A 102,329-nucleotide genomic window follows, 5' to 3' on the forward strand; every position below is an offset into this window, starting at 1 on the left:
ATGGTGTGGAACTTTCTTACGCTGAGTTGGACATCCGTGCGAGTCGGCTGGCGGGGGTGTTGGCCGGTCGGGGTGTGGGGGCTGAGTCGGTGGTGGGGATCTGTCTGGAGCGTGGCATCGATTTGGTGGTGTCGGTGCTGGCGGTGCTCAAGGCGGGTGGCGCCTATTTGCCGATTGATGCGCGTTATCCGGTGGATCGGATCGCGTTCATGCTGACCGATACCGACGCGGTGACTGTGCTGACTTCCGGGGAGTTGGTGGATCGGCTTCCGCAGGGCGTGGGGGTGGTGCTGGTGGAGGATCCTGGGCCGGTTGGTGGGCCGGTGGAGGGGTGTGTGTTGCCGGGTCATGCGGCTTATGTCATTTACACGTCAGGCTCGACTGGTCGGCCGAAGGGTGTGGTGGTCGAGCAGCGGTCGGTGGTGGCGTTCCTGCAGTGGGCGGTGCGGGAGTTCGGTGGGGCTGATTTCGCCCGCGTGTTGTTCTCGACGTCGTTGACGTTTGATGTGTCGGTGTTCGAGTTGTTCGGTCCGTTGGTGTCGGGTGGTTGTGTGGAGGTTGTGCCGGATGTGCTGGCGGTCGTGGATGGGAACTGTGACCTGGGCAGGGTGAGTTTGGTCAGTGGCGTGCCGTCGGCGTTGGCGCAGGTGGTTGGCTCTGATGTGCTGGGGGTGTGGCCGCGTACTGTGGTGCTGGCTGGTGAGGCGTTGTCGGCGGACGCGGTGGCGGGTTTGCGGGCGGCGGTGCCGGGGGCGCGGGTGGCTAACATTTACGGGCCTACTGAGGCGACCGTTTATGCCACGGCTTGGTATGCCGATGGCGATGTTGGCGGTGTTGTCCCGATTGGTCGGCCTGTGGACAACACTCGGGTGTATGTGCTGGATGGTGCGATGAATCCGGTGCCGGTGGGGGTGGCCGGAGAGCTGTATCTGGCCGGTGGTGGGTTGGCGCGTGGCTATCTCAATAGGCCGGCTTTGACAGGTGAACGTTTCGTTGCTGATCCGTTCTCTGCGGCTGGGGGGCGGTTGTATCGCACTGGGGATGTGGTGCGCTGGAACGGCGAGGGTCAGGTGGAGTATCTGGGCCGGGTGGATGAGCAGGTCAAGATCCGTGGGTTCCGGATCGAGCTGGGTGAGGTGCAGGCGGCGGTGGCCGCCGATCCGGGTGTGGCTCAGGCGGTGGTGGTGGCCCGGGAGGACATGCCAGGTGACAAGCGTCTGGTTGCCTACGTTGTGCCCGCCGGAGATGGAACGGGTCTGGCCGAATCCGTGCGAGCGTTCGTCGCGGATCGGTTGCCGTCGTACATGGTGCCGGCCGCCACGGTCGTCCTGGACGCGCTGCCGTTGAACGCCAACGGCAAGCTCGACCGCAGAGCCCTGCCCGCCCCGGAGTACACGGCGGGCACGGGCCGCGCACCGGCCAACGTCCGCGAAGAGATTCTCTGCGCGGCGTTCGCCGAGGTGCTCGGCCTGGACGGCGTCGGCGTGGACGACGACTTTTTCGCCCTGGGCGGCCACTCCCTGCTCGCGATCCGCCTGGTCGCCCTGGTACGGGCACGCGGCGTCTCGGTCTCCGTACGAGCCCTGTTCGAGGCGCCCACCCCGGCCGGGCTGGCGAGGTCGATCGGCGAGACGCTCGCGGCGGTACCCGAGAACCTGATCCCGGCCGGCGCCACCGTCATCACGCCCGGCATGCTCCCCCTGGTCGATCTGACCCCGGACGAGATCGACCGCGTGACGGCCACCGTCGAGGGCGGCGCGCCCAATGTCGCCGACATCTACCCCCTCGCGCCCCTGCAGGAGGGTCTGCTGTTCCACCACCTGCTGGCGGACGGCGGCGAGGACGCGTACGTGATGCCGACGGTGCTGGAGTTCGACTCCCGCGACCGGCTGGACGCCTTCACGGACTCGCTGCAGCGGGTGGTCGATCGCCACGACGTCTACCGCACGTCGATCGTGTGGGAAGGACTGCGGGAGCCGGTCCAGGTGGTCTGGCGCCGCGCGGTCATGCCGGTCGAGGAGGTGGAGCTGGACCCGAGCGGCACCGACCCGGTCGCGGAGCTGGTGACACGCGGCGGCACGTCGATGGATCTCGGCCGGGCTCCACTGATCGGGATGCACACCGCCGCCCTCCCCGGCACCGGGAAGTGGCTGGCCCTGGTCAGGATCCACCACATGGTGCAGGACCACACGGCCCTGGAGGTCCTGCTCGACGAGGTACGGGCCTTCCTCACCGGCCAGGGCCGGCACCTGGCGGAGCCGCTGTCGTTCCGTGACTTCGTCGCCCAGGCCAGGAACGGTGCCCAAGGCATCGACCACGAACGCTACTTCGCCGACCTGCTCGGCGACGTCACCGAGCCGACCGCGCCCTTCGGCGTCGTGGACGCCCGCCGCGACGGCATGGACACCGTACGGGCCCGCGTCGCCTTCGAACCCGAACTCCACGCCGGGCTGCTGGAGGTCGCCCGCCGGGTGGGCGCCAGCCCGGCGACGTTGCTGCACGTGGCCTGGTCGCGCGTATTGGCGGCGGTATCGGCCGGTGACGACGTGGTCTTCGGTACGGTCCTGTTCGGGCGGATGAGCACGAGCGCCGGTTCCGACCGCGTACCCGGCCCCTTCATCAACACGCTGCCGGTACGCGTGCGCACCGGCGAGCTCGGCGTACGGGACGCGGTGTCGGCGATGCGCGCCCAGTTGGGCGGGCTGCTGGAGCACGAACACGCCCCGCTCACCCTGGCCCAGCAGGCCAGCGGCGTGCCGGGTGACCTGCCGCTGTTCACCGCGCTGTTCAACTACCGCCACAACACACCAGGCGAGGCCGGACCGGCCACCAACGAGGGACTGAACGGCATCAGGCGGGTCTACTTCACCGAGCGCACCAACTATCCGCTGCTCGTGTCGGTGGACGACGACGGCGACGGAATCTCGCTGGCGGTGGACGCGGTGGCGCCGATCGACCCCCGGAGCGTCGGCACCCTGCTCCGCACCACCACGCGAAACCTCGTTTCCGCGCTGGAATCGATCCTGGACGGTGGCCCCGACCTGCCACTGAGCACCGTGGAGGTGCTGGACCAGCCGGAACGGGACCGGCTGCTGCGCGAGTGGAACGACACGGCCGTCGAGGTGGCATCGGCCACGTTGGCCGGGCTCTTCGAGGCGCAGGTTGGCCGGACGCCGGATGCGGTGGCTGTGGCCGCGGATGGTGTGGAACTTTCTTACGCTGAGTTGGACATCCGTGCGAGTCGGCTGGCGGGGGTGTTGGCCGGTCGGGGTGTGGGGGCTGAGTCGGTGGTGGGGATCTGTCTGGAGCGTGGCATCGATTTGGTGGTGTCGGTGCTGGCGGTGCTCAAGGCGGGTGGCGCCTATTTGCCGATTGATGCGCGTTATCCGGTGGATCGGATCGCGTTCATGCTGACCGATACCGACGCGGTGACTGTGCTGACTTCCGGGGAGTTGGTGGATCGGCTTCCGCAGGGCGTGGGGGTGGTGCTGGTGGAGGATCCTGGGCCGGTTGGTGGGCCGGTGGAGGGGTGTGTGTTGCCGGGTCATGCGGCTTATGTCATTTACACGTCAGGCTCGACTGGTCGGCCGAAGGGTGTGGTGGTCGAGCAGCGGTCGGTGGTGGCGTTCCTGCAGTGGGCGGTGCGGGAGTTCGGTGGGGCTGATTTCGCCCGCGTGTTGTTCTCGACGTCGTTGACGTTTGATGTGTCGGTGTTCGAGTTGTTCGGTCCGTTGGTGTCGGGTGGTTGTGTGGAGGTTGTGCCGGATGTGCTGGCGGTCGTGGATGGGAACTGTGACCTGGGCAGGGTGAGTTTGGTCAGTGGCGTGCCGTCGGCGTTGGCGCAGGTGGTTGGCTCTGATGTGCTGGGGGTGTGGCCGCGTACTGTGGTGCTGGCTGGTGAGGCGTTGTCGGCGGACGCGGTGGCGGGTTTGCGGGCGGCGGTGCCGGGGGCGCGGGTGGCTAACATTTACGGGCCTACTGAGGCGACCGTTTATGCCACGGCTTGGTATGCCGATGGCGATGTTGGCGGTGTTGTCCCGATTGGTCGGCCTGTGGACAACACTCGGGTGTATGTGCTGGATGGTGCGATGAATCCGGTGCCGGTGGGGGTGGCCGGAGAGCTGTATCTGGCCGGTGGTGGGTTGGCGCGTGGCTATCTCAATAGGCCGGCTTTGACAGGTGAACGTTTCGTTGCTGATCCGTTCTCTGCGGCTGGGGGGCGGTTGTATCGCACTGGGGATGTGGTGCGCTGGAACGGCGAGGGTCAGGTGGAGTATCTGGGCCGGGTGGATGAGCAGGTCAAGATCCGTGGGTTCCGGATCGAGCTGGGTGAGGTGCAGGCGGCGGTGGCCGCCGATCCGGGTGTGGCTCAGGCGGTGGTGGTGGCCCGGGAGGACATGCCAGGTGACAAGCGTCTGGTTGCCTACGTTGTGCCCGCCGGAGATGGAACGGGTCTGGCCGAATCCGTGCGAGCGTTCGTCGCGGATCGGTTGCCGTCGTACATGGTGCCGGCCGCCACGGTCGTCCTGGACGCGCTGCCGTTGAACGCCCACGGCAAGCTCGACCGCAGAGCCCTGCCCGCCCCCGACCACACCATCCAAGCGGGACGAGGCCCGGCCGACGTGCGGGAGGAGATTCTATGCGCCGTGTTCGCGCAGGTGCTCGGCTTGGAGAGCGTCGGCGTGGACGACGACTTCTTCGCGCTCGGCGGTCACTCCCTGCTCGCGGTCCGGCTCGCCAGCCGCGTCCGGTCGGTGCTCGGCGTCGAGATGCCGCTGCGGGCGTTGTTCGAGACGCCGACGGTGGCGGGGCTCGCAGCCCGGCTGGGCGACGCGGACGTGGCACGGGTCGGATTGGCGGCGAGGGAACGGCCGGAGCTGGTTCCGTTGTCGTTCGCGCAGCAACGGTTATGGTTCATCGGCCAACTCGAAGGGCGCAGCGCGACCTACAACGTGCCGATCGTGTTGCGCCTGGCGGACGAGGTCGATCAGGAGGCGCTCGGCCTGGCCCTGCGGGACGTGATCGGGCGGCACGAGGTGCTGCGGACGGTCTTCCCGGTGGCGGACGGCGAGCCGTATCAGCACGTCGTGCCCCTGGACGAGCTGGACTGGAGCCTGACGGTCGCCGGCGTTCCTGACGTGGACGAGGCCGTCGCCGGCGCCACGGAGTACGCCTTCGACCTCACCACGGAGGTGCCGATCCGGGCGTGGTTGTTCGATCAGCGGGTCCTGGTCGTGGTGATCCACCACATCGCCAGCGACGGCTGGTCGAGGGCGCCGCTGGCGCGTGACTTCTCGCTGGCGTATGCGGCCCGCCGCGAAGGGCGGGCCCCGGCGTGGGAGCCGATGCCGGTGCAGTACGCCGACTACGCCCTGTGGCAGCGCGACCTGCTCGGCGACGAAGCCGACCCGGACAGCCTGATCACGCGCCAGGTCGCGTACTGGCGGGAGGCCTTGGCGGGGGCGCCGGAGGAGCTGGCGTTGCCGTTTGACCGGCCGCGTCCGGTCGTGGCCTCTCACCGGGGTCACAGCGTGCCGCTGCTGGTCCCGGCTGAGGTGCATGTGCGGCTCGTGGAGGTGGCCAGGGCTGAGGGCGTGACGGTGTTCATGGTGTTGCAGGCCGCGCTGGCGGTGTTGTTGTCGCGGTTGGGCGCGGGTACGGACGTCCCGATCGGGTCGGCGAATGCGGGCCGTACGGACGTGGCGCTGGAGGACCTGGTCGGCTGCTTCGTCAATACGCTGGTCGTGCGGGCGGACCTGTCCGGCGACCCCGAGTTCCGTGAGGTGCTGCGCCGGGTACGCGAGCGCAGCCTGGCGGCGTTCGCTCACCAGGACGTGCCGTTCGAGCGGCTGGTGGAGGAGCTGGCGCCGTCGCGGTCGATGGCCCGGCACCCGCTGTTCCAGGTGGTGCTGACCAAGGGCGACACCATCGGCGCGGCACTGGACCTGCCCGTCGTCCGGCCGGGAGCCGCGTCGGCGGGCGAGCGGGCGGCCAAGTTCGACCTTGACGTGATGGTCAGCGAGGTGTTCGACGGCGAGGGGGCGCCGGCCGGGGTGCGGGGTTCGGTGACGGTCGCCACCGATCTGTTCGACCCTGAGTGGGCTGAGCGCATCATGCGGTACTGGGTGCGGGTGCTGGACACGGTGAGCGTCGACCCGGCCGTCCGGTTGAGCGCGGTCGATCTGCTGGGTGCCGTGGAGCGGCGCCGGGTGGTGGAGGAGTGGAGCGGCATGGCGGCCGACGGGCTCGGCGTGCCGGTGGTGGAGTTGTTCGAGGGCCAGGTGGCGCGTCGGCCGGAGGCGGTGGCGCTTGTCGGTTCTGGGCTGGTCAGTTACGCCGAGTTGGATGGGCGGGCGAATCGGCTGGCTCACGTTTTGGTCGGTGAGGGGGTGGGTGGCGAGTCGGTGGTGGGGGTGTGTTTGGAGCGGGGGGTGGAGTTGATTGTGGCGGTGCTGGCGGTGTGGAAGGCGGGGGCGGCGTATGTGCCGATCGATCCGCGTCAGCCGGTGGAGCGGATCGCTTACATGCTGGGTGACAGCCGCGCGGTGTTGACGGTCACCAGCGCGGAGATCGCTGAGGAACTGCCGGCGGGTCGGGGTCGGATGCTGGTGCTGGATGACGCCTTCACCGCGATGCGGCTGTCGATGGTCTCGATGGCTCGGCCCGAGCGGCACGTAGTCGGCGATCAGGCCGCCTACGTCATTTACACCTCGGGTTCGACGGGGCGTCCGAAGGGTGTGGTGGTGACTCAGGCGGCGCTGGCCAATTATGTGGGCTCGGTTCCGGGGCGGCTGGGCTTGGACGGTGGCCGGTATGCGCTGGTGCAGGGTCAGGCTACGGACCTGGGCAACACGGTGGTGTTCGCCGCTCTCGCGCTTGGCGGTGAGTTGCACATCGTGGCCGAGGAGGCGGCCACCGACCCCGAAGCCTTGCGTGCCGTGCTGGAGGAGCGCCACATCGATTTCGTTAAGATGGTGCCCTCCCACCTGGCGGCAATGGGTTCGGGCCTGTTGCCTGCGCGGTCGCTGGTGCTGGGTGGTGAGGCGGCGGCTCCTGACTGGCTGGAGCAGGTGCTGAGTCAGGCCGGCGAGCGCGGTTGTGCGGTGTTCAATCACTATGGTCCGACCGAGACCACGATCGGCGTGGCCACCGCCCGGTTGCGCGGTGGGCTGACTCCGGTGGCCAACACCGGCCTGTTTGTGCTGGATGAGCATCTGGCCCCGGTGCCGCCGGGTGTGACTGGTGAGCTGTATGTGGCTGGTGCTCAGCTGGCGCGTGGTTATCTGGGTCGTCCTGGGTTGAGCGCTGAGCGGTTTGTGGCGTGCCCGTTCGTGCCCGGTGCGCGCATGTATCGCACTGGTGACCGGTTCCGCTGGAGCACTGATGGCGGGTTGGTGTTCGGCGGCCGGGTGGACGACCAGGTCAAGATCCGCGGCTTCCGTGTCGAACCGGGCGAGGTGGGCGCGGCACTGGCCGCCTGCCCGGGCGTGCACCAGGCGGTCGTCGTGGCCCGGGAGGAAGCATCCGGCGACGTCCGCCTCGTCGGCTACCTGGTCGCCGACGACCCCGAGGACGCCCGCGACCTGCCCGCCACGGCCCGCAAGTTCACCACCGACCGCCTCCCCGACCACATGGTCCCCTCGGCCTGGGTCGTGCTGGACGCGCTGCCGCTGACGAGTAACGGCAAGCTCGACCGCCACGCACTGCCCGCCCCCGACTACGGCTCCGCCCAGAGCGCGGGCGGCCGGTCGGCGGCCACGGCACAGGAGGAGATCCTGTGCATGGCCTTCGCCGACGTGCTGGGCCTGGACAGCGTGGGCGTGGACGACGACTTCTTCGCGCTGGGCGGCCACTCCCTGCTCGCCGTCCGCCTGGTCAGCCGCATCCGCGCGCTGCTGGGGGTAGAGATCGAGATCCGCGCCCTGTTCGACACGCCCACGGTCGCCGGGCTGGCGGCCGGGCTGAACGGCGCCGCCCGGGCGCGCACGCCGCTGACCGCGGGCTTCCGCCCCGAGCGGATCCCGCTGTCGTACGGCCAGCGGCGCATGTGGATCATCGCCCAGCTCGAAGGCCCGAGCGCCACCTACAACATCCCCGTCGCGGTACGCCTGTCCGGCCGGATCGACGGCCCGGCCATGGCCGCCGCCTTCCGCGACGTGCTGGAGCGCCACGAGGTGCTCCGCACGGTGTTCCCGATCGCCGACGGAGAGCCGTACCAGCGGATCATCCCGCTCGGCGACCTCGACTGGGAGCTAACGACACGGCAGGTCGCACCGCAGGACCTGGCGGCGGCGGTGGACGAGGCGCGGGCGCACACCTTCGACCTGTCCGCCGAGGCGCCGATCCGGGCCTGGCTGTTCAGCACCGGCCCCGAGGAGCACGTGCTCGTGGTCGTGGTGCACCACATCGCCGGTGACGGCTGGTCGTGGGCGCCACTGGCGCGCGACGTCTCCGTCGCCTACGCCGCCCGCCGCGAGGGCCGGGCGCCGCGGTGGGAGCCGCTGCCCGTCCAGTACGCCGACTACGCGCTCTGGCAGCGCGAACTGCTCGGCGACGACCAGGATTCGGACAGCGTGATCTCCAGCCAGGTCGCCTACTGGCGTGAGACGCTCGCCGGCCTGCCCGAGGAGCTGGAGCTGCCGTTCGACCGGCCGCGCCAGGAGGTGGCCGGGCACCTGGGCAGGCGGGTGCCGCTGGAGATCCCGGCCGACGTGCACGCCCGGCTGCGGGAGGTCGCCCGGTCCGAGGGCGTGACCATGTTCATGATGTTGCACGGCGCCCTGGCGGTCCTGCTGTCCCGGCTCGGAGGCGGTACCGACGTCCCCATCGGCTCGGCGCTGGCCGGGCGTACCGACGAGGCGCTCGACGGCCTGGTGGGCTACTTCGTCAACACCTTCGTCCTGCGTACCGACCTGTCCGGCGACCCCACCTTCCGCGAGGTGCTCGGGCGGGTCCGGGAGGCCGGGCTGGGTGCCTTCGCCCACCCGGACGTGCCGTTCGAACGCCTGGTCGAGGAGCTGTCGCCGGCCAGGTCGCTGGCCCGGCACCCGATGTTCCAGGTGATGTTGCTGCTGCAGAACACCGCGAACGCCACCCTCGACCTGCCGGGCCTCGACGCGGGCCGACGGCCGGCCGCGCAAGAACCGGCATCCGAGGAACGGCCATCCGGCGAACCGGCACCCGAGGACGGGACAGCCGAGGATCTGGCCGTGGTGAAGTTCGACCTGGACGTGAGCGTCGGCGAGACGTTCGACGCCGAAGGCGCCGCCGCGGGCATGCGCGGCGCGGTCATCGGCGCGGCGGACCTGTTCGACCGCACGTCGGTCGAACGCCTCGCCGAACGCCTGGTACGGGTCCTCGCCACCCTGTCGGAAGACCCCGGCCGCTCGCTCAGCGCGGTGGACGTCCTCGGCACCGCCGAACGGCACCGCATGCTCACCGGCTGGAACGACACCACCGCCCCGATCCCCGCCACCACGGTCGTGGACCTGTTCGAGGCCCAGGTCGCCCGCACACCCGGCGCGACCGCCCTGACCACGGGCGAGGTGGAGCTCACCTACGATGAGCTGGACGCCCGCGCCAACCAGGTGGCCAGGCACCTGATCGGCCGCGGCGTGGGCCCGGAGTCCGTCGTGGCCGTCGTCTTCGAACGCGGCATCGACCTGGTGGTGTCGCTGCTCGGCGTGATCAAGGCGGGTGCCGCATACCTGCCGATCGACCCGGCCTATCCCGCCAGCCGCATCGCGTACGTGATCGCCGACTCCGGCGCGGCCTGCGTACTGACCGGCGAGGACATGCGCCCGCGCCTGCCCGAGTTCGAGATCGACGCTCGCGTCCCCGTCGTCATGGTCGATGCCCCGGAGGTGCGGGCGAAGCCCGGCACCAGGCCCGCCGTGGCGCTGCGGCCGCGGAACCCCATGTGGGTGATCTACACCTCGGGTTCCACCGGCCGCCCCAAGGGTGTGCTAGTCGAGCACCACGCCATCGTCAACTTCCTGCTGTCGATGCAGGACTCGTTCGCGCTGACCCCCGATGACCGCCTGCTCGCGGTCAGCACCCACGGCTGCGACATGGCCGGGTTCGAGTTCTACCTGCCGCTGGTGAACGGCGCCGGCGTCGTCCTGGCCACCCAGGACCAGGTACTCGACCCGTGGGCGCTGCGCGCGCTGATCCGCTCCACCGGCGCCACCATGGTCCACGCCACCCCGAGCCTCTGGCGCGGCCTGATCGCCGACGCCGGCGACCCGGTGGACTGGACGCGGATCCGCGCGATGATCGGCGCCGAGGCGCTGCCGCCCGATCTGGCCCACACCATGCTCGCCAGGACACCGGCGCTGACGAACCTGTACGGCCCCACCGAGACGACGGTCTGGTCCACCGCCAAAGAACTCGCCGGCCCCGGCCCCGACGTGTCGTCGATCGGTGTCCCCATCGCCAACACCCAAGTTTACGTCCTGGACGACACCCTCCAGCCGGTCGCGCCCGGGGTGCCGGGCGAGCTGTACATCGCCGGCGACGGCATGGCCCGCGGCTACCTCGGCCGCCCCTGCCTGACCTCGGCCCGCTTCGTGGCCTGCCCCTTCGGGCCGGATGGCGCGCGCATGTACCGCACGGGCGACGTGGTGCGCTGGACCGCCGCAGGCGAACTCCAGTACGTCGGCCGCTCCGACGACCAGGTCAAGATCCGCGGTTTCCGCGTCGAACTGGGCGAGATCGAGGCGGTCCTGGCCGTGCACCCGCGCGTGACGCAGGCGGTGGCGCTCGTACGCGAGGACGTCCCCGGCGACCGGCGGCTGGTGGCCTACGTCGTCCCCGGCGGCGACACCGACGGGCTCGCCCAAGAGGTACGCGCCGCGGCCCAGGACCGCCTGCCCGGCTACATGGTCCCCGCGGCCGTCGTGGTGATCGACCGGCTGCCGCTGATGCCGAACGGCAAGCTCGACCGCAAAGCACTGCCCGCCCCCGGCGTCACCACCGAGGAACGCGTCACCCACTGGGACGTCACCTCGATCACGGCCGGCCTGTGCGAGGCGTTCGCCGAGGTGCTCGGCTTGGACAGCGTGGGAGCGGACGACGACTTCTTCGCCCTCGGCGGGCACTCCCTGCTGGCCGTCCGGCTCGTGGAGCGGCTGCGGCGGAGCGGTGTGACGATCGCGGTCCGCGACCTGTTCGTCGCCCCGACCGTCGCCGAGCTGATGAAGCGGATGACCCTGTCCTCGGTACGCGACGCGCTCGACGTCCTGCTGCCCATCCGCGTCGAAGGCGAGCGCGAGCCCTTCTTCTGCATCCACGCCGCCGGCGGCCTGAGCTGGTGCTACATGCCGCTGGCCCGCCACGCCCAGCCCGGTATTCCCCTGTACGGGGTGCAGGCCCGGGGCCTGGACGGCACCACGGAGTTCGCCGGCTCCATCCGGGAGATGGCCGCCGACTACATCGAGCAGATCCGCTCGGTACAGCCGCACGGTCCGTACCACCTGCTCGGCTGGTCGTACGGGGGAGGCATCGCCCACGAGATCGCCGTCCAGCTCCGCACCGCCGGAGAGGAGGTCGCGGCCCTGGTCCTGCTCGACCAGTACCCGTGGGTGCCGGAGCAGGACACCGGGGAGGAGGAGCACGGCGACGACCCCGACGCCGCGCTGGAGCGCCAGATGGACATCGTCCGCTGGCAGGCGGGCAACGGCTTCGGCGCGGCCACCGAGGAGGAGATCCGCACCTTCGCCCGTCTCCTGCGCAACCACCGCAAGCTGCGCCGCGGCTTCGAGCACGGCCGGTTCGACGGGGACGTGCTGCTGGTCGTCGCCGAGGAGGGCAGGCCGGACGAGGCGCCCAGGCCCGAGCTCTGGCGGCCGTACGTGACGGGCGAGATCGCGGTCGCGAGCATCCCCTGCACCCACTACGAGATCGCCAAGCCCGACACCCTGGCCGAGGTCTGGTCCGCGGTGTCCGGCTGGTTGCGCCTGGACGGCTGACCACGCGAAAGAGCCCGCCCCCGGCCGGCCGGGAGCGGGCTCGAAGCCTTGGGGGATCAGCCGTGACGCTTCAGCTCGTGGAAGAACCCGGGCACCGTCATGAGGTCGCCGGATGCGCTCACCTCGTCGAAGACGTACCTGGCCACCGCGAGGTCGAGCACCCCGAGCCCGAACGGTGAGAACACGACGGGCCGCCCGGCCGGGGGAGTGACCCGGCCCTCCAGCACGTCGTACAGCGTGCCGTCGACGAACGACCGCCCGCCGGTACGCTGCTCGGCCAGATGCGGCGACGTGCCGGCCTTCATGCAGTGCTCGACGTCGTCGAGGATGTTGCAGGACGACAGGATGATCTCCGGCGACAGGTCGCGCAGCGAGACGTGCAACACCAGCGGGTTGTGCGCCAGCAGCCCGGGGTCGTGGATGTGCGGCTCACCTGCGACCGTGGCCAGCACGACCAGGTCCGACGCGGTGATCAGTGAAGCGGCGTCGTCGTGGATCGTGACCGGGTCGGCGCCGGCGCGCCCCAGGTAGGCTTCGAACCCGTCGGCGTGCTCGCGGTCCAGGTCGAACACGCCCACCTCGTCGAAGGACAGCCCGGCCGCCACCAGGTACGTGTGCAGGTACCTGGCGATGAGGCCGGTGCCCACGAATCCGGCGCGCCGCGGCGTCACCCCGCGCGCGGCGGCCAGTGTCGTGGCCGCGAGCGCGGCGGAGGCGGCGGTACGCGCCGCGCTGATGATCGAGCTCTCCAGGCACGCCAGCGGATAACCGGTCGCGGTGTCGTTGAGGATGAGCACGGCCGAGGCGCGTGGGAGGCCGGCCGCCACGTTCTCCGGGAACGAGGAGATCCACTTGATGCCGTGCACGTCCACGGGCGCCCCGATCGACGCCGGCAGCGCGATGATCCGGGCGGACGGCCGGTCGGGGAAACGCAGGAAGTAGGAGTCCGGGTTGACCGTACGGCCCTCGCCGTGCAGCCGGTACGCCGCCTCCACCACCTCCACGACCTGCTTCTCCCTGCCGTGCAGGACACCGGAGACCTGCTGTCCGGAGACGACGGCGAACGACGGTACCTGAGTCAAAGTGCGCTCCAATGCGGTCGGTCGGGCAGATCGAGAGGGCCGAAGTGCTCACGCAGCCAGCCCTCCTCGTAGATCGAGTCGAGGTAGCGCTCGCCGAGGTCCGGGGCGACGGCCAGCGCGACCGGCTCCTCACCCGGGTACTTCTCCTCCAGCCAGTGCGTCGCGCCGCTCACGACGGTCCCCGTCGAGCCGCCGAACAGGAACCCCCGCGCGGCCAGGTCGTGGCAGGCCCGGATCGTGTCGGTCTCCGGCACGTGCACCACGTCGTCCACCCAGGACTCGTCGACCAGCTCAGGCCGTACGCTCGTGCCCAGTCCCGGCACCATGCGGCGCTCCGGGACGCCGCCGAACGTCACCGAGCCCACCGCGTCGACCGCGACGATCGTGACCGGCGCGCGCCGCTCCTTGAAGTAGCGGGCGCAGCCCATCAGCGTGCCCGTGGTGCCCGCCCCGACGAACAACACCTCAAGGCCGGGGAAGTTGCGCTCGATCGCGGGCGCGGTGTGCCGGTAGTGGGCCTGCCAGTTGCCGGGGTTGGCATACTGGTTGAGCCACACGTACCGGCTGCCGGAGGCGCACAGGTCGCGGACGTGCCGGATACGGCTCTCGAGGTAACCGCCGTTGACGTCCTGCGTCTCGACCACGACGACCTCGGCGCCCAGCGAGCGCATGAGCCGCCGTGAGGCGGTGTTGCAGCGCGGATCGGTCACACAGAGGAACCGGAGCCCCTTGTCGGCCGCAACCATCGCCAGGGCGATGCCCAGGTTGCCCGACGACGACTCCACCAGTACGGAGCCCGGCCCGAGCAGGCCGTCGCGCTCGGCGGCGGCCACCATTTCCGCGGCCGCCTTCAACTTGACCGACCCCGCGAAGTTGAACCCTTCGCATTTCAGATAGAGCGGCGCCCCTGTAACCGTCCGCAGGTCTATGAAAAGGTCTTCGACATTGAACTCTTGCGGAGCTTTGATGATAGGCACTTCGTCGAATCCCCCAGTGCGACGGGAATGGACACGACAGAAATAGGTCGGGGGAGTCGAAACGAGCGGCCGGCCTTTGTCCCCGGCCTTGCGCAACCTTGATCGCGGTAGCACGGATCACGATACTTGAGGAAATCTCGGCCCGGCAAGGTCGGCAATTCCCCTGCATTTACCGGAGCGTGCACATGACAATCGCGGACGGTCTGCTCGGCTTCGCCGAGCTGCCCCGGCTCCCCATCTCGCCGCAGGAGATCGAGCGCGCCCGCGCCCTGGCGGCGCGCCGCCCTCACCCGGCAGACCTCGCCGACGCCGTGATCACCCTGGTGGAACGCGTCGCCGCTGACGACGGGGACCGCCCCGCGGTGGCCGACGACGCCCGCCGCCTCACCTACGCCGAGCTCGCCGCCGAGGCACGCCGCCTGGCCACGCTGCTGGAGCGGGAGGGCGCGGGTCCCGGCACGGTCGTCGCGGTGGGCGGGGAGCGAGGCGCCGCGGTCATCGCCGCGTTCCTGGCGATCGAGCTCATCGGCGCGGTTTACGTACCCGCCGACGGCACCTGGCCGGCCGCCCGCGTGACGGAGGTGCTGACGCGGGCCGGCGCCGTCCTGCTCCTGGACACCGGCCGCGAGACCGTGACGCCCGCGTTCGCCGAGGCGGCGCGCGGCGCCGGTGTGCGGCTCGTCCGCGCGGCCGAGGCCGCCGGGCTCCCGCGCTGGTCGGGCCCGGCCCGGCTCGACGGGCCCGACCAGCCGCGGTACATGCTGTTCACCTCCGGCTCGACCGGCCGGCCGAAGGGCGCGGTGGTCGAGCACCAGGGCATGCTCAACCACCTGCACGCCAAGGTCGTCGACCTGGACATGACCGTCCGCGACACCGTGGCGCAAACGGCGCCGCTCGGGTTCGACATCTCCATCTGGCAGATGCTCTGCCCGCTCGTCGTCGGTGGCCGGGTCCGGGTGGTCGGCGACGCGACGGCGTACGACTCGGTGGCATTCGCCCGCCTCATCGGCACGGAGGCCATCACGATCGTCGAACTGGTCCCCACCATGGTCCGCCTTCTCCTCGACGACCTCGCCACCGCACTCACGACCGGTCCGCTCAGCGACACCGCGGCCACCCTTGAGACGGCCACCCTTGAGACGGCCACCCCCGCGACGGGTCTGCTCGGCGGGCTGCGGTGGATGCTGGCCACCGGCGAGGAACTGCCCACCGAGGTGGCGCGCCGCTGGTTACGCGAGATGCCGCACGCCGGGCTGGTCAACGCCTACGGCCCCACCGAGTGCTCCGACGACGTCACCCACCACACGGTCACGCCCGCCGACCTCGAACTGCTGCGCCTGCCGATCGGCACCCCCATCATCAACACCGACCTGTACGTCCTGCGCCGCGACAACGACGGCTGGCACGCCTGCGAACCGGGCGAGAGCGGCGAACTGTTCGTCGGCGGCGTCTGCGTCGGCCGCGGCTACGCCGGCGACCACGACCGCACCCGCGAGGCGTTCTTCCAGGACCCCTTCGCCGACACCCCCACCGGCCGCCTCTACCGCACGGGCGACGCGGTCCGAGCCCTGCCGCGGGGCGCGCTGCAGTACCTGGGTCGCGTCGACCGCCAGGTCAAGATAGCGGGGGTTCGGATGGAACTGGGCGAGATCGAGGCCGTCCTGCAGCGCCACCCCAGCGTCGGCGCCGTCGCGGTCGTGGTCCAGGACTTCGCCACCCTCCGCCGGCACTGACCTGCCCGGACATCAGACAGAGCGAGCGGACATGCGAAAGGGCGGACGCCGATCACCGGCGTCCGCCCTTTCGGCGCCTCAGCCCTCGGCCCACCCATGGTTCTTGGCGAACTGCAGCAGCCCGGCCCTGATCTGCACGATCTGGCCGCCGGTGAGCGACGGAGCCTCGCTGAGCAGGATCTCCGTCACCTCCCTGAGGTACTCGTCCGCGTTGAGCACGTCGCACATCGGCTCGTCCTCGCCCGCCTGCGACGTGGTCGCCGCAGCGGCCTGCTGGGGAGCCGCCGCCACGGTCGCCGTGGCGTCCGCGCTGCCGGCCGGCCGCACCCGCCACGCCTTCGGCCCTTTGTCACCCTCCTCGACCTCGAACACCACCGCGAGCCCCGCCCGCACCTCGGACTCGGGCATCAGCATGTCGTTGACGTGCAGGAAGACGTCCTCACCGCCGTTATCGGGTGCGATGAACCCGTAACCCCTCGCCGCGTCGAACTTCACCACTCGACCAGAAACCACCACGAACCCCCAAAACCCTCCCGGACCCATGCCCGGGGCATCGGTCCACAAGATAGATCGGTTCAGCTCCCGACGCGAGCGTCGTCCGCCGGTTGCCGATGGGCGAACTGCGTCCGGTACAGGTCCGCGTACAGTCCACCGGCCAGCAGCAGCTCCTCGTGCGTGCCGCGTTCCCTGACCTGGCCGGCCTCCACGACCAGGATCTGGTCGGCGTTCCTGATCGTGGACAGCCGATGTGCGATCACCAGCGACGTCCGCCCGGCCAGCGCCGTCTCCAGCGCCCGCTGGATCGCCGCCTCCGACTCCGAGTCGAGGTGCGCGGTCGCCTCGTCGAGCACGACGATCGGCGGAGCCTTGAGCAGCAACCTGGCCAGGGCGATCCGCTGCTTCTCGCCGCCGGACAGGCGGTGGCCGCGCTCGCCGACCACGGTGTCCAGGCCGTCCGGCAGGGCGCTGATCGTGTCCCAGATGAGCGCCGCCCGGCACGCCTCGATCAGTTCGCGCTCGCTCGCGCCGCGCCGGGCGTACTCGAGGTTGGCCCGCAGGGTGTCGTGGAACAGGTGGGCGTCCTGGGCGACCACGCCCACCGCGTCGCGCAGCGACCCCAGGGTCAGGTCGCGGACGTCCTGGCCGCCGACTCGCACGCTGCCCTCGGTGGCGTCGTAGAGGCGGGGGACGAGCTGGGTGATCGTGGTCTTGCCCGCACCCGACGGCCCGACCAGCGCGGTCAGCTTTCCCGCCGGGGCGTGGAAGCTCAGGTCACGCAGCGTCCACCGGTCGTCCGCCTGCTCCGGTACGCGGGCCGCGGCGGACTCCAGCGAGGCCAGCGACATCTCGTCCGGCCCCGGGTAACGGAAACTGACCTGGTCGAAGACGACGTCCGGCGCCGCGGGGCCCGAATGACCCGGCGCGCCCAGCTCCCGCGCGTTGGCGCGCTCGGTGATGTGCGGCTCCAGATCGAGCACCTCCAGCACCCGGTCGAAGCTCACCAGGGCCGTCAGCGCCGTCACCTGCATCGAGGCCAGCAGGTTGATCGGCCCGTAGAGCCGCATCAGCAGCGCCACCATGGCCACCAGGGATCCGAGCTCGAGCGAGCCGCCGATGGTCAGGATGCCGCCGAGGCCGTACACGACGGCCGTGGTCAGGGCCGTCAGGACGGTGACGACGATGGCGAAGATCCGTCCGTACACGACGCGCAGAATGGAGATGTCGCGGATGCGCGCGGTCTTGCCCGCGAACGTGGCCAGGTCGTCCTGTGGGTGGCCGTACAGCTTGGACAGCAGCGCCCCGGAGACGTTGAAGCGCTCGTGCATCATCGAGCTCATGTCGGCGTCCAGCTCCATCGACTCCCGCGCGAGCCGCGCCTGCCTCTTCGCGATCAGCCGGGCCGGCAGCAGGAAGAGCGGGATCATCACCAGCGCCGCGAGGGTGATCTGCCACGACAGGTACACCATCGCGACGAGGATGAGCACGAGCGTGAGCAGCGTCGACACCGACTGCGACAGCAGCGTCGTCAGGGCCTGCCTGGCGCCGATCACGTCGGTGTTGAGCCGGCTGACCAGCGCGCCGGTCTGCGTGCGGGTGAAGAACGCCAGCGGCTGGCGCTGGATGTGCGCGAACACCTTGGTCCGCAGGTCGTGTACCAGGCCCTCGCCGATCCAGCCCGAGCACCACGCCCCCAGGTACGCCGCCCCCGCCTCGACCAGCGACAACCCCGCCACCAGCAGGCACAGCCACGCCACCGTGCCGGTGCGCTTGGGGAGGATCCCGTCGTCGATGATCGCCTTGAGGATGAGGGGGCCGGCGGCCGTGATGACCGCGACGGTGACGGTGGTCAGCATCAGCAGGGCCAGGAACCCGCGGTAACGCCGCGCGTACGGGAGGATCCGCCGCACCGTCCCGGGCTTCACCCGCTGCTGGGTGATCGATTCGTCGAACCGTAGTCCCGCCGGGCCGCTCTTCGTGCTCTTCGCCCCCAATGGGTACCTGCCTCGCTGTCGATGGGGATGGGGATGGGGATGGGCGGCGGTGCCGGGCAAACCCGGCCAACTGCGGCATCAGCGCAGTTGAACGGGGAACCGCCGAAGTTGACTGGCGCCCGGCGCCTGAGTTCATAGTTGGTCCCAGCGGGGCCGAGCGACGCATCACGCGGCCACCGAACGCCGGACCGGAGTCGTACGCACGTCCGTTCTCCGGCGCCACCCACATCCCGTACCCGAGAAAGGACGACGTGGTGACGAATCCGTTCGACGACCCGGATGCCCAGTACCTGGTCCTGGTCAACGACGAGGGCCAGCACTCCCTCTGGCCGATCTTCGTGACGGTCCCCGAAGGCTGGAAGACCGTGTTCGGGCAGGCCGGACGCCAGGAGTGTCTCGACTACATCGAGAAGTCGTGGACCGACATGCGTCCCAAGAGCCTGATCGAGGCGATGGAGAAGAAGTAACCCGTCCCGCGACGTCGCCGATCCACCCGTGGTGGTCGGCGACGTCGGCTTTTCCGGGAGCTCTTCAGCGTTCCCGTTCGTCACGGCCCAGGCCCGTTACTGGCCGACAGCCTTCCAGGGCAGTGACGGGTCCCGCTCGTCGAGCTCCTGCGCGAACTGATGCCAGGTGGCGGCGTACTGGCGGGCCAGCCTGACCACCACGTGCTCCCAGTGGGGAGGGACCGCGTCGATGAGCTCCGACCAGCTCTCCATCGCCACTGCGGTCTGCTTCAGCAGCCGCAGCAACTGGCGGCCCTCCTCCTTCAGGCGTAGCGAGGGGTCGCGCAGCAGCTTGTCCAGCACCAGGGAGGGCTCCGGCTGGGGGAACTGCGCCGTCGTGGCCTGCTCGGCGCGCCGCTGGCCGATCTGGTCGGGCATCGCGGCGTCCGGTACAGGCTCCGCCGCGCCCTCGGCCGTGCCGGTGGCCGGCACGGTCATCGTGGGCGGCTCGTTCGACAACATGCGTCTGCGTACGTCGCTCGCCGTGGCCGGGGAGATCCCGGCGAGCCGTGCCACCTCCCGCAACGAGGACTCGGGATTGCGGGCGATGACCTCGGCCGCACGTAACCGGCCGCTGACGCCGCTCAGTGGCCGGACCCTGCCGTCGCGGCCGATGCGGGCGTTCAACTGCGGCACCGAGTCAGTTGAACGACGGCGGATGGCGGCCACCGCCTTGGCGCCGAGCCCGGACGCCCGCGCGATGGCCCGGTCCGACATGTGCGGGTGCGAGGCGACGATGCGGATCGCGGCGGCCCGCCGGTCGGCCTGGGTGAGGGGGAGACCGTGGGCGATGTTCGCCTGCACGGCGTGCAGGAAGGCGTCCTCCGTGGTGCCGTCGAAGAACTCGACGTCGATGTTCTCCTGGCCGCGTACCAGAGCGGCGAGCAGGCGGTGCATTCCGTCGATCACGCGCCGGTCGGAGCGGCGGACGAGGATGGCGGGAAGGGGACCGTCGATTTCGGCCAGCCGCGCCACGTGTTCCTGGTCCTGCCCCGCCAGCCGGGGCGACTCGCCGGGCATGAGCGTGGCGATCGGCACGCAGACGATCTGCGGCCCGAGATCGTCGGGAAGTGCGGTGAGCCCGGCGGAGCAAGTGCCCGTGGATTCCGGAACCGGGCCCACGCCGAATTCGTTTGCCTGCAAATCTTTCACCCCGTTAACATGGTGCTCATGTCTAATTATCCTCATTAATTGCCCGCCGCCGGACGATAGTTTTCCTCGCGTGATTTCTCCAGCGAAGTCCTGGCATGGCGAGGGGCATGGTCCGCCGCGATTTCGAAAGTGCTCAGGAGAACGAAAGAAGTGCCCGTTCCCGCATCAAGTGGCCGCCGCGCCCGATCCGCGTCATTCCACAGAATGCCATCGGCCGAGCAGAGAGGTGCAGGATGAGGTGGGCGTCCCTGCGGCCGCCCAAGGGGGCCAGAAGCTCATGATGACTCATCATCCACAGGGCAGGTCACTATGCCAAGCCTTTGGAGTCATCTTTGTATGTCAAATCTGTCATTGGCCGATCGGGTCAGGTTAATTCTTTCTGGTAAGGACGCTCCTCAGACGAGGGCGGGAAGACTCGCGGGCCATGGGGGCGGCGAACCCCCTGTTCAGCCGCCGTGGGCCGCGCGCACCACCAGGCGCAGCCTAGATACACGGTTATTGATCATTGATCTATTTCGCCTGGCCGAGCCCGCGACCTGCGGCTTCACCGGGACCGCGGCGGCCGGGCGCCGGATGGGAGCGCTGGAAGTCGCACCCGGCGCCTTGGATGATCACGCACAGTGAGTGGCAGCTCTCTGGATTGCGCCGAATTCGGCGGCCCGCGCCGGGATGAACGGTTAGCGCGGTGACGAGGTGGCCACGCTCAGTCCCCGCCCGGTGGGTGTACGCGTTTGTGCTTTTTTTATAGAGGCTGGTATTAGGTTCTCGTCCATGTACTTGCGGTCGACTCCCCGGCGGAATAAGGACGGTTCCGTAGTTCGCTACCTGCAGTTGGCGCACAACGCGTGGGATCCGGCGACGAAGCGTTCGAAAGTGCAGGTCATCTACAACTTCGGCCGGGACGACGCCTCGAACCGGCAGGCCCTCGTACGCCTGGCCGCCTCGGTTGTCAAGATCCTTGAGCCCGCCCAGCTCCTCGACGTGGCCGCCGACGGCCTGGAGTTCGTGGACTCGCAGCCGTTCGGCGCGGTGTGGGTGCTGGACGCGCTGTGGCGGCAATTAGAGCTCGACGGGACGTTCCGCGGGATGCGCCGGGACGGCGCGCTGGACCCCGCGGCGGAGCGGGTGCTGTTCGCCCTGGTCGCCAGCCGGGCCCTGGCGGGCTCGGCCGACCCGCCCGCCGAGGTCGCGCGCTGGGTGAACGAGGATGTCTTCGTCGACGGGCTGCCCGCGACCACCGAGGACGCCTGCCGGAAGGTGACCAAGTGGCTGTGCGAGGTGTCCGGCCGGCTGCAGGAAGAGGTCTTCCATCGGGTGGCCGACCGCCTCGACCTCAAAGCCGACCTGCTGTTCTTCGAGTCCGCCCATGGCGGTCTGCAGCCGGGCCTCGGCCTGGACGGGGACGAGGATCCCCAGGGCGAGGGGTCGAAGGATGCCCAGTCCCTGGCCCCGCCCTGGGGCTGCCACGAGGCCCACCAGACCGTGATCGGGCTGGCCGTCACCCGTACCGGCATCCCGCTCAGGATCTGGCGCTGGCCCGGCTGCACGGACGACGCGGCGATGATCCGCCAGGCCAAGGAGGACATGAAGGACTGGACGCTGTCGCGCGTCATCCGGACGGCCGACCGCGGCCGCCCGATCGCCGCAGACCGGCACGCCCTGCGCAAGGACGACGACCACCCCTACATCGTCGGCGCAAAACTGCGCTCGGGGTCGGCCGAGGCCGACGCCGCGCTGTCCCGCCAGGGCCGCTACCACCGCGTGGCGGCGAACCTGCGGGTCAAGGAGGTCCACATCGCCGCGGACGAACGCTTCGTGATCTGCCGCGACACCCGGACCGCCCAGCGCGACGCCGAAGTACGCACCCGCCTGGTGGAGGAACTCTCCGCGCTGATCGACGGCACCGACAGGCTGTCCGTCGCCGAACGCACCGACCTGCACATGGAGATCTCGGCCAATCCCCGGATGCGCCGCTATCTGCGCCTGACGCCCGGCGGGCTGCTGCGCATCGACGTCAAGGCCGTCAAGGCCGAGGAGAACCTCGACGGCAAGTATCTGGTCCGCACCACCGACCCCGAGCTGCCGGCCGAGGAGATCGCGCTTGGCTACATGAGGTTGCTCGAGTGCGAACGCACGTGGCGCGACCTGCTCGCCGGCCTGCGGCGGCTGAAGAGCCGGGGGGAGCCTGGAGACCGCGGGCACCTGCTGCTCACCTGGCTCAGCCTCCTTCTCGTCCGCATCGCCGAGAGCCGTACCGGGCTGTCGTGGTCAGGGTTACGGCGGGAGTTCGACCGCATCAAGCTCGGCACGTTTGCCGCCCGTACCGGCCTCCTGCGGCAGCGTACCGAGATCACCGAGGAGCAGTACGAGCTGCTCGCGGCCCTGGGCCTGGCCCCCCCGCCGCGGATCATCCAGATCACACCGTCGGACGGCGGACGGCGGAGGGCGGGCCCACATGCCATGAGCCGCCCACCGGCGCGGATGGCCGGGGGCGGTTCGTGACGGGGCGGATCAGGAGCGGGTCTCCTTGGGGAGCAGGAGCCCGACCAGGAAGGTCGCGGCCATCATCGCGGCCGCCGCTCCCAGCGTGCACCCGCCACCGAGGCCGCCTAAGATCCACTCACGGCACCTGCCTCGTCGAGTAATTTACACCGCTTCCGAGTGATTTCCACACCCCGCACGCCGAAGGCGGCGCGCTTCAAGGCGTCAAGGTCGCCCTGCCAGGTCCGAATCGGCCCGTTGGCCAGCATCCACCGATCTCCTTCAACGGGTTGGAACCGCGCGTCGCCTTCGAGAAGCGCAGCCGCAGGTGCGCAAGCACAGGTGGTGATTATCCGAGAAATGCCTGCTCGTGCCCTTGGAGTCGCAAAGCTCGGGCGTGTCGCGGCGCTCGACGTGAGGTTAGCTGAGGCCGGCGAGCAACCGGCCATGATCACTGGCGGGATCGAGGGCCGGCGAGAACCGGGAAACCCCAGGTCGAACGCGGTACTAGTGAGTAGGGCGGGTGGGACTTGAACCCACGACCCACGGATTATGAGAATCCTCGGTAAGTATCACCAGGTGTCATCGAGTGTTGTTTTGTATCGCTGTGATCGGAATCGTCCACGCCGGCGTGCCAGCGAGTGTTATCGCGTGTCAGGTTGTGGGGCGTACACGCGAGCAACCACCGAGCAACCGTGCGCCCTAGACCATCGCCATTATGTGCCGTTTGCCCACCAGGTTGCCGCTCGTCGGCCGCCAGCGGGCGGCCTGACTTCAGTGTTCTGGCTGACTCCTCACCGAGCTACCGTGCGTGGGGGTCAGCCCATAAGCCGAAACCCACGATGAAATGATCTTGAGGGGAGCTGCTTCTGGTCGCAGGCGCACTGTTCAACCAAGGCGGTCCACGGACCGGTGCGAACGTAGCCCAGGTGGTGGGCATCCCACTGCTGTTCCCGACGCTGCTGGTGCCGCTACTGCGCTGGCGATCGTTATCTGCGGCTGTCAAGCGAACTGGCTGGTCACCCGCTTGGAGGTCTGTCAGGCGCGTTAGGCAAGTCGTTCCGCATGCCGAGCATGGCAGGGGCTGACGCGAAAGACTTTCGTGCGCGTGCAGGGGTGGTCGGTCGGCTAAGGCGTGTTGGCCAGCGCTGACGGCACGGCGGGCTGCGGTGGCGGACGGGTCGCGCTGGCCCCTTCATGACGCGCATGGACCTCGCCTCAACCTTGCAGGACATGCTGTCCGCATCGGTCGCCGGCACCCTGGCCCGCGCCGCCGCGCTCTGAGAAGGCGTCCAGGGCCGACGCCCTCGTACGGGCTGCGTCACGGTGTCCGACTGCTGGGCCGTCCCAACGAGCCCCCGCGAACTGACCATCCGACCGGAGCGCGCGCCCGGCGACTACTACGAAGTGCACGTCGTGGCGGGAAGACCCAAGCGGGCTGAGTTCCGTGGTTCGGCGTGCCCAACGACATGGGTGACGGCGATTCGGATCGCCGTCACCCCGTCGGGAGGTTACGCGGGGGGCTGGGACACGACGACCACGTGGGTGGTCTTCGCCGGCTCGATTGTCGAGTTTCCCACCAGCTGGATGACGTACGTGTGCTTGCCGGCCGTCGTCGGCGTGTCAGCGAAGCTGAACGACCCGTCGGCAGCGGCAGTCATCTTGGCCAGGGCTTTCGAGGTAGTGCCATCGGGGTTGGAGACGTTACGTACGACGGTGACAATGGTGAGCGGGAAGGTGATGCCGTCGGCGGCGAACGTTCCGTTGAATTCGAGTCGCTCGCCGACGACGCCGGTCGCCGGGCCGGTCACTGTGAGCACCGGCTGGTACAGGCCCACCTCGACGATGGCCGAGGCGCCGCTGCCCCTGAACCATGAGTTGCCCGGCCAGTACAACCGATATTCGTACGACCCCCATTTCGGTGCGGTATCGGTGAACTGGTACGTGCCGTCCGCCTTCGTGGTGACTTCCTGGAAGGGCCGGGAGGTGCCGTCGGGGAGCCAGCGGTACAGCTCAAGCGTCTGCATGCCGGGCAGCGCGCCGGTGCTCAGCGTGAGCCGCCCGCTGAAGGTCAGCTGCTTGAGCGCGGTCGCCTCGGTGGGAGCCGTCATGGTCAGGGTGGAGGCGTGGTAAGGCGAATGCGGCAGCCGCCAGAGGTGCATCCGCCCAGTGTCAGGCTCCTTCAGCACCGCATAGGTGAGGACGCCGTAGAAGGCGATGCTGCCCGACACCAGCGCCTTCCCCTGGTGGTCGGCCGAGTAGATCACCTCCGCCGTGGCCGGGTCGTACACCACGAGCTCCGCCGCGTCGCCCGCGGAGGAGTTCCAGCCGCCCACGACGTAGGCGCCGTCCGGGCTGGCCGCGACGGCGGTGGGGAGGCCGTGCTCGCTCAGCTCGCCGCTATCGTAGGCGCGTGTCTTGGCGTTGGTCGTCGTATCCCAGGCGTCGAACCGGTGGGTGTCGGCCAGCGCCGACAGCGCCGCTGACCCGTAGTCGGCGAGGGCGAGGTCCCGCAGGGACGTGTCAGCGCGGATCTCACCGCGCGGGATGGCCGGGGTGGTGCTGACGTCATACACCCTGACCGAGGCGGGGTCGGCTCCAGGCTCCCCCGCCGCCAGTGTGCTCCCGGCGACGGCGACCAGCGGAGGCTGCGTCGTGCTTGGCCCGACCGAGACGAGGGTGGGTGTCGGCCTCCACAGCTCGAGGGCGACGACGCCTCCTTCCCCCGCTTGACCGCACCCGTATCCGACCCACAGCCGCTCGTACGACTGGGCCAGCGTGGACGGGCACGGGTAGGCGGTGAGGTCGATCCGCTTGGTGATGGCGAGCGTTGCGATGTCGATCTCGATCACTTCATGCGAATCGCGCAGCGCCGCGTACACCTTCCTGCCGTTGTCCGCCACGGACAGGGCCACGGCACCGGACAGGCCGCTGATCGTGTCGATGAGCGTGCCGTCGCTTTTGGTGACCACGATCCGATCGTCGGCGGCGACGAAGATTTTGCCGCTCTGCCCCACCACGTCGCCGCCCCTGTCTGCGGCGACGCCGAGGTCGGTGACGGTGTCGGCGGCCGAGGCGGCGGGTGCCTGAGCGACGAGCAGGACCGCTGCCAGGAACAGGGACCCAGCCAGGGCGACTAATCGGTGGGAAAGAGGAGCACGGCCAGAGCTTGAGAGGCGCACATGCACTCCATTCAGAAGGACGATTGTCGAACGTATGTTCGCACACTGGATCATCGTCGTCCAGAACGGCCTCGGAGAAGGTGATCCCATCGCCCGCCGCCCCAGGCGGACCTCGTACGGGGCGTGGCCGGCAAAGTCCTGACCGCGAGGGGCACGGTGTGGGCGTGCCGTGAGAGGTGCATCCATCGTCTTCTCGGCCGCCCGTCCAACGAGTTGCCACTCTCGGCAGGGATCGGGTGCCATCCGAGGTCCATCGTAATCGTCGGCGCGGTGTCGCCTTCGAAGCACATGTCTGCAAGGCCAGCCAACATGCCTTACGTGCCTACTTTGGCCTGCTGGGCGGCCCGGCGCAGGCGCCTGAGGTCCTGGCGGCGCCTTGCTGCGGTGGCCCGCCCGGGCCACAGCTGATCGGCTCGGGCATGGACCCCGGCGACGCCGGCGCCGACCAGGCTGACTAGCACATCTGGAACCTTCGCCGCGGGCGGCTCGCGGAAGCGCAGGCGGGCCGCTCACCCGCGAGGTCCTCCGCAAGGCCGAGCCGGACCTCGAACGCAGACCGCACGTCCACGTCGGCTGACGGACGCCCTGTAGGCGTTGCCCGACTCCTCCGCGTGCCGCGTACTAATCGCGTCAAGAATCGCGCCACGGCCGTATGGATGCCGTCAAGAACGGCAAAACGGGCCTATTTCGGGGTTTTGCTGGGTCGTGAACCGCTCATCCCGGGCGGTAGGCATGGTGTTCCAGAGTTGAGGAGTTGGGGATGGCAGACGTCATCTTCGTGGCCCTGACGATCGCGATCTTCGTGATCTTCGGGCTCGTCGTGAAGGCGGTGGAGCGCCTGTGAGCGCGATCAACGCCGCCGGTCTGATCGTGGTCACCGCTCTGGTGATCTTCATGGTCGCGGCGCTGCTGTTCCCGGAGCGTTTCTGATGAGCACGACCGCCGCAGGGATGATCTTCATCGTCTCCCTGATCGTCGCGCTGGGCCTGGTGCACAAGCCATTGGGCGACTACATGTACCGGGTCTACACGACCACCAGGCACAACGTCGTCGAGCGGGGCGTCTATCGGCTGCTCGGCGTGCGTGCCGATGCCGAGCAGAGCTGGGGCGTCTACGCGCGCAGCCTGCTGGCGTTCTCGGTGATCTCCATCCTGGTCGTGTACGGCATGCAGCGGTTGCAGGACAAGCTCCCGCTGAGCCTGGGCATGAAGCCGGTCACCGACCACATCGCCTGGAACACCGCGATCAGCTTCGTCACCAACACCAACTGGCAGGCGTACTCGGGCGAGTCCACGATGGGCTACCTGGTGCAGATGTCGGCGCTGGCCGTGCAGAACTTCGTGTCCGCGGCCGTGGGCATGGCGGTGGCGATCGCCCTGGTACGCGGCTTCGCCCGCCGCAAGGCCGACACGATCGGCAACTTCTGGGTGGACCTGGTACGCGGCTCGCTCCGCATCCTGCTGCCGATCGCCTTCGTCGGCGCGCTGGTGCTGGTGGCCGGCGGGCTGATCCAGAACCTCTCCGGCCTGCACGAGGTCACCACGCTGACCGGCGGCACCCAAGGGATCACCGGCGGCCCGGTCGCCTCGCAGGAGGCCATCAAGGAACTGGGCACCAACGGCGGCGGCTTCTACAACGCCAACTCCGCCCACCCCTTCGAGAACACCACCAACTGGACCAACTGGCTGGAGGTCTTCCTGCTCCTGGTGATCCCGTTCGCGCTGCCGCGTACCTTCGGCAAGCTCGTCGGCCAGGTCAAGCAGGGCTACGCCATTCTCGCCGTGATGGGCGTCATCGCGCTGACCAGCGTGCTGCTCACCAACGTGTTCGAGCTGGGTGGCAACGCCACCGTGCCGCAGGCCGTCGGCGCGGCGATGGAGGGCAAGGAGGTCCGCTTCGGCGTCTCCGACTCGGCCACCTTCGCCGCCTCCACCACGCTCACGAGCACCGGTGCCGTGAACTCCTTCCACGACTCGTTCACGCCGTTCGGCGGCATGATGACGATGTTCAACATGATGCTCGGCGAGGTCGCGCCCGGCGGCGTCGGCTCCGGCCTGTACGGCATGCTGATCCTGGCCGTGATCACGGTGTTCGTGGCCGGGCTGATGGTCGGCCGGACCCCGGAGTATCTGGGCAAGAAGATCGGCGCCCGGGAGATCAAACTCGCCTCGCTGTACTTCCTGGTCACCCCGGTCCTCGTGCTGATCGGCACGGCGTTCGCGATGGGCTCGGCGGAGCAGCGCGCGAGCATGCTCAACTCGGGGCCGCACGGCTTGTCCGAGGTCCTGTACGCCTTCACCAGCGCCTCCAACAACAACGGCTCGGCGTTCGCCGGCATCACGGTCAACACGCCGTGGTATGACGTGGCGCTCGGCCTGTGCATGGTGTTCGGCCGGTTCCTGCCGATCGTGCTGGCGCTGGCGCTGGCCGGGTCGCTGGCGCGGCAGGCGCCGGTCCCCGCGGGCGCCGGCACGCTGCCGACCCACCGGCCGCAGTTCGTCGGCATGGTCGTCGGTGTGACGATCATCCTGGTGGCCCTCACCTTCCTCCCGGCGCTCGCGCTCGGCCCCATCGCAGAAGGACTGTCCTGATATGTCAACCCCAGTGCTCGAAGCGCCGGGCAAGGCTCCCGCGCCGAAGCGGAACGGCCGGGTCGGCGGCGGCCTGCTCGACCCCAAGCAGCTCCTGACCTCGCTGCCGGACGCGGTGAAGAAGCTCAACCCGGTCACGCTATGGCGCAACCCCGTCATGTTCATCGTCGAGATCGGCGCGGTGTTCACCACCGTCCTGGCGGTGCTCGAGCCGTCGTTCTTCGCCTGGGCCATCGTGGTGTGGCTGTGGCTGACCGTGGTCTTCGCGAACCTGGCCGAGGCCGTGGCCGAGGGCCGGGGCAAGGCACAGGCCGCCACCCTGCGCGCGGCCAAGCGGGACACCACGGCCCGCCGCCTGAAGAGCCGTACCTCCCAGGAATGGGATGTGGTCGGCGCGCCGGAGCTCAAGCAGGGCGACTTCGTGGTCGTCGAGGCGGGGGAGATCATCCCGGGCGACGGCGACGTGGTCGAGGGCATCGCCTCGGTGGACGAATCCGCCATCACCGGCGAGTCCGCGCCGGTCATCCGCGAGTCGGGCGGCGACCGATCCGCGGTCACCGGCGGCACGAAGGTGCTGTCGGACCGGATCGTCGTCGAGATCACCCAGAAGCCCGGCGAGAGCTTCATCGACCGCATGATCGCCCTCGTGGAGGGCGCGAACCGGCAGAAGACGCCGAACGAGATCGCGCTGAACATCCTGCTGGCCGCGCTGACGATCATCTTCCTGGTCGCCACCGCCACCATGCAGCCGCTGGCCATCTACTCCAAGTCGATCAACCTGGGCGTGCCCGACTCGCTCGCGCTGAACGCGAACGGGGTCACCGGCGTGGTGCTGGTGTCCCTGCTGGTGTGCCTGATCCCGACCACGATCGGCGCGCTGCTGTCGGCGATCGGCATCGCCGGGATGGACCGCCTCGTCCAGCGCAATGTGCTGGCGATGAGCGGGCGCGCGGTCGAGGCCGCGGGCGACGTCTCCACGCTGCTGCTGGACAAGACCGGCACCATCACGCTGGGCAACCGGCAGGCGTCGGAGTTCGTCCCGGTCGCGGGCGTCACCGAGCAGGAGCTGGCCGAGGCGGCGCAGTTGTCCAGCCTCGCCGACGAGACGCCCGAGGGCCGCTCGATCGTGGTGTTCGCCAAGCAGCACTACGGCCTGCGCGAGCGGCAGATCCACGGCGCGGAATGGGTCCAGTTCACCGCTCAGACCAGGATGAGCGGCGTCAACCTCGGCGACCGCCAGGTGCGCAAGGGCGCGGCCACCGCGGTGATGAAGTGGGCGCGCGACCAGGGCGGGCACCCGACCGACGAGGTCGGCCACCTGGTGGACGGCATCTCCGGCTCCGGCGGCACCCCGCTGGTGGTGGCCGAGAAGGGCCGGGTGCTGGGGGTCATCCACCTCAAGGACGTGGTCAAGCAGGGCATGCGGGAGCGGTTCGACGAGATGCGCCGGATGGGCATCCGGACCGTGATGATCACCGGGGACAACCCGCTGACCGCCAAGGCCATCGCGGATGAGGCCGGGGTGGACGACTTCCTGGCAGAGGCCACGCCCGAGGACAAGCTGACGCTGATCAGGAAGGAGCAGGAGGGCGGCCGGCTGGTCGCGATGACCGGCGACGGCACCAACGACGCCCCCGCGCTCGCCCAGGCCGACGTCGGCGTGGCGATGAACACCGGCACGTCGGCCGCCAAAGAGGCGGGCAACATGGTCGACCTCGACTCCAACCCGACCAAGCTCATCGAGATCGTCGAGATCGGCAAGCAGTTGCTCATCACGCGCGGCGCGCTGACGACGTTCTCGATCGCCAACGACATCGCCAAGTACTTCGCGATCATCCCGGCGATGTTCGCGGCGGTCTACCCGGGTCTGGACGCGCTCAACATCATGCGCCTGGCCAGCCCGCAGTCGGCCGTCCTGTCCGCGGTGGTGTTCAACGCGATCGTCATCATCGCGCTGATCCCGCTCGCGCTGCGTGGGGTGCGTTACCGGCCCTCCAGCGCCTCCAAGCTGCTGTCGCGCAACCTGTACATCTACGGCCTGGGCGGCATCGTCGCGCCGTTCCTCGGCATCAAGATCATCGACCTGTTCATCCAGTTCCTTCCGGGGATGTCGTAAATGGAACGTCTACCTAGCTGGCTGCGCCAGCATCTTGCCGCGCTCAGGGCGGTCGTCGTGCTGACCGTGCTGCTCGGTGTGATCTATCCGCTGGTCACCACCGGCGTCGCCCAGGCCCTGTTCAACGGCAAGGCCAACGGCTCGATCGTCCAGGCCGGTGGCAAGGACGTCGGCAGCGCGATCATCGGCCAGAAGTTCACCGACAAGGACGGCAACCCGGTCAAGAAGTACTTCCAGTCCCGCCCGTCCGCGGCCGGCGACGGCTACGACCCGACTTCGACCAGCGCCAGCAACCTGGGCCCTGACGACATCGTGGATGGCCCCAACGGCGGGCAGTCGCTGCTCACCCAGGTCTGCGCCCGCTCCAAGGCGATCGGCGAGCTGGCGGGCGTCAGCGGCGCCCGCCCGTACTGCACGCCCGACGGCGTGGGCGCGGTGCTGAAGGTCTTCCCCGACCATGCCGTCAGCGTCAACCAGGCGTGCCCGGCAACCCCGTTCGTGGCCACCTACGAGGGGCTGAAGGTGGAATGCGGCAAGCCCGGCGAGGACTACGCCGCAGGCCGAACCGTCCCGGTCAGGGGAGAGGCGGGAACCCCCGCCGTACCTGCCGACGCGGTGACGGCCAGCGGCTCCGGGCTCGACCCGCACATCTCGCCCGCCTACGCCGAGCTCCAGGCGCCGCGTGTGGCCAGGGAGCGCGGGATCGCGCTCGACAAGGTCAAGCAGCTCATCGAGGCGAACACCACCGGCCGGACGTTCGGCTTCATGGGCGAGCCCGCGGTGAACGTGCTCGAACTCAACCTGTCCCTGGACAAGGCGTGACATGAGAGGGCGGCTGCGGGTCTACCTCGGGGCGGCCCCCGGGGTCGGCAAGACGTACGCGATGCTCTGCGAAGGCCGCAGAGGGCTGGAGCGCGGCAGGGACGTGGTCGTGGGCTTCGTCGAGACCCACGACCGCGCCCGCACCGCCGCCCTGCTGGAAGGCATGGAGGTGATCCCGCGCAAGACGCTCGTCTACCGCGGCGCCACGTTCACCGAGCTGGACACCGAGGCAGTGATCGCCCGCGCGCCCACAGTTGCGTTGATCGACGAGCTGGCGCACACCAACGTGCCCGGCTCCCGCAACGTCAAGCGCTGGCAGGACATCGACGACCTCCTTGACGCCGGGATCGACGTCATCTCCACGGTGAACATCCAGCATCTGGAGTCAGTCAACGACGTGGTCCAGGAGATCACCGGCGTGCCGCAGCGCGAGACGGTGCCGGACGAGGTGGTACGGCGGGCCGACCAGATCGAGCTGGTCGACATGTCGCCCGAGGCGCTGCGCCGCCGGATGGCGCACGGCAACGTCTACGCGCCGGAGAAGGTCGACGCGGCCCTGTCGAACTACTTCCGCGTCGGCAACCTCACCGCGCTGCGCGAGCTGGCCCTGCTGTGGGTCGCCGGAAAAGTCGATGACCAGCTCGATCGCTACCGCGCCGAGCATGGCATCGCCAGCACCTGGGAGGCGCGCGAGCGCGTCGTGGTCGCCCTGACCGGCGGCCCCGAAGGCGACACGCTGGTACGCCGAGCTGCCCGCATCGCCGCCCGCACCAAGGGCGCCGACCTGCTGGCCGTCCATGTGACCAGCGCCGACGGGCTGGCCGGAGCCGATCCGGCCAGCCTGGCCCGCCAAAGGTCGCTGGTCGAGGACATGGGCGGCACCTACCACCAGGTCGTCGGCGACGACATCCCGCGCGCCCTGCTGGACTTCGCCCGCGGCGTCAACGCCACCCAGCTCGTGCTCGGCGCATCCAGAAGGGGCCGGTTCGCCCAGCTCTTCTCCCGAGGCGTCGGGGTGGAGACCACCGCCCGATCGGGCTCCATCGACGTCCACATGATCACCCATGCCGAGGCCAAGAAGGGCCGCCGGCGGCCGGTCCGCTCACGTGCCGCGCTCACCCGTACGCGCCGGTCCATCGGCTGGGTGATGGCGGTGGCCGGGATGCCCGCGCTGACGGCCGCGCTGTCGCCGTTCAGGGACGTGCTGTCGCTGCCCAGCGAGATCCTGTTCTTCCTCTGCCTGACCGTCGGGGTGGCGCTGGCAGGCGGTATGTGGCCGGCCATCACCGCGGCCGTCGGCGGATCGCTGCTGCTCAACTGGTTCTTCACGCCGCCGATCGGCCAGTTCACCATCAGCGACCCGGAGAATTTCTTCGCCTTGGTCGTGTTCGTTCTGGTGGCCGCGGCCGTCAGCACCATCGTGGACATCGCCGCCCGGCGCACCAGGCAGGCCGCCCGGGCCAGCGCGGACGCCGAGCTGCTGTCCACCCTGGCCGGGCACGTGCTGCGCGGCCAGGCCGCCGTGCCGTCCCTGCTGGAGCGGATGCGCGAGACGTTCGGCCTGACCTCGGTCACCCTGCTCGAACGACGGCCCGAGGCCGCCCGCACACCCGACTACCAGTCGGATCCGGACGCGTGGCGGATCGCGGCCACCTTCGGCGGCGCCCCGTCCACCTGCCCCGGCCAATCCGACACCGACGTGGTCATCGACGACGACATGATCCTGGCCGCCCAGGGCGGGCCGCTGGACGCCGCCGACCGCACCGTGCTGGAGGCGTTCGCCGCCGAGGTCGCCGTGGCGCTCCGCCAGGAACGCCTCCAGCAGGAGGCCGAACAGGCCCGCCCACTGGCCGAGGCCGACAAGATGCGCACCGCCCTGCTCGCCGCCGTCAGCCACGACCTGCGCACGCCGCTGGCCTCGGCCAAGGCCGCGGTGGAGAGCCTGCACAACACCGACGTCGCCTGGTCGGAACAGGACCGCGCCGAGCTGTTCGCCACCGCCGAGGAGTCGCTGGACAAGCTGGACCGCCTGGTGGCGAACCTGCTCGACATGAGCCGTCTGCAGGCCGGGGTACTCGGTGTGACCCCGCAACCGCTGGCCCTGGAGGAGATCGTGCCGCGCGCCATCGACGATCTCGGCCCGCTGCGCGACCGGGTCGAGGGCGACATCTCCATCGACCTGCCCGAGATCCTCGCCGACGCGGCCCTGCTGGAGCGGGTGCTGGTCAACCTCATGTCCAACGCGGTCCGCTACAGCCCGCCGGACAAGACGGTACTGATCACCGCGAGCTGGCACGGCGACCACGTGGAGATCCGCGTGATGGACCGCGGCCCGGGTATCCCGCCGGAGGCGCACGACCACGTCTTCCAGCCGTTCCAGCGGCTCGGCGACCGCGACAACCACTCCGGCGTCGGCCTCGGCCTGGCCCTCTCGCGCGGCCTGACCGAGGCGATGGGCGGCACCCTCGTACCCGAGGAGACACCCGGGGGAGGTCTCACCATGACCCTCACACTGCCCATTTCCAGCAGCGCGGTGACGGCATGACCCGCATCCTCGTGGTCGACGACGAGCCGCAGATCCTGCGCGCGCTCCGGATCAACCTGGCCGCCCGCCACTACGAGGTGGACATCGCCGCCGACGGCGCCGCGGCCCTGCGCGCGGCCGTCGACAGCGCACCGGACCTGGTCATCCTCGATCTGGGGCTGCCCGACCTGGACGGGATCGACGTCATCCACGGCCTGCGCGGCTGGACCACCATCCCGATCATCGTGCTGTCCGGCAGGGCCGGCAACCAGGACAAGATCGAGGCCCTGGACGCCGGCGCGGACGACTACGTGACCAAGCCGTTCGGCATCGACGAACTGCTGGCCCGCGTGCGCGCCGTCACCCGCCGCACCTCGTTCCAGGAAGCCGAGCTGGCCCGCATCCAGCTCGGCGACCACGTGATCGACCTGACCAACAAGACGATCTCCAGCGATGTACGCCTCACCCCGACCGAGTGGCACATCCTGGAGATGCTGCTCCGCCACCCCGGCAAGCTGATCAGCCAGCGTCACATCCTCACCGAGGTGTGGGGTGCCCGCTTCGTGAAGGAAACCCACTACCTGCGCCAGTACATGGCCCAGCTCCGCCGCAAACTCGAACACGACCCGGCCAGCCCCGCCCACCTGATCACCGAACCCGGCATGGGCTACCGCTTCAAACCATGACCCCGCATCAGCCGGCGTTGCCCGGAAGCCTGATGCGCATGTGCTGCCGGATGCCGCCACCAGCATGAAATCCCCTATTCAGGAGCATTCTGCAATGTCTAGTGTGAAAACTCCCCCTCCGGTCAAGGAGCCCGCCGATCTCGGTGATCGGCATCGGCTGTCCGTGATCGGTGGGCTGGCGGCGCTGTCGCTGGACGCGATGGCGTCGGTGGCGTACGGGCCCGAGGCGATCGTGCTGGTGCTGGCCCTCGCGGGTGGCGCGGGGCTGGGCTCATCAGGGTCAGGGCGGTCACCAGCAGCGCGCCGATGGCCGGGATGAAGGTCCAGCCGCCAGGAGTCGCCCGCTCTGCTCGGCGAGTCCGGCGTTGAGCCAGTTGGCTCCTTCTTCATGGGAGATCCCGTATCGAAGGGCCTCCCACGCTGGCGGCCGGCGGATCCGTGTGCCCTGCCCCGGCACCGCGCGTAAGCGGGAAGACCTTGAACACCGCCGTCGCGGGGCAAGCGTGGCGGCCGCGAGCGCGAGGGGGCGGAGACGGAGAGCCACGCTACGGCGGGCTCGCACCGTCATTTCCCCTCCTTCCCACGATCGATGGCCCCACTATGTCCATTTCCCGAATCTCCAGGCAATGGATTTGACGCGCACACCGCGCGTAAATAACGCGTCAGTGGCCGTAGTGAACGCGTAGGAATGTCGTAAGGAACGGCGCTCCCGTACGCCGGATCGTGTTACATGAAGTCGTTCCCGCCGGAAGGGATGGTCGATGCGCGGGCGTCCTGTGGAAGTGCTGATTCCGGCCGGATTCGTATGCGCGGTCGGCGGCTGTGTGATGGCCGCAATGACCGTCTCCCAGACCACGGCACGCGTCATCCCGGTGGCGGTGGCCGTCGGCCTGTTCGCGTTCTGGGCAAGGCACTACCTCGCCGCGTTCGCGACGGGAGCGATGGCCTGGTGCTTCGTGACAGGTTTCCTGGTGCGGGCCGAAGGGGAGCTGGCGTTCGGGCCCGACGACCTCGTCAGGCTGGCCGCGCTGGCTGCAGTAGCGCTCGCGGGCTGCGCCTACGGGCAGATGCTTCATGTCCGGCGTTCGCGTCGCCGGCTTCGCCGTCTGATGCGGGCGCGCGCAGACGCCCGTCGTGCTCCCGTGCTGCGGGGACGGTTGCATGCGCGTTAGAAAGGGCGAGAGGAGCGTTCCGGACGGCCCCGTAGAGTTTTCGACCGTTTATTTCCCTGGCCATGAAGAGATTCGCGCACACCCCTTTGCGGCTGCCTGTCCGCGGAACCGCCTTCGCGATTCCGGATTGGCGGGCACGCCGCGTCAGTGGTGTGCCCGCGGCCGTCAAGCACGAGCATCACACGTGGCTGCTGCTCTTCGCTCATACCGGGGTCGGCGTCCTGACTCTGCGGGCCGCACAGGAAATGCGGATGATAACTCTGGCAGAGCGCCTCGGCTTCGTCAGGGATTCCACCCCCAATGCGTCTGCCCCCGATGAGGCCAATATGACAAGGAGGTGCGCCAGTACGCGGCGGCCCGGGTGTGGACCTTCGGCGAAGGGCCGCGGGCGCTGTTCGACCGGGCGCGGGTGCACATGCTCAAGGAGCCTCCGTCGGGAACAAGATCATGCTCAGGAGGTGGGGGCTGCGGCCGGCCGCGGGTTTGTTGCCCGCCCTGGAGGCGAGGACGTCGCGTAGCTCGTCGATCATCTCGGCGAGCTCGCCCGGGGTGAGCCAGATGGTGCCCTGCCGGTAGCCCACGGAGTCGGCGGTCGGGTCGGCTCCGTCCCGGTCGAGGTAGGCGTTGAACTCGGCGTGCAGGGCGGCCATGGCTGCGGCGAACCCGTGACGGTGCTCGTCCAGGGACATCGACGCGGCCATGTCAGCGTCGATCCCTGCGTGCTCGCGGCGTAGCCGGTAGTGGCGTTCGACGGCGCCGTGCACGCGCTGCTCGTCGACGACTTCCAGCACGCCCGCCTCGGCCAACAGGCCGACGTGCCGGTACACCGTGGTCTTGGGGGCGTCGGGCAGGCTGGTGCACAGGTCGGACGTGGTGCGGATGCGACCGCCGGACATGGCGTGCACGATGCGTAGCCGGACCGGGTGCAGGAGCAGATCAAGGGTGTCCACGGCCCTACGATCCCACATCTGGTACCGTTCCTAAAATTGGAAATGCAGATGCCGGTGGCGTGGCGATGGGTGGCGACCCCGAAAGGCGCGCTCTCGTCTCCGCCAAGTCGGCGCCGACAGTGAGGGAGTCAGTGATGCAACATCAAGCGGCCGAGGCAATGCCGCCAGTTGGACGGCACTACCAGGTCAGGGATCGGAGACTGTTCCTCCACCGCTCGGGCAGCGGGAGCCCGGCGGTGGTGTTCCTACCCGGTGCCGGCTCATCCGGCATGGACGGCTTCATCGTTCAACAGCGGGCCGCTGAACTCACCACGAGCGTGCTCTACGACCGGGCCGGAACGGGGTGGAGCGACCGGGCCGAGCTGCCACGCACCTCCACCCAGGTCACCGACGAGCTGCGCGAGCTGCTGCGGGTCGTCGGCGTGCCCGCTCCCTACCTGCTGGTCGGTCATTCTCTCGGCGGCCTCTACGCACGCCACTATGCGCAGCGTTTCCCTGACGAGGTGGCGGGGTTGGTCCTGGTGGAGCCCGAACACGAGGACTACGACTCCTACATGCCCAAGGAACTGAACGAGCTGTATCAGGCATGGGACCCCGGCGAGGCGGTGCCTGACGAGTTGCCCGACGAAGTCATCCAGTTCTACCGCACCCTGTTCGCCCAGGAGATGGCCGACTGGCCGGAAGAGATCCGCGAGTCGCTGATCGAACGCCACGTCAGCCCGGAATGGCTGAAGATCGGCGGTCAAGAGGCGGCCAACCGTTACCAACTCCATGACGAGCTACGCAACGCGGGACCGATGCCCGACGTCCCGCTGATCGTGCTCACCGCCACGGCGATCGACCCCTTCAAAGAAGCGGTCACCCAGGGCATACCCACGTCACTCCTCCAGGAGGAGGCCGAAGCGAAAACGCGGCTCTACACGGCGCTGGCCAAATCGGTTGCGCACGGTGAGAACCGCGTTGTCGACGACGCCGGACACGTCTCCGTCATATTCCGCCGTCCCGACGCCGTTCTCCAGGCGATCCAAGACCTACTCGGCAGACCCGGCAGCTGATCAGGACAGCGGCTCCACGGCAGCGTCGAGCCCCGGCCCGGAACTGCCTGGAAATACGGGGCTGATGCTGGTGAGATCGCCTATACGCGGGGGTTGCGTAGGCCGCGTGATCCTTTGCGCTTGGGGTCCCGTGGGGCTGGGTCCGGTCGGGCTGGGTGGGGCCGCGTGGGTTGAGGGTCGGGTGGGCTTGATGGCGCGGCTGGGGTGATGGGCTCGACTGCGTCGTGATTCGGCGGACGATCTCAGTCCGGCCGTGAACGTCGGCGGATTTATAGTTGGGGTGGTTGCTCCGCACCTGGTGTGGCTTGGGCGTCGTCTTCCTCCACCCGCACATAACCCGCGGAATGAACGGCCAGACCCAAGATCGTGCCAACCAGGATCGCGATCCCGGCGATCGTCATGATGTGCCAGAAACCGGCGACCACCCCGGCGAACCCGAGCCCGAGCGCAGCCTGCTGCGCCACCAGCACGAGAACGGAACTCGTCATGCGCCGACGATAGGTTTCATGCCGGTTCAACATGATGAGAGCAGACAAGAGCGGGATGGCCAAGGAGAAAGCGATCACGCAGATCTGGGCGGACAGATCAAGGGAAGCGGCTCCCGGGGTCAGGAACGGCTGCACCAAGATGACTCCGATACCGATCAAGCCGCCGTACATGAGGTTGTTCTGCCGGAGGGTCTCCTCCTGATGTGCTGCCGCCCGTTTCTTCCACCATTCCCCTTGTGCGGCGGCTTGCCGCCTCCACCACGCTTCGTTCGCAATGTTCTCGTCCATGGCGACCATTGTGCAGATGGTGCGAGCCGGCCTCCACCAGCCCCTGCCCCGGCTTGGTGATGAACCGGCCAGGTTGCGCGTACGACAGTGGCCGGGCGCAACCTGGCCGGCACGCCACTTCCAGGCGGCGCTGGATATCGCCGCCGCGGACGGCCTCAGCTGTCTGGTGTCGGCGGCGCGTGCGGGTATGGCCCGGGTGTCCCGTCCCGGGACACCCGGGCAACAGCCGTCCGCTGGCGAGGGGCCTGACCGGGACCGTACGCGAAGATTGATCTTGCTCTTAGAAGGGCGTGCCGGTGATCAGCGGCAGCGCCACCGACGTGCCGGCCAGGTCGATGGTGACCTTGGCCCCGGTGCCGGGTTCGACGTCGGTGCCGGAGCCGTTGCCGGTCTCGTCGAGGTTGAAGTCGTCGTTGGTTCCGGTCAGTACCAGGCCCAGCCGGTGCCCGGCCTTGAACTCGTAGTCCTGCGGCAGCATCTTCCAGGTGATCTGGTACGACTTGCTCGGCGTCAGCGGTGTCGAGCGGCTGAGTGACTTGTGGTTCTGCGCGTCCAGGATTCCGCGGGTGACCACGTTGAAGCCGGAGGTCGCCGTGTTGTCGCCGGCCCTGAAGTAGCAGCCGTCGTCATCAGCCGTGCTCTGGCCGACGCAGTCTTCGCCGCCGAGGAGCTTGAGGCCTTGCGAGGACGTCGCGGTGGTCTCGCGGTAGTTGATACGGGTGTCCTGGCCGTAGTCGACGAGCAGGACGCCCAGGTTGGCGGTCGGCTTGTCCAGCTTGACCTTCAGGCTCACCGTCGGCGTTCCGGACAGCCGCATCGCGTTCTGCAGCGGCGGGGTCAGGTAGGCCAGCCGGTTGGGGTTGGTGGTGGCGGGGTCGGCGGCCATCGCGATCTCGGTCTGGGCGGTGTCGAGGTAGCTGCCGGTGCCGGTCGAGGGCGTGTGGCCCAGGGAGCCGTCCTGCTGCGGCCTGAGGGTCGTCGTCCGCGTTCGCGCCGGCCAGTCGGCCTGGGTGACCCACCGGCCGGGGCCGAGCTGCACGTCGACGCGCGTCTGGCGCATGATGTCGTTGGAGACGCCCATCAGTTCGTGGTCGAACCACTTGTTGAGGGTGGTGAGCCACACCTCGCGGCGGGCCCAGAACGGGTCGAGGTGCCCGTATTGCGTCACCCACGCCTTGCGCTGCACGTTGCGGGGCAGCTTGGCCCACCACTCGGAGAACTGGCTGCCCACCACGTTGCGGTCCTGCATGCCCATCACCGCGAAGACACTGGCGCGGACGTCGCGCGCCTTGGAGATCGTCCCGGTCCGGTAGTTGCGTTCGTCCCAGTAGGCGTTGTAGTTGCCGGTGTCATCGTCGGATTCGGCGTCCATCCGCTGGCGCACCGCCTCACACTTCGCCGCCGGATCCTTGTCGACGTGCTCGGACTGCCACCTCGCCCCGCCCTTGAACCAGGTGAGGACGCCGTTGGCGTGCCCGTTCTCGTATCCGCTGGTGTAGGCCGAAAGTGGCACGATCGTCTCCAGCCCTTCCACGCCGGTGCCGGCGACGCCGACGCCGAGCCCTCCCTCATAGGAGTGGCCGATCATCCCGGTACGGCCGGTGGTCCAGGAGGCTTTGACCGGATCGCCCTTGTCGTCGTAGGCGCTCGCCCGGCCGTTCAGCCAGTCGACGACCGCCTTGCCGCCCAGGACGTCGGCGGCGCCGTAGGAGGTCGGGCAGCCGTCGGACAACCTGGTGCCGATCATGTCGACGGACACGAACGCGTACCCGCGCGGCACGAAGTAGTTGTCGTAATACATCGGGAACTTCATCACGTTCCCATCCGCGTCGTACTTCTTGTGTTCAATCTCGAAGCCGACGCCGGGGTTGTCGTAATACGGGCTTTCCTGCATGATCACCGGGACCTTGAGCCCGGAATCGGACTCCTTCGGCCGGATGATGTCCACCCGGACCAGATCCTTCTTGCCATCGCTGTCGCTGTCGACCGACGACTGCACTCGGACGTGCTCGCGGATGGCGTCCTGGTAGGAGAAGACGGGCTGCGTGACCCCGCCGGAGACTTTGATCTTCGGTTTCGCCGTCGCGGACGCGGCGGGAGCACCGGCGACCACGAGCGCGGTCGCGAGTGCGACTGCGGCGAGGAACTCTCGCCGTTTCACATTGGACATGGACATGGTGGTGCGCTCCTTATGTCTGTCAGGAAGCTCAATTGCACGGACGGATGGTGGGATGCGGTCTTGTTGATGCCCGGGGTATCGAGATCGGGTGCCACCGGAATCCGGCAGAAACGGGCCGCGCGGTACCGGGCCCGTCCGATCGGCCTCGGCGGTGGGGGTCGCGGCGTTCTCGCCGGCGGGTTAGGGCGTCGGGTGAGACGCGTGTGTAGCGGGCCAGGCCGGCGACGGAGGCGTGGACTGTGTAGGCCGGGAGCGTGCCGGTGCCGTTCTCGGCATTGTGGGTGAGCGACGAAGGGCGGCGGGAGACTCTCGCCGCCATCGGCGGGGCGGCGTGGGCTGGGCGAGGGCGCGTTCCGCCTGTCCGCCACCGCTGATCCGGATCAAGACGGACTCGATCGACGCGGCCCTAGGAGATCTTGCGGCGGTAGGTGTTCATGGCGAAGGCGTAGGCGACGATGAGGATGCCGACGCACCAGGCGAGGGCGATCCAGATGTCGGTGCCGACGGGCTGCTGGGTGAACAGGTCGCGGATGGCGTTGACGATGGAGGTCACCGGCTGGTGTTCGGCGAAGGCGCGTACCGGGCCGGGCATGGTGGCGGTGGGGACGAAGGCCGAGCTGAGGAAGGGCAGGAAGATGAGCGGGTAGGAGAACGCGCTGGCGCCTTCGACGGTCTTGGCGGACAGGCCGGGGATGACGGCGATCCACGTCAGCGCCAGGGTGAACAGGGTCAGGATGCCGGCGACGGCGAGCCACGCCGACACTCCCGCGCTCGAGCGGAAGCCCATGAGCAGGGCGACGAGTACGACGACGACGAGCGAGATCAGATTGGCGATCAGCGAGGTCAGCACGTGCGCCCACAGGACGGATGAGCGTGCGATGGGCATGGACTGGAAGCGCTCGAAGATGCCGCTCTTCATGTCCATGAAGAGCCGGAACGCGGTGTAGGCGATGCCCGAGGCGACCGTGATGAGCAGGATGCCGGGCAGCAGGTAGGTCACATACGACTGCGACCCGGTGTTGATCGCGCCGCCGAAGACGTAGACGAACATCAGCATCATGGCGATCGGCATGATCGTGGTGGTGATGATGGTGTCCGCGCTGCGCGTGATGTGGCGCAGGGATCGTCCTAACAGGGCGGTGGTGTCGCCGAAGAAGTGCTTGGTCATCGTGGTTCCTTACGCGTTCGTGCCGGCGTTGCGGTCATGGCCGTTGTTGGCGTTGGCGCCGACGAGGGTGAGGAAGACGTCCTCGAGGGTCGGCTGCTTTTCGACGTATTCGACCTTGGCGGGCGGGAGGAGTTGCTTGAGCTCGGCCAGGGTGCCGTTCACGATGATCCGGCCTTCGTGCAGGATGGCGATCCGGTCGGCGAGATGTTCGGCCTCGTCCAGATACTGCGTGGTGAGCAGCACCGTCGTGCCCTGGCCGGCGAGTTCCTTGATGGCCTGCCACACCTCGATGCGCGCCTGGGGGTCGAGGCCGGTCGTCGGCTCGTCGAGGAAGATGACCGGCGGATTGCCGATGAGGCTCATCGCGATGTCGAGGCGGCGGCGCATGCCACCCGAATACGTCGACACCTTCCGTGCGCCGGCGTCGGTCAGCGAGAAACGCGCGAGCAGGTCATCGGCGATCTTGCCCGGATCCTTGAGGTGCCGTAACCGGGCGACCAGCACGAGGTTCTCCCGCCCGCTGAGAATCTCATCGACCGCCGCGAACTGCCCGGTGAGGCTGATCGACCCCCGCACGTCCGCCGGTTGCGTGGCGACGTCCAAACCGTTGACGCTGGCCGTGCCCGCGTCGGCCTTGAGCAGCGTGGACAGGATCTTCACGACCGTGGTCTTGCCCGCCCCGTTCGAGCCGAGCAGAGCGAAAATGCTGCCCCGCGCCACATCGAAGTCCACACCGCGCAGCACCCGCAGCTCCTTGTACGACTTCTCCAGGCCCTGCACGTGGATCACAGGCCCTCGAACCTTGTTGGTTGTCATTCAGATATCCGTTCTCTGGTTCGTCACGGGGTTTCGTCCGTGTCGCGATCGATGGCGTCGGTCAGCCGTTTCCGCGCACGGCTGATCCACTGCTGCTGCGGGTAGTTGCGGAGAAACGCCTCGGCGAACTCCACGGGGTCTTCCCCGACGACGTCGCGGAGGGGTTCCGAGTCGCGGGAAGCCGCTGCGTGCGTGCCTCGTACTGCCGATAGAGCCGCGTGTCCTCGAAGCTCGTGATGTCGGGGCGCGGACTGGCGTTCCTACGACCTGCTCAGCCCGTCGACCTCAAGCCGGTTACTCAGCGAGGATTCCCCTCGCGGTCGAGGGCGGCGACCTCGCGGACCGCGTCGGCGACGGCGCGGAAGTCCTTACGCAGGATCGAGCCGTGGTTGCTGGCGACCTTCGCGCTGATCTTGATGTTCGGGTTGCGCTCGACCACCTGACTGAGGCTGGCGCGAACGCGCTCCTGCTCATCACCCTTGCTTCCGAAGGACGACCCCGACGCGTTGGTCGAGGACGTGCTGTTCTTCGTCATCAGACGGTCCTGACTTCTTTTCCGGTGTCTTCGCCGGCGGCGCGCGCGATGGCGCTGGTGAGTCGGTTCCGCTCCCGGTTGATGTACCGCCCCACCGAGTAGTTCTGAACGAACGCCTCGACGAACTCCACGGGGTCCTCCCCGAAGATCTCGCGGATCGGGGTTCCGTCCGCCGCGCTCTGTTCGAACAGATCGGCAAGGTCCTCGTACATCGAGGCCGCGTCGGCGCCGTCCCCCGGCCCGAAGTGCATCAAGTACCGCTCCAGCGCTTCGACTGCCATGCGGTAGTTCTCGGGAAGGTTTCTGATGCGCGCCTTGTACTGCCGCCAGCGCTTCTTGTCCTCGAGCGGCCCGGTGACCACCTCCAGGTACTGCCGGTAGCGACTCTTCGGCTCGTTCGACCCGGTGTCCATGGCTACTTACCTCCTTCGCGGAGCTGTTCGAGCCGTTCGGTGAGGAAGCTCCAGTTCCTCCAGAACTCTTCGAGGTACTCCCGTCCCTGGGCGTTCAGGGAATACATCTTGCGCGGCGGCCCCTTGTCGGACGGGACCTTCTCCACGTCGACGAGGCCGCGCTGCTCGACCCTGATGAGCAGCGCGTAGATGGTGCCCTCGGCGATGTCGGAGAAGCCCTGATCCCGCAGCCACGCCGTGATCTCGTAGCCGTACGCGGGCCGGCCGTACAGGATCGCCAGGACGATGCCCTCCAGCGTTCCCTTGAGCATCTCCGTCACCTGCTTGCCCATGGAACACCCCCTTTCAGCTACTCAATGCTGCTGACTACCGGTACAAAGTAACACTGACTACCAGTACATAGCAACACTGAATAGCCGAGACGATCGCGAGTGCCGCAATCGCTGAGCCGTCCATGGCAGCCACCATCGCCGACCGCCCTGATACCGGGCCGTTGCCGTGCTGACACGACCGCTGACACGACCGCAGCTCCTGCCAGAGAGCCCGATCAAGGGGCTCAAATGGAAAGCGAGGTAACTGTCCCGCTCAGGGACGCCCCGAGAGTAGTCGTCATATACAACACGGTGCGCCCGGATCGTTCGCGGGCGACCAGCCCGCTCTCGCGTAGTACACGGAGGTGTTGTGAGACCGCGCTGGGTGTGATCCTGAGCGCTCGAGCCAAGTCCGTCGTCGTTGCGGGGGACCGCAGTGCCTCAAGCAGTTCGGCTCGTGCCCGACCGAGCAGCCGAACCGTGCTGCCTGTGGGCACCCGCGTCCCGGCGGTCCACAGCGTCCCGACGCCCCGTGCCGGATAGCGCACCGTGGTCTGCGTGGACGTCCTCTTCTTGATCAGAACGTAGGGTGAGCCGAGAACGACCGGCATGAGCACCAGCCCACCCGGACCGCGCTCCACGACATGCTCGACCCGCCAACGCGCTCCCCCCCAACTGCAGCCGGCCATCGCGCCAGCGCAGATCCGGATGCAGGTCGGCGAACAACCTCTCGGCACCGCCCGCGGCCATCTGCTTGGCCCGATAGATGACGTCCGCATCAAGTACGGCCCGGATCCGTGACCAGTGCGGCGCGATGAGCCGCTCGTGTGCCGCGCGCAGTTCCGCGGCGATCGCACGCAGTCCTGCCGCCGGCTGTTCGGCGAGCGCGGCGGCCGGGGCAGGGAGGTCCTCGCCGAACACGCGCCGGAGGCTGATCCGCACTTGAGATGCGGGTGTCCTTCGCAACGCGGCAAGGTCGTCGTCCATGGAGGCTCCCGAGCCGAGCGGGGCAGGAACGAGGAATTCCGGCCAGTTCGGCCGGTCGCTGACGATCAGCGGCCACGTATGCGAGAGATCCAGTGGATGCCTGGCGAGCTCGTCCGCCGCCCACCGCAGCCACCGCAGGTGGAGCGGGTTCCGATCGAGATCACCCAGCTGCTGCAGGCCGGACACGGTCTCCGACAGCGGCGAGATCGCGAACCGGGTCGCCGCCAAGCAGACGATCACCACGGTCGGCTTGCAGTTCGCGGGGCCACCGGTCGGCAGCCTGCTGTTCGCGGTCGCCGTGGCGTTGCCGTTCGGTGTGGATGCCGCCTCGTTCGCCCTGTCCGCCGCGCTGCTGGCGACGTTGCCCAGGCGCAGGCGCAGGCGCGAGCGGATCGATCATCCGCCGATGCGGACGGCGATCGCGGACGGCCTGCGCTGGCTGGCCCGTCACCGGCTGCTGCGCACCCTCGCGGTCCTGCTCGGCGTCAACACCTTCTGCTTTCAGCTCGGCAACGTCTCCCTGGTGCTGCTGGCGACCCAGACGCTGCGCCTCGACGCGCCCGGTTACGGGCTGCTGCTCGCCGGCGCCGCGATCGGCAGTCTGCTCGGCGGGCTGGTCAGCGCGCGCCTCGTCAAGAGGATGGGCGAGCTTCCCGCGCTCCTCGCCGCGCTCGTCACGAACGTCGTCATCTTCGTCGGGATCGGGTTGAGCCCGAACGTGATCGTTCTCGGCGCCCTGCTGGCCGTCAACGGCTTCGTCACCACGCTCTGGAGCATCGTGACCGTCAGCCTCCGGCAACGGATCGTGGCGTCCGAGATGCTCGGCCGGGTGAACAGCGTCTACAGGATGCTCGGCTGGGGACTGATCCCGCTCGGGGCGCTGGCTGGGGGGCTGGTGGCGCATACGTTCGGGTTGCGGGCGCCGTACCCGATCGCGGGGGTGCTGCGAGGAATCGCCTTGCTGGTCGCGATGCCCGCACTGATCCGTGCCATGCGTGACTGACCGCCGCGCCCGCCTCGTGGCGCGGCGGCAGGCAGACCGGGGTGTGCTCCTCCAACCTTGCCGAAGCTCAGGAGCAGCGCGTCGTCAGGCCGGTAGTAACCGAGGCAGTGCACCTGACGTGACCTTGGAGTCACCCGAGAGAACATCGTTCCGGCGGGTGGACGGTGAGCCGGTAGCGGGTGTGCGCGACGGCCTCCCACTGGCGCCGGTATCGCCCGGTCGCGGCACCGCCGGCCTCGTGGGAGGCGACCTCGTCTCCGTGCTCGTCGATGACCGTGAGCGGTGGGGTGTGGTCAGGTACTTCGACGGTGATGGGCCCGCTGCCGCCGGCGGTGATGTCGGCGGTGCTCAGGACGCCCAGCTGCCAGTCGATGTCGACGCGGTGGCCGCCGCGGCACCGGATGCCGCGCACGTGTCCGCTCGGCCAGCTCGCGGGCAGCGTCTTCAGCAGGCTGATGGCGCCTTCGTGACTCTGCACGAGCAGCTCGGTCATGCCGGCGACCGCGCCGAAGTTGCCGTCGATCTGGAAGATGTGGCCGCCGGGCCAATCGTCGTGCGGGTGGAGGTCGAGGAGGGACGGCGAGCTGAGGTCGTCCAGGAGGACGGAGATCGACCGTTCGGCGAGCTTGGCGTCACGCAACCGGGCGGCCAGGCAGAGGATCCACGCCTGGCTCCAGCCGGTGTAGCCGCTGCCGTGCTCCAGCCGCGACCGCAGCGCACGGCGTGCCGCCTCGAAGTCACGCGGGGTGCCGGTCTCGGTGATGCGCGTGCCCGGGTACAGCGCGTACAGGTGCGAGAGGTGCCGGTGCCCGGGCTCGCGCGGGGTTCGCTCGTCGTACCACTCCAGCAGGTCCCCCTCCTGCCCGATGGCGACAGGGCGCAGCGTGGAGAGCGCGCCGCGTACCTGGGCGACGAAGAGGTCGTGGCTGCCCGAGAACCGCTCGGCCAGGAGGGCGTAGCGTGACAGCACCTCGCGCACCAGTTCCTGGTCCATGGCACTGCCCTGCGAGGTGGCGGCGCGCTGGGACTCCCCAACCACGAAATGGTGTTCCGGGGACGTCGAGGGGCTCATGACGAGCTCTCCGCGTTGGTCGGGCACCAGCATGTCCAGGGCGAACCGGGCGGCCGACCGGAAGACGGGCAGGGCCGTGTTCGCGGCGAAGTCGTCGTCGTGCTGGTAGTCGAGGTGATCCCAGAGGTGCGCGGTGAGCCACATCAGGCCGGAAGGCCAGTTGGCGAACTGGGGGTCGCCTATCACGGGAGTGGAGAAACGCCAGATGTCGGTGTTGTGGTGGACGGTCGCGCCGCCGGCGGCGTAGTAGCGGCTGGCCGTGTCCGCTCCGGCTGCGGCCAGTTCGCGGGTCAGCTCGAACAGCGGCTGGTGCACCTCGGGAAGTGCGGTCGGCTCCGCGGGCCAGTAGTTCATCTCGACGTTGATGTTGGTGGTGTAGTTGCAGCTCCATCCGGGGCGCACGTCGGCGTTCCAGATGCCCTGCAGGTTGGCGGCCTGCGTTCCGGGGCGCGAGCTGGAGATCAGCAGGTAGCGGCCGTAGTGGTAGTACAGCTCGGCGCGGGCCGGATCGGCTCCCTCGGTCGCGGGAGCCGATGCCGACAGGTCCAGATCGACCCGGTCGAAGTAGCCGCGGTAATCCTGGCGGTGGCGGGCGCGCAGCTCGGCCGTGCCGGTCGCGGTGGCGCGCTGGACGCGCCGGCGCGCCTGCTCGGCGATGGCGGCCAGGTCGGCGCTCGGCCGCTGGTCATAGCCCCGGAACCCGCTGGCCGCCGAGGCGATCAGCCGGATCTCTTGCGGGCCGGTCCGCTGTACGGCGGCGACGACGGCGAATCCCATGCCGGCGGCGACGGTGCCGTCCTCGCCAGGTTCGTCGTCGGCGTAGAAGATCGCCGGGTGCTGGTCGACGTAGTTGGGCAGGACGTGGGAGGGCGCGCGTCCGGTGGCGGTGAGCCAGTGCACGTCGGCGTCCTGTCGCCGGGTGACCTCGACGGCGGGGTGGTCGCTGCCGAAGGTGAGGGCGACGGCGTCCGCTGCGCCGGCCCCCGTTACGGCGACGGCGTCCGCTGCCGCTGAGCCGCCTCCCGTTACGGTGACGACCAGGACGCCGTCTGGCTGGGAGACGAAGCTCTGCATGCGCACCGGGCCCGCCGGGGTGTCGTAGGCGGTGATGGCGACGGCCTCGGCCACGTCGAGTTCGCGGCGATACCCGCTGATGGGCTGGTCGGCGGCGTATCGCCACTCCAGCCGGCCCACCGGCTGGTAGGACTCGCTGTAGCCCGGTCCCTGCATGGCCCGGGCGAGTTCGTCAGCGCGCAGGTGGCCCTGCTCGGTGATGGCGCGCCGCAGTTCGGGCAGCAGGGTGCTGACTTCGGGGTCGTTCTTGGGGGACCGGGGGCCACCCGACCAGAGCGTGTCGATGTTGAGGTCGAAGCGCTCGGCGGCGACGCGCCCGTGCACCATCGCGCCCAGGGTTCCGTTGCCCAGGGGGAAACCCTCGTGGAAGGTGGCGGAGGGCGCCGGCAGCCGCAAACGGTGGCGCCGCGGTCCGCTCACTTCTGGTACGCCTTCTGCTCGATCTCCAGGTAGCGCTTGAGTCCCAGGTCGTCGAGGCCCTTGAGGTAGGCCGCCCATGCGGCGTCGTCGTTGACATTCTTCCTGCCGGTGACGAACTCGAGACCGGACTGGGCCACGTAGTTCTCGATGTTCGTCCGCAGGGTGGCGTGCTCGGCCGCCACGTCCGCGCCGATCCACACGTTCCAGTAGGGGTAGATCTGATCCTTCGCTTCCTTGCCCGCATACAGCTCGGTGGCCTGGAACAGCCGCCGCTCGACCCCGCGCGTGTCGTAGATGTCGGTCGGCTGAACCTGGGCCCCGCGGAATGCCTTGTTGCTGTTGTACTGCGTGAGGGCGCCCCAGGACTTGTTGCGGGTGGGGGCGGGGTTGTCCGGGTCGGCCGGCAGCGTCTTGAACAGCGGGGTCAGATCCTTGTCCAGGGCCACATCACCGCTGGCTGGCTTGTCCCAGTTGACCCCCTGCGTGCCGAATTCGCCGAGCACATGGCCCTCGTCGGTGAAGAGGTAGTCCATCATCTTGATCGCGGTGATCTGCTCCTGCTCGCTCGCCTTGTTGGTGATGACGAAGGACGCCCCCGGCATGCTGGGCAGGTTGTAGGCGGCGTAGCCGGTGCCGTCCGGGCCCTTGAGCGGAGGCACCGCGTCATAGTTCTTGTCCCGCCCGTCCTTCTGCCCGAGGGTGAGGAGGTTACCCACGTTCTGCGTGGTGGCCGCTCCGACGATGACCGCGTCCGCGTGGTCGCCCTTGGCCTTGAGCGCGTCGTAGTTCTGGGTGAAGGAGCCCTCGTCGATGAGCCCGTCGGCGTACAGCGAGGCGATGTACTTCAGCCCCGCACGCCATTTGTCCTGACTGGCCTGCAGTTGCACCTGGCCGTTGTTCAGCGCGAGCGTCGACGGATATGCCTCGCCGGTCTGCGGGTCGTACAGGAAGGCATTCATGAAGTACGACAGCAGCGTCTCGGCCGTGTCGCCGCTCAGCGGAATCTCATCGGCCTTGCCGTTGCCGTTGGGGTCCTTGGTCTTGAACGCCGTCAAGACGGCGCGCAGGTCCTCGGTGGTGGCCGGCTGCTTGAGGCCCAGCTTCTTCAGCCAAGCGGAGTTCATCCACAGCTTGGCCGAGTACGAGCAGTGGAAGCAGTCGTTCCACTGTGGCAGGCCGTAGATCTTGCCGTCAGGGGCGGTGGCCATGGTCTTGAAAGCCGGGGTGTCGTTGAACGCCTTCTGGATGTTCGGCGCGTACTTGGCGATCAGGTCGTTCAGCGGCACGATGATGCCCTGTTTGGCGAACTTGAGCAGCTCGGCCTGGCTGAACTGGTCAACCCATGAGACGAGCAGGTACACATCGGGGTAGTCGCCGCTGGCCAGGGAGATCTGGCGCTTCTCCGAAGCCGGGCCGGCGTCGTAGGTGGTCGTCTGGAACTGGAGGTTGACCTTGAACTTCTCGCTCACCAGCTTGGTGAACGCGTTGGTCTTGCAGTCGACCCCGGCATCTTGCGGAGCGAAGATCGTGAGAGTGCCGGGATCGGACTTGCCGGCGTTCGCGCCAGAGGAACAGGCCGCGAGCGGCAGCATGGTCATGAGGACGGCGAGCATGGCCACCCGCCTCGGGGGACAGAGCATGGCAGGACCTTTCATGGAGAACATCGGCTAGCCCTTGACCGCGCCGATCAAGGCGCCCTTGGTGAAGTGCCGGGCGACGAACGGATAGATCAGCAGCACCGGGGCCGTCGAGACGACGATGAGGGAGTACTTGAGCAGGTCGGCGAGATGGCGACGTTCGATCCCGGCCGCGGCGTCCATCCCGTTGCCGGGCGAGTTGAGGACGAGGATGTTGCGCAGCACCAGCTGGAGCGGATACAGATCATCGGTCTTCAGGTAGAGCAGCGCGTCGAAGTAGGAGTTCCACTGCATGATCGCGTACATCAGGGCGATGACCGCGATCATGGGCTTGGCCAGCGGCAGCACCACCGACCACAGGATGCGCAGGTCGCCGGCGCCGTCGAGTTCGGCCGCCTCGTACAGCGAGTCGGGGATGGAGTTGCGTAGGTAGGCGCGGGCGATGATGACCTGCCAGACGCCGATCGCCTGCGGGAGGATCATCGCCCATCGGGTGTCGAGCAGGCCCAAGGACTGCACGACCAGGTAGGTCGGGATGATCCCGCCGGCGAACAGCATCGTGTACACGATGATGGAGGTGATGAAGCCGCGGCCGTAGAAGCCTTTGCGGGACAGCGGATAGGCGATGGCGATGGTCAGGGTCACGCTGACCAGCGCGCCCACCACGGTGTAGAAGAGCGAGTTGGCGAACCCGCCGAGGATCTGCGGATCGCTGAGCACGACCTCGTAACCACGGATGGTGAAGTCGACGGGCCACAGCCATACGCGGCCGGAGGAGACGGCGTTGGGGCTGCTGAAGGAGCTGGAGAGGATGTAGATCAGCGGCAGCAGCACCACGGCCAGGAAGGTGAGGAGCAGCGCGTATACCGCGAACATGAAGACCCGGTCGATGCCGGTGTTCTTGACCTTTCGTCCCTGCTTCACCACAGACCGCTCCCGGACACTCGCTTGGAGATGACGTTGACGCCGAGCAGCAGCACCAGATTGATGACGGAGTTGAACAGGCCCACCGCCGCGGCTTGGCTGAAGTCGGCGTTGAGCAGCCCGGTCTTGTAGACGTAGGTCGCGATGATCTCCGACTGGCCGAGATTGAGCGGGTTCTGCAGCAGGTACGCCTTCTCGAACCCGATCGCCATGATGTTGCCCGCGCCCAGGATCAGGATGATCACCGCGGTCGGCATGATGCCGGGGATGTCGACATTAATGATCTTCTGTAGCCGGGTGGCTCCGTCGACCCGGGCGGCCTCGTACAGGCTCGGGTCGATGCCGGCCAGCGCGGCCATGTAGATGACGGCGGAATATCCGGCGGTCTGCCAGATGTCGCTCCACACGTAGATGTGCCGGAAGTAGTCGGCGTTGCCCAGGAAGTCGGGCGCGTCCAGGCCGAAGAAGCCGAAGCCTTGGTCGACCAGGCCGATCCGCGGCGACAGGATGAGGATCGTCATGGAGACGATGACGACAGTGGAGATGAAGTACGGCGCATAGGTGACCAGCTGCACGGTGCGTTTGAAGAAGCCCTGCCGGATCTCGTTCAGCGCCAGGGCCAGGATGATCGGGATGGGGAAGCCAGCCAGCAGGAAGTACACCGACAGCAGGAGGGTGTTGCGGACCAGCGTCCAGAAGACCGGATTGGAGAAGAATGCGGTGAAGTGCTGGAGCCCCGCCCATGGGCTGCCCCAGATGCCGTCGACGACGTTGTAGTCCTTGAAGGCGATGACCGAGTTGGTCATGGGCACGTACTTGAAGACCACGAAGTAGGCGAGAGGCAGCACGATCAGCAGGTAGAGCTGCCAATGCCGGCGCAGACTCCGCCTGAGTCCCGGTTTGCCGCGGTTAGCGACCATGAACCCTCACCTCGATGACCTCGGCCGGAGCTTGCGGGAACGCTACCTTCACGGCATGGATGAGACGTCCGCCCAGGTCGAACGACATCTGCCGGTGCCGGGTGGTGCCGGTGGCGGCCTGCTCGAACGCTTGGCCGTCGGCGGAGACCGCCAGCACGAACGGCACCGAGCCCGGCTCGCCGAAGAGCACGGTGATCGTGTCCACCGCCCACAGGCCTTCGAGATCGATGCGGAGCCAAGCGCCCGGTTGGTTCGTGGCGCTGACCCAGCCTTCGGCGACGGAGTAGTCGGTGACCAGGTGAGCCGGTCGGTCGGCCGGCGAACCGCTGCTGAAGACGGGCCGCTTGGCCGACAGCAGGCGTGGGGAATCGGCGGAGGGCATGAACGACAGCGAGGGCGGCCCGGCGGGCAGGCGGCGCGGCTGGCCGCGCCAGTCTTCTCCGCCGACCGCCTCGATCGTCAGCTCTGTCGCCTCCAGCCCGTCGGCGCCGGCCCGTAACGTGTTCGGACCGGCGAAGTACGAGCGGAACTCGATCGCGCCGACACCGTCGAGCAGGCCGCGGTTGTCAGCGGACAGGGTGATCGAGGTACCGGTGGGGAAGATGCCCCCGCCTGCCACGACCTCGATGCGCACGGCGCGATCGTCGGCGACGACCTGGCCTGAGGCGTCGACGAGTTCCACGGTGATCAGGGTGTCGTCGGTGCCGTCGGTGGCGATCGTCATGCGGTCCGCGCTCAGCCGCAGCGCGGTCGCGGTACCGGGTTGCGGCCACGGGGGCGGCTCGATGCCCCGCAGTTCGTGGCGGTACCAGTGCCAGGCCCGCAGCGGGAGGCGAAAGTAGTCGATGAACCCCATGCGGCCCATGTCGGGCACGATGCTGCCGTGGTGGAACCCGCACCAGAGCACGATCCCCGACCGCCAGGCGTGGTCGGTTTCGACGCCGTAGCTGTAGCGGGGGCCGTAGGTGCCGGGGCGGTCTTCGATGACGCTGCCGTACTCGGAGACGATGTTGGGCCATGGCGGCTTGAGGAAGAGTGACGCTCCGTCGCCGTTGTAGCCGGCCAGGTCGCCGAGCTCGTCGAAGCCGCGGCGCTGAGCTCCGCCCACCGCGGCCGGCCGGGTGGGGTCGAGCTCGTGGACGAGGTCGACCAGGCGCCGGGTCAGCTGCTTGGCCTGCGGAATCACCTCGTCATCGGTGAAGAACACCTCGTTGCCGGTGCTCCAGGCGATGACGCTGGGGTGGTTGCGGTTGACGCGGATCATCTCGGCCATGGCACGCAGGCAGCTGTCTTCGAACTCCGCGCGGTCGCCCTCGTCGGGCGGGTAGGCGCCGGCGGTCCAGAAACCTTCGGCGTTCTCCCCGCCGATTCCCCAGAAGCACAGCTCAGACCAGAACAGCACCCCTTGGCGATCGCACTCGGCGGTGAACTCCTCGTGGTGGGGGTAGTGCGATCCGCGAATGAGGTTCATCCCGCTCTCGCGGATCAGCGTGACATCGCGGCGGATGCCGCTGTGGGTCGCGGCGTCGCTCCACCCGGCGCGGTCCTGGTGCACGTTGGCGCCGTGGATCGGCAGGTGCTCGCCGTTGAGGAAGAAGCCCTTGTCGGTGGTGAACTCGACGGTGCGTACCCCGAAAGTGGTGACGGCCTGGTCCAGGCCGAGGCGCTGCTCCAGCGTGTAGAGGTGCGGCGTGTCGGGATGCCACAGCCGCGCCTGGGGCAGGGTGAGTTCCTGGCGGCAGGTGCGCGTGGCTCCGGCCGGCAAGGACACCGGCTGGCGCAGCCGCAGGATCGACTCCCCGGCCAGGCGGATTTCGGCGGTCAGGTCACCGTCGAAGGGAACGCCGCTGTCGTTGACGAGCTCGGTGGCCACCTCGATGACGGCGTCGCCGCCCAGCACCTGGCGCGTGGTGACGAACGTGCCGTACCAGGCGATGCGGGTGCGCTCGGTCACGATCAGGGAGACGTCGCGGTAGATGCCGCCGTTGAAGGTGTGTTCTCCGGCGCGGGGAGCCAGCCGCGGGTTCCACTCGTTGCTGACCCGCACAGCGAGCTGATTGGCCCCCGCGCGTACCGCGGTGGAGATGTCGATCGCGAAGGCGGTGTATCCGCCGAGATGCCGGCCCACCTGCCGGCCGTTGACGTACACCTCGGCGTCCTGGAACACCCCCTGGAACTCCAGGGCGAGGTACTTGCCCAGATCCTCAGGGCGCACTTCGAGGACTCGGCGATAGACGCCGCGGCCGACGTAGAAGCCGGTCTCCATGAAGTACGGGATGCCGAAGGAGTGCGGCAGCCCGACGTCGTAGAAGTCGCTGTCGTCGAAGTCCTCCGCGACCGCGCCGGGCGGATCCCCGTAGGCGAACTTCCAGGCTCTGTTGATCAACTCCTTGCGGCGGGTCATGGCGCAGCCGTCCATGCACGCGGCGTCAGTCGGCCGGCACCGGGCTCGAATGACGACAGGCGGCGGACTGGTGTGGAAAGGAAGGGCACGATGTACAGCTCTCAGAGGGGGAGCGGAAACGGCCGCATTGGCGACCGTGAACGTTCACGGTATGACCGTGAACGTTCACGGCATCTCCGTGAAACATCACCGTAAAGAGCGGGTTCCCCCGTGTCAATGGGGGTGGGTCAAGCGGATTCTCGCCACAGCATGTGCGGGCGTACCGTTCGCCGCATGGGCGGCAGCACGCCGAAGTCGGCGGCGGCGAGAGCGTCGGCTATGTCCAACGCGCTGCTGACCAGGGCGTGGCGATCGATCGAGACCGTCGTCAACGTGGGATGCACGGCCTCGCCCAGGGTCAGACCGTCGAAGCCGCAGATCTTGACCTGGCGCGGCACCTCGATGCCGAGAGCGTGTGAAGCCTGCACCGCACCGATCGCCATGAGGTCATTGAAGGCCAGCACCGCGTCCATATCCGGATATGTGGCGACAAGCTCGGCGAACGCCCGGCCGCCACCGGCCATCGATTCCTCACCCACGACGACCATGCCTGTCGACTCGCCGCCGACGAGCTCCTCGAAGTAGCCACGCCGTGGCGAGGGCTCGTAGGTCGGCGAGGCGCGCAGCGAATAGGAGGAATCGATCATCCCGATGCGCCGCGCCCCCTTGGTACGCAGTGCCTGGATCGCCTCTCGCACACCTTCACGTATGTCGACTTCGACGGAATGCATGCCGGGCCGGCTGCTCGGCCGTTCCAGCATCACGAGCGGGATGCCGCCGCTGGCCCGCGCGAGGGCGTCGTCATTCTGCACGAAGTGCCCGATGAACACGTCCACCTGCCCCGACAGCATGTCGAGCGCGTTCGGCTCGTCCTCCGTCTCCGTCGAGGCCATCACCACGTGCCAGCCGCGCTCTGCCGCGGCATTGAGCAGATCTCCGGCGATCTCGGTGAAGTACGGGTTGCGGAAGGAGGCCACTAGATACCCCATCGCACGAGTCTTCTTGCGCACGACGAGGTTGCGAGCGAACCGGCTCGGCCGGTATCCGAGCTTTTGGCAGGCTTCCAGCACGCGCTGCTTGGTCTGTTCGTTGATCTCTCCCATGTCATTGATCGCCCGGGTCACCGTCTGCCGGGAGACGCCTGCGGCCTGGGCCACATCGTTGATCGTCACACGTTTAGCCATTGCCTGATGGTACGGCCGTTCACCTGGCATGGGCCGCGCGCCGAGCCTGCGGCGCGACGGGAAGGGCGGACCGCAGGTCATCGCAACCTGCGATGACCTGCGGTCTTCCGTGCACTGTCAGGCCTTCGGCGTGAGGTTTCCGATCGCGGTGAGCAGCGCGTCGGCTGCCTGGTCGATCTCGGCCTGGCCGGCGAGGTCCGATCCGGCGGTGTTCAGGGCGGCGTCGAGAGCCGCGAGACTGGCCTCGGTGTAGCGGTCGCGATCGACCGCCTCGGCTTCGGCTATGAGCAGCTTGAGCAGGGTACGGTCGTCGTGACGGACGAGGAACTCGACCTCGGCGACATTGGTGTTGCCGCCGACCGGGAAGGCGACGCGCAGCCGCTGGTAGGCGGGCGTTCTCGGGAGAGTCACCTCATACCAGCGAAGCTCGGAGACGGCGCTCGCGGTGTGCAGGTTCGTCCAGGTCGAACCACCGTCGGCCGAGCCCTGGAAGACGGCGCCGTTCATCCGCGCGATGTTGCCGGCCCGCGGGTGGTAGCGCAGGGCGTCCAGCGAGACCGCCTGAGGCAGCCGGACGTCGATCCATCCGGTGGCCGTGGTGGTGTCGGTGGCCGTGGCGAGGTCGCCGTCGAAGGCCCGCCAGCCGTTGTCCGCGGCGGTCCCGCCCCCTCCCCATGGCGGCGTGGACGCCGTCACCATGGACGGATCCACCGGCACCTCGACCAGCAGCGAGCTGACCGGCACGAGCTCGGCCACGGCGGCGTAGATGCGGTTGATCAGTGTTTCCTCCTCGCCACCCGCCTTGGCTTCCGCGATCGTCTTGGTCAGCAGGTAATAGCTGCCCTTGGTGTAGTCGGCCGCGGGCAGCTTCTCGGCCTCGGCGATCACCGTGGCGAGCGGCTCGGCGGTCGCCATCAGCATGCCGGAGCCCGGCCGTTCCGTGCCGTCCGCGCCGATCGTGGTCACCTTGTAGAAGCGGGTGCCGTAGCGGAGCGGCTCGTCGGTGAAACTGAAGGTCAGCGCGCTGGACAGCACCTTGCGCCACGACCCGGCCGCCGCGTCCTTGCGGTAGACGTTGAAGCGCGTGGCGGTGTTCGGCTTGCTCCAGCGCAGGGTCACCTGGTCCCTGGCCCGCTCGACGCGCGCGTACAGCGTGCCCGCGGGCTGCTCGGCGATCGTGACGTCCTTGAACGTCGCCGCGACCGGCGCCGCCGCGCCCGCCAGGACGGCCTCGGGGAACGGGGTGAACAGCTCGGCCACGTACGTCCATGCCTGCCCGTCCTTGCCGGCCCAGGCACGGACGATGTGGGAGTCGGCGTCGCGGACGAGCTTGAGGTAGGGGTAGTCGGCGGCGTCGAGGCTCGGGATGGTGGCCTTGAGCGGGCTACGCCGCTGGTCCTGCCAGTCGTGGCGGGAGTCCCGGGTGCGGTTCCGCAGGACGAGCTTGCCGGAGGCGTCGGTGCCGAAGTAGATGTAGCGGGTGTCGGCCCGCAGCATCAGCCCGCCGTCGCCTTTCACCTTGGCGCTGATCGAGCTGCTGCCGGTGAGGACCTCGTTGGCGAACAGCAGCCGGTCGTCGATGGCGCGCTTGTCGACGTAGTAGTCGTCGCCCTCGCCCAGGCCGGTGCCGTTGCCGCCGGACAGCTCGATCTTGTGCCCGCCGGTCTTGACCGTGCCGGTGACCTCGCCGATGCGATCGACCGGTTTGGCGGGCACGGTCGCGGCCTGCGACTCCCAGCCGGAGCCGGCCCGGTTGACCGCGGTCACCGTATAGGAGCGTCCCTTGCCGCCGGCGTCGGTGAAGGAGGTGCCGCGCACGCGGGTGGCGATCACCTTGCCGTCCCGCTTGATCGTGTACGACTCGGCGCCTGCGGCGGGCTTCCAGGTGAGCACCGCGCCCCGCTGGTCGCGCAGCGCCTGGACGAAGTCCACGCGGTGTGGCTTGGCCTGCTGCTCGATCGCGGTGTCCAGCCTGAGCACCATGGCCGTCTCCGGTGGCACGCCGGCCTTGCCCTTGGCGACGGGCTTGCCCGACACCAGGTCGACGGCGCTCGCCGGCACGTCGAGCTGGTAGGTCTTGGCGTTGCCGTACTCCTGGCGGGTGGTGTTGAAGACGAACAGATACCGGCCGTAACGGGCGGTCAGGAAATCGGCGTAGCCGGAGTAGGGGGTGTCGAACTCGAAGTTCTCCCTGCGCACGGTGCCGACGCCCGGCTGGTGCGCGATCGGCGCGAGCTCTCCGGCCAGCGCCTGGGGCAGCGTGCCGTCGCCGGTCAGCTGATCCTCCATGAAGTCGACGTCGATGTTGTCCATCCGCAGGTAGTAGTCCTGGTAGGAGAACTGGGCGTCGGTGGCGATCTGCACGGTGTCGTCGTGGTCGCGGTTCAGCACGTGCAGCCTGCCGTTTCCGGCGTAGCCGCGCTGCCGTTCGAACAGCGAGCCGAAGATACGCGTGTCGCCGTCGCGCAGCGAGACGAACATGTTGTCCACGTCGGCGAAGGCGAACCGCTCATAGTCGGCGGGGTCGACTTTCAGGGCCGCGAGCTGTTCGGAGGTGTACTGGTCGAGGTCGGTCTGGGGGAGCACGACGCCGGTGGGCTCGTGTTCGCGCAGGTAGGCGTAGGTCTCGGGCAGCCACAGGTCGTACTTGTTCTTGGACTGGACAGAGCCGAACTCGTTGAAGTACTGGTTGTCGGCGAGCTGCTGCTGGGCGAAGCCGACCGCCTCGCGCGCGTAGCGCCGGTACGGCTCCCACTGCTTGCCGGCGTACTGCTCTGCGTGTTCGGCCATGTGCTTTTCCAGCGCGACGTAGGTCATGATGCGGCCCTCGCTGACTCTCAGCCCGTAGGCCGGCCAGCCGGGGTAGCCGGTGTTGCGCTCGTCGGTGACCATCTCGGCGCGCATGACGCGCTTGCCGTTGTCGTCGATGCCGGAATGGCGCGTGTAGCCGCGGGCGTGCAGGTTCTTCAGCGCCAGTTCGAGGATCTGGTCGTTGAGCTTCTCATCGCCCTTGTGCCCCAGCGTCCTGAAGAACCATTCGGGCAGGTAGTTCGTGGCCTCGCCGTAGTTGGCGACGTAGGTGTTCTCCCTGGTCAAGCCCGCTTTGGTGATACCTGTGTAGTGCTCGCCGTACGGCAGGCGGCGCACAACATGACCACCGGCATCGAGCTTGCTCTTGGCCAGCCCTTTGCCGACGATCTGCGCCGTGTCGGCAGTGAAGCGGGCCGTGGTGTCGTGGTAGAAGAGCGAGTGGTAGAGGTCCAGGTCCTTGCCGTCGGGGCCGACCAGCACCTCTTCGCCGAGAAACGGCGCCGCGCCCAGCGCCTCCAGCGCGATCCGGTGGCTGCGCTCCTTGCCCTCGTAGAACTTCGAGCTGATCACCCGCAGCCCCTCGTGCGCCTCCCATGCGCCCTCGTAGGTGAACATGACCTGGTTGTAGATGTAGGACAGCCGCGATCGGGCGAAGTCGAAGTTCGCCTTCAGCACCCGCTCGTAGGCCTCCCGTCTGGTCAGCTCGCCGCCGTTCCAGTCGACGCCCTTCAGCGAGGTCGGCCCGTCCTGGGTGCCGGTGACGAACGGTTGATCCAGGAACGCCGGGAAGTCGTCACCGAGCAGGTCCTCGACGATGTACAGCGCCTCGCCGAGCGCGCCGTAGTAGCCACCCCAGTCGCCCTGGTGGCCGCCACGCAGCAGCAGTTGGGTGTTGCCGTAGTAATCCTTGACGTGGTTGTCGATCACCTTGAGCACTCGGGCGACGGCGGCCTTGCGCAACTCGGGCGTGTTGGCCGGGCACCAGGGCTCATGCAGCGCCGAGGCGTAGAAGCGCAGGTCGTCCTGGTAGCGGACGATGGACAGCTTGCGGTCGGGCGCGGCGTCGATGGTGGCGCTGTCCTGGTTGAACAGGTTGATCTGGCTCTGCCGGTAGCCGTCGATCAACGCCTGTTTCTCCGCCTCGGTCTGTCCGGGGGCGGGTGTGGTGTCCGGGGTGAGCGTGCCCTGCTTCTCGCCGGAGACGTCCAGGTAGGCGCTGGTGTGCGTGTAGGCCTTGTAGTAGCCGCGCGAAGGCGCGGTCACGGGCTGGCTGAAGGCGCCGTCGTAGGTGCGGACCGTCATCTCCACGACGTGCTGCCCCTGCGTGTGCGCGAGCGGCAGCATGATCGTGTTGTAGTAGAAGCGACCTGGCAGCGGCTTGTTCGCACCGGCGTTGATCCCCTCGTAGTCACCGGAGCGTCGGTAGCCGATCTGCTCGCCGTTGACGTAGGCGATCGTCCTGTTGCCGGAGGCGTCGCTTCCCCAGAACTTCAGGGTGAAGTAGTTCTGGGCGACCGGGTCGACCCGCATCCTGAAGCGCAGCTCACCACCCTTGATGCTCGGTGGGTTCGTCGGATTGGCCACTCGGGCCTTCTCCTTCAGCGCTCCGTCCACCACCGAGGTGAACTCCGCGCTCAGGCCATGTGCCGACTCCGACCCGGTGTCGCCGAAGGTGATGGAGTCCTCCTGGACGGCCGGGGGGACACCGGCGGCGGCAGGTAACGCGCCGAGGGCGATCGGGAGCAGTAGGCCGGCGGCGAGCAGGACATGACACAGTCTCCAGCGGGGCATGGCGAATTGATCTCCAGACATGGGATGAGTCGGTCGTCAGGTGAGGCGGATGAGCCTCCATCGCTGAGGCAGTCCGCCTGTGTCGGTCCATTGGAGGGCGGTCGCTCCCTCGGTCGCGGTGTTGCCGTTGTCCAGCGCCTTGCCGCTCATGGCACTGATCAGCTTGTACGCGCCACCGCCGACGTCCACGATCTTCCAGCGCTGCGGCGACCCGCCGTTGTCGGTCCACTGCACGACCGTCGCTCCGTCGGCTGCGGTGTTGCCGTTGTCCAGCGCCTTGCCGCTCATGGCGTTGACGAGCTTGTGGTAGCCGCCGCCGACGTCGGTGATGCGCCAGGTCTGTGGTGAGCCGCCGTTGTCGGTCCACTGCACGACCGCCGCTCCGTCGGTCGTGGTGTTGCCGTTGTCCAGCGCCTTGCCGCTGCGCTCGCACACCAGCTTGTACGTCCCGCCGGAGACGATCGACGCTCCGTCGCGGGTGTGGACCAGGGTGCCGAACCCGAGTTGGTCGAACCCACCGCTGGTGCTTCCGTAGTCTCCGCCGCCGCCCTCTGCCCTGACCGCCGCGGCTGCCCTGGCCGTGTAGGGCATGGCCAGGCCCCGGCGACCCGCGTAGTGGTTGTAGACGGTCTCCCAGACCGGCCGGATCTGTCCTCTGCTGTCGGAAGAGATCGCGGTGTGGGTGTTCTGGGCGCAGTTCGTGCCGTTGCCCCAGGTGTAGGTGGTGAAAGGGACCGTCTCGCCCAGGTTGTACTTGGCGATGTACTCGCAGGCCCGCGCGAACCGGTTGTCGGCGTACCCGTACAGGTCCACGCCCTGGTTCCAGGCCATTTCGCAGAAGGCGCCCATCTGCCCGACGCCCATCATGGTGTGGCCCTGATCGCGGCCGCTCTCCTGCCACTGCGCGAGCCCGCCGTCGTGCAGGAACGGGATGGCGTGCATGATGGAGCCGTTGCCCGCGCCGTTCTTGAAGTAGTCGATCGCCCGGTTGATGAGCGTCTGGTCGTCGCAGAGAACACCGATCGCCAGGATCGAGTTCATGGTGCACAGGTCCCAGTTGGCCCAGTAGTTGGTGATGCAGGCGCCGTTGTGGTTGACGAGGAAGTTGTCGTTGACCGGGTAGAAGACGTTGCGCATCATGCTCTGGAAGCGAGCCAGGTCGAAGCCGCCGTACCCGCGCATGAGCTCGGCCGCGTTGGCGAACTGGTATCCGTAGATGCCCGCGGCCAGGAAGCGGTCGGCATTGCCTGTCACCGTGGTGAGAGTGGCCGACCAGGCATTGAGGATGTCCCGCGCGGTGTTCCCGTAGGCCGTGTTGCCGCTGATCCGCCACCGTAACGCGTTCTGGTAGGCGGCGTGAATGTCGTTGTAGAGGATGCCGTAGTTCTCGCCTGTCCCGCCGCGGATGATGGTGGCCTGCGGGTTCGCCGTCCAGGTGCTCTGCGCGTGGCCGTTGGCCACGAGCCGGTCCCAGCCGGCCTGCCAGGGCTGTACGCCGGCGCTCACCCGGGCGGCCATCCGGCTGAGGTCCGCCTGCGTATGCAGGAGGCCGGGGTGGGTGATCGCCGCTGCGGTGGTGCGAGCTACGGAGGCTTGGGCGGCGTGCGCGGGCACGGCCGCGACGATCCCGGCGGCCATGGCCGCCTTGAACAGGTCGCGACGATTGGGGCTTGAGTGGGGATGGATGGCTGACAAGAGCTCTCCTCTCCTAAGCGCTCACCAGGACTGGGGTGAACGCGACCGTCGGAGCGCGCACCGCTGTGGGGTGCTGCGACGGATGAAGGTGACCTGAAGACGACCTTGAGAGACGCTCAATAGAAAGCGTTGTCCGGAACCTAGATCGACCGTCGCGGTTGCACAAGCTGTCGTTACAACAGCGTTACAAAGCGCGCAGCAAGGCGGGACGCGATCTGTGAGTCGCGATCTCTGCGGCCAGCTGCGGGATCGCTGGTCTGACGGAGATCTCAGCTCTTCTTCGCGGCCGGTCCCGTCGTCTCGTCTCAGCTGACAAATCGGCGGAACGCCTTAGAGATCGTTACCATCGTGGTCGAACAGGAGTGGACAACGCTCTCTAAACTGGCTGGGTGGCCAGACGAAAGAACGACGTGCCGGACGACCTCGATCACCGCCAGAGCACGATCAAGGACGTAGCCGAGCTCGCCGGGGTCTCCCTGTCCACGGTCTCGCGCGTGGTGGCCGGCAACTATCCGGTGGCTCAAAGCACCCGGGTGCGGGTCCAGCGCGCGATCAGAGAGCTGAATTACGTCGCCAACACCCATGCTCGCGCGCTGGGCGGGGGATCAACCCGTACGGTCGGTTTCATCGTCAACGACGTACGCGGTCCGGCCTTCGCCGCGGCCGTGCACGGAGTCGAGCAGGAAGCCGCACAGCGCGGGCACATCTGCCTGGTGGCCACCACCGACGGAGATCCGGCCCGCGAGCTGGCGGCGATCCAGCTCATGCGCGAGCAGCGGGCCGCCGCGGTCTTCCTGATCGGCGGGGCCTGGGACAGCGCCGCCTACCGGGCGCGGATGATCGACATCGCCCGATCGCTCGACGCCGCCAAGTCGCGGCTGGTCCTGTGCGGACGCCCGTCCCTGGGGCCCGGGATCCCGGCGACTGTTGTCGAGTACGACAACGAGGGCGGCGCCTATGCGCTGTCCAGCTACCTCATCAGCCGTGGGCACCGCAGAATCCTCTACGTGGGCGGGGATCCGGCCTTCACCACCACCACGGGTCGTCTCGCCGGATTTCGCCGGGCGATGGCGGACATGGCCGTCTCCGTGGACGAGAGCCTGTTCGAGCTCGATGCGGAGTTCAGCCGCGCGTCCGGCTACGAGCGAGTCAGCGACCGGTTGAGCGGCGGCCGCGACTTCACCGCGATCTTCGCCGAGACCGACGTCATCGCCGGCGGCGCGATGGCCGCTGTCTACGACGCCGGGCTCAGCGTTCCCGACGATGTCTCCATCGTCGGCTATGACGACATCCCCCTCGCCACCGACCTGCGCCCCAGCCTGACCACGGTCCACGTCCCCTATGAGGAACTGGGCCGCGCCGCCGTCCGGGCCGCTCTCGATCGGCCGGTGGGCAGGGCGGAGCGGCATCAGCTGCTGGGCACCCATGTGATCCTGCGCCAGTCTGTCGGCCGGCCGGCGATCGATAGGTAACGCTGTCTGCCAAGCGCGTCGCCCAGCGGTCTGCGCAGGACAGCCGCCGCGCCCTCTTGCCATGAAATTCCGGCGTAACCCGAGATTTATCTGCATGACATCTTGCTCAGGGCCGCCCTGGAGATCTAACTTCGGCGTAGAGAACGCTTTCTATGGTCGTTCTTCAAACGGCCTGCGCGGCGATCCCTACCTACAAAGGAGCGGTGCCATGAACCGCAAGGAGATTTCAACTACGCCGCCGCCCTGTCCATCATCCTGGCCCTCGTCGTCGGCGCGGCCTCGGCCATTTTCACCGCCTCACGAACAAGGCACCGACCTCATGACCATAGCCACGGAACGCCCCCCATCGCCGGCCACCACCGACCGGCGGCGGCGCGGCCGGGCCGCCAAGGGAACCCTGCGGCACAGCACCCGCACCAAGCTCATCGTCATCACCGGCCTGGTCGCCTTCACCGTCTACTCGGTGGCACCCGTCTGGTGGCTGATCGTGGCCGCCACCAAAAGCCAGGGCGACCTGTACACCACCAACGGGCTGTGGTTCGCCGAGTTCCGGCTGTGGGACAACGTCAGGGGCCTGTTCACCTACCAGGACGGCATCTTCCTGACCTGGATGTGGAACACCCTCCTCTATGGCCTCACCGGAACCGCGGGCATGTCCCTGGTCTGCGTCGCCTGCGGCTACGGCCTGGCGATGTACCGCTTCCGCGGGCGCGGCGTGATGATGGGCGTCGTCATCGGCTCTTTCCTGGTGCCGGGTGCGCTGCTCACGATCCCGTCCTTCCTGCTCTACACGGACCTGCACATGATCGACACCCCCTGGGCGATCATCGTGCCGAACTTCTTCAGCGCCTTCTCCGTCTACCTCGCCAAGGTCTATGCCGAGGGCGCCATCCCGCCCGAACTACTCGAGGCCGCCCGCATCGACGGGGCGGGGGAGTACCGCATCTTCTTCTCCATCGGCGCACGGCTGATGTCCACCGGCGCCGCAACGATCTTTCTACTCGGCTTCGTCGGGTCCTGGAACTCTTTCTTCGGCCCGCTGGTCTACCTGCGTGACCAGTACAAGTGGCCGGTCATGCTGGGGTTGTACTCGTGGCTGAAGGTCAAGGTGGACACCTCCACCGATCTCACCGGCCTGGTCGTCGTCGGTTCGATCATCTCGCTGATCCCCATGGTCGCCTTGATGATCTCGATGCGGCGCTACTGGCGCTCCGGCGTCACGCTCGGCAGCCTCAAGTAGAGCCATCGCGCTATTCGAATACGGGGGACCTTCTTGTGACCTACCACCGCCCAAGGGCCCTGTTCGCCCTGCGTCCCGTACACCTGCCGCTGCTGTTCCCGAATACGGTCCAGAACCGAATCGCGCAGTACGCTGATCTCGATCCGGCTTTCGCCGTTGAGCGCCTGGACGATCCACGCATCGCCGCGTTGCTCCCCGAATTGGAAATCCTCATCACCGGCTGGGGTTGCCCGCCGCTCAACGACGCCTTCCTGGATTCCGCACCCAGGCTCAGGGCGGTTCTGCACGCGGCCGGCACCGTGAAGGCGCACGTGACCAAGGCCGTCTGGGACAGGGGCATCCTGGTGTCGTCGGCGGCCGAAGCGAACGCGATCCCGGTAGCCGAATACGCGGTCGGCGCGATCCTGCTGGCCGGCAAGGGCGTGTTCGGAGCGCGCGAGCGTTACCGCGGCGACAGGACGTTCACGCCGGCCGAAGTGATGCCGGACGTCGGCAACTACGGACGCCGCATCGGCATCGTCGGAGCCTCGCGCATCGGGCGGCAGGTGATCTCACATCTCATTCGGCACGACTTCACGGTCCACCTGTACGACCCGTACGCCGCCTCCGCCTCCGCCTCCGTGGAAGTGCCACGCCTGGAGCTTGAGGAACTGCTGGCCACCAGCGACATCGTCAGCCTGCACGCCCCCGCGACCCCAGAGACCCACCACATGCTCGATCGCGACCGGCTGGCCCTGTTGCCCGACGGCGCCGTGCTGATCAACACCGCGCAAGGCTCCCTGATAGACACCGATGCGCTCATCGACGAGCTCAAGACCGGCCGCATCTCCGCGATCCTCGACGTCACCACCCCGGAACCGCTCCCCGGCCAATCGGTCCTGTTCGATCTGCCCAACGTCTTCCTCACCCCCCACATCGCCGGTTCCCACGGCAACGAGCTGGCCAGGATGGGCGCCTCGATTGCTGACGAGCTCGAACGCCTGGTCACCGGGCTCCCGCTGCGCCACCGAATCCACTACCAGGATCTCGACACCGCGGCCTGAATTCGAGACGGACGGGCCGTACGCCTCAGCGTTGCCGGGGTGATACGGGTATCTCGTAGACGAGCTGGTAGCGGGCGCGCCCGCCGGCGAGAATTGCTCGGGCCTGCTCAGCACCTCGCGTACGTCTTCGCGCCTGCTCACCAACCAGGCGCCCAGCTCGGGTACGAAGGTAAGCCCACGAGTCCGGCAAGCCTCGGCATAAAGGGGATACGGGTCGCGGTAAAAGCCTGTGGGTTCACGTGCCTACAGTCGCGGGTCAGCTATCTATCGGACAAGCTTTGACAAAAGCCGCACCCGACGGTCGACTATTCCCCGCTATAACCTCATAAAAAGCCGCCCAAGCGATCGCCTCGAATGTCGGATATACTACTGTTTAGTGGGTAATTTCCGATTTGATAGTCACAGCCCGGGATCATTCCGGAGGAGCTATGACTCATAAAGGGCCCAGAGGCGGGTGGAGTAGCGATGAGTGTCCGGCGGGCGCCTTCGCACGACGGGCCTTCCTCCAGGGCACAGTCGCCGCCGGCCTCGTCGGAGCGGCGGGCGGAGGCCCGCTGGACCACGATGCCGACACGGCCGGGCGCAAGAACGCCGGCACAGGCACGATCCCGTTCCACGGCTACCATCAGGCAGGCATCGCCACGCCTCCACAGCCGACCGGGACCTTCGCCTCCTTCGATGTGATGGTCGCTGACCGCACAGAGCTCACAGACCTGTTCCGGTCGCTCACTGCGGAGGCCCGCTTCCTTACCGCGGGCGGCATGCCGCCGAAGACGCCGCCGGACGACGGCATCCTGGGTCTCCAGGTCGTACCGGATGATCTCACCTTCACCCTCGCCCTCGGCCGGACCCTCTTCGACGGCCGCTATGGACTGAGCTCCCGCAAACCGGCCCAGCTCGTCACCATGGAGCCCTTCCGCCACGACGACCTGAACCCCGCGATGGCGCAGGGCGACCTGCTGATACAGCTGTGCGCCGCACACAGGGACACGCTGGTACACGCACTGCTCAGTGTTCTGGCGCGCACCGGGGGCGCGATGAAGCCGCGCTGGCGTATCGACTGCCAGCGCAATCCGCCGCGCCCCGTCGGGATCCCGCGGGATTGGTTCGGTTTCAAGGACGGCATCTCCAACCCGGACACCACGGACGCCGCCACGATGGACCAGCTGGTCTGGGTACAACCGCACACCGCTGAGCCCGCCTGGACGGCCGGCGGTACCTACCAGGTGCTGCGCAGCATCCACTTCAACCTCGACAAGTGGGCGAAGGTACCCCTTGCCGAGCAGGAGCGGATCTTCGGCCGCCGGAAGGCCAGCGGCGCCCCCATGTACGACCTGGCCGACAACGCCTCGGACACCCTCGATCCCATCTACACCAACGACCCGCAGGGACTGGTCACCCCGCTGAACTCCCATGTCCGCCTCGCGAACCCGCAGACCCCGCAGACCGCGGCCACCAGCGCGATCCTGCGCCGCAGCTACGACTACAACCTGACTCTCGATCCACGCGGCGGCCTCGACCTAGGGCACGCGTTCTGCTGCTTCCAGCGCGAACTCAACACCTACATCGCCATGCAGACGCGGCTGGAAGGCGAAGCGCTGGTGCCGTTCATCAGTCCGCGAGGCGGAGGCTATTTCTTCGCCGTGCCGGGCGTGCGCGACGAGCACGACTACTACGCACGTGGCCTCCTGACCTGACCGTCGCCTGGGTGCCGGGGCCACGGACCGAACGCTGCGAGGTGCACAGGATGGATGTTTCCCGGCAAAGCCGAGTCGGCGTCACCGGTCGACAGCACAGGACGGCGCTGCGGGCGCTATGGGGGTTCCTGATCGGAGTCCTGTTGGTATCGGGTCTCCCCACCGCGTCGGCTGCGGCCGTCCTTCCGCGCGCCGGCAGTCGCATATACGTCACCAACCAGCTCGACGACACGGTCTCCGTGATCGATGCCAGCACGAACAAGGTCACCGCGACCGTACCGGCGGGAACGGCGCCCGAAGGCATCGCGGTCGCCCGCGACGGCAGGCACGCGTACATCGCCAACGCCGGATCGGCCCAAGTCTCAGTACTCGACACCCAGACCAACAAGATCGTCGCGACCGTGCCGGTCGGGAAGAGTCCCACCGGTGTCGACCTGAGCCCGGACGGCAGGTTCCTCTACGTCGCCAACGGCGGCTCGAACAGCGTCTCCGTACTCGACACCCGCGCCAACCGGGTATCCGCGTCCATCCCGGTCGGCATCTCCCCGGTGAACGTGGCCGTCAGCCGCGACGGCGCTACGGCCTACGTCGCCAATGCCGGGTCGGGCAGCGTGTCGATCGTCGACACCGGTACGCATCGGGCCGTCCGGACCCTGCCCGCGGGGCGTTCTCCTGTCGGCGTCGCCGTCACCCCGGATGGCGGGTCGGCCTATGTCGCCGACGAGATGACAGGGAGCGTCGCGGTGGTCGCCATTCGTACCGGTACGGTCACGGCCAAGGTGCCGGTCGGCGGCGGCCCCTTCGATGTGGCACTCGGACCGGACGGCCGCTCGGCCTACGTCGCTGTTCTCGGGCCGGGAAACGTCGCGGTCATTGATACCGGAAGCCACCGCGTCTCGACCGTTTCCGTGGGCCCTCCGGGTACCGATCCGTTCAATGTGGCGGTCACCTCCAACGCGGTGTACGTCACCGAGCAGGGGGCGGGCACCCTCACGGTCATCGACCCCAAGACCCTCAAGGTGGTGGCAACGGTTACGGTCGGCAACAGCCCGTACGGCGTGGCAGTGAGCCCATGACGGAAGCGCCGGGCGGCCCCCTCATGCCGACAGCGCTACCGATCCGTTTACCTTCATGTCCATGCCCCGCCGACAAGCTCCACACCCTCGCGGCGTCAGGCGTCCCGGGTGAAGCTGATCGTCAACAGCTGGATGGCCGCCTCGGTCGTGGCCATGGCCGACACCCTGCTCGCCTGCCGGCAGTTGGGCGTGGATCCTGGCCTGGTGCTGCAGGTGCTGGACGACGGGCCTCTGCGCATGCCGTACGCGATGCAGAAGGCCGAAGAGATGCGTGCTGGCAGCTACCCGCCCGGATTCCCGCTCGCCCTCGCGCTCAAAGATCTCGACCTGCTGGCCGGCGAGCGCGATCTCCCCTCCCCGTTGTCCGGCGTCCTGCAACAGGCGCTGCAGCAGGCGGTCGAGGAAGCCACGGCCGCGAGGACATCGCCGCTGTCGCCGAAGGTCGGGAAGTGCACCGTTCATCCACTGGTTGACCGGCAGGTGAGGGACCGCACCTTGGCATGTGGTCGCTTCAGCGGGCAGCCCATCCCCGCCAGTGATCGTCGGGCGAACGATGCGCGGAGCGGGCTGCCGATGGGCTGATCATTGGCGGGAGGGCTCGACCAGCGGGGTGTCGACCAGATGCTCGATCAGGAACCAGGTCTGCAACTCGCCGGTGCGGATGACCTCGGAGACCAGCAGGTCGTTGGTGCCGTCGTCGCCCATCTCCTGAGCGCGGGCGGCTGCGTCGTGACAGGCGACCAGGATGGTCTCGTGGGCCTCGACCAGGCGCGAGAGCATGGCTGGTACCTCCTCGCAGCCGTTGGGCGGGCGTGGGATCACGGTGATCTCGGCCACGTGGCGCGGGTCCCCGACCGCGACGCCACCGAGGGTTTGAACCCGCTCGGCCAGGGCGTCCACGAGTTCGAGCTGCTCGTCGGCGTGCTTGTCCAGCAGTAGGTGGAGCTGGTAGAAGGTCGGGCCGCGCATCAGCCAGTGGTGCTTCTTGTACAGGCTGTAGAGGATTTGAGTGTCGGCGAGGATCTGGTTGAGCCGCTGGCAGGAGTATTCGCGCGCGTCCGCGGAGAGGCCGAGTGGGAACATCCGCACGGTGTCGAACCCTTGGATCTCCGCACCGTTGACGTGGAGCCACGGCTGGCTGCTGGCCTTGGGCCGGGTGGCTTTGGCAGAGCGCTTGATCGCCATGTGTGCCTCCTTGGACGAACCAACAGAATCGGTCGCCTGGAGCCTGCCCGGCGCTACCTCAACAACCACCACGGACGTGTGCAAAAAGGCGTCAAGTCAGGCCGTCCGGCAACGCCCACCTGGCCTCAACTGTGCTGGGGTCCGACAAGAACGCCGGGGGATGACAGACCGGCTTCCCATCCACCGTCCGACACGTGCGAGACGCAGAAGCGGGCCCAGATGATCCGGCTCTCCGGCCCGGCGAAGGCGAGCGTGTGATGGGCGCACCCGCCTTGCGGGGCGTCCAGCTCCCAATAGTTGTCGAAAGGCCGGATGGCCCGGTTTCCTACCCGGACCACGACGACGGTCTTGTCCTTGACCCAGTCACACACCGTGAAGCTCTTCAGATCGTCGAACACCGTCGCCCGTCCGACATCGGCCCGGCCATCCACCCGGCGCACGCCCTGGGCATGCGCCGGAGCCGGGGACAACGCGATCAAGGCGGGCCGAAGTAGTCGGATTCGGAGTCGAGTTCATCCTTGGTGGCGTAGCCGAGCGTCACCAGCGCCGCGCGAGTTGCCTTAGTCGGACTCGTCCCCCTATCTTAGAATAATCGTTCCAAGATGGAGGTGTCGGTGCCGGATGTGAAGCACTTCGATCCCGATGCGGTGCTCGAGCAGGTTGAGCAACTGTTCTGGCAGCGCGGTACCGCCTCGACGGGTGTCTCGGAGGTCGTGGCGGTGACCGGGCTCAGCAGGTCCAGCCTGTACGCCACCTTCGGTGGTAAGCGGGAGCTGTACGTCAAGGCGCTGCGGCGTTATGTCGAGCAGCGGTCGCGGCCGGTGTTCGACCGCTTGGCCGCCGACGATCGCGGGTTGCCCGCGATCGTGGACTTCTTCGACCGGCTGATCCAAGCCAGGTGCACGGGCGAGCACGCGCGCTGGGGATGCATGGTCTCCAACGCCCACGCCGGGTCCGAAAGCGGCGATCCGGAGGTCCGGCGCGTGCTGGACCTCCATCAGGAGCGGCTGCTTACGGCCATGCACGCCGCCTTGTCGAAGGCGCGGCTTCGCCCGGGTCTGGACCTGGACGCGACCGCCGACCTGCTCACCCTGCTGGCCTACGGCGTGAACCTGCGTTCGCGAGCCGGCGCCGACCCCTCCCACCTGCGGGCCGCCGTGGCGGCTGCCCTCGACCCCCTTCGACCATGAGGAGAAACCCATGACCGGCAACCTGGCCGCGAGACCGCAAGTAGTGATCTTCGATGTGAACGAGACGCTCACCGACATGGAGCCGTTGCGGGCCCGGTTCGAAGAAGTCGGGCTGTCTGGGGACCTGATGGCTGCCTGGTTCGCGGGTGTGCTGCGCGACGGGTTCGCGCTCACCGCGGCAGGCGCGTACGCCGAGTTCGCCGCCATCGCCGCCGACGTGCTCAGGGGATTGCTCGCCGGCCGGGAAGCGGACCCTGACAAGGCCATCGGCCATGTTCTGCGCGGCTTCACCGAACTGCGGGTGCATCCCGACGTCCCTGACGGGATGCGGATGCTGCGCGAGAGTGGCGTGCGGCTGTTCACCATGACTAACGGCGCGGCGGCGATGACCGAGGGGATCCTGGCCCGCGAGGGGCTGCTCGAACTGGTGGAGGCGAGACTGGACGTGAGCGGTCCCCGGGTGTGGAAGCCCGCCCGCGCCGCCTATGAGTACGCGGTCGATCGCACCGGAGTGCGGCCCGATCAGGCGGCCCTGGTCGCCGTACACCCCTGGGACATCGACGGCGCCCAGCGGGCCGGCCTGACCGGGGCCTGGCTGGACCGGCGCGGCACCCCATACCCGAGCGTGATGACCGCCCCGCGGATATCAGCCCCCGACCTCAAGGCACTGGCGACCCTGTGGCTGGATGCGTGACGTCAGGAACTTCCGCCGGACGCGTGAGCCCGCCAGTTAACGAGAACGTCTTGTCCGGCTGTCGCGGCGTCCACGATCGGATCATCGGTGGCCTGTCCGGTGAAGACACGCAGCTCGTACCAGCCCTAATACAGGACATACAGCCCGGCCAGCATGAGCAGAGCACCACTGACCCGGGACGCGTACGGCAGCAGCCGCCACAGTCTGGCCGCCGCGGCGGCGCCGCCGAGCACACCGGCCCCGGACAGGGTGGGATTGCGATCATGGCGCGGGTGGCGGGCGCTGCATGCATCCGCAGCAGGTCAGCGACCAGTTCTACCTGCTGTCCTTCGAGGGGGGCTGCTGCCGGTGCGGCTGCACGACCTGCGCCACGGCGCCGCCTCGCTCATGCTCGCCGCCGGAGTCGATCTGAAGATCTTGCAGGAAACCCTGGGGCACGTCTCCGTCCACCTTCACCCGCGACACCTACACCAGCGTCTACTCTGCTGGTCACGAGCGGCCTGGTGGGCAAGACGAGCCGACTTGGACAACGCTTGACCGCGCGTTAGACCATTGCTGACCGGCGACGTTGTGCAGACCTCCTGGCTTGATCTTCTGATGGTCATCTCTGGGGACTGAGCTGGCTGTGACCGCCTAAACGATCCACCGCGATACACGGTCCGTAAACAAGGGCAACCACCGAGCGACCAACCATGATCAACAACGCGATCGAAGGCTGGTGAGAACCGAGAAACCCCGGCTCAACAGCGGTATTGGAGAGTAGGGCGGGTGGGACTTGAACCCACGACCCACGGATTATGAGTCCGATGCTCTGACCGGCTGAGCTACCGCCCCTTGCAAACATGCATCCTTCCACACCTGAGCCACCATGCCAGCATAGATCGTCCTCGTTCACTCAGCGCGTACGCCAACGGTTGTGATCGGCCGGTAGCGTCGGTGGTATGGCGGTCAGGCTGATCTACGAGACGCATTCCCCCACAGTCGACAACGAGACGGGCATCGCCACCGGCTGGTTGCCGGGGGAGTTGTCCCAGGTCGGGCGGGAGCTGGCCGTGGAGTTGGGGGTGCGGCGGCGGGACGTGGATGTGGTGTACGCGTCTGATCTGCGGCGGGCGGCGCAGACCGCGGAGGTCGCGTTCGGAGATGAACAGACCATTCGGCTCGACTCCAGGTTGCGGGAGTGCGACTACGGGATCTACAACGGGCGGCCGGTCAGTGAGGTGGCGATGTTGCGGCGGCGGTTCGTTGATGTGCCGTGGCCAGGGGGGCAGAGCTATCGGCAGGTGGTGGCCGAGACCGCGGCGTTCCTCGAGGACGTGATGGATAAGTGGCAGGGGTGTTCGGTGCTGGTCATCTCGCACTCGGCCAATCGGTGGGCGCTGCAGAATCTGCTTGAGGGGGCGGAGTTGGAGGAGTTGGTGGATGCTCCGTTCGCGTGGCAGCCGGGGTGGGAGTACACCCTGGCCTAGCCGCTCGGGACCGGGAAGCGGAGAGGGGAGCCGTTGGATGCGCTCCCCGGCCCTGTCTGTGGGCTACGGAGCGGTGCCGAATCCGGTGTTCCGCACCAGCCAGTCCTGGTAGACGGGGCTGCGCCGGACCACCTCGGCGTGTGTCTGTCTGGCCTGTTCCACGACCCAGGCGGCGTCGGGGGCGGCGGGGTGGTGGCCGAGGAGTTGTCGCCAGCGCAGCGGCGCGCCCGCGAGCGGGATCATGGCCAGGCCGGGGGCGGCCTGGTGGGTGGCCTGGCAGAGCACCACGGCCCGGCCGACCCGTGCGAGGTGCGTGCAGGTCGCCACGTCGGTCTCGTAGATCGTTCCAGGGGTGAAGCCGGCGCGGGCGCAGGCCGTGGCGAAGCAGTCGGCGAAGCAGCCGTCGCCCGGGGTGACGGCCCAGCTTTCGGGGGCGAGTTCGGACAGTTCCAGCTCCTTTTCGCCGGCCAGCGGGTGGGTGTCGGCGACCAGCGTGAAGACCGGGTCGTAGCTGATCGTCTCCCACCGCAGCGAGCCGATGGGCGTGCCGCCGTCGCCGCAGGCGCCGGTCAGCACGTAGTCGAGCCGGCCCAGCTCGGCCATGGTGGTGAGCTCGTCGGCCGACCACGAGGTGTACGTGCTCACCGTCCGTTCCGCGGCGAGCCGGTCGACGAGGCCGCCGAGTATCGGCCCGTTGGTGGCGCCGATGCGGAAGCCGGGGGAGGGGGCGTGGGCGAACCGTACGGCCTCATCCTGCAGTTCCTTGGCCGCCGGGAGGAGCACCCGGGCCCGGGCGAGCACCAGCTCGCCGAGCCGGGTGGGCCGGGCGCCGTGCCTGTCGCGCTCGAACAGGGTGCCGCCGAGCACCCTCTCGATGCGTTTGAGCTGTGCGGTGAGGGCCGGTTGCGCCAGCCCGAGCAGGGACGCGGCCTTGCTCACACTTCCCGCGTCCGCGACCGCGCGAACGATCCTGAGGTGCCTGAGCTCGAGGTCCATAACGGGAAGGTAAGGCGGTCATCTCCTCCCGACAATGCCCTTATGTCATGAAATGTGACAGATATTGTCGGGTGTCTTCTGGGGTAGGGGGTTAGCCATGACGACGATGGGAATCGATCCAGCCCAACTCGAGGACGACGATCTGCTGCGTGAGCTGCGGCAACTGCACACGACACGTACCGACGCCCTGCTGCACGGCTCGGCCGCCGCGTTCGCGCGCCACACCTCGCGTACCAACGAACTGGAGACCGAGTATCTGCGCCGCTACCCGGAACGCGACGTCGACCCGGGCCGGCTCCGGGACGGGGCGAGGCGGCGCTGATGGCTCGAGATCACGACGTGCAGGCACTGTCCGACGTCGACATCCACGTGTACGAGGCGCTCGCCTCGAAGGCGGTCGAGTCCGGCGGCGCGGAGCTTTCCGCGCTCGTCCGCTCGACCGGCCTGGAAGAGGACGCGGTACGGCGGAGCCTGACGACGCTGGTCGAGCAGGGGTACGTGGTGCCGAAAGGAGAGGGGTACGGCCTGGGCGCCCATACGTTCGGGCTCGATTACTGAAAATTTCACGACCGGGACAGGGGCGGCGGGCCGACGGGCCGGCCGCCCCCGGCGTCAGACGCGCTTGACGCGGGCCCAGATCACGAAGGCGCCGCCGAAGACCGCCATGGCCAGCCCGGTCCACAGGTTGACCGCCGCCCCCACCAACCCGGCGACGATCAGGATCACCCCGTAGATCAGGAACAGCCCGCCGATCACCATTCTGATGTCACTCACAGGATCACTCCGTACAACGCGGCGGCTATGACGACCGCGCCCGTCCCGAGGATCACGGGCGAGCGGTACCACTTCTTGTCACCGGCCAGCGCGTCGTCCGACAGGTCGGCCGCGCTGAGCCCGTACACCAGCCCCCGCAGCTCCTCCTCGGGCTTGGCCGTGGTCACCAGGGTGACCAGCACCGAGACGATCACGTCGACGACGAAGGCCACGCCCGCGCCCCAGAAGCTGGCGTTCAGCTCGGTGCCGAAGTCGATGATCCCGGCCTTGTACGAGATGTACGAGGCGAACCCGGACCCGATCCCCGCGAGCAGGCCCCAGAAGCCGGCCCACGGCGACATCCGTTTCCAGAACAGCCCGACGATGAAGGTCGCGAACAGCGGCGCGTTGAAGAACGAGAACAGCGCCTGCAGGTAGTTCATGATGTTGGAGTAGCCGGCCGCGATGAACGCGGTGCCGACGCCCAGCGCGACGCCCGCGACCGTGGCGATCCTGCCGACCCGCAGGTAGTAGCCGTCCGGGCGGTCCTTGGCCAGGTGCGCCTGCCAGATGTCGTTGGTGAACACCGTGTTGAACCCGCTGATGTTGGCCGCCATCCCGGCCATGAACGAGGCCAGCAGCCCGGTCACCGCCACCCCGAGCACACCGTTGGGCAGCAGGCTCCCCATGAGCAGCGGGATCGCGTTGTTGTAGGCCTGACCCTTGCCTAAGTCCTTGAACAGGACCAGGGCGATCAACCCCGGCAGCACGGTCACCAGCGGGATGAACAGCTTCGGGTAGGCCGCGATGATCGGGGTGAGCCGGGCGGCGTTGGTGTTCCTGGCGGATAAGGCGCGCTGCACCTCGGCGAAGTTCGTGGTCCAGTAGCCGAAGGACAGGATGAAGCCCAGGCCGAACACGATGCCGAGCCAGTGGGCGTCCATCGGGTTCTTGCCCGCGGTGTCGGCCCAGGTGTGCAGCCCGGCCTCGCCGAGCGCGCTCTGCCGAACCTTGTCGAACAGTCCGGAGACGCCGCCCACCTGGTTCAGCCCGAGGATGGTCAGCGGGATCAGCCCGGCCAGGATGACGAAGAACTGCAGGACCTCGTTGTAGATCGCCGACGACAGCCCGCCGAGCGTGATGTACGACAGCACGATCACCGCCGCCACCACCACCGACACCGGCAGCGGCCAGCCCAGCAGGGCCTCCATGACCAGCGCGAGCGCGTAGAGGTTGACCCCGGCGATGAGGATCTGGGCCACGGCGAAGGAGAGCGCGTTCAGCAACTGGGTGGCGCCGTTGAAGCGGCGCCCCAGGAACTCGGGGACGCTACGCACCTTCGAGCGGTAGTAGAACGGCATCATCACGATGCCGAGGAACACCATCGCGGGCACGGCGCCGATCCAGTAGTAGTGCACGGTCATGGCGCCGTACTGCGCGCCGTTGGCGGCCATTCCCAGGATCTCGATCGCACCCAGGTTGGCCGAGACGAAGGCGAGACCGGTGATCCACGGCGGGAGTCCACGGCCGGCCAGGAAGAAGTCGAGGCTCGAACTGATCCGTCGCTTCGCGGCGAACCCGATGCCGAGCACGGTCGCGAAGTAAATCGCGATGAGCGCGTAGTCGAGGAGGTTCACATCAAGGCGCACGGCGTTCGCTACTACCCCGGAACATCAGAGTATGCCGAAGATTGCGGGCCCAGTTTCCGGGCGTAATGTCGAAGCGTGGATGTCGCAGACCTGACCCCGGCTCAGGCGCGGGAGCGCTTCCGCGCGGGCGAGCGGGTGCCCACCGCGGGTTGGTGCAGCGGGTGGACGCAGGCCAACCTGATCGCCGTGCCCAAGGAGCTGGGGTACGAGCTGCTGCTGTTCGCGCATCGAAACGCGCAGGCGTGCCCGGTGCTGGACGTGGGGGAGCCGGGGGCGTGGTCCACCGCGCTGTTCCCCGGCGATCTGCGTACCGATCTGCCCGGGTACCGCCTCTATCGCGACGGGCGGGCCGTCGCCGACCTCGACGACGTGGTCGCCGAGTGGCGTGACGATCTCGTGGCGTTCCTCATCGGCTGCAGCTTCACCTTCGAGCAGGCGCTGCTGCGGGCCGGGGTGCCGATCAGGCACCTGGAAATGGGGACGAACGTGCCGATGTACCGGACGAGCGTGGAGTGCCAGCCGTCCGGCATCCTGTCCGGCCCGCTCGTCGTGTCGATGCGGCCGGTCCCGGAGGCGCTCGTGGACGTCGCGATCGAGGTCACCCGCCGGTATCCGCAGGTGCACGGGGCGCCGGTGCACGTGGGCGACCCGGCCGCGATCGGCATCGCCGACCTCGGCCGCCCCGACTTCGGCGATCCGGTGGAGGTGCGTCCCGGCGAGGTGCCGCTGTTCTGGGCGTGCGGCGTGACACCGCAGGCGGTGATCATGGCCAGCGGCGTCGACTTCGCGATCGGCCACCTGCCGGGCCACATGGCGATCATCGACGCGCGTGACGACGACTATCGAGTGCCTTGACGCGACATTTCATCGTGTGTCCTTTAGCGGGGCTCGCGGCGATATGCCCGCCGTGTCGTTTAGTGGGGCTCGCGGCGATATGCCCGCCGCCGTGAGCTGCGCGCCGACCGGCGGCGCGCCACGCCGGTTGTCGATCTCCAGATACGGTACGGCCGGCGGCTCGGACACCCGGATCGCCGCCAGATAGGCGTCGAACGCCGCCAGCTTGCCCGCGTCCTTCTCGAACCCCCTGGCCACCAGGCGCTCGCGCAGCGTCGGGCCGTCGGAGCGGACCCAGATCAGCCTGATCGGGGGACCGCCCAGCTCACCGGCCCACCTGTCCCACAGCTCCGCCGAGTGCACCTGCGTGGTGAACGGGCCGTCGAGCAGCACCGGGCAGCCGTGCTCGCGGATCTGCCTGGCGGTCCTGGTGAGACCCGCGTACTCGTGCACCTTGATGTGCTCGTCGTACCACGGGCCCTCGCGCTCGCCGTGGTGCCGGCCGTACCCCTGGAGGATCTCGGCGGCGAAGCCGCCGTACAGGGTGTCCTTGTCGAGCAGGGCGGGCGGCGGGTCGAGGCGGGCGAGCAGCTCCGCCGCGACGGTGGACTTGCCCGCGCCCGGCGGCCCGCTGATGACCCATAGCGTGCTCATGTGATCAGTCTCGCGTACGCGGATTTGCGTACGCGGGTGCCGCTCCTCGGCGGACGACCTCCGGCGGGGGCGCCGACAGACTCGGCTCATGCTGACCGTGCTGTTCAGGGCGTTCCGGGTGCCGGATCTCCGTAAGAAGTTACTGTTCACGCTGGCCGTCATCGGGCTGTTCCGGCTGGGGCAGATCCTGCCGTCGCCGGGGGTGGACGTCGTGGCGGTCCAGCAGTGCCTGGGGACGGCGCGCGGCGGGTTGTTCGACATGGTTCAGCTGCTCAGCGGGGGCGCGATGCTGAAGCTGTCGGTCTTCGCGCTGGGCGTCATGCCCTACATCACCGCCAGCATCGTGATGCAGCTGCTGGCCGTCGTCGTGCCCCGACTCGAAACGCTCAGGAAGGAGGGGCAGTCGGGGCAGGCGAAGATCATCCAGTACACGCGGTACCTGACCGTGGGGCTGGCGGTGCTCAACGCCACCACGGTCGTCGCGCTGGCGCGCGGCGGTCAGCTGCTGCCGGGGTGCGCGCGGCCGCTGCTGCGCGACGAGAGCCTGCTGGGCGTCGCGGTGGTCGTGTTCACCATGGTCGCGGGCACCAGCATGGTGATGTGGCTGGGCGAGCTGGTGACCGACCGGGGGATCGGGAACGGGATGTCGATCCTGATGTTCACCCAGGTCGTGGCCTTCTTCCCGTCGTACCTGTCGACCATCTTCATGCTCAGCCCGTTCGCCTTCGTCGTGATGCTGGTGACCGGGGTGTTCCTGGTGGCGGCCGTGGTGTTCATGGAACAGGCGCAGCGGCGCATCCCCGTGCAGTACGCCAAGCGGGCGGTGGGGCGGCGCATGTACGGCGGGAGCAGCACCTACATCCCGCTGAAGGTCAACCAGGCGGGCATCGCGCCGGTCATCTTCGCCACGTCGCTGCTGTACCTGCCGACGCTGGCCGCTCCGCTGCTGGGCGACGAGGTCGGCGGGTGGCTGTCGCGGAACCTCACCGGTGGGACGCACCCGCTCTACATGATCGGATTTTTCCTGCTGATCGTGGGATTCGCGTACTTCTACGTGTCGATCACCTTCAATCCCGTCGAGGTGGCGGAGAACATGAAGCGGTACAGCGGGTTCGTGCCCGGGTTGCGCCCTGGCAAGCCGACCTCGCGGTACCTGGCGTACGTGCTGTCACGCCTGACCGCGACCGGCGCCGTCTACCTGGGGGTGCTGGCGCTGCTGCCGCTGCTGGCCTTCGCGATCCTGCGGGATCCGAGCACGCAGCAGAACTTCCCGTTCGGGGGGACCAGCATCCTGATCATGGTGGGTGTGGGTCTCGACACGGTGAAACAGATCGAGGCACAACTCCAGCAACGCAACTACGAGGGCTTCCTCAGATAGTCACGTTGGTACGGCCAGTCGCGTTGGTACGGCCGGTCACGTTGGCACGGCCAGCCCGGCCCGCATGGCGAACACCACCAACTGGGCGCGGTCGCGGGCGCGGAGCTTGACCATGGCCCTGCTGACGTGGGTGCGGACGGTGTCGGGGCTGATCACCAGCTCCTTGGCGATCTCCTCGTTGGACCTGCCGGTGGCAACCCAGGCGACGAGCTCGCGCTCGCGTGGCGTGAGGGTCTCGAGCCCCTCGACCGGCTCGGTGCCGTGCCGACCGAACAGGCCGATGACCTTCCTGGTGATCGCGGGCGACAACAGCGCCTCGCCCGCGGCCACCACCCGGACCGCGCCGGCCAGTTCGTCGGGGGCACTGTCCTTGAGCAGGAACCCGCTGGCACCGGCCTGCAGCGCGGCGAAGACGTACTCGTCCACCGCGAACGTGGTCACCACCACGATCCTGGTGCCGCTCAGCTCACGATCACCGGCGATGGCCCGCAGCGTCGCCAAGCCATCCATCCCGGGCATGCGAATGTCAAGCAGCAGCACGTCCGGCCGCGTACGGCGGATGAGCTGAAGCGCCGCCGCACCGTCGGCCGCCTCACCGACACACTCCAGCCCCGGCTCCCGCTCCAACAGCGCCCTGAGCCCCATCCGCACAACGGCCTGATCGTCAGCGACGGCCACCCGGATCACCGGGCCGACGGCATGTTCTGTTGGCGGGGTGGGGCGATCGGGTTGAGCGGGGGACGGGGGAGCGGAGTATGGCCCGGTCACGTCAGGTCTGCCGAGGAGTCAGCGAGGTTCAGGCGATCTGACGTGTCCTGGCGATCTACGGCGCTCTGGAATGCGACGCTCTCAGGGAACGTGGCGAGGACCTGGAAGCCGCCGCCCTTCCGCGGGCCCGCAGTGAAGTGGCCGCCCGCCGCGATCACCCTGGCCCGCATCCCGGCAAGCCCCCGGCCCTCCGCCGTCCCTGACCAGTCACGCTCGTCGGCCGCTTCCGGCCGGCCGTCGCCGCGGTCGGCGATCTCCAGGACGAGCCCGGCCGGGTTGCCGGACAGCCGTACGAGTGCTCTGGTCGGGCCGGCGTGGCGCAGGACATTGGTGAGCGACTCGCGCACCACCCCGTAGACGGTCGCGCTGAGGTGGGCGGGCACAGCGGGGTCGGCGGGCTCCACGTCCACCGGCAGCCCCGCAGCCCGGACCCCGTCGATCAGGCTCGGCAGGTCGTGAGCGCCGGCGCGCAGGTCGTAGGCGCTGTCGTATGGGTCGCGGGTGCTGTCACGCGGATCGAGGCGGTCGAGTGCGGCACGTAGCTGGGTGAGCGCCGTCGTGCTGGTCTCCTTGATCGCCAGCAGCGAGGCACGCGCCTGCTCGGGATCGTCGTCGAGCGTGATGAGCGCGAGCCCGGCCTGCATGGCGATGGCCGCCAGCCCGTGCCCGGCGGCGTCGTGCACCTCCCCGGCGATCCGCGCCCGCTCAACGGCGAGCACATCGGTCGGTGGCGCGCCTTGTCCGTGAACCGGCCGACCGACGGCCACGTCCTCTCCGTGGAGCGGCCAGACGGCGGTGGCGGCACCGTCGTTGCGGAACGCCCACCCCAGCCCGTCTTGCCGGGCATCGTCAGCCGGTGCGTCGTCACGGGAGGCGCGGACCGTGCGGTGCGTCGGCGCGACGCTGTGGGCCGGGATGCCCCAAGCCCTGGCGGGTGTCGCACCCGCAAGCGTGCCACCCCGTACGGCGTCGGAGGAGACGACCGGCGGCGGCTCGGCCTCCGCAGCGGCGGCGGCCGCGGCCGCGCGGGCCTGGGCCAGGCCGCTGAACGACCACGGGACAGCCAGCCACCCGGCCCAGGCCAACATGACCACGACCGGGACGTCACCCAGCCGGGCCATCCGGAACAGCGCCCTGAACGGCCTACGACGGCCGTCGCCGCTGTGCGTGTGCTCGGTCACCGTCCCCCCACCTGGCCAGGCTGGCTCAGCCCCTAATCCTAGCCAGTTTCAGACTTTCCGGTTGGCGGGCGGCCCGCCCAGACCCCACGAGATGATCTTGTTGGGGGTGATCCGGATCAGTTCGGCGCTGAAGCCGGGGAACGGCGGCTGCTGGTCGGCGAGCGCCTGCGCCGTTCCCCTGATCTCGATCCCGCGTACCACCCACGGGTCGGTGGAGGCCAGTTCGTCCACGACGAAGGCGACCGTGCTGCCCGCCGCGATGTTCCGATACTTCTTGGACTTGCCGAGATTGTGGCCGCCGATCGTGATCGCGCCTGCTTCGGCATCCACGAAGAAACCGACGGGGCTGTTCTGTACCTGCCCCTCGGGCGAGATCGTGGCCAGCCGGCCGAGCTGCTGGGTGGCGAGGTAGTCCAGCTCTTCCTGGGTGAATGTCATGGAAAGAAGCGTGCTACCTCAAGCGCGGTTCAGGTCAAGCGGATCCGCCGGTGAGCCAGCGCAGCGGGTTGTCGCGGGTGATGAGGCCGATCGTGTCCTCGCCGACCCCCGACTCGCGCAGGCGCGGCAGCAGCGTGTGGAAGAGGTGGGCGTAGCCGGGCCCGCCATAGCGGTTGACCTGCGCGATCCGGCTCACGCCGGTGCTGAGCAGGAGGCGCTCGGCGTGGCCGTCCTCGATGAGGTCGAGCACGATCCTGGCCGACTGGTCCGGGCCGGGGCCGAGCGAGCCCAGGCTGACGTACGCGCCGGCCTCGGCGATCTTGCGGGCGATGGCCGGGTCGGCGCCCGCGTAGCCGACGCTCACCCGGGCCCCGGGCAGGCCCTCGCCGAGGAGGATCTCCAGCATGGCCAGCCCGTTGTGCCCGTACGTGGCGACGGGCAGGCGGGAGGCCAGCGCGGCGCGGGCGGCGGCGATCAGGCCGCGTTCCTCGGCCGGAGTGGGCTCGGTGCCGCAGCAGCCGACCTGGCCGATCACGCCGGGGAACACGCCGATGCCATCGAGACCGTCGGAGATCTCGGTCATCAGCCGTTTCGTGAGCGTCTCGACGTCGGCGTCAGGGGAACCGGTGAACGGTCCGGCGAACAGGCCGGTCGAGGCGATCACCGGTACCCGGCTGCCGACCGCGATCCGGGCCAGGGCGGCGGCGTCGCGGCCCATGCCCAGGCAGGTGAGGTCGACGACCAGGCCGAGCTGGTCGGATTGGCGCAGCTCGAGGAGCTCGGCGGTGACGGTCTGATCCTCGTCGAGCCAGCGGTAGGGGTCGGAGTCGATGCCGACCGCCCAGCGCATGTCGGTGCGCAGGTGCTCACGGGATAGGACAGGACCGTCGATGGCGGTCGCGGGAACGGGACCGGTGACGGTGCGAAGTAGGGCCTCGGGCATAGGAGACGTTAACCGATTTTTGCCCGAAGTCGCCGATAAAAGCACGAAATTTTACGTTTGGGCTGGTTTGTGAATTGGGTGGGTCGTGGGCTTGATATGAGAGCCTATAGCGGGTTCTAGGGCCGTATCCTTGGGGGCACATCGACCGTGCGGGGGAGTACGTTGCCGATCCAGGACTCCGAGACCGGAGACGCCGACGCGATCAAGGACGAGTCAGCCGAACGTTCCAGCATGCCCGAGCGCCGTTCGGGCATCCACGGCTGGCTGGACGGCATCCGGTCCACCCGCGCCGGCCGGCTCACGCTGAAGATCGTCATTGGCACCATCGGCACGATCATGGTGGTGGGCGGCCTGATCATGGTGCCGTTCCCCGGTCCGGGCTGGCTGATCGTGTTCGCGGGGCTGGCCGTGCTGGCCACCGAGTTTCACTGGGCGCGCCGGGCGCTGGAGTTCGGCAAGCGAGTGCTGCACGACTGGACCGAATGGTACAAGCGGCAGGGCTGGCCGATCCGCGTCATCGTGCTCATCGTGACCGTGGCCGTCGCGGCCGTGATCGTCTATTTCGGGCTCAGGACGCTGGGAATCGATCTCATCGAACTGGCTCAGCGCATTATCTAGATCGGGTCGTTATCGCTGCCGGAAATGCCGCCGTCCGCGGCCTATCCTGCGGGCGTGATCGCCCACATCGCCGTCGCCCTGTCGCTCGCCCTGCTCACTCCGACCGCTGAGCTCCCGGCCGCCGAGCTCCCGATCGCCGAGCTCCCCACCGCCCAGGCGGACACACTGCCCCTCCCCGGCGTCAGTGTGAAATATCTGGAAAAAACGGGTGACCCCGTACGGCTCAGCAGCTACGGCCTGGGCACCAAGAGCACCTACCTCAGAGCCAGGACCGGCAACACGTTCGCCCAGCAGCAGACCCTGTCGGAGGCCGCGGTCTCGCCCGACGCCGCCACGGTCGCCGGCGTCCCCAAGTCCTACCGGGCCGGCTACGACTCCCTGCTCCTCACCGACCGCCCCAGCGGCAAGTCCAGGCGGGTGCGCACGGTCAAGAAACCGCTGGCCGCCTCGTACATCTCCTGGTCACGTGACAGCAAGCGGGTGGCGCTCACCGTCGAGCAGAAGGTCGGCGGGAAGTGGCGCGCCGTCGGCTTCACCGTCGTCGACGTGGTGACGGGCACCGCCCGCACGGTCCGCCCCACCGGGCTCGACGGGGCAGCGGACTTCTGGTGGACCCCCGGCGGCGACCTCGTCGCCAGGTTCGGCGACGGCCTGCGGACCTACCGGGCCAGTGACGGCGCGACCCTGCGCACGTTCGCGGACGTCGGGCTGCCGACCGGCCCGGAGGATGCCTATTCGCCGTCGGGCAGCCGCCTGACCACATGGTGCCCGTCACGCTTCAAGGAACAGCTCTGCCTGGTGAACCCGGCCACCGGCAAGATCGCGAGCCGGGTGGCCGTCAGTCCGGAGATGCTGTTCGGCTGGTGGGACGAGAGCCATGTCATCGCGGTCATGGCCCGTCAGGGCGCCTACCGCCTGTCGGTGGTCGACCTGACGGGCAAGGTGACCCGGGTGCTGGCCGACATCCCGTCCCAGGCGTGGAAGGCGAGCCTCTGGCTGACCTTCCGCCGGAACTAGAGGTAGAGGCCGGTGCCGTGATCGGTCTCCTGGGTGGCGACGGCGTGCAGGTCGCGCTCGCGCATGACGAGGTAGACCTGCGAGTGCAACTCCACCTCGAACTGGTCCTCCGGGTTGAGCAGCACCTTGTCGCCCACCTTGACCGCGCGTACGTTCGAGCCGACCCCGCAGACCTCGCCCCAGGCCAGCCGGTTGGCCATCTTGACCGTCGCGGGGATGACGATCCCGGAGCCGCTGCGCCGCTCCTCGGTCTCTTGCTCCAGCCGGATCATCACCCGGTCGTTCAGCATCTGTATCTCGAACTTGGGTGCTACCACGCGCCCAGTTTACGGTCAGCCGGGCCTCCGCTGCCCGGCAACTGGGCCGTCAGGGCAGCGTGAGCTCGGCGAAGACCGGCCGGTGGTCGGTGCGCTCCAGCCGCTCGACCGCGAACGCGCGCACCCCCATCCCGGCGGAGGCCAGCACATGGTCGATCACCACCCCGGGAGCCCGCCCGTTCTTGGGCCAATACGTCGCGCTGAACCCCTGCCCGGTGACGTCCGCCGCGTCGCGGTAGCCGGCGGCCAGCAGGTCGCGCATCGGTACGTGGTCGAGCGTGGCGTTGAAGTCGCCGGCGAGCACCCGCGTGACCCCGCCGCCGCGTGGCAGGGCGACCAGCCCCTGCCGCCAGCAGAGCGTCGGTCCGACGTACTGGGGCGCGCACGGGTGCACGGACACCACCTCGATTTTCGTCCCGCCCGGCGCCGTGAGCACCGCTCTGGCCTGCCCGAACGCGCCGAACTGGATGGCCGGTTCCGCCGTGAGCGGATAGAGCGAGTAGACACCGGAGCCGCCCACGCCGGGCAGCGCCCGCACCACGGCCTGCGGCAACGCCTTGCGCAGCCCCGCCCGGTCCAGGGCCGCCGCGGCCTTCGGCGTGAGCTCCTGCAGCGTCAGCACGTCCGGCCGGAGCCTGGTGACCAGGTCCATCAGCCCTGCCGGGTCACCCGAGCCCACCATCAGGTTGGCCGCCAGCACCCGCAGCCGGCTCGCCGCCGGTGCCGGTGTCGGCGAACCAGCGAGGCAGCACGGCCAGCGCCAGGGCCGCCGCGGTGACGAGCGCCACCGCCCCCGCGACCCGCCGCCGCAGCGCTCCGGCCAGGACGAGCGCGAGCACGGACCCCGCCGCCGCGTACGGCGTGTACGCCACGATCGGCACCCACGGCCACAACCCGTCGTACGGGCTCCACCGCAGCGCCGCCCACACCGCGAGCGGAGCCACCACCAACCACACCAGAACGCTCACCAAAGATCGCACCCGCACCTCCTCCCCTGTATTGCCACGAATCGCTACATGGGTTCACGTCGTGAGATCGTGTGCTCCATGCGCGACGCGGAAGCCAGGGTCCTGCAGGCCATCGACGACACCGAGACCGTCAACCTGCTGGCCGAGACCGTCAGAGTGCCCAGCGTGACCGGCACCGACGCCGAATCCGACCTGCAGCACCGCCTCGCCCGCGTGCTCACCGAGGCGGATCTGGACGTGGACGTCTGGAAGCTGGACCTCGACGCCCTCGGCCGCCGCACGGGCTTCCCCGGCACCGAGGCCCCCAGGACCGAGGGCTACGGCGTGGTGGCCGTGACCGGCGGCGAAGGCACCCCGGCACTGGCGCTGCAGGGCCACGTCGACGTCGTGCCCATCGGCGACCCCGTCCAGTGGGCGGGCAACGACCCGTTCGCCGCCAGGATCACCGGCGACACCCTGCACGGCCGTGGCGCCTGCGACATGAAGGCCGGGCTGGCGGCCAACCTCGCCGTCGTCCGCGCGCTCAAGAAGGCCGGGGTACGGCTGGCCAGGCCGCTCGCCGTGCACTGCGTGATCAGCGAGGAGGACGGCGGCCTCGGCGCGTTCGCCACGCTGGCCAGGGGCCACACGGCGGAGGCGGCGGTCATCACCGAGCCGACCGGCGGCGCCGTCATCACGGCCAACGCGGGGGCGCTGACGTTCCGGATGGAGGTGGCGGGCCGGGCCGCGCACGCGGCCACCCGGTACGAGGGGGTCAACGCGGTCGAGGTGTTCTGGCCGGTGTTCGAGGCGATCCGGCGCCTGGAGGCCGAGCGTAACCGTGACGTGCCGGCCCTGTTCGGTGGCAACGCGATGCCGTACCCGATCGAGATCGGCACCGTGCGGGCGGGTGACTGGGCGAGCAGCGTGCCCGATCTGCTCGTCGCGGAGGGCCGGGTAGGCGTCAGGCTCGACGAGGACCCGGCGGCGGCGCGGGCCGCGTTCGAGGCGGCGGTGCTGTCGGTCGCGCACCCGTGGCTGCGCGACCACCCGCCCGCGATCACCTGGCCGGGCGGGCAGTTCGCCAGCGGACGGCTGCCCGAGGCGCACCCGCTGCTGGCGGAGGTGGCGGGGGCCATCGCCGACACGACGGGCACGCGGCCGATCGAGAAGGCCGCGCCGTACGGGAGCGACCTGCGGCTCTACGCCGCGGGCGGGATCCCGGCGCTGCACTACGGCCCTGGCGACGTGCGGTACGCGCACGCCCCCAGGGAGCAGGTCGAGCTGCGGGAGCTGCGCGAGGTCACACGAGCGCTGGCAGCGCTCGTGGTGCGCCGTTGCGGAACACTCTGAGCAGCGCCCCTGGACTCATCAGCGACGGCGGCGCGTCGATCAGGTTCGCCACCCGGAGGAAGCGCCTGGCCAGGTCGGCGTCGTGTGCCGCCGCCGCGTGGAAGCGCTCCAGGTAGGCGTTGACCATCCGGATCTTCGGGGTGAGCTCCCCTTCCACGCCGGGCAGCCGCAGGTCACCGCCGACCACGATGTCCCAGGGTGCGTCGAGCACCTTGGTGATCCGCTTGAAGAACGGCAGCGGGCGCAGGTCGAGGTCGAGCAGGGCCTTGGCCTCCAGCGCGGCGACCGTCATGCCCTGGCCGTAGAACGGGTTGAACGCGCAGAGGGCGTCCCCGACGACCAGCAGGCCCTCCGGGAAGCGGGAGAGCCGCTCGTAGCGGTACCTGACGCTGGCCGGGGTGTGATACGAGCGCGGCTCCCCGATCGGCTCCGCGACGGTGATCAGCCGATGCAGGTCGGGGGCGGTCAGCGTCTCGGCGAACGCGGCGAACTGCCGGAGCGGCAGCTCCGGCCCGGCGCCGCCGTATCCGGCCATGGTGACGACCCAGCGGTCGTCCTCCAGCGCCAGCGCCACCCCGCCGCGCGGGATCTCGGCCGTGGGCACCACCACGAGGACCAGATCGCCGTCGAGCTGGTCCGGCCGGCGGACGAACTCGCGCGTGCCGTACCTCAGATCGATCGTCACCCGCTCCTCGGCGGGCCGCTCATAGCCGAGCTCGGACAGCCAGAACGGCGTGCGCGAGCCCCGCCCCGAGGCGTCGACGACCAGGTCGGCGGGCATCGGGTCGCCGTTCGCCAGCCGCACGCCGATGACCCGGCCCTGCTGGGCGAGCAGGCTGGTGACGGCGCGGTCAGCCAGCACGCGCACGCCGGGCAGGGCGGTGACACGGCGGCGGATCTGGCCTTCGAGCAGTGCTCGGCTGAGCGAGAGCCCGATCAGGCCGCTCTCCCCGCGGGCGAGCGGCTGCCCGCCGTGGATCCAGCGGGCCTGGCTCTGCAGGTCGCCCAAGAGCGCGCCCTGCGCGACGAGCTCGGCGGTGAGCCCCGGCAGCAGCTCGTCCATGACCTCACGGCCTCTGGCGAGCAGGCCGTGCGCGTGGCGGCTCTGGCCGACGCCCTTGCGATGGACGTCTACGGTGGGCAGCGTGTCGCGGTCGATCACCGTGACCCTGGCGTACCTGCGGTGCAGCGCGGCGGCGGACAGCAGGCCCGCCATGCTCGCGCCGATGACGACGGCGTGGTCCATGGTTGGTTCCCCCCTGAGGAAAAGTGTGGCTTCCAGAGGGTCACCCGGGCCGGAGTTCCGCTTCCACGTCCTTTGGCACGCTCCAAAAACGATGTTCTACGGGCAGGCCCGCTCCGTCGGGCAGCAGCGCGAAGCTCTTCTCAGGTGATGGTCATTGTGGCCTCCGGTTGAAATGGACTACAGTCCGGTTTGTGGATGGCTCGAAAGCTAACGGACCACGGTCCGCTTCGTCAAGGCAGCCGCTGGAGATGTTCCACGGGGGCCCAGTCAACGAACGCGCGGACGCGGCGCGCAACAGGGAGAAGATCCTCTCCGCCGCGGCCACGCTGTTCGCCGAGAAGGGGGTCGAAGCGGTCTCCATGGACGCGATCGCCACCGAGGCAGGGGTGGGGAAGGGCACGTTGTTCCGTAGATTCGGCGACAAGTCGGGGCTGGCGGTGGCGCTGCTCGACGAGCGCGAACGGGTGCTGCAGGAACGCATCCTGTCCGGCCCGCCGCCGCTGGGGCCCGGCGCCCCGGCCCGCGACCGGCTCACCGCCTTCGTCGACGCCTATCTGGACTACCTGTTCGCCCACCTCGACCTGGTACGCATGTCCGAGACGGCCAGTCCGGGCGCCCGCTACCGGATCGGGGCCTATCGCTTCTGGCACCGCCACACGGCGATCCTGCTGGCGGCCTCCCGGCCGGGGTCCGACGCCGACGTGCTGTCGCACGCGCTGCTCGCGGCCACCGCCGCCGAGGTGGCGGGGGTGCTCAGGGAGGAGTACGGCGAGGCCCGCGCGCGCGACGCGATCACCGCGCTGGTCGGGGCCCTTGTCGGATGAGCGGGGGTGTCAGGCGGTGGTCGTCACCCGGCGGCGCGCCTCGGGGATGATGAGCGGGGTGCCCGACTGAGGATCCTCGATGATCTCGCACCGCAGGTCGAACACCTGGGCCACCAGCTCGGGCGTGACGATCCCGGCAGGCTCGCCCTCGGCCACGATGGCGCCGTCGCGCATGACGATGAGGTGGGTGGCGTAACGGCACGCCTGGTTGAGGTCGTGCAGGACCGCCACCATCGTGCGTCCCGCCTCGTGCAGGTCGGCGCAGAGGTCGAGCACCTCGATCTGGTGGGAGATGTCGAGGAACGTCGTCGGCTCGTCGAGCAGCAGGATCGGGGTCTCCTGGGCCAGCGCCATCGCCAGCCACACCCGCTGGCGCTGGCCGCCGGACAGCTCGTCCACGATCCGGTCGGCCAGCTCGGACACGTCGGTGGCGCGCATCGCCTCGGTCACCGCGGCCTCGTCCGCGCGCGACCACTGCCGCATCAGCTTCTGGTGCGGGTAGCGGCCACGGGCCACCAGGTCCGTCACGGTGATCCCGTCGGGCACGATCGAACTCTGCGGCAGCAGCCCGAGCCGCCTGGCCACCTCCTTCGACGGCAGTGAGGTGATCACGCTGCCGTCGAGGTGGACCGCGCCCTTCCTGGGCTTGAGCATTCTGGCCAGGGCGCGCAGGAGGGTGGACTTGCCGCAGGCGTTCGGCCCGATGATCACGGTGAACGACTCGTCGGGGATCGTCACGTCCAGCTCGGCCGCCACGACCCGCTGGTCGTAGGCGAGGGTGAGGTCGCTGCCCGACAGCCGGGCGGCCTGGGGGAGTGCCATCAGTGGCGGTCCTTTCGCAGGAGCAGGGCGAGGTACGCGCCGCCGATCGCGGCGGTGAGCACGCCGACGGGCAACTGCGTGGGGGCGAGCACGCGCTGGGCGGCCAGATCCGCGCCCGTCAGCAGGACGGCGCCCATGAGCGCCGAGGCGGCCATCGTCACCCCGGGCGAGCGGGTCAGCCGCCTGGCCAGTTGCGGAGCCGACAGGGCGACGAAGATGACCGGGCCGGCGGCGGCCGTGGCGACCGCGCACAGCAGCACGCCCACGGCGATGGCCGTGGCCCGCACGGCCTCGACCCTGATGCCCATGGCCTTTGCCGCGTCGTCGCCCATCTCGATCATCCGCATCGGCCGCGACACGAACGCGCAGACCGGCAGCAGCACCGCGAGCGCCACCGCCACCGGGATCGCGTGGTCCCAGCCGCGCCCGCTGAGGCTGCCCGTGAGCCACGCGCCCGCGGTCGCGGCGTCGTTGATGTTGGCCCTGGTCAGCAGGTAGGAGTTGACGGACAGGAGCAGCGCGTTCGCGCCGATCCCGACGAGTACCAGCCGGTACCCCTGTACGCCCCCGCGATGGGCCAGCGCGTAGACCAGCACGGCGGTGCCGACGCAGCCCGCCAGCGCGCCGCCCGCGATCTGCAGTGCCGTGCCGCCCGCGATCACGCCGAGGATGCCGCCGGTCGAGGCGCCGGCGGTGAAGCCGATGAAGTCGGGGCTGCCGAGCGGGTTCCTGGTCAGGCTCTGGAAGATCGCTCCGCTCAGCCCGAACGCCGCGCCCACCAGCAGCCCGGTGACCACCCTGGGCGCGCGCAGCTTGCCCACGATCAGCTCGGCGACGGGCGTGCCGTGGCCGAACAGCGCGGTCAGCACATCGGGTATGGGCACGGTGAACTCGCCGGTCGCGATCGCCGCCACGGCCACCGCGAACGCGACCAGAACGAGGACCAGGCCGACGACGAGGGCCCGCGGCGCCAGCCGTACGGACCAGGGGCCGAAGCGTAGGCTCATAGCGCGGCCAGCCTCCTGCGCCTGGCCATCAGGATGAAGATCGGCGCGCCGAGCACGGCGCACATGATGCCCACCTGCACCTCGCCAGGCCGGGCGATGAGCCGCCCTGCCACGTCCGCCGCCAGCAGCAGCACCGGCGCGGCCAGCATCGTGTACGGCAGCACCCACCGCTGATCCTGACCCACCACGGCGCGTACGGCGTGCGGCACGGCCAGCCCGACGAACCACAGCGGCCCGGCCGCGGCCGTGGCCGAGCCGCAGAGCAGCGTGACCGACACGGCCGTGAGGACCCGGGTGCGGGTGACGGCCACGCCCAGCGCCTTGCCGGCGTCGTCGCCCAGCGCCAGCATGTTCAGCGGCCTGGCCAGCAGCAGCCCGACCACCAGGCCGATGACCATGAAGGGCGCGAGCCGCAGCAGCACGTCGGAGGTCTGCCCGGCCAGCGAGCCGGTCAGCCAGAACCGCATCCGGTCGAACGTCTGGGAGTCCATGCGCAGGATCGCCGAGGCCACCGCCGTGAAGACCATGCCGACGGCGATGCCGGCCAGCGCCAGCCGTACCGGACCGGCGCCCGAGCGGCCGGACGAGCCCAGCGCGTAGACGACGACGGAGGCCAGGGCGGCGCCGCCGAACGCGAACCACACGTAGGCGGCTGGGTCCGAGAGCCCGAACAGCCCCAGCGCGAGGGTGACGCCCAGCGCGGCGCCCTCGTTGATGCCGAGCAGGCCGGGGTCGGCCAGCGGGTTGCGGGTCAGGCTCTGCATCAGCGCCCCCGCCAGCCCGAGCGCGGCACCCACGCCGATGCCCAGCAGGGTTCGCGGGACGCGCAGCTCGCGGATGACCGTGTGGTCGCTCGACCCGTTGGGGGCGGTCAACGCGTCCAGCACCGTGGACAGCGGCACCGACCGCGCCCCCAGCGCCACGCTCGCCATCGCCACCAGCACCAGCACGCCGAACGCGACCACCAGCCCACCGGCCAGCGCGGCCGGACGCCCCCGGGGCACCACAGGCTCGTCCGCGACCAACGTTGTGACCTGCTCACCCACAGGCAACCCCACCCCCTTTCGTCCCAGCCGAATTTACGCGAGGCTAATGTAAAGCCCCAGTAGCAAGGCAAGCCTAACCTTAGGAGATTGACATGTCGGGACCGGTACTGCCTCGCAGGGGTTTCCTCGCGGCCACGGCAGGATTCGCGGCGGCCCTGACGCTGGCGGCCTGCGGTGACGGGGCCACCCCCACCCAGGCGGCCCCGACCGGAGCTGCGGGCGGGTGGACGTTCACCGACGACCGCGACAAGAAGCTGGACCTGCCCAAGCGCCCCAGCCGGGTGGTCGCCCAGGTCGGCTCCGCGGCGGCATTGTGGGACTTCGGCGTGCGCCCGGTCGGCGTCTTCGGCCCGCACAAGCTCAAGGACGGCACCAGAGACCCCCAGGTGGGCAACGTCGACATCACCAAGGTCCAGGGACTGGGCAACGTCTGGGACGAGTTCAACGTCGAGCAGTACATCGCGCTCCAGCCCGACCTGCTGGTCAGCAGCATGTACATCAAGGGCACGCTCTGGTACGTGCCGGAGAAGTCGAAGGCCACGATCGAGCAGGTCGCCCCGACGGCCGGCATCATGCTCACCGGGCGCAGTGCCATGCAGGTAATCGGCAAGTACGAGGAACTGGCCAAGTCGCTGGGCGCCGACATGCGGGGGGTGCCGGAGGCCAAGGCCCGCCTGGAGGCGGCCAGTAAGGAGCTGGCGGCGTTCAAGGACCTCAAGATCCTCATGATGTCGGCGGGCCCCGACTCCATGTGGGTGGTGAACCCGCCCGAGTACCCGGACATCGTGCACCTCACCCAGAACGGCCTGAGCGTGGTCACGCCGTCCAAGGTCGACGAGGGCGGCTTCTTCCAGACGCTGAGCTGGGAGAACGCCGACACCTACGACGCCGACGTCATCCTCTACGACACCCGCACCCAGTCGCTCAAGCCCGCGGAGATGATGAAGAAGCCCACCTTCGCCAAGCTGCCCGCGGTCAAGGCCGGACAGCTCTACCCGTGGAGCGCCGAGGCCCCCTACAGCTATCAGGGCTACGCCGACTTCGTGGAGGGCCTCGTGGCCAACCTGAAGAAGGCTAGTAAGCTCCCGTGACCTCGACGATCTCGGCCAGCGGGAACTCCAGGTAGTCGCCGGCCTCCTCGCACCAGGCGTCGAGGGCGCCGCCCTTGAGCTCGCCGTGGCTGATCGTCGCGGTCAGGCCGTCGGTCAGCGTGATGCCGGCCCGCACGCCCCGGTCGACGACGAAGCCCAGCAGTGACTGCTGCGCGGTCGGCAGCCTGGTCGCCATCCGGCCGATGACGGCCCAGGTGCGCCCGCTGCGGTCGTTCGCCGCGCGGTCGGCGGCGATCAGGCGGGCGGCGTGCTCGTGCGGGTCGGGGGTCGGCTCGGTGATGTTGTGCGGCATCGCCTCGAACTCCGCCATCGCCGCGAACTCCGACAGCTCGGCCACCTGGCCGCCGGGCAGCAGGATGAGCTTGCCGTTCGGCGGCTCCTCGACGCGGGTGCGGCGGATCGTGATCTCGCCGCCGCCGTCGACGACCGGGACGGGGGAGTAGCCGGCCTCGCGCAGCGCGCCGAGCGTCCGTTCGGCGCCCGCCGAGCTCACCAGCACGGTGGGGGCGAGCAGCCGCAGGCCGAGCCGGGCCAGCCGCCGGTGACCGGCGATCTCGGCGAGCAGGGCCGGGTCGGAGGCCTGCACCACGCAGCCCACCATGGTCACCGTCACCTCGCCGTGCCTGCGGGCCACGTCGTGCACGAGGTATTCGAGCGGCTGCGGGATGGTGCCGACGCCGGACAGCTCCGCCAGCAGCTCGTCGGCGTCGTAGCCGTGGTCCAGGGCGCGGCGCACGCTCTCGGTGGTGAACCGCCACACCGAGGCCGCGCCTCGCGACTCCCGCTCGGCCACCCGGTCGAGCAGCGCGGCCAGCTCGGCGGACGGCGGTCCCGTCACCACCGCGGTCAGGTCGGGCCCGAACAGCGCGCTCCTGCGGACGCTGGCCAGCGCCCTGGTCGACGTCTCCATGAGCATCGGGTCGTGCTCGACCAGCGGCACCGCGTCGTCGCTCTCGTCGCCCGCCTTGGCGGCCAGCCCGGCCAGCGCCCGGCCCAGGTCGGTGAGCGAGTCGTTGGCCAGCAGGCCGAGCAGGCGCGCCTCGTCGAGCACCGCGGACGTGCACTCGGCCAGCAGGGCCTGGTCGAGCAGCGGAGAGTGCCAGTGGACGTTGCGGACCAGGCCGGCGCGATCGGCGAAGGCCGTGCCGGACGGCAGGTGGGACAGGACCGACAGCACCGCCCGGCGCACGCGCGCCACGGCGGCGCCCGACTGGTCGTCGCCCAGCACAGTGCCGTACTTGCCGTCGATCTTGCGCAGCGACGAGCGCTCCATGCGCCACCAGGCCGACAGCAGCACCCGCAGCCTGGCCGAGCCCTCGTCGAGCCGCCAGCGGTCGAACCGCTCGGTGGGGATCATGCCGCCGGACGACTCGTCCCAGGCCAGCAGCCTGGCCACGGCGCAGACCTCCAGCAGCAGGCGGGTCTCGTCCTCGTCGCAGCCGGTCTCCTTGGCCACCCTGCGTACCTCGCGCACGCCCACGCCGCCGGTCTTCAGCAGCGGCAGCGGCGCCTTGGAGGTGTTGTCGAGCAGTGCCGCGCACCGTTCGACCACGTGCGGAGCGGCCAGCGTCATCAGGTGATCGACCTCTTCCGGGTCGATCGGGATCGTGACCACCTCGGGCGGCTCGGGGGTGAACGGCGGGTGGTAGCCGGGCCCGCGCAGGCCGAGCGCCACCTCGCGCGGCATCTCGGCGACGTGCCAGCTCGGCCGGTAGAGGAGCCCGTGGTCGGCGGACCACTTCTCCGGCGTGCCGGGGATGACGAACCGGCCGCCGTCGACGTCGCGTACCGGGCCGTCCCAGGCGAAGCCGTCGAGCAGCTTGACCGTGCCCTCGGGGGCGTGGCGCAGCAACGCGTCGAGCCCCGCGCGGTCGCTGAGCACCTCGCTCGCCCGGCTGATCGTGCGGCGCTTGTTGCCGTGGGGCGGGAGCCCCAGGTTGCGGGCGAGCGAGCGCAGCGTGTCGGCGCTGATCGTCCAGGAGTTGAGGTAGTGGTCGAGCGGCTCGCCCAGGCCGAGCGGCGCGGTCCACCACCGGGACACGGCCTCGGCCAGGCGGATGACGCCCTCGCTGTCGGGCCAGGCCAGCGCGTGATCATGGAGGAGGTCGAGCCAGGGGGTCATCTCCGCGGCCGGCACGCCGAGGAAGGCCGCCAGCCGTTCGGGAGTGGCGTGCCGGACGACCAGGCACGCCTGAGCCAGCTCAAGGCAGGGAAGAGGCAGGCCGCGCAGGGCCTCCATCACGGCGAATCCGTTGCCGAGCCGTTGGGCCAGAGTGTCGAGCCGCCGCGGCCAGGGCGCCGCGATGGCGTCGGGCCGGGTCGCCAGGATGCGTCCCAGCCTGTCTTCGTCAAGTGTTCGTAGCCAGCCGAGCAGGTGATCATCCATCTGTCAGCACTCTCATGGGGTCGCACGCAGGGACTCACCGTGAGCCATGAGCATCCACGGTAATGCAGATCACCCCCGGTCAGGAGAGGACTGCCCAGACGATCTTCCCGTGGGGTGCGAGTGCGGACCAGCCCCATCGATGGCTGAGCGATTCGACGATGTGGAGTCCGAGGCCGCCGGTGTCGAGAGGGCCAGGGTATCTCAGCGTGGGCACCGATGAGCCTGGATCGGTGAAGGCGCTGGTAACCAGGGGGCCGCGGCGCACCAGGGACATGTGGACCGGGCGCTGGCAACGGCCCTCGGCCAGGCGTAACCCGTGCCGCAGCGCGTTGGTCGCCAACTCGGAGACCACCAGTTCCATGTTCTCGACCAGCTCGCCGAGCCCCCATGCCGTCAGGGTGCCGTTGGTGTAGCTGCGGACGGAGTGGATCGAGGACGGCGTGGGCGGGAGCACGAACGTGGCGCTCATGGCCGGCCCTGGAACCAGCAGGTCACGCGCGGCCTCCGGCCACCACCCGACCGGGGGCCACCAGTCGAACGTGGTCCACTGGCCCTGCGTCACCGTGGTGGATTGCACATTGATCATTCTGGAGCAAACTCTCGTGCAGGTGCAAGAGCGAATGCACGTGCAGACACCCCGTGCAACCGCTACCTTTGCCTCAAAAGGTCAATCGGTGGGAAAGGGGATCTTGTCCGCGGCATATGATCTTTCGGCCGTGGAGTGACAGACTGTGTGCTAAGGAAACGACCAAGGAGCAGCACGTGTCCCTCGATCCGCCCGGTTCAGGTTCGACCGTTCGGCGCATCATGCTTGGCGCCAGTTTGCGGCGGCTGCGTGAAGCCAGCGAGCTCACCCGCGACCAGGCCGGATTCCACATCCGGGCGTCCGAGTCCAAGATCAGCCGTATGGAACTCGGTCGCGTCGGATTCAAGACACGCGATGTGGAGGACCTGCTCACCCTGTACGGCGTCGTCGACGACGCCGAGCGCCGTGCTCTGCTGGAGATGGTCCGCGAAGCCAACACCCCCGGGTGGTGGCACAAGTATTCAGCCGTTCTGCCCGCGTGGTTCACCACGTACGTGGGGTTAGAGGAAGCAGCCAGCGTGATCCGTACCTATGAGGTGCAGTTCGTGCCTGGCCTGTTGCAGACGGCTGCGTACGCGCGCGCGGTATACCGACTCGGCAACCCCGATGAGACCCCTGGGCAGATCGAGCGCCGCGTGCATCTGCGCATGCAGCGACAAGAGCGCTTCACGCAGAAGGACGGCCCGCGACTGTGGGCGGTCATCGACGAAGCGACCCTCAAGAGGACCATCGGTGGGCGGGAGGTCATGTCCGAGCAGCTTCAGCATCTGCTGGAAGTCGCCGCCCTTCCCAACATCACCATTCAGGTGATGCCCTTCAGATACGGCATGCATGCCGCTGAAGGTGGCGCTTTCAGCATCTTGCGATTTCCCGAGTCCGACTTGTCGGACGTTGTCTATGTCGAGCAGCTCTGGGGTGCCCTGTACCTGGACAAGCGTGAGGACATCGATCCATATCTCACGGCTATGGAGCAGTTATGCGTGGAGAGCACCACGCCAGGGGGCACAGTCGAGCTCATCGGCGGTCTTCTCAGAAAGATGTAGATGAAGCAGACCTATAACGGCATGCCCGCGGCCGACCTCAAGCAGGTCGCCTGGCGCAAGAGCCGCTACAGCAACTCACAGGGGAACTGCGTCGAACTCGCGAAGCTCCCCGACGGCGGGGTGGCGGTGCGAAACTCACGCTTCCCCGATGGCCCGGCCCTGATCTACACCCGCGACGAGATCCGGGCCCTCGTGCTCGGAGTGAAGGATGGGGAGTTCGACGGCCTGCTGGTGTAACAGGCTGTTAACCTCCGGCGCGGCTCCTTAACGGGGGCGCGCCGGAGGCGTAACCGCCCTGCCTCCTCAGACCTCCATGATCGGGACATGCTCGACCAGATGACTCTCTATCCGATCGCCGACGACGTGCTCTTCGCACCCGGCGGCAAGGTCGTGATACGCACCTACGGCGTCGCGCCAGCGGCCTCCGGCGGCGTCGTCTCCTATCGCACCTGGGTCACGGGCGTCCGTGACCAGCCGCGTTACTGGCACTGGGGGCATTTCGAGGATGCCGCCTCCGGGCACCGCAGGGTGCTGGAGTGGCTGACGGGGAGGGGGCCGCAGCCTACCCAAGCGGTCGCTTGATCAGCTAGGGTGAGGGCCGAGCAATCGCTTGGTCAAAGGAGCCCTGGATGCGGCGTGGGATCTACCTTCTCGAAGAGGTCGACTTCCGGCCGATGAACTCGCGCCGGCCGATGGAGTACCTGACCTGGCTGACCCGCTACAAGCGCGAGGACGAGGCCCGCCAGGCGCCCACACTGACCTCCGGCATGTCCATCAGATCCCGCGAGATCGACCTGGCCGGCGCCTTCTACGCGGTGGGCATCACCGGCCACCCGCAGTTCAAGGCGGTCACGCTGTGGGACTGCCACGGCGGCTGGGACGGCGGCTGGCGCCAGATGATGGAGATCTACCGGGGGGTGGACGACCGCCTGTTCCTCTCCGACATCGACGACCTGCGCTTCTCCGCGTTCTCCCGCCCGCTCGGCGCCGTGCCGGGCTGCCCGGACCTGAGCGAGGTGGACACCGCCGAGTTCTACGTGTTCGAGAGCGCCCGCGTACGACCCGGCGCCGCCCTCGACTACCTGGAGGCGGTCCGCACCGAACGCGCCCCGCTGCTGGCCGAGCACGGCCACCACCTGGTCGGCCTGTACGAGGTCCTGTTCTGCGACACCGAGGCCGTCACGGTCTGGGGCGTGTCGCTCGACGACCACCTGAGCACGCAGCGAGCCCGTGACGCCGCCCTCGGCCTCGACGACGAGGTGCCGCCCGACCCGCGCCTGCTCGACTGGGCCAGGCGGGCCCGCGACTTCCTCGACGGGCCGTGGCGCGAAACCCTCCTGTCCCCGTTCCCCGGCAGCCGTCTGGCGCCCGGAGGCGCATCGGGTTAGCGTCAGGCTGCGGAGGTAGCCATGACGGACTCGTACCTCTATAACGGGCAGGGCTCCGACGACCACGTCGCCTCGTGTCCGGACTGCAGCGCGGCCATCGCGCTCCTCGACGCCCCGGGCGAGGCGATCGCCCCACCCCCCAGACTGCGCGACGCGATGCTGTCCAAGGCGCGGCTGCGACGCAGCCCCGCCGAGACCGCCGTCGCGGCCGTGGCCGTCCCCTATGCCCAGCAGGTGGCGCTCATGGACGAACTGCTGGGCGAGCTGAGCGTGGCGCAGTGGGAGGCGCCCCTGGCCAGGCACGGCACCGTACGCGGCATGGTCGAGCACCTGGCCGCCAACGACGCCAGGGTCGCGGCCTTCATGGGCGTACCGGCCGTCGCCGCCCTGCCGGTCCACCGGCGCTGGCGCGAGCAGGCCGGATCCCTGCTCGAACGCGTCTCCGGCAGCCCCGGCCTGCTGCTCGGCGTCGAAGTGGAGCTGGCGGGGACGGGTGACCGCCCGGCGCGCGGGCCGCTGCGGCACGCGATGATCCAGCGGACGTTCGAGACCTGGACGCACGCCGACGACATCAGGAGCGCCACCGCCAGGTCCTCGGCGCCCCCGGACGACGAGCACGTGCGCATGATCGCCGAGTTCGGGCTGGCCATGCTGCCCAGGGCCGTCAAAGGGCCGCGCCGCGACGTGGCCGCCACCGTCGTGCTGACGGGCGCCGGCGGTGGCACATGGACGGTCCCGCTCTCGCCGACGCCGGACCGCGTCGCCGTGCTGGTGTCGGCGGACGCGGTCCACTTCTGCAAGCTGCTGGCCAACCGGTGGCCGCCGGGCTCCTTCCCGTACGCGGCCGAGGGGGATCCCGCGCTCGCCCGCGAGCTGATGCGGGCCGCGGCCACGCTGGGGTGTGACTGATGGCCGCCGACCTGGACCTGCACGCCCGGCTGGTGGCGGGCGACCTCGACGCGCTCGCCGCCGCCTACGACGAGCACAGCCCCTTCGTGTACGGGGTGGCGGTCAAGATCACGGGGAGCCGGGCGTTCGCCGAGGAGATCACCCAGGACGTGTTCGTCGCGCTGTGGGAACAGCCGCTGTCGTACGAGCCCCGGTACGGCTCGCTGCGCGGCTGGCTGGTGAGCAAGGCGCTGCACGCGTCGGCCGTACGGGCTGAGGTCGGCTGACCGGCGCATATGTGCTGGGTCAGGTGACCGGGGCGTTCCAGGTTGTCACCACGGGCTCGGCGTGTTCGAAGCCGAGCCGTGAGTAGGTGCCGGTGTCGAGCTTGAGCAGGCGGCCGTCGGCGGGCGGCAGGCCCAGCCAGCGGGCCGCCAGCACGCGCAGGAAGTGCCCGTGCGCCACCAGTGCCACCCGTCCCTCGGCCGCCTTCGCCCTGGTGATCACCCGGTCGGCCCGGGCTCCGACGTCGGCCGCGCTCTCCCCGGGGTGCTCGGCGTCGCCGGGGATCACGCCGTCACGCCACAGGTACCAGCCCGGATGGGTCTCCCGGATCTCCGGCGTGGTGATGCCCTCGTAGCCGCCGTAGTCCCACTCCCACAGATCCGCGTCCACCTCGTACGCCTCCAGCCCGGCCAGCTCCGCCGTACGGCGGGCCCGCTGGGCGGGGGAGACCAGCACCAGATCGAACGGCACCTCCTTGACCAGCGGCGCCAGCGCCCGCGCCTGCTCCTCGCCGCCGGGCGTCAACGGCACGTCGGTGCGGCCGGTGTGCTTGCCCGCAGTGCTCCACTCTGTTGCGCCGTGCCTGAGCAACACCATCTCATCCATGCCTCCCATCATCCGGCACGGTTGACCTCAACCGTGGTTCAGGTAGCAGGCTCGGAACATGCACGCGATAAGGCTCCATTCCTTCGGTCCCGCCGAGAACCTCCGCTACGAGTCCGTTCCCGACCCCACCCCAGGCCCCGGCGAGGTCCGCATCACCGCACACGCCATTGGTGTGCACTTCATCGAGACGCTGTTCAGGCGGGGCATCCCCGTCGGCCCGCACCCCGTGCCCGAGCTGCCCACGACGTTCGGTCACGAGGTGGCGGGAGTGGTGGAGTCGGTGGGTGACGGCGTCGACCCCGGCCTGCTGGGCAGCCGCGTGGTGACCGCCGACGTGACATCGGGCGGCTACGCGTCCCTCGCCGTCGCGCCCGCCGCCGGTGTCGTGATGCTTCCGGACCACTTGGAGTACGGTGCGGCGGTCGCCATGCACACGACCGGCGCCACCACGCTGGGGGTGCTGGAGGTCGCACCCGTGACCGCCTCGGACGTGGTGCTGGTCATGGCCGCCGCCGGCGGGATCGGCACCCTGCTCGTCCAGCACGCCCGCCGGGTGGGCGCGACGGTCGTCGGTGCGGCGGGCGGCCCCGCGAAGGCGGCCCGGGTCCGCTCGCTGGGCGCCGATCTGGCGGTCGACTACGACGCGCCCGACTGGACCGACGTGGTGCGGGAGTCGATCGGCGACGTCACGATCGTCTTCGACGGGGTGGGCGGCAAGCTCGGCAGGGGTGCGTTCGAACTCCTCGGCGAGGGTGGGCGGCAGGTCGTGTTCGGGCAGGCGTCGGGGGAGTGGTTCCACCCTGAGGAGGCCGAGCTGAAGGCCCGCGGTGTGACCTCGTACAACGCCATCGGCCACCTGCTCGGCCGCGAGGGTGGCGTCACCGACCTGCGCGACCAGGCCCTGGAGGCGGCGGCGAACGGCGAGCTCACGCCCGCGGTCCAGTCCTTCCCGCTGACGGAGGCCGCCGCCGCCCACGCGGCCCTGGAGAGCAGGAACACCATGGGCAAGGTGATCCTCATCCCGTAGCGAGTTCCTCGACGATCGGGGTGAAGGCGTCGAGGTCGCGCTCGTGGTGCACCACGAAATACGAAATATCGTGCTCATCCCGCCAGTGGCGGAGCTTGTCGACTATGTCGCGATGGGTTCCGAGGAGCACCTGGGGCGTCTCGTCCAGTTGTGAGGTGTCGGCGGCGCTCCAGGTCTCCTCCGGCTTGCGCACGCCCACCTGGACCACGCTCGTGCCCAGTTCCAGCCGGTCGTAGCGGTCGCCGGCGGCCGTGCGCACCGTCTGGAGCTTGTCCATGAACGCCTGCCGCCCGCCGTCGCTCCCGTCGGGGCCGGAGCCGTCGGCGCGTACCCGCATCCCCAGGTTCACCACGTCGGCCTCCCGCGCGGCCAGTCGCAGCATCCGCGGCCCGCCCCCGCCGAGCAGCAGTCGCGGATGCGGCCGCTGCACGGGCTTGGGCTGCTGGTCGAGCGCCCGGATCTGGTAGTGCGCCCCGTCGAAGCTGAACGGCCCGTCACCCCACAGCCCCTTGAGCACGGCCACGGCCTCACTCAGCCGCTCCACCCGCACCCCGGGCGACTCGAACCGCAGACCGGCCTGCTGGTAGTCGTCCGCCATCCAGCCGGTCCCGAGCCCGACGTCGAGCCGCCCGTCGGACAGCACGTCGAGGGTCGCCGTCTCCTTGGCCAGCACGGCCGGATGCCGGAAGTCGTTCGCGAACACGAGGGTCCCCATCCGCAGACGCGTCGTGGCACTCGCGGCGGCGGCCAGCGCCGCCACGGGGGCGAATCGCGGCCCGACCAGGTGGTCGGGCACGAGCAGCACATCGAACCCGGCGCCCTCCAGCCGCCTGGCCTTGTCCGCCCACGCCTTGCCCGACTCCGCCTGCCGCACCACCGCCCCAAACCTGAACCGCCGCACGGGCCTCTCCCTCGTCTTCTCATTTGAGCAAGCGCTTGTATTTCCCGCCAGCTTAAAGCCGACGACCCCACCCAGCACCACCCGAGCCGCCGTCCACCTCTGCTGTCCACCTCTGCCGTCCACGTCGGTCGTCCATGTGCGCCGTCCATGTGCGCCGTCCATGTCCGCCGCTCACGTCCGTTGTCCGCGTCTGTTGTCCGCGTCCGTTGTCTGTGCGCGTTGTCTGTGCGCGCCACCCGCGTCTGCCGTCCGCGTTCGCTTTCGGGGCCATCGTGCTGGCGTGCCCGCCGACCGTGCCCGTGGCTGCCCGCCGTACGTGCCCTGTCGTGTGTGCTCGCCGTGCGTGGCTTCGGTTCGGGCCTTTCTTTCCTTTACGGCACGGCCGGGTTGGCCGCCACCCGCCGTTCGTGGCTGAGGGCCTCCAGGACTCTGTTGGCCGATTCGGCTGGTTGATCACGGGTTTGAGGCGCAAGATGGGTGTGGGCCGCGGCGGATCGAAGGGGGTTCGCCATGTCGTTGCGTCCCAGACCTGTTCCTGCGGTTCCGGCGGCCACTGCGCGTATCGCGCGGGCGGCTTTCCCGAAGGGGTGTCTGGCCATCC

General features: G+C 69.0%; 85 protein-coding genes and 1 tRNA gene. 40 read left to right on the forward strand and 46 right to left on the reverse strand.

Annotated elements, in window-relative coordinates; genetic code table 11:
* Positions 1-5 precede the first annotated feature (5 nt).
* Complete coding sequence (locus KLK06_RS54235; RefSeq protein WP_308168936.1) at positions 6-11,969, forward strand: non-ribosomal peptide synthetase; 11,964 nt, start codon at positions 6-8, stop codon at positions 11,967-11,969.
* A gap of 56 nt (positions 11,970-12,025) precedes the next feature.
* Here the strand turns inward: KLK06_RS54235 and sbnB are convergent, their stop codons facing one another.
* Complete coding sequence (sbnB, locus tag KLK06_RS54240) at positions 12,026-13,051, reverse strand: 2,3-diaminopropionate biosynthesis protein SbnB (protein ID WP_214643733.1); 1,026 nt, start codon at positions 13,049-13,051, stop codon at positions 12,026-12,028.
* A complete protein-coding gene (sbnA, locus tag KLK06_RS54245) occupies positions 13,048-14,028 on the reverse strand; it encodes a 2,3-diaminopropionate biosynthesis protein SbnA (protein WP_214643734.1) in 981 nt (326 codons plus the stop codon). The genes sbnB and sbnA overlap by 4 nt, the downstream gene beginning before the upstream one ends.
* Positions 14,029-14,213: 185 nt before the next feature.
* Here sbnA and KLK06_RS54250 point away from each other — a divergent pair, with 185 nt between their 5' ends.
* Entirely contained in the window at positions 14,214-15,761 is a 1,548-nt protein-coding gene (locus KLK06_RS54250; protein ID WP_214643735.1) for an amino acid adenylation domain-containing protein, read from the forward strand.
* Positions 15,762-15,839: 78 nt separating this feature from the next.
* On the opposite strand, the gene KLK06_RS54255 is transcribed toward KLK06_RS54250, so the two are convergent.
* Entirely contained in the window at positions 15,840-16,256 is a 417-nt protein-coding gene (locus KLK06_RS54255; protein WP_308168924.1) for a cold shock domain-containing protein, read from the reverse strand.
* Positions 16,257-16,336: 80 nt separating this feature from the next.
* Complete coding sequence (locus KLK06_RS54260) at positions 16,337-18,253, reverse strand: ABC transporter ATP-binding protein (RefSeq protein ID WP_214643736.1); 1,917 nt, start codon at positions 18,251-18,253, stop codon at positions 16,337-16,339.
* 254 nt (positions 18,254-18,507) lie between these two features.
* Here KLK06_RS54260 and KLK06_RS54265 point away from each other — a divergent pair, with 254 nt between their 5' ends.
* Positions 18,508-18,720 carry an MbtH family protein gene (locus KLK06_RS54265; RefSeq protein WP_138694824.1) on the forward strand — a complete coding sequence of 71 codons (213 nt, stop codon included), beginning with the start codon at positions 18,508-18,510 and terminating at the stop codon, positions 18,718-18,720.
* Positions 18,721-18,816: 96 nt separating this feature from the next.
* On the opposite strand, the gene KLK06_RS54270 is transcribed toward KLK06_RS54265, so the two are convergent.
* The gene (locus KLK06_RS54270) at positions 18,817-19,902 is read right to left on the reverse strand and encodes a ParB N-terminal domain-containing protein (protein WP_214643737.1); all 1,086 of its coding nucleotides are present in this window, start codon (positions 19,900-19,902) and stop codon (positions 18,817-18,819) included.
* Between the two features lie 882 nt (positions 19,903-20,784).
* On the opposite strand from KLK06_RS54270, the gene KLK06_RS54275 reads away from it, so the two are divergent.
* A complete protein-coding gene (locus KLK06_RS54275) occupies positions 20,785-22,413 on the forward strand; it encodes a transposase (RefSeq protein ID WP_214643738.1) in 1,629 nt (542 codons plus the stop codon).
* A 1,490-nt stretch (positions 22,414-23,903) separates the two neighbouring features.
* On the opposite strand, the gene KLK06_RS54280 is transcribed toward KLK06_RS54275, so the two are convergent.
* Positions 23,904-25,574 (reverse strand): hypothetical protein, encoded by a 1,671-nt coding sequence (locus tag KLK06_RS54280; protein ID WP_214643739.1) that lies wholly within the window; start codon positions 25,572-25,574, stop codon positions 23,904-23,906.
* A gap of 840 nt (positions 25,575-26,414) precedes the next feature.
* Here KLK06_RS54280 and kdpF point away from each other — a divergent pair.
* From kdpF to KLK06_RS54320, 8 genes are all read left to right on the forward strand, one after another.
* The gene (gene kdpF, locus KLK06_RS54285) at positions 26,415-26,504 is read left to right on the forward strand and encodes a K(+)-transporting ATPase subunit F (protein ID WP_214643740.1); all 90 of its coding nucleotides are present in this window, start codon (positions 26,415-26,417) and stop codon (positions 26,502-26,504) included.
* Positions 26,504-28,165: a potassium-transporting ATPase subunit KdpA gene (gene kdpA / locus KLK06_RS54290; protein WP_214643741.1), complete on the forward strand. Its 1,662-nt coding sequence runs from the start codon at positions 26,504-26,506 to the stop codon at positions 28,163-28,165. The genes kdpF and kdpA overlap by 1 nt, the downstream gene beginning before the upstream one ends.
* Before the next feature lies 1 nt (position 28,166).
* Entirely contained in the window at positions 28,167-30,281 is a 2,115-nt protein-coding gene (gene kdpB, locus KLK06_RS54295) for a potassium-transporting ATPase subunit KdpB (protein WP_214643742.1), read from the forward strand.
* Positions 30,282-31,103 (forward strand): potassium-transporting ATPase subunit C, encoded by an 822-nt coding sequence (locus tag KLK06_RS54300; protein ID WP_214643743.1) that lies wholly within the window; start codon positions 30,282-30,284, stop codon positions 31,101-31,103.
* 1 nt (position 31,104) lies between these two features.
* Positions 31,105-33,648, forward strand: coding sequence for an ATP-binding protein (locus KLK06_RS54305; protein ID WP_214643744.1), 2,544 nt, complete (start codon positions 31,105-31,107; stop codon positions 33,646-33,648).
* Entirely contained in the window at positions 33,645-34,313 is a 669-nt protein-coding gene (locus KLK06_RS54310; protein ID WP_214643745.1) for a response regulator, read from the forward strand. Before KLK06_RS54305 ends, KLK06_RS54310 begins: the two co-directional genes overlap by 4 nt.
* Before the next feature lie 103 nt (positions 34,314-34,416).
* Positions 34,417-34,632, forward strand: coding sequence for a hypothetical protein (locus KLK06_RS54315; protein ID WP_214643746.1), 216 nt, complete (start codon positions 34,417-34,419; stop codon positions 34,630-34,632).
* A gap of 442 nt (positions 34,633-35,074) precedes the next feature.
* Positions 35,075-35,485, forward strand: a complete 411-nt coding sequence (locus KLK06_RS54320; RefSeq protein WP_214643747.1) for a hypothetical protein — start codon at positions 35,075-35,077, stop codon at positions 35,483-35,485.
* Positions 35,486-35,904: 419 nt separating this feature from the next.
* Here the strand turns inward: KLK06_RS54320 and KLK06_RS54325 are convergent, their stop codons facing one another.
* A complete protein-coding gene (locus tag KLK06_RS54325; protein ID WP_308168927.1) occupies positions 35,905-36,435 on the reverse strand; it encodes a helix-turn-helix domain-containing protein in 531 nt (176 codons plus the stop codon).
* 134 nt (positions 36,436-36,569) lie between these two features.
* On the opposite strand from KLK06_RS54325, the gene KLK06_RS54330 reads away from it, so the two are divergent.
* Positions 36,570-37,490 carry an alpha/beta fold hydrolase gene (locus KLK06_RS54330; protein WP_214643749.1) on the forward strand — a complete coding sequence of 307 codons (921 nt, stop codon included), beginning with the start codon at positions 36,570-36,572 and terminating at the stop codon, positions 37,488-37,490.
* Positions 37,491-37,759: 269 nt separating this feature from the next.
* Here KLK06_RS54330 and KLK06_RS54335 read toward each other — a convergent pair whose 3' ends face one another.
* The 8 genes from KLK06_RS54335 to KLK06_RS63395 form a co-directional block, all read right to left on the reverse strand.
* Positions 37,760-38,266 carry a hypothetical protein gene (locus KLK06_RS54335; protein ID WP_214643750.1) on the reverse strand — a complete coding sequence of 169 codons (507 nt, stop codon included), beginning with the start codon at positions 38,264-38,266 and terminating at the stop codon, positions 37,760-37,762.
* Positions 38,267-38,546: 280 nt separating this feature from the next.
* Positions 38,547-40,442 carry a CocE/NonD family hydrolase gene (locus tag KLK06_RS54340; protein WP_214643751.1) on the reverse strand — a complete coding sequence of 632 codons (1,896 nt, stop codon included), beginning with the start codon at positions 40,440-40,442 and terminating at the stop codon, positions 38,547-38,549.
* Between the two features lie 409 nt (positions 40,443-40,851).
* A complete protein-coding gene (locus tag KLK06_RS54345; protein ID WP_214643752.1) occupies positions 40,852-41,613 on the reverse strand; it encodes an ABC transporter permease in 762 nt (253 codons plus the stop codon).
* A gap of 9 nt (positions 41,614-41,622) precedes the next feature.
* Complete coding sequence (locus tag KLK06_RS54350; RefSeq protein WP_214643753.1) at positions 41,623-42,429, reverse strand: ABC transporter ATP-binding protein; 807 nt, start codon at positions 42,427-42,429, stop codon at positions 41,623-41,625.
* Positions 42,430-42,727: 298 nt separating this feature from the next.
* Positions 42,728-42,964: a hypothetical protein gene (locus tag KLK06_RS54355; RefSeq protein WP_250907501.1), complete on the reverse strand. Its 237-nt coding sequence runs from the start codon at positions 42,962-42,964 to the stop codon at positions 42,728-42,730.
* Positions 42,964-43,377, reverse strand: a complete 414-nt coding sequence (locus KLK06_RS54360; protein ID WP_214643754.1) for a DUF1048 domain-containing protein — start codon at positions 43,375-43,377, stop codon at positions 42,964-42,966. Before KLK06_RS54360 ends, KLK06_RS54355 begins: the two co-directional genes overlap by 1 nt.
* Before the next feature lie 2 nt (positions 43,378-43,379).
* A complete protein-coding gene (locus KLK06_RS54365; RefSeq protein ID WP_214643755.1) occupies positions 43,380-43,709 on the reverse strand; it encodes a PadR family transcriptional regulator in 330 nt (109 codons plus the stop codon).
* A gap of 224 nt (positions 43,710-43,933) precedes the next feature.
* A complete protein-coding gene (locus tag KLK06_RS63395) occupies positions 43,934-44,467 on the reverse strand; it encodes an ArsR/SmtB family transcription factor (protein WP_374197206.1) in 534 nt (177 codons plus the stop codon).
* Between the two features lie 206 nt (positions 44,468-44,673).
* On the opposite strand from KLK06_RS63395, the gene KLK06_RS54375 reads away from it, so the two are divergent.
* Positions 44,674-45,678, forward strand: coding sequence for an MFS transporter (locus KLK06_RS54375; protein ID WP_250907502.1), 1,005 nt, complete (start codon positions 44,674-44,676; stop codon positions 45,676-45,678).
* Positions 45,679-45,808: 130 nt separating this feature from the next.
* Here KLK06_RS54375 and KLK06_RS54380 read toward each other — a convergent pair whose 3' ends face one another.
* From KLK06_RS54380 to KLK06_RS54415, 8 genes are all read right to left on the reverse strand, one after another.
* Positions 45,809-48,244, reverse strand: coding sequence for a glycoside hydrolase N-terminal domain-containing protein (locus KLK06_RS54380; protein ID WP_214643757.1), 2,436 nt, complete (start codon positions 48,242-48,244; stop codon positions 45,809-45,811).
* Positions 48,241-49,884 (reverse strand): hypothetical protein, encoded by a 1,644-nt coding sequence (locus tag KLK06_RS54385; RefSeq protein ID WP_214643758.1) that lies wholly within the window; start codon positions 49,882-49,884, stop codon positions 48,241-48,243. The genes KLK06_RS54380 and KLK06_RS54385 overlap by 4 nt, the downstream gene beginning before the upstream one ends.
* A 27-nt stretch (positions 49,885-49,911) precedes the next feature.
* On the reverse strand, positions 49,912-50,805 hold the full coding sequence (locus KLK06_RS62835; protein WP_214643759.1) for a carbohydrate ABC transporter permease: 894 nt from the start codon (positions 50,803-50,805) through the stop codon (positions 49,912-49,914).
* Positions 50,802-51,725: a sugar ABC transporter permease gene (locus tag KLK06_RS54395; protein WP_214643760.1), complete on the reverse strand. Its 924-nt coding sequence runs from the start codon at positions 51,723-51,725 to the stop codon at positions 50,802-50,804. Before KLK06_RS54395 ends, KLK06_RS62835 begins: the two co-directional genes overlap by 4 nt.
* The gene (locus KLK06_RS54400; protein WP_214643761.1) at positions 51,715-54,129 is read right to left on the reverse strand and encodes a glycoside hydrolase family 2 TIM barrel-domain containing protein; all 2,415 of its coding nucleotides are present in this window, start codon (positions 54,127-54,129) and stop codon (positions 51,715-51,717) included. Before KLK06_RS54400 ends, KLK06_RS54395 begins: the two co-directional genes overlap by 11 nt.
* 227 nt (positions 54,130-54,356) lie before the next feature.
* Complete coding sequence (locus KLK06_RS54405; RefSeq protein ID WP_214643762.1) at positions 54,357-55,433, reverse strand: LacI family DNA-binding transcriptional regulator; 1,077 nt, start codon at positions 55,431-55,433, stop codon at positions 54,357-54,359.
* A 36-nt stretch (positions 55,434-55,469) separates the two neighbouring features.
* Entirely contained in the window at positions 55,470-59,954 is a 4,485-nt protein-coding gene (locus KLK06_RS54410) for a hypothetical protein (protein ID WP_214643763.1), read from the reverse strand.
* Between the two features lie 36 nt (positions 59,955-59,990).
* Positions 59,991-61,649, reverse strand: coding sequence for an RICIN domain-containing protein (locus KLK06_RS54415; protein ID WP_214643764.1), 1,659 nt, complete (start codon positions 61,647-61,649; stop codon positions 59,991-59,993).
* Positions 61,650-62,038: 389 nt separating this feature from the next.
* Here KLK06_RS54415 and KLK06_RS54420 point away from each other — a divergent pair, with 389 nt between their 5' ends.
* From KLK06_RS54420 to KLK06_RS54445, 6 genes are all read left to right on the forward strand, one after another.
* Complete coding sequence (locus KLK06_RS54420; RefSeq protein WP_214643765.1) at positions 62,039-63,121, forward strand: LacI family DNA-binding transcriptional regulator; 1,083 nt, start codon at positions 62,039-62,041, stop codon at positions 63,119-63,121.
* A gap of 319 nt (positions 63,122-63,440) precedes the next feature.
* Positions 63,441-64,361, forward strand: a complete 921-nt coding sequence (locus KLK06_RS54425; RefSeq protein ID WP_214643766.1) for a carbohydrate ABC transporter permease — start codon at positions 63,441-63,443, stop codon at positions 64,359-64,361.
* Positions 64,362-64,396: 35 nt separating this feature from the next.
* The gene (locus tag KLK06_RS54430; RefSeq protein WP_214643767.1) at positions 64,397-65,404 is read left to right on the forward strand and encodes a hydroxyacid dehydrogenase; all 1,008 of its coding nucleotides are present in this window, start codon (positions 64,397-64,399) and stop codon (positions 65,402-65,404) included.
* A gap of 428 nt (positions 65,405-65,832) precedes the next feature.
* Positions 65,833-67,101, forward strand: a complete 1,269-nt coding sequence (locus KLK06_RS54435; RefSeq protein WP_214643768.1) for a Dyp-type peroxidase — start codon at positions 65,833-65,835, stop codon at positions 67,099-67,101.
* A gap of 50 nt (positions 67,102-67,151) precedes the next feature.
* Positions 67,152-68,177, forward strand: a complete 1,026-nt coding sequence (locus KLK06_RS54440; protein ID WP_214643769.1) for a cytochrome D1 domain-containing protein — start codon at positions 67,152-67,154, stop codon at positions 68,175-68,177.
* Positions 68,178-68,285: 108 nt separating this feature from the next.
* Positions 68,286-68,759: an NAD-binding protein gene (locus KLK06_RS54445; RefSeq protein WP_214643770.1), complete on the forward strand. Its 474-nt coding sequence runs from the start codon at positions 68,286-68,288 to the stop codon at positions 68,757-68,759.
* On the opposite strand, the gene KLK06_RS54450 is transcribed toward KLK06_RS54445, so the two are convergent.
* Together KLK06_RS54450 and KLK06_RS54455 are read right to left on the reverse strand one after the other, a co-directional pair.
* Complete coding sequence (locus tag KLK06_RS54450) at positions 68,760-69,362, reverse strand: Dps family protein (protein ID WP_214643771.1); 603 nt, start codon at positions 69,360-69,362, stop codon at positions 68,760-68,762.
* A gap of 125 nt (positions 69,363-69,487) precedes the next feature.
* A complete protein-coding gene (locus KLK06_RS54455) occupies positions 69,488-69,802 on the reverse strand; it encodes a hypothetical protein (RefSeq protein WP_214643772.1) in 315 nt (104 codons plus the stop codon).
* A gap of 174 nt (positions 69,803-69,976) precedes the next feature.
* On the opposite strand from KLK06_RS54455, the gene KLK06_RS54460 reads away from it, so the two are divergent.
* On the forward strand, positions 69,977-70,552 hold the full coding sequence (locus KLK06_RS54460; RefSeq protein WP_214643773.1) for a TetR/AcrR family transcriptional regulator: 576 nt from the start codon (positions 69,977-69,979) through the stop codon (positions 70,550-70,552).
* 10 nt (positions 70,553-70,562) lie between these two features.
* On the forward strand, positions 70,563-71,246 hold the full coding sequence (locus KLK06_RS54465; protein ID WP_214643774.1) for a haloacid dehalogenase type II: 684 nt from the start codon (positions 70,563-70,565) through the stop codon (positions 71,244-71,246).
* A gap of 315 nt (positions 71,247-71,561) precedes the next feature.
* Here the strand turns inward: KLK06_RS54465 and KLK06_RS61085 are convergent, their stop codons facing one another.
* Positions 71,562-71,702, reverse strand: coding sequence for a hypothetical protein (locus KLK06_RS61085; RefSeq protein ID WP_250907521.1), 141 nt, complete (start codon positions 71,700-71,702; stop codon positions 71,562-71,564).
* Between KLK06_RS61085 and KLK06_RS61090 the strand changes: the two genes are divergently transcribed.
* A complete protein-coding gene (locus KLK06_RS61090; RefSeq protein ID WP_250907514.1) occupies positions 71,634-71,783 on the forward strand; it encodes a hypothetical protein in 150 nt (49 codons plus the stop codon). The two genes, KLK06_RS61085 and KLK06_RS61090, sit on opposite strands and share 69 nt — an antisense overlap.
* A 223-nt stretch (positions 71,784-72,006) precedes the next feature.
* Here the strand turns inward: KLK06_RS61090 and KLK06_RS54475 are convergent.
* Positions 72,007-72,080, reverse strand: a tRNA-Ile gene (locus tag KLK06_RS54475).
* Between the two features lie 107 nt (positions 72,081-72,187).
* Between KLK06_RS54475 and KLK06_RS54480 the strand changes: the two genes are divergently transcribed.
* A complete protein-coding gene (locus KLK06_RS54480) occupies positions 72,188-72,715 on the forward strand; it encodes a histidine phosphatase family protein (RefSeq protein ID WP_214643775.1) in 528 nt (175 codons plus the stop codon).
* A gap of 63 nt (positions 72,716-72,778) precedes the next feature.
* Here the strand turns inward: KLK06_RS54480 and KLK06_RS54485 are convergent, their stop codons facing one another.
* Positions 72,779-73,711, reverse strand: coding sequence for a LysR family transcriptional regulator (locus KLK06_RS54485; RefSeq protein ID WP_214643776.1), 933 nt, complete (start codon positions 73,709-73,711; stop codon positions 72,779-72,781).
* A gap of 97 nt (positions 73,712-73,808) precedes the next feature.
* Between KLK06_RS54485 and KLK06_RS54490 the strand changes: the two genes are divergently transcribed.
* A complete protein-coding gene (locus KLK06_RS54490; RefSeq protein WP_214643777.1) occupies positions 73,809-74,033 on the forward strand; it encodes a DUF6158 family protein in 225 nt (74 codons plus the stop codon).
* Positions 74,033-74,269 (forward strand): helix-turn-helix domain-containing protein, encoded by a 237-nt coding sequence (locus KLK06_RS54495; RefSeq protein ID WP_214643778.1) that lies wholly within the window; start codon positions 74,033-74,035, stop codon positions 74,267-74,269. Before KLK06_RS54490 ends, KLK06_RS54495 begins: the two co-directional genes overlap by 1 nt.
* Before the next feature lie 54 nt (positions 74,270-74,323).
* On the opposite strand, the gene KLK06_RS54500 is transcribed toward KLK06_RS54495, so the two are convergent.
* Both KLK06_RS54500 and KLK06_RS54505 read right to left on the reverse strand, forming a co-directional pair.
* Positions 74,324-74,485, reverse strand: a complete 162-nt coding sequence (locus KLK06_RS54500; RefSeq protein ID WP_214643779.1) for a hypothetical protein — start codon at positions 74,483-74,485, stop codon at positions 74,324-74,326.
* Positions 74,482-76,113, reverse strand: a complete 1,632-nt coding sequence (locus KLK06_RS54505; RefSeq protein ID WP_214643780.1) for a sodium:solute symporter family protein — start codon at positions 76,111-76,113, stop codon at positions 74,482-74,484. Before KLK06_RS54505 ends, KLK06_RS54500 begins: the two co-directional genes overlap by 4 nt.
* Positions 76,114-76,188: 75 nt before the next feature.
* On the opposite strand from KLK06_RS54505, the gene KLK06_RS54510 reads away from it, so the two are divergent.
* Positions 76,189-76,968 carry a putative hydro-lyase gene (locus tag KLK06_RS54510; protein ID WP_214643781.1) on the forward strand — a complete coding sequence of 260 codons (780 nt, stop codon included), beginning with the start codon at positions 76,189-76,191 and terminating at the stop codon, positions 76,966-76,968.
* Positions 76,969-76,977: 9 nt separating this feature from the next.
* Here the strand turns inward: KLK06_RS54510 and KLK06_RS54515 are convergent, their stop codons facing one another.
* Positions 76,978-77,601, reverse strand: coding sequence for an AAA family ATPase (locus tag KLK06_RS54515; RefSeq protein WP_214643782.1), 624 nt, complete (start codon positions 77,599-77,601; stop codon positions 76,978-76,980).
* Positions 77,602-77,689: 88 nt separating this feature from the next.
* Here KLK06_RS54515 and secY point away from each other — a divergent pair, with 88 nt between their 5' ends.
* Entirely contained in the window at positions 77,690-78,979 is a 1,290-nt protein-coding gene (gene secY / locus KLK06_RS54520) for a preprotein translocase subunit SecY (RefSeq protein ID WP_214643783.1), read from the forward strand.
* A gap of 36 nt (positions 78,980-79,015) precedes the next feature.
* Here the strand turns inward: secY and KLK06_RS54525 are convergent, their stop codons facing one another.
* From KLK06_RS54525 to KLK06_RS54540, 4 genes are all read right to left on the reverse strand, one after another.
* The gene (locus KLK06_RS54525) at positions 79,016-79,666 is read right to left on the reverse strand and encodes a response regulator transcription factor (protein ID WP_214643784.1); all 651 of its coding nucleotides are present in this window, start codon (positions 79,664-79,666) and stop codon (positions 79,016-79,018) included.
* A 77-nt stretch (positions 79,667-79,743) separates the two neighbouring features.
* Positions 79,744-80,928, reverse strand: coding sequence for a histidine kinase (locus tag KLK06_RS54530; protein ID WP_214643785.1), 1,185 nt, complete (start codon positions 80,926-80,928; stop codon positions 79,744-79,746).
* Between the two features lie 48 nt (positions 80,929-80,976).
* Positions 80,977-81,366: a PPOX class F420-dependent oxidoreductase gene (locus KLK06_RS54535; protein ID WP_214643786.1), complete on the reverse strand. Its 390-nt coding sequence runs from the start codon at positions 81,364-81,366 to the stop codon at positions 80,977-80,979.
* Positions 81,367-81,400: 34 nt separating this feature from the next.
* Positions 81,401-82,309 carry an aryldialkylphosphatase gene (locus KLK06_RS54540; RefSeq protein WP_214643787.1) on the reverse strand — a complete coding sequence of 303 codons (909 nt, stop codon included), beginning with the start codon at positions 82,307-82,309 and terminating at the stop codon, positions 81,401-81,403.
* Between the two features lie 162 nt (positions 82,310-82,471).
* Here KLK06_RS54540 and KLK06_RS54545 point away from each other — a divergent pair, with 162 nt between their 5' ends.
* Together KLK06_RS54545 and KLK06_RS54550 are read left to right on the forward strand one after the other, a co-directional pair.
* A complete protein-coding gene (locus KLK06_RS54545; RefSeq protein WP_214643788.1) occupies positions 82,472-82,927 on the forward strand; it encodes a TIGR02611 family protein in 456 nt (151 codons plus the stop codon).
* Between the two features lie 54 nt (positions 82,928-82,981).
* Positions 82,982-83,944, forward strand: coding sequence for a hypothetical protein (locus tag KLK06_RS54550; protein WP_214643789.1), 963 nt, complete (start codon positions 82,982-82,984; stop codon positions 83,942-83,944).
* Here KLK06_RS54550 and KLK06_RS54555 read toward each other — a convergent pair.
* From KLK06_RS54555 to KLK06_RS54565, 3 genes are all read right to left on the reverse strand, one after another.
* Complete coding sequence (locus tag KLK06_RS54555; protein WP_214643809.1) at positions 83,941-84,234, reverse strand: co-chaperone GroES; 294 nt, start codon at positions 84,232-84,234, stop codon at positions 83,941-83,943. The genes KLK06_RS54550 and KLK06_RS54555 overlap by 4 nt on opposite strands.
* 76 nt (positions 84,235-84,310) lie before the next feature.
* The gene (locus tag KLK06_RS54560; protein WP_214643790.1) at positions 84,311-84,961 is read right to left on the reverse strand and encodes an endonuclease/exonuclease/phosphatase family protein; all 651 of its coding nucleotides are present in this window, start codon (positions 84,959-84,961) and stop codon (positions 84,311-84,313) included.
* A complete protein-coding gene (locus KLK06_RS54565) occupies positions 84,927-85,241 on the reverse strand; it encodes a hypothetical protein (protein ID WP_214643791.1) in 315 nt (104 codons plus the stop codon). The genes KLK06_RS54560 and KLK06_RS54565 overlap by 35 nt, the downstream gene beginning before the upstream one ends.
* Positions 85,242-85,307: 66 nt before the next feature.
* Between KLK06_RS54565 and KLK06_RS54570 the strand changes: the two genes are divergently transcribed.
* Positions 85,308-86,561 carry an ArgE/DapE family deacylase gene (locus KLK06_RS54570; protein WP_214643792.1) on the forward strand — a complete coding sequence of 418 codons (1,254 nt, stop codon included), beginning with the start codon at positions 85,308-85,310 and terminating at the stop codon, positions 86,559-86,561.
* Here the strand turns inward: KLK06_RS54570 and KLK06_RS54575 are convergent.
* Positions 86,512-87,807 carry an NAD(P)/FAD-dependent oxidoreductase gene (locus tag KLK06_RS54575; RefSeq protein ID WP_214643793.1) on the reverse strand — a complete coding sequence of 432 codons (1,296 nt, stop codon included), beginning with the start codon at positions 87,805-87,807 and terminating at the stop codon, positions 86,512-86,514. The two genes, KLK06_RS54570 and KLK06_RS54575, sit on opposite strands and share 50 nt — an antisense overlap.
* A 248-nt stretch (positions 87,808-88,055) precedes the next feature.
* Between KLK06_RS54575 and KLK06_RS54580 the strand changes: the two genes are divergently transcribed.
* On the forward strand, positions 88,056-88,631 hold the full coding sequence (locus KLK06_RS54580; protein ID WP_214643794.1) for a TetR/AcrR family transcriptional regulator: 576 nt from the start codon (positions 88,056-88,058) through the stop codon (positions 88,629-88,631).
* Between the two features lie 9 nt (positions 88,632-88,640).
* Here KLK06_RS54580 and KLK06_RS54585 read toward each other — a convergent pair whose 3' ends face one another.
* From KLK06_RS54585 to KLK06_RS54595, 3 genes are read right to left on the reverse strand one after another with little or no spacing between them, the layout of a single operon-like run.
* On the reverse strand, positions 88,641-89,453 hold the full coding sequence (locus tag KLK06_RS54585) for an ABC transporter ATP-binding protein (protein WP_214643795.1): 813 nt from the start codon (positions 89,451-89,453) through the stop codon (positions 88,641-88,643).
* Positions 89,453-90,460 (reverse strand): iron chelate uptake ABC transporter family permease subunit, encoded by a 1,008-nt coding sequence (locus KLK06_RS54590; protein ID WP_214643796.1) that lies wholly within the window; start codon positions 90,458-90,460, stop codon positions 89,453-89,455. Before KLK06_RS54590 ends, KLK06_RS54585 begins: the two co-directional genes overlap by 1 nt.
* On the reverse strand, positions 90,457-91,506 hold the full coding sequence (locus KLK06_RS54595; RefSeq protein WP_308168933.1) for an iron chelate uptake ABC transporter family permease subunit: 1,050 nt from the start codon (positions 91,504-91,506) through the stop codon (positions 90,457-90,459). The genes KLK06_RS54590 and KLK06_RS54595 overlap by 4 nt, the downstream gene beginning before the upstream one ends.
* A 92-nt stretch (positions 91,507-91,598) precedes the next feature.
* Here KLK06_RS54595 and KLK06_RS54600 point away from each other — a divergent pair, with 92 nt between their 5' ends.
* Complete coding sequence (locus tag KLK06_RS54600; protein WP_214643797.1) at positions 91,599-92,597, forward strand: ABC transporter substrate-binding protein; 999 nt, start codon at positions 91,599-91,601, stop codon at positions 92,595-92,597.
* Here the strand turns inward: KLK06_RS54600 and KLK06_RS54605 are convergent.
* Together KLK06_RS54605 and KLK06_RS54610 are read right to left on the reverse strand one after the other, a co-directional pair.
* The gene (locus KLK06_RS54605; protein ID WP_214643798.1) at positions 92,581-95,004 is read right to left on the reverse strand and encodes a helicase-associated domain-containing protein; all 2,424 of its coding nucleotides are present in this window, start codon (positions 95,002-95,004) and stop codon (positions 92,581-92,583) included. The two genes, KLK06_RS54600 and KLK06_RS54605, sit on opposite strands and share 17 nt — an antisense overlap.
* 79 nt (positions 95,005-95,083) lie before the next feature.
* Positions 95,084-95,590 (reverse strand): ATP-binding protein, encoded by a 507-nt coding sequence (locus KLK06_RS54610; RefSeq protein WP_214643799.1) that lies wholly within the window; start codon positions 95,588-95,590, stop codon positions 95,084-95,086.
* A gap of 221 nt (positions 95,591-95,811) precedes the next feature.
* Between KLK06_RS54610 and KLK06_RS54615 the strand changes: the two genes are divergently transcribed.
* The 6 genes from KLK06_RS54615 to KLK06_RS54640 all read left to right on the forward strand — a co-directional run bounded on the left by KLK06_RS54615 (position 95,812) and on the right by KLK06_RS54640 (position 99,196).
* Positions 95,812-96,633: a helix-turn-helix transcriptional regulator gene (locus KLK06_RS54615; RefSeq protein ID WP_214643811.1), complete on the forward strand. Its 822-nt coding sequence runs from the start codon at positions 95,812-95,814 to the stop codon at positions 96,631-96,633.
* Positions 96,634-96,870: a DUF397 domain-containing protein gene (locus KLK06_RS54620; protein WP_214643800.1), complete on the forward strand. Its 237-nt coding sequence runs from the start codon at positions 96,634-96,636 to the stop codon at positions 96,868-96,870.
* A gap of 99 nt (positions 96,871-96,969) precedes the next feature.
* On the forward strand, positions 96,970-97,215 hold the full coding sequence (locus KLK06_RS54625; RefSeq protein ID WP_250907505.1) for a hypothetical protein: 246 nt from the start codon (positions 96,970-96,972) through the stop codon (positions 97,213-97,215).
* Between the two features lie 47 nt (positions 97,216-97,262).
* The gene (locus tag KLK06_RS54630; protein WP_214643802.1) at positions 97,263-98,021 is read left to right on the forward strand and encodes a hypothetical protein; all 759 of its coding nucleotides are present in this window, start codon (positions 97,263-97,265) and stop codon (positions 98,019-98,021) included.
* Between the two features lie 21 nt (positions 98,022-98,042).
* Complete coding sequence (locus tag KLK06_RS54635; protein ID WP_214643803.1) at positions 98,043-98,930, forward strand: hypothetical protein; 888 nt, start codon at positions 98,043-98,045, stop codon at positions 98,928-98,930.
* Positions 98,930-99,196, forward strand: coding sequence for an RNA polymerase sigma factor (locus KLK06_RS54640; RefSeq protein WP_214643804.1), 267 nt, complete (start codon positions 98,930-98,932; stop codon positions 99,194-99,196). Before KLK06_RS54635 ends, KLK06_RS54640 begins: the two co-directional genes overlap by 1 nt.
* Positions 99,197-99,215: 19 nt before the next feature.
* Here KLK06_RS54640 and KLK06_RS54645 read toward each other — a convergent pair whose 3' ends face one another.
* On the reverse strand, positions 99,216-99,800 hold the full coding sequence (locus KLK06_RS54645) for a histidine phosphatase family protein (protein ID WP_214643805.1): 585 nt from the start codon (positions 99,798-99,800) through the stop codon (positions 99,216-99,218).
* Positions 99,801-99,858: 58 nt separating this feature from the next.
* Between KLK06_RS54645 and KLK06_RS54650 the strand changes: the two genes are divergently transcribed.
* A complete protein-coding gene (locus KLK06_RS54650) occupies positions 99,859-100,827 on the forward strand; it encodes a zinc-binding dehydrogenase (RefSeq protein ID WP_214643806.1) in 969 nt (322 codons plus the stop codon).
* Here the strand turns inward: KLK06_RS54650 and KLK06_RS54655 are convergent.
* Positions 100,817-101,728, reverse strand: a complete 912-nt coding sequence (locus tag KLK06_RS54655) for a TIGR03621 family F420-dependent LLM class oxidoreductase (RefSeq protein WP_308168935.1) — start codon at positions 101,726-101,728, stop codon at positions 100,817-100,819. The two genes, KLK06_RS54650 and KLK06_RS54655, sit on opposite strands and share 11 nt — an antisense overlap.
* Positions 101,729-102,329 lie beyond the last annotated feature (601 nt).

Source organism: Nonomuraea sp. NEAU-A123 (assembly GCF_018603905.1).
GTDB lineage: Bacteria > Actinomycetota > Actinomycetes > Streptosporangiales > Streptosporangiaceae > Nonomuraea.

Coding starts and splice junctions, on each gene's coding strand:
- KLK06_RS54625 (WP_250907505.1), top strand. CDS start 96,970: ATGACTCTCTATCCGATCGCCGACGACGTGCTCTTCGCACCCGGCGGC.
- KLK06_RS54485 (WP_214643776.1), bottom strand. CDS start 73,711: ATGGACCTCGAGCTCAGGCACCTCAGGATCGTTCGCGCGGTCGCGGAC.
- KLK06_RS54480 (WP_214643775.1), top strand. CDS start 72,188: ATGGCGGTCAGGCTGATCTACGAGACGCATTCCCCCACAGTCGACAAC.
- KLK06_RS54465 (WP_214643774.1), top strand. CDS start 70,563: ATGACCGGCAACCTGGCCGCGAGACCGCAAGTAGTGATCTTCGATGTG.
- kdpB (WP_214643742.1), top strand. CDS start 28,167: ATGTCAACCCCAGTGCTCGAAGCGCCGGGCAAGGCTCCCGCGCCGAAG.
- KLK06_RS54620 (WP_214643800.1), top strand. CDS start 96,634: ATGAAGCAGACCTATAACGGCATGCCCGCGGCCGACCTCAAGCAGGTC.
- KLK06_RS54515 (WP_214643782.1), bottom strand. CDS start 77,601: ATGAGCACGCTATGGGTCATCAGCGGGCCGCCGGGCGCGGGCAAGTCC.
- KLK06_RS54365 (WP_214643755.1), bottom strand. CDS start 43,709: ATGGGCAAGCAGGTGACGGAGATGCTCAAGGGAACGCTGGAGGGCATC.
- KLK06_RS54345 (WP_214643752.1), bottom strand. CDS start 41,613: ATGACCAAGCACTTCTTCGGCGACACCACCGCCCTGTTAGGACGATCC.
- KLK06_RS54375 (WP_250907502.1), top strand. CDS start 44,674: ATGGAGGCTCCCGAGCCGAGCGGGGCAGGAACGAGGAATTCCGGCCAG.
- KLK06_RS54425 (WP_214643766.1), top strand. CDS start 63,441: ATGACCATAGCCACGGAACGCCCCCCATCGCCGGCCACCACCGACCGG.
- KLK06_RS54640 (WP_214643804.1), top strand. CDS start 98,930: ATGGCCGCCGACCTGGACCTGCACGCCCGGCTGGTGGCGGGCGACCTC.
- KLK06_RS54335 (WP_214643750.1), bottom strand. CDS start 38,266: ATGGACGAGAACATTGCGAACGAAGCGTGGTGGAGGCGGCAAGCCGCC.
- KLK06_RS54535 (WP_214643786.1), bottom strand. CDS start 81,366: ATGACATTCACCCAGGAAGAGCTGGACTACCTCGCCACCCAGCAGCTC.
- KLK06_RS54410 (WP_214643763.1), bottom strand. CDS start 59,954: ATGCCCCGCTGGAGACTGTGTCATGTCCTGCTCGCCGCCGGCCTACTG.
- KLK06_RS54395 (WP_214643760.1), bottom strand. CDS start 51,725: ATGGTCGCTAACCGCGGCAAACCGGGACTCAGGCGGAGTCTGCGCCGG.
- KLK06_RS54450 (WP_214643771.1), bottom strand. CDS start 69,362: ATGGCGATCAAGCGCTCTGCCAAAGCCACCCGGCCCAAGGCCAGCAGC.
- KLK06_RS54555 (WP_214643809.1), bottom strand. CDS start 84,234: ATGCTGAACGACCGGGTGATGATCCGGCTGGAGCAAGAGACCGAGGAG.
- KLK06_RS54635 (WP_214643803.1), top strand. CDS start 98,043: ATGACGGACTCGTACCTCTATAACGGGCAGGGCTCCGACGACCACGTC.
- KLK06_RS54385 (WP_214643758.1), bottom strand. CDS start 49,884: ATGCTCTGTCCCCCGAGGCGGGTGGCCATGCTCGCCGTCCTCATGACC.
- KLK06_RS54630 (WP_214643802.1), top strand. CDS start 97,263: ATGCGGCGTGGGATCTACCTTCTCGAAGAGGTCGACTTCCGGCCGATG.
- KLK06_RS54585 (WP_214643795.1), bottom strand. CDS start 89,453: ATGGCACTCCCCCAGGCCGCCCGGCTGTCGGGCAGCGACCTCACCCTC.
- KLK06_RS54490 (WP_214643777.1), top strand. CDS start 73,809: ATGACGACGATGGGAATCGATCCAGCCCAACTCGAGGACGACGATCTG.
- KLK06_RS54440 (WP_214643769.1), top strand. CDS start 67,152: ATGGATGTTTCCCGGCAAAGCCGAGTCGGCGTCACCGGTCGACAGCAC.
- KLK06_RS54540 (WP_214643787.1), bottom strand. CDS start 82,309: ATGCCCGAGGCCCTACTTCGCACCGTCACCGGTCCCGTTCCCGCGACC.
- KLK06_RS54495 (WP_214643778.1), top strand. CDS start 74,033: ATGGCTCGAGATCACGACGTGCAGGCACTGTCCGACGTCGACATCCAC.
- KLK06_RS54310 (WP_214643745.1), top strand. CDS start 33,645: ATGACCCGCATCCTCGTGGTCGACGACGAGCCGCAGATCCTGCGCGCG.
- KLK06_RS54650 (WP_214643806.1), top strand. CDS start 99,859: ATGCACGCGATAAGGCTCCATTCCTTCGGTCCCGCCGAGAACCTCCGC.
- KLK06_RS54355 (WP_250907501.1), bottom strand. CDS start 42,964: ATGACGAAGAACAGCACGTCCTCGACCAACGCGTCGGGGTCGTCCTTC.
- KLK06_RS54580 (WP_214643794.1), top strand. CDS start 88,056: ATGTTCCACGGGGGCCCAGTCAACGAACGCGCGGACGCGGCGCGCAAC.
- KLK06_RS54250 (WP_214643735.1), top strand. CDS start 14,214: ATGACAATCGCGGACGGTCTGCTCGGCTTCGCCGAGCTGCCCCGGCTC.
- KLK06_RS63395 (WP_374197206.1), bottom strand. CDS start 44,467: ATGCGGACGTCATCTATCGGGCCAAGCAGATGGCCGCGGGCGGTGCCG.
- KLK06_RS54615 (WP_214643811.1), top strand. CDS start 95,812: ATGCTTGGCGCCAGTTTGCGGCGGCTGCGTGAAGCCAGCGAGCTCACC.
- KLK06_RS54320 (WP_214643747.1), top strand. CDS start 35,075: ATGCGCGGGCGTCCTGTGGAAGTGCTGATTCCGGCCGGATTCGTATGC.
- KLK06_RS54605 (WP_214643798.1), bottom strand. CDS start 95,004: ATGGATGATCACCTGCTCGGCTGGCTACGAACACTTGACGAAGACAGG.
- KLK06_RS54340 (WP_214643751.1), bottom strand. CDS start 40,442: ATGTCCATGTCCAATGTGAAACGGCGAGAGTTCCTCGCCGCAGTCGCA.
- kdpA (WP_214643741.1), top strand. CDS start 26,504: ATGAGCACGACCGCCGCAGGGATGATCTTCATCGTCTCCCTGATCGTC.
- KLK06_RS54435 (WP_214643768.1), top strand. CDS start 65,833: ATGACTCATAAAGGGCCCAGAGGCGGGTGGAGTAGCGATGAGTGTCCG.
- KLK06_RS54300 (WP_214643743.1), top strand. CDS start 30,282: ATGGAACGTCTACCTAGCTGGCTGCGCCAGCATCTTGCCGCGCTCAGG.
- KLK06_RS54610 (WP_214643799.1), bottom strand. CDS start 95,590: ATGATCAATGTGCAATCCACCACGGTGACGCAGGGCCAGTGGACCACG.
- KLK06_RS54330 (WP_214643749.1), top strand. CDS start 36,570: ATGCAACATCAAGCGGCCGAGGCAATGCCGCCAGTTGGACGGCACTAC.
- KLK06_RS61090 (WP_250907514.1), top strand. CDS start 71,634: ATGCTCGCCGCCGGAGTCGATCTGAAGATCTTGCAGGAAACCCTGGGG.
- KLK06_RS54405 (WP_214643762.1), bottom strand. CDS start 55,433: ATGACCTGCGGTCCGCCCTTCCCGTCGCGCCGCAGGCTCGGCGCGCGG.
- KLK06_RS54350 (WP_214643753.1), bottom strand. CDS start 42,429: ATGACAACCAACAAGGTTCGAGGGCCTGTGATCCACGTGCAGGGCCTG.
- KLK06_RS54400 (WP_214643761.1), bottom strand. CDS start 54,129: ATGACCCGCCGCAAGGAGTTGATCAACAGAGCCTGGAAGTTCGCCTAC.
- KLK06_RS54645 (WP_214643805.1), bottom strand. CDS start 99,800: ATGGATGAGATGGTGTTGCTCAGGCACGGCGCAACAGAGTGGAGCACT.
- KLK06_RS54590 (WP_214643796.1), bottom strand. CDS start 90,460: ATGAGCCTACGCTTCGGCCCCTGGTCCGTACGGCTGGCGCCGCGGGCC.
- KLK06_RS54575 (WP_214643793.1), bottom strand. CDS start 87,807: ATGGACCACGCCGTCGTCATCGGCGCGAGCATGGCGGGCCTGCTGTCC.
- KLK06_RS54305 (WP_214643744.1), top strand. CDS start 31,105: ATGAGAGGGCGGCTGCGGGTCTACCTCGGGGCGGCCCCCGGGGTCGGC.
- secY (WP_214643783.1), top strand. CDS start 77,690: ATGCTGACCGTGCTGTTCAGGGCGTTCCGGGTGCCGGATCTCCGTAAG.
- KLK06_RS54570 (WP_214643792.1), top strand. CDS start 85,308: ATGCGCGACGCGGAAGCCAGGGTCCTGCAGGCCATCGACGACACCGAG.
- KLK06_RS54360 (WP_214643754.1), bottom strand. CDS start 43,377: ATGGACACCGGGTCGAACGAGCCGAAGAGTCGCTACCGGCAGTACCTG.
- KLK06_RS54600 (WP_214643797.1), top strand. CDS start 91,599: ATGTCGGGACCGGTACTGCCTCGCAGGGGTTTCCTCGCGGCCACGGCA.